At 71.9% G+C, this 95,916-nt stretch carries 85 protein-coding genes, 1 tRNA gene and 3 pseudogenes (1 of these 89 only partly in view); 57 read left to right on the forward strand and 32 right to left on the reverse strand.

Annotated elements, in window-relative coordinates; translation table 11 throughout:
• The 8 genes from QSK45_RS14905 to QSK45_RS14940 form a co-directional block, all read left to right on the forward strand.
• Positions 1 to 929, forward strand: partial view of an alpha/beta hydrolase gene (locus QSK45_RS14905; RefSeq protein WP_285556914.1) — the 3' portion only. The gene continues 31 nt to the left of window position 1, outside the view; 929 of the gene's 960 nt are visible here — the last part of the coding sequence; its start codon lies off the left edge, out of view; its stop codon occupies positions 927 to 929.
• Between the two features lie 28 nt (positions 930 to 957).
• The gene (locus tag QSK45_RS14910; RefSeq protein ID WP_285557106.1) at positions 958 to 2,187 is read left to right on the forward strand and encodes an acyltransferase family protein; all 1,230 of its coding nucleotides are present in this window, start codon (positions 958 to 960) and stop codon (positions 2,185 to 2,187) included.
• Between the two features lie 10 nt (positions 2,188 to 2,197).
• Positions 2,198 to 3,601, forward strand: a complete 1,404-nt coding sequence (locus QSK45_RS14915; RefSeq protein WP_285556916.1) for a sensor histidine kinase — start codon at positions 2,198 to 2,200, stop codon at positions 3,599 to 3,601.
• Complete coding sequence (locus tag QSK45_RS14920; protein WP_285556918.1) at positions 3,598 to 4,278, forward strand: response regulator; 681 nt, start codon at positions 3,598 to 3,600, stop codon at positions 4,276 to 4,278. The genes QSK45_RS14915 and QSK45_RS14920 overlap by 4 nt, the downstream gene beginning before the upstream one ends.
• Before the next feature lie 93 nt (positions 4,279 to 4,371).
• The gene (locus QSK45_RS14925) at positions 4,372 to 5,730 is read left to right on the forward strand and encodes a sensor histidine kinase (RefSeq protein ID WP_285556920.1); all 1,359 of its coding nucleotides are present in this window, start codon (positions 4,372 to 4,374) and stop codon (positions 5,728 to 5,730) included.
• Positions 5,727 to 6,392 (forward strand): response regulator, encoded by a 666-nt coding sequence (locus QSK45_RS14930; RefSeq protein ID WP_285556922.1) that lies wholly within the window; start codon positions 5,727 to 5,729, stop codon positions 6,390 to 6,392. The genes QSK45_RS14925 and QSK45_RS14930 overlap by 4 nt, the downstream gene beginning before the upstream one ends.
• A gap of 45 nt (positions 6,393 to 6,437) precedes the next feature.
• Positions 6,438 to 7,658, forward strand: a complete 1,221-nt coding sequence (locus tag QSK45_RS14935; protein WP_285556924.1) for a cytochrome P450 — start codon at positions 6,438 to 6,440, stop codon at positions 7,656 to 7,658.
• An 87-nt stretch (positions 7,659 to 7,745) separates the two neighbouring features.
• Positions 7,746 to 8,348 (forward strand): Uma2 family endonuclease, encoded by a 603-nt coding sequence (locus QSK45_RS14940; protein WP_285556926.1) that lies wholly within the window; start codon positions 7,746 to 7,748, stop codon positions 8,346 to 8,348.
• A 7-nt stretch (positions 8,349 to 8,355) separates the two neighbouring features.
• Here the strand turns inward: QSK45_RS14940 and QSK45_RS14945 are convergent, their stop codons facing one another.
• Positions 8,356 to 9,960 (reverse strand): ABC transporter permease, encoded by a 1,605-nt coding sequence (locus QSK45_RS14945; protein WP_285556927.1) that lies wholly within the window; start codon positions 9,958 to 9,960, stop codon positions 8,356 to 8,358.
• Positions 9,957 to 10,937, reverse strand: coding sequence for an ABC transporter ATP-binding protein (locus QSK45_RS14950; RefSeq protein ID WP_285556930.1), 981 nt, complete (start codon positions 10,935 to 10,937; stop codon positions 9,957 to 9,959). The genes QSK45_RS14945 and QSK45_RS14950 overlap by 4 nt, the downstream gene beginning before the upstream one ends.
• Before the next feature lie 73 nt (positions 10,938 to 11,010).
• Here QSK45_RS14950 and QSK45_RS14955 point away from each other — a divergent pair, with 73 nt between their 5' ends.
• Entirely contained in the window at positions 11,011 to 11,514 is a 504-nt protein-coding gene (locus tag QSK45_RS14955; protein WP_285556932.1) for a GbsR/MarR family transcriptional regulator, read from the forward strand.
• Positions 11,515 to 11,527: 13 nt separating this feature from the next.
• Here QSK45_RS14955 and QSK45_RS14960 read toward each other — a convergent pair whose 3' ends face one another.
• Entirely contained in the window at positions 11,528 to 13,039 is a 1,512-nt protein-coding gene (locus QSK45_RS14960) for an APC family permease (protein WP_285556933.1), read from the reverse strand.
• Between the two features lie 128 nt (positions 13,040 to 13,167).
• Positions 13,168 to 14,007 carry a diacylglycerol kinase family protein gene (locus tag QSK45_RS14965; protein WP_285556935.1) on the reverse strand — a complete coding sequence of 280 codons (840 nt, stop codon included), beginning with the start codon at positions 14,005 to 14,007 and terminating at the stop codon, positions 13,168 to 13,170.
• Positions 14,008 to 14,204: 197 nt separating this feature from the next.
• On the opposite strand from QSK45_RS14965, the gene QSK45_RS14970 reads away from it, so the two are divergent.
• Positions 14,205 to 15,488 (forward strand): adenylosuccinate synthase, encoded by a 1,284-nt coding sequence (locus QSK45_RS14970; RefSeq protein WP_285556937.1) that lies wholly within the window; start codon positions 14,205 to 14,207, stop codon positions 15,486 to 15,488.
• A gap of 222 nt (positions 15,489 to 15,710) precedes the next feature.
• A complete protein-coding gene (locus QSK45_RS14975; RefSeq protein WP_285556939.1) occupies positions 15,711 to 17,531 on the forward strand; it encodes a bifunctional metallophosphatase/5'-nucleotidase in 1,821 nt (606 codons plus the stop codon).
• 105 nt (positions 17,532 to 17,636) lie between these two features.
• Here the strand turns inward: QSK45_RS14975 and QSK45_RS14980 are convergent, their stop codons facing one another.
• The 4 genes from QSK45_RS14980 to QSK45_RS14995 form a co-directional block, all read right to left on the reverse strand.
• Positions 17,637 to 18,734, reverse strand: a complete 1,098-nt coding sequence (locus QSK45_RS14980; RefSeq protein WP_285556941.1) for a serine hydrolase domain-containing protein — start codon at positions 18,732 to 18,734, stop codon at positions 17,637 to 17,639.
• A 126-nt stretch (positions 18,735 to 18,860) separates the two neighbouring features.
• Positions 18,861 to 19,511: a putative DNA-mimic protein gene (locus QSK45_RS14985; RefSeq protein ID WP_285556942.1), complete on the reverse strand. Its 651-nt coding sequence runs from the start codon at positions 19,509 to 19,511 to the stop codon at positions 18,861 to 18,863.
• A gap of 75 nt (positions 19,512 to 19,586) precedes the next feature.
• The gene (locus QSK45_RS14990; protein ID WP_285556944.1) at positions 19,587 to 20,285 is read right to left on the reverse strand and encodes a GntR family transcriptional regulator; all 699 of its coding nucleotides are present in this window, start codon (positions 20,283 to 20,285) and stop codon (positions 19,587 to 19,589) included.
• A gap of 130 nt (positions 20,286 to 20,415) precedes the next feature.
• The gene (locus tag QSK45_RS14995; RefSeq protein WP_285556946.1) at positions 20,416 to 21,771 is read right to left on the reverse strand and encodes an aspartate aminotransferase family protein; all 1,356 of its coding nucleotides are present in this window, start codon (positions 21,769 to 21,771) and stop codon (positions 20,416 to 20,418) included.
• 210 nt (positions 21,772 to 21,981) lie between these two features.
• Between QSK45_RS14995 and QSK45_RS15000 the strand changes: the two genes are divergently transcribed.
• Positions 21,982 to 23,925 carry a serine/threonine-protein kinase gene (locus QSK45_RS15000; protein ID WP_285557107.1) on the forward strand — a complete coding sequence of 648 codons (1,944 nt, stop codon included), beginning with the start codon at positions 21,982 to 21,984 and terminating at the stop codon, positions 23,923 to 23,925.
• Positions 23,926 to 24,065: 140 nt separating this feature from the next.
• Positions 24,066 to 25,595: a substrate-binding domain-containing protein gene (locus QSK45_RS15005; protein WP_285556948.1), complete on the forward strand. Its 1,530-nt coding sequence runs from the start codon at positions 24,066 to 24,068 to the stop codon at positions 25,593 to 25,595.
• Between the two features lie 98 nt (positions 25,596 to 25,693).
• Here the strand turns inward: QSK45_RS15005 and QSK45_RS15010 are convergent, their stop codons facing one another.
• On the reverse strand, positions 25,694 to 26,455 hold the full coding sequence (locus QSK45_RS15010; protein ID WP_285556950.1) for an SLATT domain-containing protein: 762 nt from the start codon (positions 26,453 to 26,455) through the stop codon (positions 25,694 to 25,696).
• 236 nt (positions 26,456 to 26,691) lie between these two features.
• Here QSK45_RS15010 and QSK45_RS15015 point away from each other — a divergent pair, with 236 nt between their 5' ends.
• The 7 genes from QSK45_RS15015 to QSK45_RS15045 all read left to right on the forward strand — a co-directional run bounded on the left by QSK45_RS15015 (position 26,692) and on the right by QSK45_RS15045 (position 33,127).
• Positions 26,692 to 27,036 carry a YbaB/EbfC family nucleoid-associated protein gene (locus tag QSK45_RS15015; RefSeq protein ID WP_285556952.1) on the forward strand — a complete coding sequence of 115 codons (345 nt, stop codon included), beginning with the start codon at positions 26,692 to 26,694 and terminating at the stop codon, positions 27,034 to 27,036.
• A gap of 51 nt (positions 27,037 to 27,087) precedes the next feature.
• Complete coding sequence (recR, locus tag QSK45_RS15020) at positions 27,088 to 27,687, forward strand: recombination mediator RecR (RefSeq protein ID WP_285556954.1); 600 nt, start codon at positions 27,088 to 27,090, stop codon at positions 27,685 to 27,687.
• On the forward strand, positions 27,680 to 28,342 hold the full coding sequence (locus QSK45_RS15025; RefSeq protein WP_285556956.1) for a DUF5063 domain-containing protein: 663 nt from the start codon (positions 27,680 to 27,682) through the stop codon (positions 28,340 to 28,342). The genes recR and QSK45_RS15025 overlap by 8 nt, the downstream gene beginning before the upstream one ends.
• Positions 28,343 to 28,551: 209 nt before the next feature.
• Positions 28,552 to 29,823: an aspartate kinase gene (locus tag QSK45_RS15030; RefSeq protein WP_285556958.1), complete on the forward strand. Its 1,272-nt coding sequence runs from the start codon at positions 28,552 to 28,554 to the stop codon at positions 29,821 to 29,823.
• The gene (locus QSK45_RS15035) at positions 29,820 to 30,875 is read left to right on the forward strand and encodes an aspartate-semialdehyde dehydrogenase (RefSeq protein WP_285556960.1); all 1,056 of its coding nucleotides are present in this window, start codon (positions 29,820 to 29,822) and stop codon (positions 30,873 to 30,875) included. Before QSK45_RS15030 ends, QSK45_RS15035 begins: the two co-directional genes overlap by 4 nt.
• A 313-nt stretch (positions 30,876 to 31,188) precedes the next feature.
• Entirely contained in the window at positions 31,189 to 31,866 is a 678-nt protein-coding gene (locus QSK45_RS15040) for a SigE family RNA polymerase sigma factor (protein ID WP_285556961.1), read from the forward strand.
• A gap of 58 nt (positions 31,867 to 31,924) precedes the next feature.
• Positions 31,925 to 33,127, forward strand: coding sequence for a hypothetical protein (locus QSK45_RS15045; protein WP_285556963.1), 1,203 nt, complete (start codon positions 31,925 to 31,927; stop codon positions 33,125 to 33,127).
• 61 nt (positions 33,128 to 33,188) lie between these two features.
• On the opposite strand, the gene QSK45_RS15050 is transcribed toward QSK45_RS15045, so the two are convergent.
• Positions 33,189 to 33,977, reverse strand: a complete 789-nt coding sequence (locus tag QSK45_RS15050) for an SURF1 family protein (RefSeq protein WP_285556965.1) — start codon at positions 33,975 to 33,977, stop codon at positions 33,189 to 33,191.
• A gap of 310 nt (positions 33,978 to 34,287) precedes the next feature.
• Between QSK45_RS15050 and QSK45_RS15055 the strand changes: the two genes are divergently transcribed.
• On the forward strand, positions 34,288 to 36,060 hold the full coding sequence (locus QSK45_RS15055) for a S9 family peptidase (protein ID WP_285557109.1): 1,773 nt from the start codon (positions 34,288 to 34,290) through the stop codon (positions 36,058 to 36,060).
• A 70-nt stretch (positions 36,061 to 36,130) separates the two neighbouring features.
• Here the strand turns inward: QSK45_RS15055 and QSK45_RS15060 are convergent, their stop codons facing one another.
• Together QSK45_RS15060 and QSK45_RS15065 are read right to left on the reverse strand one after the other, a co-directional pair.
• The gene (locus QSK45_RS15060) at positions 36,131 to 37,927 is read right to left on the reverse strand and encodes a potassium channel family protein (RefSeq protein WP_285557110.1); all 1,797 of its coding nucleotides are present in this window, start codon (positions 37,925 to 37,927) and stop codon (positions 36,131 to 36,133) included.
• A gap of 133 nt (positions 37,928 to 38,060) precedes the next feature.
• Positions 38,061 to 40,115, reverse strand: coding sequence for an NAD(+) synthase (locus QSK45_RS15065; RefSeq protein WP_285556967.1), 2,055 nt, complete (start codon positions 40,113 to 40,115; stop codon positions 38,061 to 38,063).
• 103 nt (positions 40,116 to 40,218) lie between these two features.
• Here QSK45_RS15065 and QSK45_RS15070 point away from each other — a divergent pair, with 103 nt between their 5' ends.
• From QSK45_RS15070 to QSK45_RS15105, 8 genes are all read left to right on the forward strand, one after another.
• Positions 40,219 to 40,506, forward strand: a complete 288-nt coding sequence (locus QSK45_RS15070; RefSeq protein WP_285556969.1) for a metal-sensitive transcriptional regulator — start codon at positions 40,219 to 40,221, stop codon at positions 40,504 to 40,506.
• A 182-nt stretch (positions 40,507 to 40,688) separates the two neighbouring features.
• Positions 40,689 to 41,354 (forward strand): vitamin K epoxide reductase family protein, encoded by a 666-nt coding sequence (locus QSK45_RS15075; RefSeq protein WP_285556971.1) that lies wholly within the window; start codon positions 40,689 to 40,691, stop codon positions 41,352 to 41,354.
• Positions 41,355 to 41,441: 87 nt separating this feature from the next.
• Positions 41,442 to 42,218, forward strand: coding sequence for an SseB family protein (locus QSK45_RS15080; protein WP_285556973.1), 777 nt, complete (start codon positions 41,442 to 41,444; stop codon positions 42,216 to 42,218).
• Between the two features lie 238 nt (positions 42,219 to 42,456).
• Positions 42,457 to 44,130: an aa3-type cytochrome oxidase subunit I gene (ctaD, locus tag QSK45_RS15085; RefSeq protein ID WP_285556974.1), complete on the forward strand. Its 1,674-nt coding sequence runs from the start codon at positions 42,457 to 42,459 to the stop codon at positions 44,128 to 44,130.
• Positions 44,131 to 44,132: 2 nt separating this feature from the next.
• Positions 44,133 to 44,675, forward strand: coding sequence for a hypothetical protein (locus tag QSK45_RS15090; protein ID WP_285556977.1), 543 nt, complete (start codon positions 44,133 to 44,135; stop codon positions 44,673 to 44,675).
• A 639-nt stretch (positions 44,676 to 45,314) separates the two neighbouring features.
• Entirely contained in the window at positions 45,315 to 45,587 is a 273-nt protein-coding gene (locus QSK45_RS38530) for a hypothetical protein (protein ID WP_490993571.1), read from the forward strand.
• Positions 45,588 to 45,744: 157 nt separating this feature from the next.
• Positions 45,745 to 46,419 (forward strand): hypothetical protein, encoded by a 675-nt coding sequence (locus tag QSK45_RS15100; protein WP_285556979.1) that lies wholly within the window; start codon positions 45,745 to 45,747, stop codon positions 46,417 to 46,419.
• A gap of 172 nt (positions 46,420 to 46,591) precedes the next feature.
• A complete protein-coding gene (locus tag QSK45_RS15105; RefSeq protein WP_285556981.1) occupies positions 46,592 to 47,266 on the forward strand; it encodes a sigma-70 family RNA polymerase sigma factor in 675 nt (224 codons plus the stop codon).
• A 302-nt stretch (positions 47,267 to 47,568) separates the two neighbouring features.
• On the opposite strand, the gene QSK45_RS38535 is transcribed toward QSK45_RS15105, so the two are convergent.
• A complete protein-coding gene (locus QSK45_RS38535) occupies positions 47,569 to 47,829 on the reverse strand; it encodes a hypothetical protein (RefSeq protein ID WP_490993572.1) in 261 nt (86 codons plus the stop codon).
• 8 nt (positions 47,830 to 47,837) lie between these two features.
• Between QSK45_RS38535 and QSK45_RS15115 the strand changes: the two are divergent.
• The 5 genes and pseudogenes from QSK45_RS15115 to QSK45_RS15135 all read left to right on the forward strand — a co-directional run.
• Positions 47,838 to 48,176 (forward strand): annotated as a pseudogene (locus tag QSK45_RS15115) (ATP-binding cassette domain-containing protein); the annotation flags it as partial.
• 96 nt (positions 48,177 to 48,272) lie between these two features.
• Positions 48,273 to 49,607, forward strand: a complete 1,335-nt coding sequence (locus QSK45_RS15120; protein WP_285556983.1) for an asparagine synthetase B family protein — start codon at positions 48,273 to 48,275, stop codon at positions 49,605 to 49,607.
• A gap of 11 nt (positions 49,608 to 49,618) precedes the next feature.
• Positions 49,619 to 50,881 carry a cytochrome P450 family protein gene (locus QSK45_RS15125; protein ID WP_285556985.1) on the forward strand — a complete coding sequence of 421 codons (1,263 nt, stop codon included), beginning with the start codon at positions 49,619 to 49,621 and terminating at the stop codon, positions 50,879 to 50,881.
• 140 nt (positions 50,882 to 51,021) lie between these two features.
• On the forward strand, positions 51,022 to 51,969 hold the full coding sequence (locus tag QSK45_RS15130; protein WP_285556987.1) for an L-tyrosine/L-tryptophan isonitrile synthase family protein: 948 nt from the start codon (positions 51,022 to 51,024) through the stop codon (positions 51,967 to 51,969).
• Between the two features lie 857 nt (positions 51,970 to 52,826).
• Positions 52,827 to 53,843: a bile acid:sodium symporter family protein gene (locus QSK45_RS15135; RefSeq protein WP_285556989.1), complete on the forward strand. Its 1,017-nt coding sequence runs from the start codon at positions 52,827 to 52,829 to the stop codon at positions 53,841 to 53,843.
• Positions 53,844 to 53,868: 25 nt separating this feature from the next.
• Here the strand turns inward: QSK45_RS15135 and QSK45_RS15140 are convergent, their stop codons facing one another.
• The 4 genes from QSK45_RS15140 to QSK45_RS15155 are packed head-to-tail and all read right to left on the reverse strand — an operon-like array spanning position 53,869 to position 58,961.
• Positions 53,869 to 55,671 (reverse strand): ABC transporter ATP-binding protein, encoded by a 1,803-nt coding sequence (locus QSK45_RS15140; RefSeq protein ID WP_285556990.1) that lies wholly within the window; start codon positions 55,669 to 55,671, stop codon positions 53,869 to 53,871.
• Positions 55,668 to 56,483 carry an ABC transporter permease gene (locus QSK45_RS15145; protein ID WP_285556994.1) on the reverse strand — a complete coding sequence of 272 codons (816 nt, stop codon included), beginning with the start codon at positions 56,481 to 56,483 and terminating at the stop codon, positions 55,668 to 55,670. Before QSK45_RS15145 ends, QSK45_RS15140 begins: the two co-directional genes overlap by 4 nt.
• Positions 56,483 to 57,424, reverse strand: a complete 942-nt coding sequence (locus tag QSK45_RS15150; protein WP_285556997.1) for an ABC transporter permease — start codon at positions 57,422 to 57,424, stop codon at positions 56,483 to 56,485. Before QSK45_RS15150 ends, QSK45_RS15145 begins: the two co-directional genes overlap by 1 nt.
• Positions 57,425 to 57,461: 37 nt before the next feature.
• Complete coding sequence (locus QSK45_RS15155) at positions 57,462 to 58,961, reverse strand: ABC transporter substrate-binding protein (protein WP_285556999.1); 1,500 nt, start codon at positions 58,959 to 58,961, stop codon at positions 57,462 to 57,464.
• A gap of 500 nt (positions 58,962 to 59,461) precedes the next feature.
• On the opposite strand from QSK45_RS15155, the gene QSK45_RS15160 reads away from it, so the two are divergent.
• Positions 59,462 to 60,340: a TauD/TfdA family dioxygenase gene (locus QSK45_RS15160; RefSeq protein WP_285557000.1), complete on the forward strand. Its 879-nt coding sequence runs from the start codon at positions 59,462 to 59,464 to the stop codon at positions 60,338 to 60,340.
• Positions 60,341 to 60,396: 56 nt separating this feature from the next.
• Here the strand turns inward: QSK45_RS15160 and QSK45_RS15165 are convergent, their stop codons facing one another.
• Positions 60,397 to 60,564: a PNPOx family protein gene (locus tag QSK45_RS15165; protein WP_285557002.1), complete on the reverse strand. Its 168-nt coding sequence runs from the start codon at positions 60,562 to 60,564 to the stop codon at positions 60,397 to 60,399.
• A 306-nt stretch (positions 60,565 to 60,870) separates the two neighbouring features.
• Between QSK45_RS15165 and QSK45_RS15170 the strand changes: the two are divergent.
• The 13 genes and pseudogenes from QSK45_RS15170 to QSK45_RS15230 form a co-directional block, all read left to right on the forward strand.
• Positions 60,871 to 61,053: pseudogene (locus QSK45_RS15170) on the forward strand (LacI family transcriptional regulator); the annotation flags it as partial.
• 298 nt (positions 61,054 to 61,351) lie between these two features.
• Positions 61,352 to 61,684, forward strand: a complete 333-nt coding sequence (locus tag QSK45_RS15175; protein WP_285557003.1) for a hypothetical protein — start codon at positions 61,352 to 61,354, stop codon at positions 61,682 to 61,684.
• A 56-nt stretch (positions 61,685 to 61,740) separates the two neighbouring features.
• Complete coding sequence (locus QSK45_RS15180) at positions 61,741 to 62,052, forward strand: pore-forming ESAT-6 family protein (RefSeq protein WP_069779575.1); 312 nt, start codon at positions 61,741 to 61,743, stop codon at positions 62,050 to 62,052.
• Between the two features lie 86 nt (positions 62,053 to 62,138).
• The gene (locus QSK45_RS15185) at positions 62,139 to 62,606 is read left to right on the forward strand and encodes a hypothetical protein (protein WP_285557006.1); all 468 of its coding nucleotides are present in this window, start codon (positions 62,139 to 62,141) and stop codon (positions 62,604 to 62,606) included.
• Between the two features lie 168 nt (positions 62,607 to 62,774).
• On the forward strand, positions 62,775 to 63,068 hold the full coding sequence (locus QSK45_RS15190; RefSeq protein ID WP_071383589.1) for a hypothetical protein: 294 nt from the start codon (positions 62,775 to 62,777) through the stop codon (positions 63,066 to 63,068).
• A gap of 13 nt (positions 63,069 to 63,081) precedes the next feature.
• Positions 63,082 to 64,437 (forward strand): type VII secretion integral membrane protein EccD, encoded by a 1,356-nt coding sequence (eccD, locus tag QSK45_RS15195; RefSeq protein ID WP_285557009.1) that lies wholly within the window; start codon positions 63,082 to 63,084, stop codon positions 64,435 to 64,437.
• A gap of 10 nt (positions 64,438 to 64,447) precedes the next feature.
• Entirely contained in the window at positions 64,448 to 65,761 is a 1,314-nt protein-coding gene (locus QSK45_RS15200; protein ID WP_285557011.1) for a nucleotide-binding protein, read from the forward strand.
• Positions 65,758 to 69,759, forward strand: coding sequence for a type VII secretion protein EccCa (eccCa, locus tag QSK45_RS15205; protein ID WP_285557013.1), 4,002 nt, complete (start codon positions 65,758 to 65,760; stop codon positions 69,757 to 69,759). Before QSK45_RS15200 ends, eccCa begins: the two co-directional genes overlap by 4 nt.
• Before the next feature lie 151 nt (positions 69,760 to 69,910).
• Positions 69,911 to 70,309 (forward strand): DUF6507 family protein, encoded by a 399-nt coding sequence (locus tag QSK45_RS15210; protein WP_285557014.1) that lies wholly within the window; start codon positions 69,911 to 69,913, stop codon positions 70,307 to 70,309.
• Positions 70,310 to 70,314: 5 nt separating this feature from the next.
• Positions 70,315 to 72,366 (forward strand): EndoU domain-containing protein, encoded by a 2,052-nt coding sequence (locus QSK45_RS15215; protein WP_285557016.1) that lies wholly within the window; start codon positions 70,315 to 70,317, stop codon positions 72,364 to 72,366.
• Positions 72,367 to 72,390: 24 nt separating this feature from the next.
• Positions 72,391 to 72,807, forward strand: coding sequence for a hypothetical protein (locus QSK45_RS15220; protein WP_285557019.1), 417 nt, complete (start codon positions 72,391 to 72,393; stop codon positions 72,805 to 72,807).
• 258 nt (positions 72,808 to 73,065) lie between these two features.
• On the forward strand, positions 73,066 to 74,502 hold the full coding sequence (locus QSK45_RS15225) for a DUF6177 family protein (RefSeq protein WP_285557021.1): 1,437 nt from the start codon (positions 73,066 to 73,068) through the stop codon (positions 74,500 to 74,502).
• A gap of 24 nt (positions 74,503 to 74,526) precedes the next feature.
• Positions 74,527 to 74,640 (forward strand): annotated as a pseudogene (locus tag QSK45_RS15230) (phosphotyrosine protein phosphatase); the annotation flags it as partial.
• 36 nt (positions 74,641 to 74,676) lie between these two features.
• Here the strand turns inward: QSK45_RS15230 and QSK45_RS15235 are convergent.
• From QSK45_RS15235 to QSK45_RS15255, 5 genes are all read right to left on the reverse strand, one after another.
• Positions 74,677 to 75,462: a DUF8757 domain-containing protein gene (locus QSK45_RS15235; protein WP_285557112.1), complete on the reverse strand. Its 786-nt coding sequence runs from the start codon at positions 75,460 to 75,462 to the stop codon at positions 74,677 to 74,679.
• 120 nt (positions 75,463 to 75,582) lie between these two features.
• On the reverse strand, positions 75,583 to 76,263 hold the full coding sequence (locus tag QSK45_RS15240; RefSeq protein ID WP_285557023.1) for a DUF488 family protein, N3 subclade: 681 nt from the start codon (positions 76,261 to 76,263) through the stop codon (positions 75,583 to 75,585).
• 244 nt (positions 76,264 to 76,507) lie between these two features.
• Positions 76,508 to 76,581, reverse strand: a tRNA-Pro gene (locus QSK45_RS15245).
• Between the two features lie 67 nt (positions 76,582 to 76,648).
• The gene (locus tag QSK45_RS15250; protein ID WP_285557025.1) at positions 76,649 to 77,377 is read right to left on the reverse strand and encodes a Pr6Pr family membrane protein; all 729 of its coding nucleotides are present in this window, start codon (positions 77,375 to 77,377) and stop codon (positions 76,649 to 76,651) included.
• Positions 77,378 to 77,432: 55 nt separating this feature from the next.
• On the reverse strand, positions 77,433 to 78,362 hold the full coding sequence (locus tag QSK45_RS15255) for a metallophosphoesterase (RefSeq protein ID WP_285557027.1): 930 nt from the start codon (positions 78,360 to 78,362) through the stop codon (positions 77,433 to 77,435).
• A gap of 107 nt (positions 78,363 to 78,469) precedes the next feature.
• Between QSK45_RS15255 and QSK45_RS15260 the strand changes: the two genes are divergently transcribed.
• Entirely contained in the window at positions 78,470 to 78,937 is a 468-nt protein-coding gene (locus QSK45_RS15260; RefSeq protein ID WP_285557029.1) for a GatB/YqeY domain-containing protein, read from the forward strand.
• Between the two features lie 137 nt (positions 78,938 to 79,074).
• Here QSK45_RS15260 and QSK45_RS15265 read toward each other — a convergent pair whose 3' ends face one another.
• Positions 79,075 to 81,369, reverse strand: coding sequence for a transglycosylase domain-containing protein (locus QSK45_RS15265; RefSeq protein ID WP_285557031.1), 2,295 nt, complete (start codon positions 81,367 to 81,369; stop codon positions 79,075 to 79,077).
• Between the two features lie 494 nt (positions 81,370 to 81,863).
• Here QSK45_RS15265 and wblA point away from each other — a divergent pair, with 494 nt between their 5' ends.
• Entirely contained in the window at positions 81,864 to 82,202 is a 339-nt protein-coding gene (wblA, locus tag QSK45_RS15270; RefSeq protein ID WP_285557034.1) for a transcriptional regulator WblA, read from the forward strand.
• Positions 82,203 to 82,310: 108 nt separating this feature from the next.
• Here the strand turns inward: wblA and bagB are convergent, their stop codons facing one another.
• The gene (bagB, locus tag QSK45_RS15275; RefSeq protein ID WP_285557037.1) at positions 82,311 to 83,717 is read right to left on the reverse strand and encodes an ATPase BagB; all 1,407 of its coding nucleotides are present in this window, start codon (positions 83,715 to 83,717) and stop codon (positions 82,311 to 82,313) included.
• On the reverse strand, positions 83,714 to 84,691 hold the full coding sequence (gene bagA / locus QSK45_RS15280) for an ATPase BagA (protein WP_285557039.1): 978 nt from the start codon (positions 84,689 to 84,691) through the stop codon (positions 83,714 to 83,716). Before bagA ends, bagB begins: the two co-directional genes overlap by 4 nt.
• A gap of 100 nt (positions 84,692 to 84,791) precedes the next feature.
• Here bagA and sp36 point away from each other — a divergent pair, with 100 nt between their 5' ends.
• The 4 genes from sp36 (at position 84,792) to QSK45_RS15300 (ending at position 87,200) form a co-directional block, all read left to right on the forward strand.
• Positions 84,792 to 84,950 carry a Sp36 family protein gene (sp36, locus tag QSK45_RS15285; protein WP_018547934.1) on the forward strand — a complete coding sequence of 53 codons (159 nt, stop codon included), beginning with the start codon at positions 84,792 to 84,794 and terminating at the stop codon, positions 84,948 to 84,950.
• Complete coding sequence (locus QSK45_RS15290) at positions 84,947 to 85,411, forward strand: RidA family protein (protein WP_285557044.1); 465 nt, start codon at positions 84,947 to 84,949, stop codon at positions 85,409 to 85,411. Before sp36 ends, QSK45_RS15290 begins: the two co-directional genes overlap by 4 nt.
• Positions 85,412 to 85,479: 68 nt before the next feature.
• The gene (locus QSK45_RS15295; protein WP_285557046.1) at positions 85,480 to 86,373 is read left to right on the forward strand and encodes an NUDIX hydrolase; all 894 of its coding nucleotides are present in this window, start codon (positions 85,480 to 85,482) and stop codon (positions 86,371 to 86,373) included.
• Positions 86,370 to 87,200 carry an MBL fold metallo-hydrolase gene (locus QSK45_RS15300; RefSeq protein ID WP_285557047.1) on the forward strand — a complete coding sequence of 277 codons (831 nt, stop codon included), beginning with the start codon at positions 86,370 to 86,372 and terminating at the stop codon, positions 87,198 to 87,200. The genes QSK45_RS15295 and QSK45_RS15300 overlap by 4 nt, the downstream gene beginning before the upstream one ends.
• Here the strand turns inward: QSK45_RS15300 and QSK45_RS15305 are convergent.
• Both QSK45_RS15305 and QSK45_RS15310 read right to left on the reverse strand, forming a co-directional pair.
• A complete protein-coding gene (locus tag QSK45_RS15305) occupies positions 87,197 to 88,024 on the reverse strand; it encodes a nucleotidyltransferase domain-containing protein (protein WP_285557049.1) in 828 nt (275 codons plus the stop codon). The two genes, QSK45_RS15300 and QSK45_RS15305, sit on opposite strands and share 4 nt — an antisense overlap.
• 121 nt (positions 88,025 to 88,145) lie before the next feature.
• Positions 88,146 to 88,820 (reverse strand): Crp/Fnr family transcriptional regulator, encoded by a 675-nt coding sequence (locus QSK45_RS15310; RefSeq protein ID WP_014674022.1) that lies wholly within the window; start codon positions 88,818 to 88,820, stop codon positions 88,146 to 88,148.
• A 325-nt stretch (positions 88,821 to 89,145) separates the two neighbouring features.
• Here QSK45_RS15310 and nth point away from each other — a divergent pair, with 325 nt between their 5' ends.
• From nth to QSK45_RS15325, 3 genes are all read left to right on the forward strand, one after another.
• Entirely contained in the window at positions 89,146 to 90,222 is a 1,077-nt protein-coding gene (nth, locus tag QSK45_RS15315) for an endonuclease III (protein ID WP_285557059.1), read from the forward strand.
• Positions 90,223 to 90,280: 58 nt separating this feature from the next.
• Positions 90,281 to 90,976 carry an NUDIX hydrolase gene (locus tag QSK45_RS15320; protein ID WP_285557060.1) on the forward strand — a complete coding sequence of 232 codons (696 nt, stop codon included), beginning with the start codon at positions 90,281 to 90,283 and terminating at the stop codon, positions 90,974 to 90,976.
• 122 nt (positions 90,977 to 91,098) lie between these two features.
• Complete coding sequence (locus QSK45_RS15325; RefSeq protein ID WP_285557061.1) at positions 91,099 to 92,298, forward strand: MarP family serine protease; 1,200 nt, start codon at positions 91,099 to 91,101, stop codon at positions 92,296 to 92,298.
• Between the two features lie 16 nt (positions 92,299 to 92,314).
• On the opposite strand, the gene QSK45_RS15330 is transcribed toward QSK45_RS15325, so the two are convergent.
• The 4 genes from QSK45_RS15330 to nhaA form a co-directional block, all read right to left on the reverse strand.
• Complete coding sequence (locus QSK45_RS15330; protein WP_236053281.1) at positions 92,315 to 92,494, reverse strand: hypothetical protein; 180 nt, start codon at positions 92,492 to 92,494, stop codon at positions 92,315 to 92,317.
• Between the two features lie 128 nt (positions 92,495 to 92,622).
• Positions 92,623 to 93,555 carry an alpha/beta fold hydrolase gene (locus tag QSK45_RS15335; RefSeq protein ID WP_285557062.1) on the reverse strand — a complete coding sequence of 311 codons (933 nt, stop codon included), beginning with the start codon at positions 93,553 to 93,555 and terminating at the stop codon, positions 92,623 to 92,625.
• Positions 93,552 to 94,040 (reverse strand): phage holin family protein, encoded by a 489-nt coding sequence (locus QSK45_RS15340; RefSeq protein ID WP_285557063.1) that lies wholly within the window; start codon positions 94,038 to 94,040, stop codon positions 93,552 to 93,554. Before QSK45_RS15340 ends, QSK45_RS15335 begins: the two co-directional genes overlap by 4 nt.
• 97 nt (positions 94,041 to 94,137) lie before the next feature.
• On the reverse strand, positions 94,138 to 95,580 hold the full coding sequence (gene nhaA, locus QSK45_RS15345) for a Na+/H+ antiporter NhaA (RefSeq protein ID WP_285557065.1): 1,443 nt from the start codon (positions 95,578 to 95,580) through the stop codon (positions 94,138 to 94,140).
• Between the last annotated feature and the right edge of the window lie 336 nt (positions 95,581 to 95,916).

Raw genomic sequence — 95,916 nt, forward strand, 5'->3', positions numbered from 1 at the left:
CCCTCGTCGCCGCCCTCCTCGCCGCGGCGCTCACCGTCCCCCTCTCCGCGGCCGCCCGCCCCCGCGTCCCGGCGCCCGCGCCCGCGGCCCTTCCCCCGCTCACCCCGGCCACCCTCGACACCGCCTACGCCGCCAACCGCGCCGACGCCCGCCGTGCCGCCCGGATGGCCGCCGCCCACGGCGACTCCCGCCGCGCCGCCAGTGACCGCACCCTGGCCTCGGCCCACCGCCGGCTGCTGGCCTTCGACGGGCGGGGCGCGGGCCTCGCCACCGAGGTGTTCGGCGACCTCGCCCACGCCGACCGCATCGCGGTCCTCGTCCCCGGCTCGGACACCTCCCTCGACACCTACGGCCGCTTCCACCGCGCGGCCGAGTCCCTGTACGCGGCCACCGACCGGGCCCCCGGCGCGCGTACCGCCGTCGTCGCCTGGCTCGGCTACACCACCCCGGACACGGTCAGCACCACGGTCGCCACCACCACCCGCGCCGACGAGGCCGCCCCCCGTCTGCGCGCGCTCGTACGGCAGTTGCGCGCCCTCGCCCCCGCCCACGCGCGCCTCGCCCTCCTGTGCCACTCCTACGGCTCCGTCGTCTGCGGCCGGGCCGCGCGCGGGCTCGACGTGGACGACATCGCCCTGGTCGGCAGCCCCGGCACCGGGGCGGACGACGTCCCCGCCCTCGGCACCCGCGCCCGCGTCTGGGCGGCCCGCGGCACCGACGACTGGGTGGCCCACGTGCCGCACGTGCGCGTCGACCTGCTCCTCGCCACCGTCGGCCTCGGCACCGACCCGGTCTCGCGCGCCTTCGGCGCCCGGGTCTTCGACGCGGGCGACGCCGACCACAGCGGCTACTTCACCCCGGGCTCGGCCTCCCTCGCCAACCTGGCCCGGATCACCCTCGGCGAGACCTCGGAGGTCACCCGTGTCTGACACCGGCAGCCGTACGGCAGGGACCGTCATGTCGGCGATACGGCACGGAGCCCGCCGCGTCGACGCGGCCACCCCCGACTCCCGCGACCGCGCCGTCGACGCCCTGCGGGCCCTGGCGATCCTCGGTGTCGTCCTCGGCCACTGGCTGGTCACCGCGCTGGTCGCGCACGACGGCGGCCTGCACACCGCCAGCCCCCTGGGGCGCATGCCCTGGCTGGCCCCGGTCTCCTGGGTCTTTCAGACCCTGGCGGTGTTCTTCCTGGTGGGCGGGCACGTGGCCACCAGGAGCCTCGCCTCCGCCCGCGCCCGCGGCCTGACGTACGGACAGTGGCTGCGCTCCCGCCTGGCCCGGCTCGCCCGCCCGGTCCTCGCCCTCCTGTGCCTGTGGGCCCTGGTCACCGCGGGCCTGCTGCTCGCCGGCGCCCCGGCGGACACCGTCCACACGCTCGTCAAACTCGCCCTGTCCCCGCTGTGGTTCCTGCTGGTGTTCGCCGCGCTGACCGCCGTGACCCCGCTCGTCACCCGGCTGCACCCGCTGTGGCCGCTCGCCGTCGTGCTGCACGTGGACGTGCTGCGCTTCGGCCTGCACCTCGGCCCCTCCTGGCTCGGCTGGGCGAACCTGCCCGCCGGCTGGCTGGTCCCCTACACCCTCGGTGCCGCCTGGACCCGGGGTGAGCTGGACACCCGCCGCGCGGGCTGGGCCCTGCTCGCCTCCGGCACGGCGGCCACGGCGCTCCTCGTCGGCTGGGCGGGCTACCCGGCCGCCATGGTCGGCGTCCCCGGCGCGGCGGTCTCCAACCTCGACCCGCCGACCCTCGCCGCCGTCACCTTCGGCCTCGCCCAGTGCGGGCTGGCGCTGCTGCTGCGCGACCGGCTGCGCCGCGCGATGCGCCGCCCCCTGCCGTGGGCGGCGGTGGCCACGGTCAACCTCTCGGCGATGACGATCTTCCTGTGGCACCAGACCGCCCTGATGGCCACCACCGCCGCGGTCCTCCCGGCCGGCCGCCTGCCCGGACTGCACACCGCACCCGACGGCCCGGCCTGGATCGCCGTCCGCCTCTGGTGGCTCCCGGTGTTCGCGGTGGTCCTGACGGTGTGCTGGGGCGCGTTCCGGTCGTACGAACAGGGCGGTGGCCGCCGTGCGCGCGACCGGCGGGGGCACGGTCGCCGCAGCCGGGTGGTCCGCGTGCACCGGGGCGGCGCGGCCGACGGGGAAAGGGGGGCAGGCCCCCGTGTTCCCCGAGGTCGCCGTGTCTAAGGTGGACGGCGTGACGGAAACGGGGGGTCGTCAGGGATTCGCGCTGCTCGCGGACCGGGCGCGGCAGTGGCTGGTGGTGTTGCGGGACGATCTGTGCACGCTCCGGCGCGATCCGCTGCCGGTGTCCGTGTGGCTGCGCTGGCTGCCGCACGGGCTGGTGTGCCTGGCCGCCTTCGGGGCCGGGACCGGCGGTGTGGCGCAGCTCGTGAACAACGGCGGGCTGAATCTCGGCTCCTCCTTCGCGATCGGTCTCGCGCAGGGCGGTGCGGCCGTGCTCGCGCTGCGCCGGCCCGTCGCGGCCTGGTGGCTGTCCACGGCGGCGACCGTGGTGTGCGCCGCCGCGGTCCACGACCACCTGGGCCGGATACCCGGCGTGGTGTTCTCCTGGCCCTGGACCGTCGCCGGGATCGTCGCGCACCTGCTGGTCATGCTGCTGCTCGCGCTGCGCGTGCGCGCCCGGGTGGCGGTCGAGGCGCTGGCCCTGACCGCGCTGGTCACCGCCCTCCTGGAGGGCGGCTGGGGCGGGGCCGTCTACCAGCCGACCGGGGTCACCGCGGTGGTGCTGTCCGCGGTGGTCGTGGCGCTCGGCATCGCCGTGCGCGGCCGCCAGCAGGCGCGCGCCGAACTCGTGGAGCAGACCAGCCTCACCGCCGAGGAGCGGGCCCGCCGCACCCTGCTGGAGGAGCGCAGCCGCATCGCCCGGGAGCTGCACGACGTGGTCGCCCACCACATGTCGGTCATCTCCATCCAGGCCCAGGTGGCCCCCCACCTCGTGGAGCGGCCCTCGCCCGAGCTGGAGGAGAACCTCGCGGGCATCCGGCAGAACGCGCTGGAGGCCCTGACCGAACTGCGCCGGGTCCTCGGGGTCCTGCGCTCCGAACACCCCGAGGACCCCGAGGGCCCCTACGGGCTCGGCGCGCCCGGCACCGGGGCCGCCCCGGACGCCCCCCAGCCCACCCTCGCCCGGCTCGGCACCCTGATCGACAACACGCGCGCCGCCGGGCTGGACGTGAGCGCCGAGGTGCGGGGCGCGGTGCGGCCCTACACCCCGGGCGTGGAGCTGTCGGCGTACCGGATCGTGCAGGAGGCGCTGAGCAACGCGCTGCGGCACGCGCCCGGGTCGAGCGTGCGCGTCGAGGTCGTCCACCGCCCGGACGGCCTCCACCTGGAGGTGGCCAACTCCCGTGCCCGGGAGCCGGTTCCGCCGTCCCCGGGCGCCGGGCACGGGCTGCTCGGCATGCGCGAGCGCGCGGCGATGCTCGGCGGCCGGGTGACCGCGGCCCCGACCGCGCAGGGCGGCTTCACGGTCACCGCCTTCCTTCCCGGCGACGGCACCCCGTCCGACGACCCGCCGCCCCCGGTCCCCCCGCCCTTCCCGCCTTCCTCGCCCACGACAGGAGAACAGACCCCATGACGAGCGGCGCCGGCGCCATCCGCGTACTCATCGCCGACGACCAGGAGATGGTGCGGCAGGGCTTTACCGTGCTGCTCAACGCCCAGCCCGGCATCGAGGTGGTCGGCCAGGCGGTGGACGGCCGGGAGGCGGTGGCCAAGGCCGCCGAACTGGCTCCGGACGTCGTCCTGATGGACATCCGCATGCCCGAACTCGGCGGCATCCAGGCGACCGAGCGCATCACGGTCGCCCAACCCGCCGTCAAGGTACTGGTGCTGACCACCTTCGACCTGGACGAGTACGTGTACGACGCCCTGCGCGCCGGTGCCTCCGGGTTCCTCCTCAAGGACGCCTCCGCCGACAAACTCGCCGAGGCGGTACGGGTGGTGGCGGGCGGCGACGCCCTGCTCGCCCCCGGCATCACCCGGCGCCTCATCGCCGAGTTCTCCCGCCTGGACGGCGGCCGCCGCTCCCCGCTGCGCCGGCGCGTCGGCGACCTCACCGAACGGGAGACGGAGGTGCTGGCGCTGATCGCGCAGGGGCTGAGCAACGCGGAGATAGCGGTCCGCCTGGTGGTGGCCGAGCAGACGGTGAAGACGCACGTGGGCCGGATACTGGTGAAGCTGGGGCTGCGGGACCGCACGCAGGCGGCGATCTTCGCGTACGAGTCGGGGCTGGTCAGACCGGGGGCGCGGTGAGCGTCGCGGGCCCGAGTAGTACCTGAGGAGGACCCCGCGGAACCCGCCTCCAAGCTGACGACCGGCCGCCGCCCGCCGCCTACCGTTTCCCGTGTGACCGAGACGACCCACACGCACGCCACGCCACCGCTCGGGGCCGGCCGCCCGCGCAGCCCGGAGTTCCGGCTGGCCGCCGACGCCCTCGCCGGGCTGCGCCAGGACCTGTTCCACGACGCCTTCGCCTACCGTCCGCTGCCGCGCCTCGGCCCCGACAGCCGTTTCGTGCGCCGCCGTTCGGGCCGGCCGCGGGAGTACGCGCCCTGGACCCCGCACGCCGTGGTGGTCTTCTTCGGGGTGCTGGCCATGTGGCTCGGCGCCTCCCGCGCCGACGCCTCCGCGGCCTCGAACCTGATCTGCGGACTGCTGGCCCTGGCGCCGGTCCTGCTGACCCTGGTGCGTCCCGCCGGGGCGTTCTGGCTGTCCCTCGCCGCGTGCACGGTCACCGGCATCGTCAGCCGGGGCGACTGGATGAGCGGGACGTGGACGCCGGGCAGCTTCCTCTCCCACCTGGTGGTGCTCACCGTCGTGGCGATCCGCACCCGGCCGCGCACCGCGGCCTGGATGTGGGTGCTGACCGGGGTCTACGGCTTCTTCGACGCGAGCCTGTTCGGCCACCGGTACGACCGTGACGACGTGGCCCAGATGCTGCTCCTGTCCGCGCTGATCCTGCTGGTGGTCGCCGTGCGGCACGTCCGCCGGGAGGCCGCGCTGGAGGTGACCGCGCAGCAGACGGTGACCGAGCACGAGCGTTCGCGGCGCACCCTGCTGGAGGAGCGCACCACCATCGCCCGCGAGCTGCACGACGTGGTCGCCCACCACATGTCGGTGGTCGCGATCCAGGCGGAGGCGGCGCCCTACCGGGTGGAGAACCCGCCGCCGGAGCTGGAGAAGGCGTTCGCCACCATCCGGGAGAACGCGGTGGCGGCCCTGACCGAGCTGCGCCGGGTCCTCGGGGTCGTGCGCGCCGAGGACTACGCGGCGCCGGACGCCCCGCAGCCCACCCTCGCCGACCTCGACGGGCTGCTCGCCAATGTGCGCGAGGCCGGGCTCACCGTGGACAAGGCGGTGACGGGCGCGGTGCGCGAACTGCCGCAGGGAGTGGAGCTGTCGGCCTACCGCATCGTCCAGGAGGCACTGAGCAACACGCTGCGCCACGCGCCCGGGGCGAGCGCCCGCGTGGAGCTCTCGTACGTCCTCGGTGGCCTCGGGCTGCGCGTGGTCAACGGCCCGCCGCCCGCGCCGAGCCTGCTGAAGTCGTCGCCGGGCGCCGGGCACGGCATCACGGGCATGCGGGAGCGTGTCACCATGCTGGACGGCGAGATGACGGCGGCCCGCACCGACGAGGGAGGCTACGAGGTGGCGGTCTTCCTCCCCGTGCCGGCCCCGGCCCCCGAAGCCGAGGACGGCGCATGACGATCCGGGTGCTGGTCGCGGACGACCAGATGATGGTCCGCGAGGGCTTCTCCGTCCTGCTGAACGCGATGCCGGACATCGAGGTCGTGGGCGAGGCGGTCAACGGCCGCGAGGCCGTGGAGCAGGTACGCCGGCTCGCCCCGGACGTCGTCCTGATGGACATCCGCATGCCCGAACTCAACGGCATCGAGGCGACGCGCGAGATCGTCGCGGCCGACGCCACGGCCAAGGTGCTCGTCCTGACCACGTTCGACCTGGACGAGTACGTCTACCAGGCCCTGCGCGCGGGCGCCTCCGGCTTCCTCCTCAAGGACGCCTCGGCCCGCCAACTGGCCGACGGAGTACGGGTGGTGGCGGCCGGCGAGGCGTTGCTCGCCCCCTCCGTCACCAGGCGCCTGATCACCGAGTTCTCCCGTCTGCCGGACGTCCGCCGCCCCCTGCACGCGGTCCAGGCCGCCTACGGCGACCTCACCGAACGCGAGACCGAGGTCCTCGTCCTCATCGCCCAGGGCCTGTCCAACGCGGAGATCGCCGAACGCCTGGTCGTGGCCGAGTCCACCACCAAGACCCACGTCAGCCGCATCCTCGTCAAACTGGGTCTGCGCGACCGCACCCAGGCGGCGGTCTTCGCCTACGAGGCGCGCCTGGTGACACCGGGCTGACCCCGTGGCCTGGTCAGATCCGGTTCCGCGCGTTAGCGTCGGCGCATGTCAGGGCCTGTAGACCTCGCTTTCGACCCCTGGGACCCGGCGTTCGTGGCCGACCCGTACCCGGCCTACGCCGAGCTGCGCGGCCGCGGGCGGGTGATCCGGTACGAGCCGACGGACCAGTGGCTGGTGCCGCACCACGCGGACGTCTCGGCGCTGCTGCGGGACCGGCGGCTCGGGCGGACGTACCAGCACCGTTTCGGCCACGAGGAGTTCGGGCGGACCGCGCCGCCCCCGGCGCACGAGCCGTTCCACACGCTCAACGATCACGGGATGCTCGACCTGGAGCCGCCGGACCACACGCGGATCCGGCGACTGGTGTCGAAGGCGTTCACGCCGCGCACGGTGGAGCGGCTGAAGCCCTATGTGCGGGGCCTGGCCGACGAGTTGGTGGCGGCCCTCGTCCGGGACGGCGGCGGCGATCTGCTGAAGGACGTCGCCGAGCCGCTGCCGGTGGCGGTGATCGCCGAGATGCTGGGAATCCCGGAGGCGGACCGGGGCCAGTTGCGGCCCTGGTCGGCGGCCATCTGCGGGATGTACGAACTGAACCCGTCCGAGGACACGGCGGCGCGGGCGGTCCGCGCGTCGGTCGAGTTCTCCGGCTACCTGCGGGACCTGATCGCCGCGCGGCGCGGGCGACCCGGTGACGACCTGATCTCCGGACTGATCGCCGCGCACGACGAGGACGACCGGCTGACCGAGCAGGAGATGATCTCCACCGCCGTACTGCTGCTCAACGCGGGCCACGAGGCCACCGTCAACGCCACGGTCAACGGCTGGTGGGCGCTCTTCCGCAACCCCGCCCAGCTGGCCGCCCTGCGCGCCGACCACTCCCTCGTGCCGACCGCGATCGAGGAGCTGATGCGGTACGACACCCCGCTCCAGCTCTTCGAGCGCTGGGTCCTGGACGACATCGAGATCGACGGCACGACGATCCCGCGCGGCGCCGAGATCGCCCTGCTCTTCGGCTCCGCCAACCACGACCCCGCCGTCTTCCCGGACCCCGCGCGCCTCGACCTCACCCGCACCGACAACCCCCACATCTCCTTCAGCGCCGGCATCCACTACTGCATCGGCGCCCCCCTCGCCCGCCTCGAACTGGCCGCCTCCATGACGGCCCTGCTGCGCCGGGCCCCCACCCTCGCCCTGGCGGCCGAACCGGCCCGCAAGCCGAACTTCGTGATCCGGGGACTGGAAGGTTTGAGCGTGGAGGTGCGCTGATCACCCGTTCGGATGATCACGCGGCTGTCTTGGCATATGCCAACCGCCGGCACGGCACGCTGGTGCCCGCCTTACGAGGAGGGCACCATGACGGTTATGGCAGAGCGCGAGTTGCAGTCGGCCCAGATGTCGGTGGAGGAGTTCGAGAGGATCGCCGAGTCCGCGGCCAGGGAGACCGACGACACCGTCAGGTTCGAGTTCATCAACGGACGGATCGGGGTCAGGAAAGTGCCGGACGGCGACCACAACAGCATCGTGCTGTGGCTGATGAGGCGGTGCATGCAGGCACGGCCGGACCTGGATCTCTACCAGGGACAGGGGCTGAAAGTAGAGGAATACCGCGAGGGAAGGGTCCGCCCCGATGCCATCCTCGTGCCCGAGGATCACTTCGCGGGCCATGGCGAGTGGGCCGACCCGACCGGCGCCCTCCTGGTCCTTGAGGTCACCTCCTACGACTCCGACACCGACCGGCGTGACCGCCAGGAGAAGCCCGTGGCCTACGGTGCCGCGGGCATCCCCTTCTACCTGCTCGTCGACCGCGACGACTGCACGGTCACCCTGTTCAGTGACCCGCACCCGGGCGTCGGCTACCGCAACGCACGCAAGGAGGCTTTCGGCGCCCAGCTGTTGATCCCCCCACCCGTGTGCGTCGAACTCGACACCGAGAAACTGAAGCACTACGTCGACTGACCCGCCCTCACCCCGCCACATCCCTCCTGCGCAACCCCGCCAGTCCCACGCCGACGAACAGCACCGCGAGCCCCGTCAGCAACAGCATCGGCGGCCAGTGCACCGTTCCGCCCGGCAGCTTCGGGAGATGGGTGAAGGGGGAGAGGTCCAGCAGCGACCGGGGGGCCTTGAGGGCGGGGCCGACCCAGCCGAGGAGCAGGACGGCGCCCGCGACGCCCCAGGCGGCGGTCGCGCCGCGCGGCAGGACGCCGTAGAGCAGGACGGCGATGCCGCCGATGACCCAGATGGCGGGGAGCTGGGCGAGGCAGGCGGCCACGAGGGGGCCGGTGTCCTTGCCGTAGCCCGCCGCGAAGCCCAGGCCGGTGAGCAGCATCAGCAGGGCCGCGCCTCCGAAGGCGATCACCAGGTGCCCGGCCGCCCAGCGCAGCCGGCCCACCGCGCCCGCGAGGACCGGTTCGGCCCGGCCGGAGGACTCCTCGCCGTTCAGCCGCAGCACCGACTGCACGATGTACAGCGCCGCGACCAGCCCCAGCATGTTGATCAGCGCGGCCAGCAGCGCGTCGGTGAGCCCCGACTGCCCGCCCATCCGCTGGAAGATCTCCCGCGCCTGGTCGCTGTCCCGCACCATGTCCGTCGCGCCGGTCACGACCCCGCCGTAGACCACCCCCGCGACGAAGAACCCGAGACCCCAGCCCAGCACGCTGCCCCGTTGCAGCCGCCAGGCCAGCGCGCCCGCCGTGCCGAGCCGCCCCGCCGCCGGTCCCGGACGCGTGGGCAGGAAGCTCATCCCGACGTCCCGGCGCCCGGCCAGCTCGTAGGCGACCGCGCCCTGGACCACCGCCGCGCCCGCGAACAGCGCGAGCACCCACCAGCGTTCGCCCGCGAAGGGCCGCAGGTCCTCCAGCCAGCCCAGCGGCGACAGCCAGGTCAGCACCGAGGAACCGTCGGACGACGCCGAGTCGCCCGCCGCGCGCAGCACGAACGCCGCGCCCAGCACCGCCGACGTCAGCCCCCGCGCCAGCCGCGCGCTCTCCGTCAGCTGGGCCATGATCGCCGCCACGGTCGCGAACACCAGCCCGACCCCGCCGACGCCGAGCCCGAAGGCCACCGCCCCCGCGCCGCCCTGCGCGGAGAGCCCCGCCGCGACCAGCACCGCGAGGACCGCGTTCGCGCCCGCCGCCGTCACCAGCGCGGCCGTCAGCGGCGCCCGCCGTCCGACCATCCCGGACGACACCATCTCCTGCCGCCCGCTCTCCTCCTCGTCCCGGGTGTGCCGCAGGACCACCAGCAGGCTCATCACGGCGGCGAGCGCACCGGCGTACACCCCGACCCGCCAGGCCGTGAGCGCGCCCAGCGAGTCGGCGAAGACCGGCCCGACCATGGCCCGCAGCGAGGTGTTCGCCGCCATCTGCCGCATCAGCTCGGCGCGGGCGGCCGGGGTGCCGTAGACCGACTGGAGGCTGTTCGGCATGGACAGCACCATCAGCGCGATCACCGCGATCCACACCGGGATCATCACCCGGTCCCGGCGCACCGCGAAACGCACCAGGGTGCCGGTACCGGCGAACGAGCGGGCGCCACCGGCCCGTACGGAGAGGGCCGCCGCGCTCACACCGCCACCCCGTCCGCGTCGTCGGCCTGGTCCGTGTCGTCGGCGCCCTGCGCGTAGTGCCGCAGGAACAGCTCCTCCAGCGTCGGCGGCGTCGACGTCAGCGTCCGCACCCCCGACTCACCGAGCGCCCGCAGCAGCCCGTCGAGTCGGTCGGTGTCGACCTGGAGCCGCACCCGCCGGCCCTGGACGTCGAGGTCGTGCACGCCCGGCAGATCCGCCAGCCCGACGGGCACGCGCGCGAGTTCGGCGGTCACGCTGGTCCGGGTCAGGTGCCGCAGCTCGGCCAGCGAACCGCTTTCCACCGTCCGCCCCTTGCGGATGATGCTGACCCGGTCGCACAGCCGCTCCACCTCGCTGAGGATGTGGGAGGACAGCAGGACCGTGCGGCCGCGCGCCCGCTCCTCCTCCACACAGCGCCGGAAGACCTCCTCCATCAAGGGGTCCAGGCCCGAGGTCGGCTCGTCCAGGATCAGCAGGTCCACGTCCGAGGCGAAGGCGGCGACCAGGGCGACCTTCTGCCGGTTGCCCTTGGAGTAGGTGCGGCCCTTCTTGGTCGGGTCCAGCTCGAAGCGCTCGACCAGTTCGTCGCGCCGCCGCGGGTCGAGCCCGCCCGCCCGTCGTCCGCCGCCACCCTGCCTGACGCGCTTCGCGCGCCCTCCTTGATGCAGCCGGCCGAACAGGTCGATGACCTCGCCGCCGGACAGATTGCGCCAGAGGGTCACGTCACCGGGCACGTAGGCGATCCGCCGGTGCACCTCCACCGCGTCCCGCCAGGGATCGCGGCCCAGCACCCGCACCGCGCCGGCGTCGGCGCGCAGCAGCCCGAGCAGTACCCGGATGGCGGTCGACTTGCCCGCGCCGTTCGGTCCCAGGAAGCCGTGCACCTCGCCGGACTCGACGTCGAGGTCGAGGCCGTCCAGCGCATGGGTGCGGCCGAAGGACTTGTGCAGCCCGGCGACCGTGATTGCCTTGGTCATGGACCGAACGTACGCTTCTTTCACAAACTTGTGAAGTTACCGAAGGTCCCTAATGTTGGGTACCGTAGGGACCATGACGGAAGCGGTGGGGGCGGATGCGGCGGTCCGGGACCCCGAGGCGGTCTCGACGTTCGTGGAGCGCTTCGCGGCCCAGCTCGTCGAGGCGGGGATGGCCCGCATGCCCTCCCGTGTCTTCGCCGCCCTACTCGCCTCCGACACCGGCACCCTGACCTCGGCCGAGCTGGGCGAACAGCTGAAGATCAGCCCCGCCGCCGTCTCCGGCGCGGTGCGCTACCTCGCCCAGGTCCACATGGTCTCCCGCGAGCGTGAGCCGGGCTCCCGCCGCGAGCGCTACCGCGTCCACAGCGACCAGTGGTACGAGGCCCTCACCAGCCGCGAAGCCGTCATCAAGCGCTGGGAGGACGCCCTGCGCGAGGGCGTCACCGGCCTCGGCGCCGACACCCCCGCGGGCCGCCGCCTCGCCGAGACCCTGGACTTCTTCGAGTTCATCGAGCGGGACGTGGCCGCGATGATGGAACGGTGGCGGGCCTACCGGGACGAGAAGTACACCCGCTGAGGGCGGAGGGCGCCTACCGTTCCTTCGTCTCCTCCAGCACGGTGCGCCCCAGCAGCGCGTACCGCTCCGGGGCCCGCCGCTTGAGGTAACTCGCGTACGACACGCCCACCAGTGCCACGGCCGCCACCAGCCACGGTGTGGCCCGCAGCACCAGCGAACCCGACTCGCTCCCCGCCGCCGCGCCCATGTTGGACACCAGCAGCACCACCACCCCGAGCATCGCCGCTCCCCCCACCAGCGGCGCGGTGAACGTCCGGAACCAGTGCCGGCTCTCGGGGTGGTGCGACCGGAAGTACACCAGCACCGCGAACGAGCACACGGCCTGTACGACGAGGATCGCCATCGTCCCGAGGATCGCGAGCAGCACGTACGTCCCGGTGTACGGGTCCTTCCCCGCGGCCCAGAACGCGCCGATCAGCACCGCCGCGACCACCGTCTGCACCAGCCCGGCGATGTGCGGCGACCCGTGCCGGGCGTGCGTGCGCCCGATCGTGCGCCGGAGCGAGGGCAGGACGCCCTCGCGGCCCAGCGCGTACAGATACCGCGCGGCACAGTTGTGGAAGGCCATGCCGCAGGCCAGCGAGCCCGTGATCATCAGCCACTGCATGACGTCGACGGCCCAGTGGCCGACGTAGCGCTCGGTGGGGGCGAAGAACATCGTGAGCGGGTTCGCGGAGGACGCGGCCCGCACGGCCTCCGCCTCGCCGTTGCCCGAGATGGCCATCCAGGAGACGAAGACGTAGAAGACCCCGACGCCCAGGACGCTGACCATGGTCGCCCTGGGGATGATCCGTTTCGGGTCGCGGGACTCCTCGCCGTACATCGCGGTGGACTCGAAGCCGACCCAGGACCAGAAGGCGAAGAAGAGGCCGAGCCCGGCGGACGTGCCCTTGAAGGCGTTGACCGGGTCGACCGGCGCGAGGCTGAAGCCGTGCGGGCCACCGCCGTGCAGGGCCACGGACACCGCCATCGCGGCGAGCACGGTGACCTCGGTCGCCAGCAGCACCACCAGCAGTTTCTCGGCGACGCTGACCCCGAACCAGGTGCCGGTCGCGTTGACCGCCAGCATCAGGATCGCGAAGGCCCACCAGGGCAGACGCACCCCGGTCTGGTCCCGCAGGGTGGTCGTGGCGAAGGTGGAGAAGATCCCGATCAGCGCGGGCTCGAACACGACGTAGGCAAAGGTGGCGAGGAGGCCCGAGGCGAGCCCGACGGTGCGGCCGAGACCGTAGGAGATGAAGCCGTAGAACGCGCCCGTCGACGTGATGTGCTTCGCCATCGAGGTGAAACCGACGGAAAAGATTGCCAGCACGACCATTGCGACGAGATAGCTCGCGGGTGCCCCGACACCGTTGCCCGACGACACCATGAACGGCACGTTCCCGGTCATCGCGGTGATCGGCGCGGCCGTCGCCACGGCCATGAAGACCACGCCGAGCAGCCCGACGGCATTGGGTTTCAGCCGGTGAATCGTTTCGTCGCCGCCGGTCTCCGCCGCCGGGACCACACCCTCGTCCACTGCCATGAATGACCCCCTCCGGGTCCGCTCCCTGGGTCCTGATGGAGCAGGATGCTGGACGACCGGGGGGTGCGGGAAGGGGTCGGAACTGTTAAATATTTGTCACTAGACCATTGGGGTGAGGAGTTGAGGTGTCAGTCGTGGGCGGGCAGCACCAGAGCCCACGCCCCCTCGGCCACCCGCCAGGTGCGGCGCCGAACCGGGCCCGTCACCTTCGTGTCGGCGCGGTAGTGGAAGTCGGGGCCGGTGACCGTGACCGTGCGCCCCGAGGCCCGCAGGGGCGTCGCCTCCGCGCCCACGGAGAGGGGGTGGACCGTCAGTTCCGCCAGGCCGCCGGTGGCCGGGGCCAGGGAGAGGGACTCCACCGGCTGGTCCAGGTCCACCAGGGTGTCGCCGTCGACCTCCACCCGAAGCCGGGTGGGGCCGGGGGCGGGTATCGCGGACAGCCGGGCGGGGCGCGGGCTCAGGGTGCGCACCAGGGACCGGTACCAGGGGCGGGCGGCGGCCGCCATCGGCGCGGGGGCGGGCGCCCGCACCGGGGCCGGGGGGATGGCCAGCTCGCCGAGGACCAGCCCGTCGCTGTCGTCGGCCAGCAGATCCAGCCGGCGCTCCTCGCCGTCCAGCACCGCCCGCGCCGCCGCCACCGCCCCCGTCGGCACCCCGAGGGACTCCGCCAGGGTCAGCGCCTCGCCCACCGGGACCATCGACAGCGCACATCCGGCCAGTTCCCGCTCCCGGTGCAGCAGGGTCACGGCCCGCATCAGGGCCGCGTCGTCGCCCACCACCACCGGACGGCGGGAACCCCTACGGCCCAGTGCCCGCGCGAATTCCTCGGGCCCCTCCGGAAGACAGACCTTGGCCGCCGCACCCGCGCTGAGCACGTCTTTCGCGATCCGAACGGACTCCCCGTCCGTCTGCCGTGCCCCCGGATCGATGATCACCAGCAGCTGATCGGACGTCGCGAAAGTCGCCACCTCGGTCCTGCCTCGCTTCCTCGGGTAGCATCTTTGTGCAAGAGCCCCTTGCGCTATTGCGCCAGGGGCTTCGTCTATTCCGGGGCATCCGGTCCGACGGTTGTGCGGCCAACGACGGTCGCGGTGGCACGCGGCGGTGAACCTTACGCCCACGCCCCTGACCTTGGACATGCCCCGCCCGGAAGGGGTGTACGCGCGTGCCCGCACTTGTGCTGCTCGGTGCTCAGTGGGGTGACGAGGGCAAGGGGAAGGCCACCGACCTGCTCGGTGGATCGGTGGATTATGTGGTGCGATACCAGGGCGGCAACAACGCCGGCCACACGGTCGTCGTCGGCGACCAGAAGTACGCACTCCACCTCCTGCCCTCCGGCATCCTCTCTCCCGGATGCACGCCGGTCATCGGCAACGGTGTCGTCGTCGACCCCTCGGTCCTGCTCTCCGAGCTGAGCGGTCTGAACGAGCGAGGCGTCGACACCTCCAAGCTCCTCATCAGCGGCAACGCGCACGTCATCACGCCGTACAACGTCACGGTCGACAAGGTGACGGAACGCTTCCTCGGCAAGCGGAAGATCGGCACGACCGGGCGCGGCATCGGCCCCACCTACGCGGACAAGATCAACCGCGTGGGCATCCGGGTCCAGGACCTGTACGACGAGTCGATCCTCCAGCAGAAGGTGGAGGCGGCGCTCGACGTCAAGAACCAGATGCTCACCAAGCTCTACAACCGCCGCGCCATCGCCGCCGAGCAGGTGGTCGAGGAGCTGCTGGGCTACGCCGAGCAGATCAAGCCGTACGTCGCCGACACCGTGCTGATCCTCAACCAGGCCCTGGAGGAGGACAAGGTCGTGCTGTTCGAGGGCGGCCAGGGCACGCTGCTCGACATCGACCACGGCACGTACCCCTTCGTCACCTCCTCCAACCCGACCGCGGGCGGCGCCTGCACCGGTTCGGGTGTGGGGCCGACGAAGATCAGCCGGGTCATCGGCATCCTCAAGGCGTACACCACCCGTGTCGGCGCCGGTCCGTTCCCGACCGAGCTGTTCGACAAGGACGGCGAGGCGCTGCGCCGGATCGGCGGCGAGCGCGGTGTGACCACCGGCCGTGACCGCCGCTGCGGCTGGTTCGACGCGGTCATCGCGCGGTACGCGACCCGGGTGAACGGCCTCACCGACTTCTTCCTCACCAAGCTGGACGTCCTCACCGGCTGGGAGCAGATCCCGGTCTGCGTGGCGTACGAGATCGACGGCAAGCGGGTGGAGGAACTGCCCTACTCGCAGAGTGACTTCCACCACGCGAAGCCCGTCTACGAGAACCTGCCGGGCTGGTCCGAGGACATCACCAAGGCGAAGACCTTCGCGGAGCTGCCGAAGAACGCGCAGAACTACGTGAAGGCGCTGGAGGAGATGTCCGGCGCCCCGATCTCCGCGATCGGCGTGGGTCCGGGCCGGGACGAGACGATCGAGGTCAACTCCTTCCTGTAAGCCGGAGTTCGACCCGGCTTCACCGTGCGGCAGCGCCCGCCGGTTCCGCCCCCGGGCGGTTCCGGCGGGCGCTGTCGCGTTCCGGCCAACCTGACTCATCCTTGACCTGGACATGGTCATTTCCTGGTTTGCGGCGATGAGGGGCACGAGCACGATCTACGCGGGTAGCCTCCGCATGGAACGACCCTCTGCTCGCGCCAACTCCACTCTCAGGAGCCTTGAATGACCCACAGTCCCATGAACCGCCGGGAGTTCGTGAAGAAGTCGGCCGTCACCGGCGCCGCCGTCGCCGCGGCGGGTGCGGTGGGCCCCGGCACCGCCGAGGCGGCCGAGAACGGTCACTCCGGAAAGGCGCCGCGCACCTGGTCGTTCTCCATCCTGGGCACCACCGACCTGCACAGCCACGTCTTCGACTGGGACTACTACGCGGACGCGCCCTACAAGGACAAGAAGGGCAACTCCGTGGGCGTCGCGCGCGTCGCCACCCTCATCAAGCAGCAGCGTGAGGCCAAGGGCGAGCACCGGGTGCTGCTGGTCGACGCCGGCGACATCATCCAGGGCACCTCCCTCGCCTACTACTTCGCCCGGGTCGACCCGATCACCGGTACCGACGGCGAGAGCGGCCCCAAGCACCCCATGGCCGTCGCCATGAACCACATGCGCTACGACGCCGCCGCGCTCGGCAACCACGAGTTCAACTACGGCATCGACACGCTGCGCAAGTTCGAGGACCAGTGCGACTTCCCGCTGCTCGGCGCGAACGCCCTGCACGCGACCTCGCTGCGGCCCGCCTTCCAGCCGTACACCGTCAAGCGCATCAAGGTCCCCGGCGCCCCCGACATCAAGGTCGGCATCCTCGGCCTGACCAACCCCGGCATCGCGATCTGGGACAAGGACAACGTCGGCGGCAAGCTGGTCTTCCCCGGTCTGGTCGAGCAGGCGAAGAAGTACGTGCCGCGGCTGCGCGCGCTCGGCTGTGACGTCGTCTTCCTGACCGACCACTCCGGCCTGGACGGCTCGTCCTCGTGGGGCGACGCGCTCCCCTACATCGAGAACGCGTCCAACCTGGTCGCCGAGCAGGTCCCGGGCATCGACGCGATCCTCGTGGGCCACACCCACGTCGAGGTGCCGTCGTACACCGTCAAGAACGAGGAGACCGGCGAGGACGTCCTGCTGTCCGAGCCGTACTGCTGGGGCTACCGCCTCAGCGTCTTCGACTTCGAGCTGGAACTCCACCACGGTCAGTGGAAGGTGACGAGCAAGAAGGCGCAGACCCTCAACCCCAACGGGGTGGACGAGGACCCGGAGATCAAGAAGCTCCTGGAGGCCGACCACGAGCTGGTGGTGAAGTACGTCAACACCCCGGTCGGCACCTGCACGACGGACCTCTCGGCGGCGGAGTCCTGCTGGAAGGACGTGCCGATCATGGACTTCATCCACAAGGTCCAGACCGAGACGGTCAAGGCCGGCCTCTCCGCGGCCGACGCCGCCCTCCCGCTGATCTCGGTCGCGGCGCCCTTCAGCCGCACGGCCGACATCCCGCAGGGCAACGTCACCATCAGGGACATCGCCGGGCTCTACATCTACGACAACACGCTCTACGGCAAGAAGCTCACGGGCGCCCAGCTGAAGGACTACCTGGAGTACGCGGCCAAGTACTACCACCAGGTGCCGGCGGGCACGCAGGTCGACACCGAGACGCTGACGAACGCCAACAGCTTCTGGGACTACATGTACGACACGGCGGCCGGCGTCGACTACGACATCGACATCGCCCAGCCCGAGGGCTCCCGCATCAAGAACCTCAGCTACGGCGGCGCCCCCGTCGCCGACGACCAGGTCTTCGTGGTCGCCGTCAACAACTACCGCGCCAACGGCGGTTCGGGTTACCCGCACATCGCCACGGCGGAGATCGCGTACAGCTCCACCAACGAGATCCGCCAGCTCATGATCGACTACGTCACCGCGAAGAAGTCCCTCGACCCGGCCGACTTCGCGGTCACCAACTGGAAGCTGACCCAGGCGGGCACGCCGGTCTTCTAGCCCCCTCCGTTCCTCCTCCCCGCCCACCCACCCCTCTCGCCCGGCCGAGGGGCGGGCGGGCGGCAGGTGCGACGGAGCCGCCGCCCGGCGGCCTCGGGCGGGTCGTCAGCCGGCGAGCGCGGCGTCGACCACGGCCGTGATGTACGGGAGGTCGTTGCCCGCCCCCGTCGGGTTCAGGGAGTACACCACGCGGTGCCTGAGGTCGCGGGTGGCGAAGAACCCGTTGTCCCAGCCGGGGCGGGAACCGGTCTTGCCCCATGCGTACGCGCCGTCCGGGAGCTGGTGGCGCAGGAGTCCGCCGACGCTGTAACAGGCCCTCTCCCCGGCGCAGTTCGTGTTGTCGGCCGCGCTCTTCACGTGCGGTATCGCGAACACCAGCCGCTGCTGGGCGGGTGGCAGCAGCCGGCCCCGGAACAGCGCGGTGAGGAAGCGGTCCAGGTCGGCCGCGGTGGAGATCATGCCGCCCTCGGCCCACGGGTAGGGGCTCTGCTCGGTCACGTCCTGCCCGTCGACGTACACCTCCGCGTGGGGCGAGGGGATCGCCGGGTCGTCGGCGGCGGGCAGGGCGGTGTGGGAGAGGCCCAGCGGCCGGATGATCCTGCGCTCCAGCTCGTCGGCGAAGGAGTGGCCGGTGACCTTCTCCACGACCAGGCCGAGGACGAAGGAGTTGAGCCCGTTGTACTGCTGCTCGGAGCCGGGCGCGGGCGGCGTGCCGGTGGCGCCGGCGAACGACGCGCGCAGGAGTTCCTCGGGCGTCACCGACGTGAGCTGCCATCCGGGGCCGTCGTCCGGTCCGGGCGTCGGAGCGGGCTTGGGCAGGCCGCTCGTGTGGTCGAGGAGCTGGCGCACGGTGACCCGGTCGTACGCCCGCGGCAGCACCCGGGGGACGTACCGCCGGGCCGGCGCGTCCAGGTCCAGCCGGTGCTCGGCGACGAGTTGCAGCACCACCGTGTTGGTGAACACCTTGGTGACGCTGCCGATCCGGAGGTACGCGTCGCCGGTGACCGGGCCTGCGGTGGCGCCCACGCCGTCCTGTCTGACCAGCGCGCCCGCGACGACGTCGTCGGGCAGGTGGTCGAGGATGTCCTGGACGGTGGGGGCCGGGGCCGCCGGGGCCGCCGGGGCGGCGGCCGCGGGCAGGGCCGCGCCCACGGTGAGGGCGGCGGCCAGGGAGAGGGCGGTGGCGGCGAGACGCATGTGCATCGAGGGACCTCCGGCGTCGCTGACGGACGTGCTGACACATCGACTCTGCCGTCCGCGACCGCCGTCGCCCATCGGTGATCACCCTGATCGTGACCCCGAACCTTCCCTGACCCGGGTGCGCCCCGGTCAGCTGAAGACGATCATCGAGCCCTGTGCCAGCGAGCGCGTCGCGGCGGCGTGCAGGCCCAGCCAGACGTGGCGTTCGCGGGAGAAGGGGTTGGGGTCGTAGGGGGTCGGGGCTGCCGGTTCCTCCAGTTCGGTGGGGGCCGCGGGAGGTGCCGGGGGCGCCGGGGGGTTGGCGGGGTCGATGCCGATGGCCGGGGCGACGTACTGGAGCTCGCGCAGCAGTGCCTGGCTGGAACCCAACGGGCCCCCGCCCGCGAGGAGTTGGTCGTCGGACAGCGGGTGCGGGAAGTCGACCGGGACGTAGGCGCCCGCGTGGTCGTAGTGCCACACCAGGTGCGACTGCTGGGCCGTGGACTCGAACATCTCCAGCAACTGCTCGTAGTCGCCGCCGAGTTCGTCCACCGGCGTCACCGGCAGCCCGCAGACCTGGAGCAGATAGGCGCGGCGCAGGAAGTGCAGGGCGTCGTAGTCGAAGCCGGCGACCGGGGCGACCTCGCCGGACAGGCCCGGCATGTACTGGTACACCGGCACCGGCGGCAGCCCCGCCGCGGTCAGCGCGTGGTTGTAGTGCGCGAGTTCCTCGGCGAACGGGTTGTCCGGCGTGTGGCACAACACGTCGACGAGCGGTACCAGCCACAGGTCACAGGCCAAAGAGGGCTCCTCACACGGAGAGGTGGTCTGGGAAGCGTAATCCGTGCACGTGTCCTCCCATACCCCCACGTCCGCTCAGCTGTCGGACAGGTCTTCCAGCAGCGCCATCGAGTGCGCGTTGGCCGCGGCGACCAGCGCGCGGGCCTCCTCCGTCTCGCGTCGCGCCAGGGCCTCGACCAGTTCCGTGTGCCCCGCCCACAGCCGGCCACGCAGATCGGGGAGGCGGCGCAGGTGCTGGACCACGCAGACCCAGGCCTGCACCCGCAGCCGGTGCAGGAAGTCGCCGAGGTAGGGGTTGCCGAACAGGACGCCGAGCTCGCGCCAGAAACGCAGGTCGTAGCCGATCAGGACGGTGAGGTCACCCGCGGCGGCGGCGCGCCGGGCCTCCTCGCCGCGGCGGCGCACGGTCGCGAGCGTCGCGCGGGTGAGCGGGTCCTCGGGCGGGGTGCGGAAGGCCGGGTGGCCCGCGGCGAGGGCCTGGAACATGCCGTCCGTGACCAGGTTGCGGGCCTCGATCATGTGCCGGTAGTCGGCGAGCGAGTACTCGGGCACGCGGAAGCCGCGGTGCTGGTCGGCCTCCAGGATGCCCTGCGCGGACAGGTCGACCAGCGCCTCGCGCACGGGGGTGGCGGAGACGCCGTACTGCTCGGCGATCTCCTTCACGGTGAACGCCCGGCCGGGCAGCAGCCGGCCCGCCAGCACCTCGTCACGGAGCGCGTCCGCGATCTGCTGGCGCAGGGTGCTGCGGGTGACGGTGCCGCCGTTGCCGGGCATGGCCGGATTCTCCTCACGCGTACGGGTGACGTGCTCGCACGTATGGCCAACTCTTTCGAGTCCTATGAGCACGTCACCTTACGCGTCCCGGCTTTGCCGACGGCAGCGCCGAACCGGTTGCGCCGTGTGCCTACGCCGTGTACTCGTCGGCGACGGACAGCGCGGCGTCGAGCGCGGCGAGGCCCTCCTTCAGCTCGGCCTCGCTCGTGTTGCACGGCGGCACCACGTGGGTGCGGTTCATGTTCACGAACGGCCACAGACCGTGCTTCTTCGCCGCCGCGGCGAAGGCGGCCATCGGCGCGTTCGCCTCACCGGCCGCGTTGTACGGCACCAGGGGCTCGCGCGTCTCCCGGTTCTTGACCAGCTCCAGCGCCCAGAACATGCCCACGCCGCGGACGTCGCCCACGCTCGGGTGGCGCGCGGCCAGCTCCGCGAGACCCGGCGCGAGCACCGTCTCGCCGAGCCGCTTGGCGTTCTCCACCACGCCCTCCTCGGCCATCACGCCGATGGTGGCGACGGCGGCGGCGCAGGCCAGCGGGTGCCCGGAGTAGGTGAGGCCGCCCGGGTAGGGACGCTTGCCGAAGGTCTCCGCGATCCTCCCCGAGATGGCGACGCCGCCGAGCGGCACGTAGCCGGAGTTCACGCCCTTGGCGAAGGTCATCAGGTCCGGTACGACATCGAACAGATCGGCCGCGAACCACTCGCCGGTACGGCCGAATCCGGCCATGACCTCGTCCAGGATGAAGACGATGCCGTACCTGTCGCACAGCTCCCGCACCCCGGCGAGGTAACCGGGCGGCGGCACCATGATCCCGGCCGTGCCGGGGATGGTCTCCAGGATGATCGCGGCGATGGTGCCGGGACCCTCGAAGGCGATCGTCGTCTCCAGGTGCTCCAGCGCCCGCGCGGTCTCCTGCTCCTCCGTCTCGGCGTAGAAGCGGGAGCGGTAGAGGAACGGCGCCCAGAAGTGCACGACGCCGCTGGTGCCGTTGTCGGAGGGCCAGCGGCGGGGGTCGCCGGTGATGTTCACGGCCTGCTGGGTGCCGCCGTGGTACGAGCGGTACGCCGAGAGCACCTTCGGGCGGCCCGTGTGCAGCCGGGCCATGCGCACCGCGTGCTCCACGGCGTCGGCGCCGGCGTTGGTGAAGAAGATCTTGTCCAGGTCGCCGGGGGTCCGCTCGGCGATCAGCCGGGCCGCCTCCGAGCGCGCCTCGATGGCGAACGCGGGCGCGAAGGTGGTCATCTTCGCCGCCTGCTCCTGGATGGCCGCGACGACCCTGGGGTGCTGGTAGCCGATGTTGGTGTAGACGAGCCCGCTGGTGAAGTCCAGGTAGCGCGTGCCGTCGTAGTCCCAGAAGTACGACCCCTCGGCGCCGGCGACGGCGAGCGGGTCGATGAGGTCCTGGGCGGACCAGGAGTGGAAGACGTGCGCACGGTCCGCGGCCTTCACGGCGGCGCCGGCTGCGGGATGGGGCTGAGGGGTCATGCGGGCGAGCGTAAATGTCCGGGATGCGGAAGGGGTATCGGCGTCCTGTTCCGTGGACGGTCCCAATCCGCGACAGGTTGTCGACATTAAGTCGGGCGAGGGCGTGAAGCCTGTTACGGAACCGTGGACGGCTGCGCCTCCGGCACCTTGTACGACCGGATTATTCTCGGGCCGTTGCGACAGCTGACGGGGCGGGAAGGGCGGGCGGTCATGGAGGAACTGGGGCCTGGGGACCCGCAGAGGATCGGCGGCTACCGGCTGCTGGCGCGACTGGGGGCGGGCGGCATGGGCATGGTCTACCTGGCCCGCTCGGACCGGGGCCGTACGGTCGCCGTGAAGCTGGTCCGCGAGGAGCCGGCGGCGCGCGAGGAGTTCCGGGCGCGGTTCCGGCGCGAGGTGGAGGCGGCGCGGCGGGTCGGCGGGTACTGGACCGCGCCGGTCCTGGACGCGGACACCGAGGCGGCGGTGCCGTGGGTGGCCACGGGGTACGTGGCCGGGCCCAGCCTCCAGCAGGTCGTCGGGCACGACCACGGGGCGCTGCCCGAGCGCTCGGTGCGGATCCTCGCCGCCGGGCTCGCGCACGCGCTGAAGGACATCCACGCGGCCGGGATCGTGCACCGGGACCTGAAGCCGTCCAACGTGCTGGTGACCATCGACGGGCCACGCGTGATCGACTTCGGCATCGCCCGCGCCCTGGAGACGGGCACGGCGGGCGGCGAGGGGCTCACCGTGACCGGGTCGCTGGTCGGCTCGCCCGGTTTCATGGCGCCCGAGCAGGTGCGGGGGGACCGGGTCACGCCGGCGTGCGACGTCTTCTCGCTCGGGTCGGTGCTGACGTACGCGGCGACCGGCAGGATGCCGTTCGGGAGCGTCGGCAGCGGGGTGCACGCGCTGATGTTCCGCATCGCCCAGGAGGAGCCGGACCTGGCGGGCGTGCCGGAGGGCATCGCCGACCTGGTACGGGAGTGCCTGCGCAAGGATCCGGCGGCGCGGCCCACGCTGGACGCGCTGCTGGAACGCACGGGGGCGCAGGACACGGTCCTGGACGGCCGCTCCCGGGACCCGTGGCTGCCGGGGGCGCTGGTGGCCCAACTGGGGCGGCACGCCGTGGGGCTGCTGGAGGTGGAGGAGCCGCGGACGGGGACTTCGGGCGTCGGCGGTCCCGGTGCGCAGGGGCCGCAGCCGGCGGCCGCGGGCGGCTCCCGCGGGGCGGGCGCGTCGGCGGCCGGCGGCGGGGGCGGCACGGGGGGAGGCGCCGGCGCCGCCGCCGGGGGAGACGGCCGGCCGCCCGAGCACGCGGCCGTCTCCGACGGGGGAGGGGCGGACACGGCGGGGCGGAGCCCGGCCGGCACCGAGCGGTCGCCGGCGGCGGGGGACGCGACGCCGCTGCCCGTGACGGCTCCCGGGGCGTACGGGTACCCGCAGGCGCAACCGCATCCCCGGCAGGCGTTCCAGCCGCCGTACTTCGAGCAGGGCGCCGCTTCCGCGCCGGCCCCGCGGACCCTCGGGTACGGGTACCCCCGGCAGCCGTACCCGCCGTACCCGCCGTACGGCGCGGAACCCGAGCCCGAGCGGCGCAGCGGGCGGTCCACGGCGCTGCTCGTCGTGATCGCGGTGATCGTCGCGCTGGGAGCGGGCGGGTCGGTGTACGCGCTGCTCAACGGCGGGGTCGGCGGGAAGGGGAGCGGTGCGGCCGGGCCCGCGCCGGCCTCCGGGTCGGCGTCGCCCACCGGTTTTGGGGAGCGCGGCCCGGGGCCGGTCTCGCCGCCTCCCTCGTCCTCGTCCTCCTCGGCCGCCGGGGCCGTACCGGACGCCTTTCTCGGCACCTGGACGGCGACCATCGACAACGCGGGCGGCGCCAACACCCGCCGCCTCACCATCCGCCAGGGCGAGGTGGGGGACAGCGTGCTGACACTGGTCGCGGAGGGGCCGGCGGACGGCGGAGGGGCGTACCGCTGCGTCTTCGAGGCCGAGCTGAGCCAGGAGCCGGGCGACGGGGGGCCGTTGGAGATCGGGCCGTCCACCGTGACCAGCGGCCGGCCCGCCACCTCCTGCACGCCCGGCGATCCGACCGAGGTCAGCCTGCTGCCGGACGGGCGGTTGCGGCGAGCGCAGCCGGGGGGCGGGGAGAGTCTGACGTACACCCGGCAGTGACCGGGTAGGACGGCCACCCCGCCGGTTCGCGGAGTCGGTTGAACGTACGGCGAACTTCGGCGAACGTGTCCGGTTCGACCTCTTGCCCGCGCGTACCGTTGCTGCCCCATCCGGCTCCGGGGAGTTGCGGGGGCACCCACATGGAGTGGCTGAGCGCGGAGAACGTCGTCGCCGTCGGTACGGCGCTGCTGGGCATCGTCGCGTCCGCGGGCATGGTCTGGTACGAGCGCCGGGTGCCGCGGCGCAAGAGGATCGGTTACCGCGTCCAGATGGACAACGCCATAGGCGACGACGTGCGGTCGGGCCGGGCCAACCGGCGGCTCGGGCTGTTCGACGAGGTGCCGGGCATGTCGGACGCCACGCTGGTGCTGCTGCGCATCGAGAACGACGGCTCGCTGGGCATCGACCGCGCCGACTACACCGGTCCGGAGGACCACGGCCTCACCGCGGTGTTCACGGACCGCACGGTGCGCGGGGTCTCGGTGACGCAGCCGAGCGACACCGGCCATCTGATGGACCACTTCGCCGCCGAGCGCGGCTTCGGCTACCAGGGCAACACCCTGCGCATCCCGCCCGTCCCGCTGAACAAGGGCGACCACTTCAAGCTGCTGGTGCTGCTGACCGGCGGGGACGTGGGCCGGGAGATACGGCTGATCGGCGGCATCCGGGACGGCGAGGTCCACCCCAACCGCAGCGCGACGCCGGACGACAAGCCGCCGTTGTTCAGCCGGGCCTCGCGGAGCATCACCATCATGCTCACGGTGTGCGTGGTGACCCTGGCGGCGATCGTGGTGGCCCGGGACGACACCCCGCCGCCGATCGGCTGCGAGAAGGGGACCCTGACGGTGATCGGGTCGACGGCGTTCGAGCCGGTGATGGAGGAGGTGGCGAGGAAGTACGAGAAGGACTGCCAGGGCGCCACCATCACGGTCGACGCGCACGGATCGACCGCGGGGACGAGGGAGTTGGCCGCGGAGGGGGCGGCGCACAAGGGCCAGGGCTCGCCGCCCGTCGTCGCCCTGTCCGACGGGCCCCGGCCCGGCGACCTCTCCCCCCTGCGGGAGAACCGGGTGGCGTTGTCGGTCTTCGCGCTCGTCCTCAACGACGACGTGGGGCTGCGGGACCTGTCCACGGACGACGTGCGCCGGCTGTACGCGGGGGAGGTCTCCGACTGGTCGCAGCTGGGCGGGCGTCCACTGCCGGTGCACCTGGTCAGCCGGGACGCCAACTCCGGCACGCGGCAGGTGTTCCAGCGGCGGGTGCTCGGCGGGAGCGAGATGGCGAACACCTCGGTCGACTGCGTGCACAAGGACTATCCCGCGGCGCCGGTGACGCGGTGCGAACTCGACTCCACGGACCAGGTACTGGCCGAGGTCGCCCGGCTGCCCGGCGCGGTCGGGTACAGCGAGCTGAACCGCGCGGACGGCGCGAAGGGCCTGCGCGTGCTCGGCCTGGACGGGGACGCGCCGTCGGTGGACGCGATCGAGCACGGCCACAGCCGGTACCCCTACCGGGAGATCGAGTACGCCTACACCTACGGCCGGCCGCCGGCCGACTCCCTGGTCTCCAGCTTCCTGACCTATCTGACGCGGGGGAACGGGCAGGACATCATCCGCACGCACGGGCACGTGCCGTGCTGGACGCCGGAGGGCCTGAAGCTGTGCGCCTGACGGCCGTCATCCGGCCGCGGGCCCGTCATGGCTCGCCGCGCGGTTCCCCGCGCCCCCGGGGGAGGCGTGGGCCCGTCGGCTCCGAGCCGCGGCGGCGCTCACCGCGGCTCCGGCGGCCGCTGCCTCGGCATGTTCGGCCGCGCCCCGCCCCCCGGCGGCAGCGGGAAGCGGCCCCCGGGGAGCGCCCCCTCGTGCCCCACCGCCTCCTGGCGGGGCACGTACGCCACCGCCTGGATCCCCAGCGGGGCCGTGCCCGTCCGGAACGCCACCATCCAGTCGGCCGTCTCCGCCCGGACCAGCTCCGTCACGTCCTCCGAGAAGCGCCGCAGCAGCAGCACGCACCGCTCCGCCGCCTCGCTCGCCGTCCCCTCCGCGGGCCCCAGCACCTCCCGCATCCCCTCCACCGCCCAGTCGAACTGGAGCGCCTGCAACCGCCGCTGCACCGCCTGCGCCGTCGCCACGTCCCGCATCCAGCCCGACGTCAGCCCGAAGTACCGGTCGGCGCCCGCGCACGCGGCCGCGAGGAGCAGGGCCAGGCACCCCCACGGCGCCACGCCCGCCGCCACCCCCGTCAGGTCCAGCAGCGGCAGCGCCGCCCCGGTCACCGCCCCCGCCGCCGCCCCGGCCCGCAGCACCCGTGCCCCGCGCCGCTTCCACACCCGGTCCCGCAGATACCAGTCCGCCGTCCGCAGCGCCCCGTGCTCCACCCACCGGTACAGCTCGTCGAGCCGCTCCCCGGGTTCGCCCCAGTCGCCGGGTGGCAGCGCCCGCCCGGTCAGATCACCCGGCCGGGGTCCGGCCGGGCCCTCGCCCGGCCCGTCCTGGGGCGGCCCCTCGGGCTGCATCTCCGGCTGACCCACCCGGCACTCCCTACTGATCGCGACCGGTCACGTAGCGTGACATCCCCTGCCGACGTGCGCCACCCTTCCTACCGCCCAACGGGTGGCCCGGTCGTGACTTCCCCGGCTTTTCCGCCCGGAAGAGGGCCTTGATCAGGTATAGATCCGCCATCTCTCTCACTCGAAAGAGTGGCGGTGTGATGGCCGTCCGGACCACGTAGGCTCGTGCCAAGGAGAAAGACGTAGAGGAGCTGATCGTGATCCCCGGTGGTGGCCAGCCCAACATGCAGCAGTTGCTCCAGCAGGCCCAGAAGATGCAGCAGGATCTGCAGCGGGCCCAGGAGGAACTGGCGAACACGGAGGTCGAAGGGCAGGCGGGCGGCGGCCTGGTCAGGGCCACCGTGACCGGCGCCGGCGAGCTGCGCGGCCTGGAGATCGACCCCAAGGCGGTGGACCCGGAGGACACCGAGACGCTCGCCGACCTGATCGTGGCGGCCGTCCAGGCGGCCAACGAGAACGCGCAGGCGCTCCAGCAGCAGAAGCTCGGCCCGCTGGCCCAGGGCCTGGGCGGCGGTACGGGCATCCCCGGTCTGCCGTTCTGACTCCGGTCCAACTAGCGTACGTACCGAAAGGTCTCCAGGAAGGGCAGTCCGTTGTACGAAGGCGTGGTCCAGGACCTCATCGACGAGCTGGGGCGGCTGCCCGGCGTCGGTCCCAAGAGCGCGCAGCGGATCGCCTTCCACGTCCTTCAGGCCGAGCCGACGGACGTGAAGCGGCTCGCACAGGCGCTCCTGGAGGTCAAGGCGAAGGTCCGCTTCTGCGCGACGTGCGGCAACGTCGCGCAGGAGGAGCTGTGCAACATCTGCCGTGACCCGCGCCGCGATCCCTCGGTGATCTGCGTGGTGGAGGAGCCGAAGGACGTCGTCGCGGTCGAGCGCACCCGCGAGTTCCGCGGCCGCTACCACGTGCTCGGCGGGGCCATCAGCCCCATCGAGGGAGTGGGCCCCGACGACCTGCGTATACGAGAACTTCTCGCGCGGTTGGCCGACGGGACGGTCACGGAGCTGATCCTGGCCACCGATCCGAATCTCGAGGGCGAGGCGACGGCCACGTACCTCGCACGCATGATCAAGCCCATGGGCCTGAAGGTCACCCGCCTGGCCAGCGGCCTCCCGGTGGGTGGCGACCTGGAATACGCGGACGAGGTCACCCTCGGCCGCGCCTTCGAGGGGAGAAGACTCCTAGATGTCTGACGCCACGCTGCACGCCACGTCGCAGAACCCCGACGACTTCGCGGTACAGGTCGCCGACCAGATCGAGAGCTTCCTGGTGGCCGTCACGGAGGTGGCGCGGGGCGACGAGCCCGGCTCGGCGGTCCCGTTCCTCCTGCTGGAGGTCTCCCAGCTGCTGCTGGCCGGCGGCCGGCTGGGCGCCCACGAGGACTTCGTCCCGGACGAGCGCTACGAGCCCGACCCGGGCCCGGAGCCGGACGTGGACGAGCTGCGCGAGAACTTCGCCCGGCTGCTGGAGCCCGTCGACGTCTACTCCGAGGTCTTCGACCCCTACGAGCCCCGCAAGGCGCCGGTGCCGGCCCGGATCTCCGACGACCTCGCCGACGTCATCACCGACCTGCGCCACGGCATGGCCCACTACAGCGCGGGCCGTACCACCGAGGCGCTGTGGTGGTGGCAGTTCTCCTACTTCTCCAACTGGGGCGCGACGGCCTCCGCCGTGCTGCGCGCCCTCCAGTCGGTCCTCATCCACGTCCGCCTCAACCAGCCCCTGGAGGAGCTGGACGGCCTGGACACCGACCAGACACCCATGGGCGACGAGACCCTGGAGTTCGAGGCGGGCCGCGTGATGGCCGAGGAGATCGGCGGACCGCTCGGGATCCGGCCCGGCGCGTGACGCCGGGGACCGGTACGGCCACGGTGTGACCCGGGGCACGTTCCGCGTGGGCCGGTTCCGGGCGGGCAGGAGGCCCTGCGGAAGCGGGCGTCCGCGGTCCCGTCGGCAGGTTTCCCCCCGGTCGATGTCTCACCATGCGGGAGCAGGGTGGTGGATTTCGGACGCTCGTTAGACTGAGCCGACACAAACGAACCGAGCGAGGAGCGCACGTGGGCCTTGTCGTGCAGAAGTACGGAGGCTCCTCCGTAGCCGATGCCGAGGGCATCAAGCGCGTCGCCAAGCGGATCGTGGAAGCGAAGAAGAACGGCAACCAGGTTGTCGTCGTCGTTTCCGCGATGGGCGACACGACGGACGAGCTGATCGATCTCGCCGCGCAGGTCTCTCCGATGCCTGCCGGGCGCGAATTCGACATGCTGCTGACCGCCGGAGAGCGGATCTCCATGGCGCTGCTGGCCATGGCGATCAAAAACCTGGGCCACGAGGCCCAGTCCTTCACCGGCAGCCAGGCCGGCGTCATCACCGACTCGGTCCACAACAAGGCCCGGATCATCGACGTCACGCCGGGCCGCATCCGGACCGCGCTGGACGAGGGCAACATCGCGATCGTCGCCGGTTTCCAGGGCGTCAGCGCCGACAAGAAGGACATCACCACGCTCGGCCGCGGTGGCTCCGACACCACGGCCGTGGCCCTCGCCGCCGCCCTCGACGCCGAGGTCTGCGAGATCTACACCGACGTCGACGGCGTGTTCACCGCCGACCCGCGGGTGGTGAAGAAGGCGAAGAAGATCGACTGGATCTCCTTCGAGGACATGCTGGAGCTCGCGGCATCCGGCTCCAAGGTCCTGCTCCACCGCTGTGTGGAGTACGCCCGCCGCTACAACATCCCGATCCACGTCCGCTCCAGCTTCAGCGGATTGCAGGGCACGTGGGTCAGCAGTGAGCCGATTGGGGACAAGAAGGTGGAGCAGGCCATCATCTCCGGTGTCGCGCACGACACCTCCGAGGCCAAGATCACGGTCGTCGGCGTGCCGGACAAGCCGGGTGAGGCCGCCTCGATCTTCCGGGCCATCGCCGACGCGCAGATCAACATCGACATGGTCGTGCAGAACGTGTCCGCCGCCGCCACCGGCCTGACGGACATCTCCTTCACCCTGCCGAAGACCGAGGGCCGCAAGGCCATCGACGCCCTGGAGCGCAACCGCCCCGGCATCGGCTTCGACTCGCTGCGCTACGACGACCAGATCGGCAAGATCTCCCTGGTCGGCGCGGGTATGAAGACCAACCCGGGCGTCACCGCCGCGTTCTTCGAGGCGCTGTCCGACGCGGGCGTGAACATCGAGCTGATCTCGACCTCCGAGATCCGCATCTCGGTCGTCACCCGCAAGGACGATGTGCCGGAGGCCGTGCGCGCCGTGCACACCGCCTTCGGGCTCGACTCCGACACCGACGAGGCCGTCGTCTACGGAGGCACCGGCCGATGACCGCCAAGCCGACGCTCGCGGTCGTGGGAGCGACCGGAGTGGTCGGCCGGGTCATGCTCCAGATCCTGTCCCAGCGCGCGGACGTCTGGGGCGAGATCCGTCTGTTCGCCTCCCCCCGCCCGGCCGGCCGCAAGGTGACCGTGCGCGGGGTGGAGGCCGAGGTCGCGGCCCTGACCGAGGACGCGTTCGCCGGGGTCGACGTCGCCCTGTTCGACGTGCCGGAAGAGGTCGCCGCCGAGTGGGCGCCGATCGCCGCCGCCTCCGGCGCCGTGGTCGTGGACAACTCCGGCGCCTTCCGCGCCGACCCGGACGTGCCCCTGGTGGTGCCCGAGGTCAACGCGCACCGGGCGCGCAACCGCCCGCGCGGCATCATCGCCAACCCCGGCGCCGCCACCCTCACGATGATCGTCGCCCTCGGCGCGCTGCACGCCGAGTACGGGCTGCGCGAGCTGGTGGTCTCCTCGTACCAGGCGGTGAGCGGGGCCGGCCGGGCCGGGGTGGACACGCTGCGGACCCAGCTGTCCCTGGTCGCCGGCACCGAGCTGGGTACCGCGCCGGGGGATGTGCGACGGGTCGTGGGCGACGCCACCGGTCCGTTCCCGGAGCCGGTCGCGCTGAACGTCGTGCCGTGGGCCGGCACCGCGGCCGAGGACGGCTGGTCCTCGGAGGAACTGCGGCTGCGCGACGAGTCCCGTCGGATCCTGTCGCTGCCCGGCCTGCCGGTCGCCGCGACCTGTGTCCGGGTGCCGGTGGTCACCACCCACTCCCTCACGGTCCACGCCCGCTTCCAGGGGGTGGCCGGTGTCGACGGCGCCCGCGAGATCCTCGCCACCGCGCCCGGCGTGGTGCTGTGCGACGACCCCGCGGCCGGCGAGTTCCCGACCCCCGCCGACGTGGTGGGCACCGACCCCACCTGGGTGGGCCGGGTGCGGCAGGCGCTGGACGACCCGACCGCGCTCGAACTCTTCGTTTGCGGCGACAACACGCGCAAAGGCGCCGCGCTGAACCTCGTCCAGATCGCGGAACTGGTCGCCCAGGAGTCCGCCGGGTGAGCCGTGTGATCCCTTTGTAGGATCTGTGTGCGAAGTGTGTCCGGCGGGATGGTCCAAACCGCTTGAGCCGCCCCTCTCGGCGACAGAAGATGTGCCTCCCCGCTCTCCGCAACCGCGCGGAGGGCGGGGAGCGTCTTTGCGGTCACTCTTCGGGGCGTGGGGGCGTCGTGAGCGGACCGGGCGCGGGATGCCCGTCCCACATCGGACATAGGGGAAGAGCGGGACGCATGACGGCACTTGAGGCACCGCCGGCGGTCGCACATGGGACGCCCGGCGCGTACAACCCTGGCGGGGTCAGACGTGTCCAACTGGCGTGGCAGAGGTACTCGAACTCACCGGGGCGCGCGGCACCGCGGCCCTACGGCCGCCGCGTGCGGCGCTGCGTCCCCGCACGCCCGGCGGCATGCCGGTGATCGCGCCCATGCCAGCCGCGCGGCCCGCCCGCATACCCGGTCAGCGTGACGGCGCCGACGACACCGCGGCCGCGGGGGCCGTCACCGGCACCACCGTGGACCACCTCACCGAGACCTACCGGGCGCACTACCGCTCGCTGCTGGGCCTCGCGGCACTCCTGCTCGACGACACCGCCTCCTGTGAGGACGTCGTCCAGGAGGCCTTCATCCGGGTCCACTCGGCGCGCAAACGCGTCCGCGACCCGCAGAAGACGCTCGCCTACCTCCGGCAGACGGTCGTCAACCTCTCCCGCTCCACGCTGCGCCGGCGCATCCTCGGCCTCAAGCTGCTGTCCAAGCCGATGCCGGACATGGCGAGCGCGGAGGAGGGCGCGTACGACCAGCTGGAGCGCCGCGACCTCATCAAGGCGATGAAGGGACTGCAACGCCGCCAGCGCGAGGTCCTGGTCCTGCGCTACTTCGCGGACATGACCGAGGCCCAGGTCGCCGAGACGCTCGGCATCTCCCTGGGCTCGGTGAAGGCGTACGGTTCGCGCGGCATCGCCGCACTGCGGGTGGCCATGGAGAAGTTGTCATGACCCACCGCCCCCACGACATCGCCACGACCACATTTCACCGCACGCTGGGAACGAGACTGTGAACCACGGCCCCGACGACAGGAGCACCGAGGGGCTGGGACCCGAACGAGAGCCGGAGGGGGCCGACTTCGCCGGCTCCCGCGACCCGCGGGGTTCCCAGGACTCCTTCGACGCATGGGAGCCGGACTCCGAGGACCTGGACCCGGCCGCCGGCGGGACCGGACCGGCGGCCGAGGGGGAGTGGCTCGCCCCGACGCTCGGGGGGCTCGGGTCGGACGAGGCGGCGGTGCGGCGGATGCTGCACTCCGCGGTCGACGGCATCGAGCCGGGCGCGGGCACGCTGGAGCATCTGCGCCGCGCGGTCCCCGCGCGGCGGGCCCGCAAGCGCCAGGCGGCCGTGGGCATGGCCGCGGCGGCCCTGTTCTTCGGTACGGCGATCCCGGCGCTCGTCCATGTCTCCGACTCGGGCGGCTCCGACCCGGACACCGCGATGGCCGGCCAGTCCTCGAAGGCGCAGTCCGGCACCGGGCACGGCAAGGACCGGGGCGGCCAGACGAACGGCGGCCGGGAGGCGACGGGCGGGGCGGGCCGGCCCGGCAAGGGACCCGACAGGCCCGGGGACAAGGGCCGCGGCGGCGCGGGCGGCGCCGGTACCGCCGGCGGCGCGGACCCCTCGGCCACCCTGGCCACGGGCGTCCCGGTGTGCACGGCGGCGGAGCTGGGCTCCGCCACGGGCAGCGCGGCCGCGCCGGACTCGACCGGGATCGTGTACGGCACGTTCCGCGTCACCAACATCTCCTCCCACGCCTGCGCGGTCGGCGGCGCGGGAACGGTGGGCGCGAGCGCGCAGGGCGCGGCGGACCCCGCGAAGATCGCCGTCGTACGGCATGCGGCGGGCGACGCGGCGACGGGCCTGCCCGATCCCTCCCAGGAAGTCGCGAGCCTGGTCCTCCAGCCCGGCGCGGCCTACCAGGAGAAGTTCGCCTTCGTCCCCTCCGAGACCTGCCCCGCCCCCGGCGGCACGACCGGCGGCACGACCGGCGGCGGCCCCACGCCCGACCCGAGCCCGAGCGCGAGCGACGGCACGGCCGACGTCGCGAACTCCACCGGTACGACGCCCCAGCTGGGCACGGGGGACGTGGCGGCCGACGGGAGCGTCCTGGTCACCCACACCGCCGCCGGCGGGCCCACGGCGGCCGCGAAGGTACCGGGGGAGTGCGCGGGGACGGTGTACTACACGGGGCTGCTGGCGGACATGTAGGGGGAGGGTGCGGCGGTCATGCCGCACCCACCGCGGGCGGGGGTGCCGTCCGGGGCGCGGCTCAGCCGGCCACCGTCACCGGCTCCGACTCCTCGGGCGCCAGGCCCAACGCGGCGTCCCGCGCCGCCTCGGCCTCCCGCCGCAGCAGCCGGAACCACATGAACACCGTGAACCCGGCGAACACGAACCACTCCCCGGTGTACCCGAGGTTCTGGAACGCCTTCAGGTCGAGCCCCGTTCCGGCCGGCGCCGACGCCGGCACCGCCTTCATCCCGGAGTCCGCCTTGTCCAGCGTCACCCATGCGTCGTACAGCCGGTCCGGCACCAGGTTGACCAACGACGCCGAACTGATCGCCGCGGTCTGGTCCGCCGGCAGTCCCCCCTGCGCGCTGACCCCGTTGTCCCCCGGCGTCTCGGACGCCTGGAGCGCGCCGACGACCGTCACCTCACCCCGCGGCGCCGCGGGCGCCTTCGCCGCGGCCGCCTTCCCCGGCAGCCACCCCCGCACCACGGGCAGCGACCTCCCGGAATCGGTCCGCAGCAGCGTGAGGACGTAGAACCCGTTCTTCCCGTCGAGCTGCCGACCGGGCACCAACAGCTGCGTCCCGTAGTGTCCGTGCGCCGACACCCGCCGCCCGGACGTCGCCTTGTTCACCGGCAGCATCGCATCCAGTGGTCGCGCCGCCTCGGAGCCGTCGGACGCGGCCTGCCGGTTCGCGGCGTGTTCCTCGTGCACCCGCCCCTCGAACCGGCTCAGCTGCCAGGACCCCATGAAGACGCAGAAGGGGATGGCGAGCAGTACGAAGACGTTGATGCCCCACCAGCGCGGAGTCAGCAGAAACCGGTACACGCCCTCCACGGTACGGCGCCCGCCCGCCCGCCCCGCCCGCGGGTCAGCCCTTGTGCGCCCTCAACGAGTAGATCAAGGGCGGCGGCACGGACCGGTACCAGCTCGTCCCACCGGGCGCGGTCGTCCTCGCGCCGGCCCTCGGGTGCGGACGCGGACGCGGCGCTCCGCGTACTCATGGCGCGAAAGTTATCCACAGGCTGTGCCCACCCGCCGCACAATTGTCGCCGGGGCCAGGCAGTATGGGCGCATGACTGGGGCCAAGACTGAGAGCACGACGCCGAGCGCACCGCAGACGCCGGGCAGCGCGGACATGCCGGACTGGGAGAAGCGGTTCCGCGCACCGCGGGTGTCCCTGCCCGACTGGGCCGAGGACGCACCCGACCGCTCGCTGTTCGTGTCGAACGCGACGGGGACGTACGAGCTGTACGCGTGGGACCGCGCCACGGGCGAGCAGCGCCAGGCCACCGACCGGCCGAACGGCACGACGGACGGCACGCTCTCCCCCGACGGCGCCTGGATCTGGTGGTTCGACGACAAGGACGGCGACGAGTTCGGCGTCTGGCGCCGCCAGCCCTTCACCGGCGGCCCCGACGAACCGGCCGTCCCGGGCCTCGCCCCCTCCTACCCGGCGGGCCTCGCCCTGGGCCGCGACGGCCGCACCGCCGTCGTCGGCCGCTCCACGGACGAGGACGGTACGACGATCCACCTGGCCCGCGCGGGCGCGGACCCGGTCGAGATCTACCGGCACCGCGAGTCCGCGGGCGTCGGCGACCTCTCGCACGACGGCTCCCTGATCGCCATCGAGCACACCGAGCACGGCGACGCGATGCACGCGGCGCTGCGCGTGCTGCGCCCGGACGGCTCGACGGTCGCCGAGCTGGACGACACCAAGGGCGGCTCCGAGGAGCTGGGCCTGGAGGTGCTGGGCTTCGCCCCGGTCGACGGTGACACCCGGCTGCTGATCGGGCACCAGCGCCGGGGCCGCTGGGAGCCGCTGGTGTGGGACGTCGCCACGGGGGAGGAGACCGACCTCGCGCTGGAGCTGCCCGGTGACGTCAGCGCCGAGTGGTACCCGGACGGCTCGGGCCTGCTGATCGCGCACGGTTTCGAGGCCCGCAGCGAGCTGTTCCGTTACGACCTGGCGAGCCGCGAGCTGACCCGCGTCCCCACCCCGCCCGGCACGGTCTCCGGGGCGACGGCGCGGCCGGACGGCAGCGTCGAGTACCTGTGGTCGTCCGCCGCCGAGCCGTCGGTGGTGCGGTCCACCTCCGGCGGTGTCGTCCTGGACCCGCCCGGCATGAAGTGCCCGCCGTCGGTGCCGGTGGAGGACGTGTGGGTGGAGGGCCCCGGCGGCCGCATCCACGCCCTGATCCAGAAGCCCGCGGGCGCGACCGGCCCCCTGCCGACCGTCTTCGACCTGCACGGCGGCCCGACGTGGCACGACAGCGACTCCTTCGCCTCGGGCCCGGCCGCCTGGGTCGACCACGGGTACGCGGTGGTCCGCGTCAACTACCGCGGCTCCACGGGGTACGGCCGCGCGTGGACCGACGCCCTCAAGCACCGGGTCGGCCTGATCGAGCTGGAGGACGTGGCGGCGGTCCGCGACTGGGCGGTCTCCTCGGGCCTCGCCGACCCCGAGCGGCTCGTCCTCACCGGCGGCTCCTGGGGCGGTTACCTCACCCTCCTCGGCCTCGGCACCCAGCCGGAGTCCTGGGCGGTGGGCATCGCGGTCGTCCCCGTCGCGGACTACGTCACGGCGTACCACGACGAGATGGAGGCCCTGAAGGCCATGGACCGCACCCTCCTCGGCGGCACCCCCGAGGAGGTCCCGGAGCGCTTCGAGGCATCCTCCCCGCTCACCTACGTGGACCGCGTCAAGGCCCCGGTCTACATCTCCGCGGGCGTCAACGACCCCCGCTGCCCCATCCGCCAGATCGACAACTACGTCCACCGCCTCCAGTCCCGCGGCACCCCCCACGAGGTCTACCGCTACGACGCCGGCCACGGCTCCCTGGTCGTCGACGAGCGCATCAAGCAGGTGGCCCTGGAACTGGACTTCGCGAGGAGGCACCTGCCGGCGTGACGGCGCCCGGCCGCTCCGGGCCGCCCGCCGCTCCCTCCCGCGTCCGCCCGGAGGGGGCCGGCGGGCGGGGTCACCGGAGGGCGGCCAGGCCCTGGCGGGTGATGGCGAGGACGACGCGGTCGGCCTTGGTCAGGACGTGGTCGGGCGGGGTGTCGGTGCGGCCGGCGAGAGCCAGGACCCGCCAGGCACCGGGGCGGAAGGCGTCGCGCACCGTCCGGCCCTCCAGCATGGGATGACCGTCCACGTCGACCGCGGCGAACAGCAGCACCTGCCGTTCCACCGCGACCGCGCCGAGCACCTGCCGGCCGAGCATCGCCCCCGCGAAGGCCGGCGCCGCCAGGTGCGTCACGCTCCGGCTCCGGGTCAGCGCCCGCGGGTAGGCGGCACGCAGGGTCCGGTACACCGCCGTGGCGAAGTCGTCGTCGTACAGCCGTAGCACCACCCGCAGATCCGGCCGGACCGTCCGGGCGTAGAGCACCGCCTCCAGGTTCGTGGTGTCCGCGCTGGTCACGGCGAGCAGCGCCTGCGCCCGGTGGATCTTCGCGGACTCCAGCACCCCCTCCTGCGTGACGTCTCCGAGCACCACCGGCACCCGCAGCCGCCGCGCGGTCGCGAGCCCCCGCGCCTCGGGGTCGGACTCGACGCACACCACGGGCACGTTCAGCTCCCGCAGCCGCGTCAGCACCCGCGTGCCGATCTTGCCGAGTCCCAGCAGCACCACGTGCCCGCCCAGCCCCCGCGGCGGCTTCCGCAGCGAGGTGGCGGTACGGAACGTGCCCAGCGCCTCCAGCACCGCGGCCAGCAGCACCGGCAGCAGCAGCAACCCGACCAGCGCCGACAGGAGTTGGAGCAGCTGGCGGCCGATCCCCGCCCCGAGCGCGGGATCGTCGATGGCGAACATGTCGAGCAGCGTCAGGTAGAAGGCCCGTACCGGGTGGATCCGGGTCACCGCCCACAGCGCGATCGCCAGCGCGAGCACACACCCCACCAGACCGGCCAGCGACCACCGCAGCCGCCGGGAGAACAGCGAGGCGAGCGACGAGACGAGGCCCGTCCCGCGCCCCGGCGCCGCCGACTGCGGTCCGGCCGCCGTCGAGACCTGCTCCAGCACGACGGCCGTGCGCCCGGCGGCCCCCCGTACCTCCTCGTCGTCCGGCAGCAGCCGCGGCTGGTCCCCGCCGGTGACGCCGGCGGGGTCGCTCACCGACAGCAGGGCCAGGGTGTGCAGCCCGGAGTCGGCCGGCAGCGGCCGCTCCACCGCGCGCAGCAGCAGCCCCTCGGTCTGTACGACCTTGCTGGTGCCCGCGAGCGCGGTCGCGGCCAGCGCCGGCGCCGCGGTGTCGGCGTCGGACAGCACCGTGGTGGACGCCTCCCGGCCCCCGTCGCCCCCGCCCCCGTACGCCAACGCGGCCGCCTGGTCGAGGAGTTCCTCGATGTGCTGGCCGAGCCGCCGGTTGTAGAGCCGCAGGACCAGCCGCAGCCGGGGATTGAGCCGGCGCGCGGTCAGCGCGGCACGGATGTTGGTCTCGTCGTCGTCGTGCACCAGCGCGAGCGCGGTCGCCCGCTCCACCCCGGCCTCGGCGAGCACCGCCTCCGTCAACTCCACGGCCTCCAGCACGGGTTCGCCGCCCGCCGTGCCGGCCGTGGTCGCCGTGCCCGGCGCGGCGGCCACCACGGGGCGGACGCCGACCGCCGCGTTGACCACCCGGTCCAGCAGCGCCGCCGACGCGGCCCGCGCCCGGCCGACCACCGGTGGTCTCGCCGCCCGCTCGCTCGGCGGCACCACCAGGGTGACCTGCTCGCCGTACACCCCGCGCAGCTCGGCCGCCAGCCGGTGCGCAAGTCCGTCGTCCCCGCACACCACCATGTGGGGTGCGCCGGGTCCCCCTTGAAACGGAACGCTCGCCACGAGGGGAAAGACTGCCTCAGGAAGAAGACCGGTTCCATAGCGGCGGGCCGAACGCGCGTGACGGACAACCGCGTTCGACCCGCCACGCCCGTCAGCGCCCGGCCGCCGCCTTCTCGAAGTCGAAGCGCGCCAGATCCGCGAGCCACACCCGGGCGTTGCCGTCCGACGGGGCCCGCCAGTCGCCGCGCGGGGAGAGCGAGCCGCCGGCCGAGACCTTGGGGCCGTTCGGCATCGCCGAGCGCTTGAACTGGGCGAACGCGAAGAAGCGGCGGCAGAACACCTCCAGCCAGCGCACGATCTCCGCGAGGTCGTACGACCCCCGCTCGGCCTCGGGGAAGCCCGGCGGCCAGGCGCCCGATTCCGCGTCGTGCCAGGCGTGCCACGCCAGGAAGGCGATCTTCGAGGGGCGCAGGCCGTAGCGCAGCACGTGGAAGAGGGTGAAGTCGTGCAGCGCGTACGGGCCGATCTTCGACTCGGTGGACTGCATCTCCTCGCCCGGCACCAGCTCCGGACTGATCTCGGTGTCCAGGATCGCGGCGAGGATCGAGCCGGTCTCCTCGTCGAACTGGCCGCTGCTGATCACCCAGCGGATCAGGTGCTGGATCAGCGTCTTGGGCACGCCCGAGTTGACGTTGTAGTGGCTCATCTGGTCGCCGACGCCGTACGTCGACCAGCCGAGCGCCAGCTCGGACAGGTCGCCGGTGCCGAGCACGATGCCGCCGCGCTGGTTGGCCAGCCGGAACAGGTAGTCGGTGCGCAGGCCCGCCTGGACGTTCTCGAACGTGACGTCGTACACCGGCTCGCCGGCGGCGAAGGGGTGGCCCATCTCCTTGAGCATCAGCCGCGCGGTCGGCGTGATGTCCAGCTCGGCCGCGGTGACGCCGAGCGCCCGCATCAGCCGGTGGGCGTTGTCCTTGGTGTGGTCGCTGGTGGCGAAGCCGGGCAGGGTGAAGGCCAGGATGTCGCTGCGCGGGCGTCCGGCGCGGTCCATCGCGCGGGCGGCGACGATCAGCGCGTGCGTGGAGTCCAGACCGCCGGAGACGCCGATGACGACCTTCGGGCCGCCGATCGCCCCGAGCCGCTGCTGGAGGCCCTCGACCTGGATGTTGTACGCCTCGTAGCAGTCGAGGGCGAGCCGGTCGGGGTCGGCGGGCACGAACGGGAAGCGTTCGAGTCGGCGCCACAGTCCCAGGTCGCCGGTGACCGGCGGGTCGAGCAGGAAGGGGACGGTGCGGAAGTCCGCGGTGCGGGCCGCGTGCGTACGGCGGTTGTCGTCGAAGCTGCCCATCCGCTGCCGCTCCTGGCGCAGCAGGTCGAGGTCGACGTCGGCCGCCGCGAACTGTTCGCCGAGCGGGAAGCGCTCGGACTCGGCCAGCAGCACCCCGTTCTCGTAGATCAGCGTCTGGCCGTCCCAGGACAGGTCGGTGGTCGACTCGCCGAGACCGGCCGCCGCGTAGACGTACGCGCCGAGGTAGCGGGAGGAGGCCGAGCGGCACATCAGCTTGCGGTCCTCGGCCCGGCCGACCGTGATCGGGCTGCCGGAGAGGTTCGCGAGCACGGTCGCGCCGGCCAGCGCCGCCTCCGCGCTCGGCGGCACCGGCACCCACATGTCCTCGCAGATCTCCGCGTGCAGCACCAGACCGGGCACGTCGTCGGCCGTGAACAGCAGATCCACGCCGAACGGCACGTCCGCGCCGCCGACCCGGATGGTGCCGCCGCGTTCGTCGTCGCCCGAGGCGATCTGGCGGCGCTCGTAGAACTCCCGGTAGTTCGGCGGGTACGACTTGGGCGCCACGCCGAGGACCCGGCCGCGGTGCACGACCACCGCGCAGTTGTAGATCCGGTTGCGGTGGCGCAGCGGGGCGCCGACGACCAGCACCGGCAGCAGGTCCGCCGATCCGGCGACCACCTGCTGGAGGGCGTCCTCGACCGCGTCGAGCAGCGGGTCCTGGAGCAGCAGGTCCTCGATCGAGTAGCCGCACAGCACCATCTCCGGGAAGACGGCGACGGCGACGCCCTCCTCGGCGCACCGGCGCGCCTGGCGCAGGACCGATTCGGCGTTGGCGCCCGGGTCGGCGATGACGGTGTGGCCGGTGCACGCGGCGACGCGCGCGAAGCCATGCTGATAGATCGACCAGAAGTTCACAGGGGGAAGCCTAGGACTTCTGCCGCAAGGGGGACGCAGCCGCTCGCCTTTGCCCCGAACCCGGACGTACAGTACCCCTAGGGGTATATACCGAGGAGTGAGCGTGGAACTGGAGCTTGAGGGCGCGTCCCTGAAGTCCGTGCTGAACCGGCTGCGCCGCGCGCAGGGCCAGATCTCCGGGGTGATCCGGATGATCGAGGAGGGGCGGGACTGCGAGGACGTCGTGACCCAGCTGGCCGCCGCCTCGCGCGCGCTCGACCGCGCCGGTTTCGCGATCATCGCGACCGGGTTGCAGCAGTGCGTGGCGGACATCGAGTCGGGGCGCAAGGACGGGGAGGACGCGGAGGCGATGAAGGCGCGGATGGAGCGGCTGTTCCTGTCACTGGCCTGACGTCCGCAGGGGGGTGACGCCGGCGTCGGCGTGGCGTCGGTGCCGGCGGGTGCCCTCCGCCCGCTCCCGGGGGGACCTCGAACACCCGCGCACGGGCCGTTCGGCCCTTGCCCGCCCCCGTACGCCCTGACTTCACTGGTCCGTCGGCCCCCGACCTCCACCGGCAAGGCGGAACACGTCCGATGACCAGTGACACGACCACCGGCGCCACCCCTCAGCAGCGGGACCGGCGGAGCGCCGATCCGATCCCGGCGGAGACCACGGCCACGGCCACCGCCTCCCGCGCGTTCGCCTGGCTGCTGATCGTGACCGGAGCGCTCGGCATCCTCGCCTCCTTCGTGATCACGATCGACAAGATCCAGCTGATCCAGGACCCGCACTTCACCCCCTCCTGCAACCTCAGCCCGGTGCTGTCCTGCTCCAACGTGATGCGCAGCGCCCAGGCATCCGTCTTCGGCTTCCCCAACCCCCTCCTGGGCCTCGCCACCTACCCCGTCGTGGTCACCGTCGGCTTCGCCCTGCTGGCCGGCGCCCGCTTCCGGCGCTGGTTCTGGCTCGGCCTCAACGCGGGCACCCTGTTCGGCGCGGGCTTCTGCATGTGGCTGATGAGCCAGGCCCTGTACGACATCGGCGCGCTGTGCCTGTGGTGCTGCCTGGCCTGGGCGGCCACCATCGCGATGTTCTGGTACACCACCGCGCACAACCTGATGCACGGCGTCATCCGCGCGCCGCGTGCCGTGGTGGCGGGCGTGCTGGAGTTCCACTGGGTGGTGCCGCTCACCTGGTACCTGGGCATCGTGATGCTGATCGCCACGCGATGGTGGGACTACTGGGGCTCGTTGCTCTGACGGAGCCTCTCCGGGAGGCACCAAGGGCCGAACGACCCCACCGATCGGCCCTGCCGCCCGCCCCCCGCGCCCGGTTAGCGTCGCGCAATGCAGCGCAAGAACATCCCCGACCCGGGCTTCGCGGGCGACGACGGCTCACCGGAACCCCGCCTCGCCGCCGCCCTCTCCGCATGGTCCGAGACCCGCTCCGTCACGGCGGAGACCGACCTGCTCGCCCTGCTCGCGGACGCCCGCCTGCTGGTCCCGATCATCGCCGTCCTCGGCGAGACGGAGATCGGCCCGGACGGCCGCAAGGGCGAGAAGACGAGCGACATGGCGGTCGCCACCCTGCACCTGCCGGACGGCCGCCGCGGACTGCCGGCCTTCACCAGCCTCGACGCGCTGGCCCGCTGGCGCCCCGACGCCCGCCCCGCACCGGTCCCGGCCTGCAAGGCGGTCGAGGCGGCCTGGCACGCGGGCGCCGAGACCCTCCTGGTCGACATCTCGGGGCCGGTCTTCTACGAACTCTCCGGCGCCGCCCTGCGCGCGGTCGCCGAACGCCGTCCGCACCTGCCCCCGTCGCACGACCCCGAGATCGCCGGGACCCTGCGCACGATCCTGGCCCGCCACCCCGCCGTACACCGGGCCCATCTGCTGCCGGCCACCGGCGACACGGACGCCCGGCTCGTCGTCGTACCGCCCCCGTCCGAGCCGGACGACCAACCGCCCGGGGCCGCCCACCACCTGGCGGACGCCGTGCGCGACCTGGCCGCCGACCTGGCCGCGGACCCGCTGCTGCGGGTGCGCCTGGACCGGGGCCTGGAGCTCGCGGTCGTACCCGGGGACCGGGCGGTCCCCGGCTCGCCCCTCTACCGCCGCCACTGACCGGCGGACACGCGTCGACGACCGGCGAGCGCCCGGAAAAAGGGGCCGCTCGGCCCTACCGGGAGGCGTACCCGGGACTGTTCAGCCCTATCGGCGAGGGGTGTCCCCGGGCCGATCATGTGGCGGGCCGGGAAGCGCCGGGTCCACAACCCGCACGCGTGGCGCTTCCCGGCCCCGCTCCGACATGCACAGCTGGGAGGGACGCCATCCGGTGGACGAGGCACAGATACACAACGTGATGACCGAACGGCCGAGCGCCGAGGTCACCGCGGCCGGCGAGCAGCAGCCGGCCGTACGACGCGCACGGCCCTCGTGGATCCAGTGGTTGACGACCACGGACCACAAGCAGATCGGGACGATGTACCTGGTCTCGTCGTTCGTGTTCTTCCTGATCGGAGGCGTGCTGGCGCTGCTGATGCGCGCCGAGCTGGCCCGGCCCGGACTGCAGATCATGTCGAACGAGCAGTTCAACCAGGCCTTCACCATGCACGGCTCGATCATGCTGCTGATCTTCGCGATGCCGCTGTTCACCGGCTTCGCGAACTGGATCATGCCGCTCCAGATCGGCGCGCCCGACGTGGCGTTCCCCCGGCTGAACATGCTGGCCTACTGGCTGTACCTGTTCGGCTCGCTGATCGCGGCGGGCGGCTTCCTGGCGCCCGACGGCGCCGCGGACTTCGGGTGGTTCCTGTACGCCCCGCTGTCCGACGCCGTGCACTCGCCTGGTATCGGCGCCGACCTGTGGATCATGGGCGTGGCGCTGTCCGGCTTCGGCTCGATCGCGGGTGCGGTCAACTTCATCACCACGATCATCTGCATGCGCGCGCCCGGCATGACCATGTTCCGCATGCCGATCTTCGTGTGGAACGTGCTGCTGACCGCGCTCCTGGTCCTGATCGTCTTCCCGGTGCTGGCCGCGGCCCTGTTCGCGCTGGAGTGCGACCGCAAGTTCGGCAGCCACATCTTCGACGCGGCCAACGGCGGCGCGCTGCTGTGGCAGCACCTCTTCTGGTTCTTCGGCCATCCGGAGGTCTACATCCTGGCGCTGCCGTTCTTCGGCATCGTCTCCGAGATCGTCCCGGTCTTCTCCCGCAAGCCGATGTTCGGCTACATGGGCCTGATCGGCGCCACGATCGCCATCGCCGGTCTGTCGGTCACCGTCTGGGCGCACCACATGTACGTCACCGGCGGCGTGCTGCTCCCCTTCTTCTCGTTCATGACCTTCCTGATCGCGGTCCCGACGGGCGTGAAGTTCTTCAACTGGATCGGCACCATGTGGAAGGGCTCGCTGAGCTTCGAGACCCCGATGCTGTGGGCCACCGGCTTCCTCGTGACCTTCGTCTTCGGCGGCCTGACGGGCGTGATCCTCGCCTCCCCGCCGATGGACTTCCACGTGTCCGACTCGTACTTCGTCGTGGCCCACTTCCACTACACGATCTTCGGTACGGTCGTGTACGCGATGTTCGCCGGATTCCACTTCTGGTGGCCGAAGTTCACGGGCAAGATGCTGGACGAGCGGCTCGGCAAGATCACCTTCTGGACGCTGACGGTGGGCTTCCACCTCACCTTCCTCGTGCAGCACTGGCTGGGCGCCGAGGGCATGCCGCGCCGGTACGCCGACTACCTGGCCACCGACGGCTTCACCGCCCTCAACACCGTGTCCACGATCGGCTCGTTCCTCCTCGGCCTCTCCCTCCTGCCGTTCTTCTACAACGTCTGGAAGACCGCCAAGTACGGCGAGCCGGTGGGCGTGGACGACCCCTGGGGCTACGGCCGTTCGCTGGAGTGGGCGACCTCCTGCCCGCCCCCGCGGCACAACTTCACCACCCTGCCCCGCATCCGCAGCGAGTCCCCGGCGTTCGACCTGCACCACCCGGAGATCGTGGCCCTCGAGGCCGAGGCGGCGAGGTGACCGTGCCGCACCCCGTACTGGCCCTGGCCACCACCGCGGTGACGGCCTCCGGCTGCGTCTGGTACCTCCCGGCCCTCGCCGACCTCCGCGCGGGCGCCGACCGCCCCCTGTCCCGCCGCGTGCGGGCGGCGTCCTGCGTGACGGCCTGGTCGACGGCGGCGGCGGTCGCGGTGCTCCTCTTCACGACGGGTCCCTGGAAGTGGCCGGTCATGGCCGCCGCGGCCGGCACCTTGCTGGCCCTGTCCCTGCTCGTCTGGTCGTCCGTCCGCCACTTCCGGGAAACCCACGAAGCGGCCACCCACTGGACGGAGCTGAACCCCGACCAGGCCCCGCCGGCCCCCGACCGCACCCGCCACGTGGTCGCCGTCCTCCTGACGGCCGGCCTCACCGCGGCCGCGGCCACGGCCGTCCTCCACCTGGCCGCCGGCCCCACCACCCCCGGGGCCTGGGTCGCCACCATCACCACCCCCACGGCGATCCTGGCGCTGTTCATCGTCCTGGCCGCCACCCACACCCGGTCCCACCACGACCGCCGTCCCCACTGACCACCCTCCCGTCCCCACCAGGGCGGGGCGCACTCCCTCAGCCGGCAGGTGCGCCCCGCCCGCCTCTCTTCCCCGGTGGAGGCGGCCGGGCGCCGACCGCCGGACGGGGTGCACGGGCTCCCGGCGCCGCGGAGTGGCGTGCGCCATACACCTGTTCAGGAACCGGGCCGCGGACCGGCCCGACTCCTGAGCCGGTACGGATCGAACCGGCTGACGCCGTACGGACGTGATCTGGAGACGCGGCTGATGGACGAGTCCCGGCGATCCCCTTCCGGCGCGGCGCCCCGCCGCGGCGGTTCGCACCCCCGCCGCCCCCACTCTGGCGGCAACAGCCTGCGGCTGCGCGCCTGGCAGCCCTCGCCCGCCCGGAGGCGCACCCGATGACCGAGCGGAACCCCTGGCGGCCGTCGCGCCGCCGGCTGACCGACGCGCTGACCGCGGCTCCGGCCCCGGTGGCCGCGTGCGGCCTCGCCCTGGGCGGCCTCGCCCTGGGCTGCCCGGCCGCCTGGGCCGGGGCCGGGAAGGCGGGCAGCACGGCGCGGATCACCGTCCCGGCCGGGCGGGTCTACCTGCCGTACGGGAACACCACGGAGACCGCCGCCGTCTTCGACCGACCTCGGCGGGGCGGACGACCGGCCGGTGAGGGTGACGTCCGTCGTGGCGCCCGGCGAGATCGGTCCCGGCCGGCACCGCACGGCCGGCGGGACGGCCGCGTACGAGGAGTGCGTGGACGCGGTGACGGTCCCCGCCGGCGGTGCGCTGTCCGTGTCGCCGCACGGCGTGGAGGTGACCCTGCGGGCCGGGGCCGGCCGGCGGACGGGGGACCTCGTGCCGTTCACGCCGCACTTCGGACGCAGCGCGCCGGTCGAGGCGATCGCGGTGGTGGTACGCCCCGGCGACCGGCCCTCGTGACCAGGTGCCGCCGTCGGGTGGTCACGGCCGGCGGCGGCACCCGCCGCGCGCTGTCCCCGGCGTCCGCAGGCCGGTGTCCTGCTCCTCCCGCTCCGCCGGATATAGGTCGGCGTACCCCCGTATGGCGGCCGAAGCCCGGATGCGATGATGAGGCGCCATGACAGCAGGGTGGTGTGCGCGCACGATCCGGGCCGCGGTGTTCGCGGCCGTCTGCGTGCTGCTCGCCGCCCTGGGCCACGTCCTGATGTCCGGCAGCGACGTGCCCGCGTGGGCGCTGGGGGCCGGCCTGGCCGTGACCGGTGCGACGGGCTGGTGCCTGGCCGGGCGCGAGCGCGGGCTGCCGTCGGTCGTGACCGTCGCCGTCGCCGCGCAGACGGTGCTGCACGAGGCGTTCTCGTACGCCCAGTCGATGCGCGCGCCGTCCGGTGCGCCGGCCCCCATGGACATGGGCCCGACGCGGACGGACCCCATGGGCACCGGGCACATGGACATGAGCCACATGGACATGAGCCACACGGGCATGAGCCACATGGATCACATGGGGCTCTCCGCGGACGGCGGTTCGGCGTCGTTCGGGATGTTCGCCGCCCACCTGTTCGCCGCGCTGCTGTGCGGCCTGTGGCTGGCGTACGGCGAGAGGGCCGCCTTCCGGATCCTGCGCGCGGCGGCCGGATGGCTGATGGCGCCGCTGCGCCTGCTGCTCGCCCTGCCCACCACCCCGGACCGCCCGCGCGTCCGTCCGCGGCGCCGCCGCTCGGACCGGGCGCCGCGCCTTCTCCTCGTCCACGCGATCACCTCTCGGGGTCCGCCGGTGGGGACCGCTGTCGCCTGACGACAGCAGGTTCCCCGGGGCCGCCGGCTCTCCGTGCGCCTCGGGCCACGGCCGTACGACCACGCGGGCGTCGTGGCGCCCTCGCGGCGTAGGGCCGTCTCCCCACACCAGCGGACCGTGCGCCGCCGCGCGCCACCGGTCCGGATCACGGTTGACCCGAGAAGGACATCAAGTGGTTACCTCTGCCCTGCCCACCTCGCGCGCGACGGGCGCCGAACGCGCCGCGGCTGACGAGACGACGGCGCCCGACGAGTCGATCACCGCATGGGCGCTGGCCGCCCGCAGCGGTGACGCGGACGCGGTCGAGCAGTTCGTGGGCGCCCTGCACCGGGACGTGCAGCGCTATGTCGCCCATCTGTGCGGTGATCCCCAGGCTGTGGACGACCTCGCGCAGGACACGTTCCTGCGGGCGCTCGGCAGCCTGCACCGGTTCGAGGGACGTTCCTCGGCGCGGGCCTGGCTCCTGTCCATCGCCCGCCGCGCGGTGATCGACAGTTACCGCCGGGCCGCCGCCCGGCCACGCCTGACCGACGTGGCGGACTGGCAGCTTGCCGTCGAGCTGGCCCAGCCCTGCGACCTGCCCGGCTTCGACGACGGCGTCGTCCTGCTCGATCTCCTGGCCTCGCTGCCCGACGACCGCCGGGACGCGTTCGTCCTCACGCAACTGCTCGGCCTGCCGTACGCGGAGGCCGCGGCGGTCAGCGACTGCCCCATCGGCACCGTCCGCTCCCGCGTGGCCCGAGCCCGCGCGACCTTGATGGAGCTGCTGGAAGACGGGGGCGGGGGCAGCACCCCGCACCCCCTCAAGGCCGTGAGGGGGGCCGGGTCCGCCGCGCTGGCGGCCTGACGAGCCAGGAGGGTGCCGGTGCCGCGGACGCCGGCACCGGCACCCTCCGGCGGCACCGGGTCCACGACTCGTACGCCGGCCGAACGGGAACCCGACCGCCGTCCGCGCCGACTTCCGGGGCGGGTGACGGGGGCTCGCCCGCGTACCGGGGGATCCGGGAGTTGTGCGACGGGTTCAGGACGCGTGCGGGGCGGTACGGCGGCTGTCGTGCTCGGCGGCCTGCCGGCGGCGGGCTGTGGCGGCGGGGGGAAGGACTCCGGCGGCGAGGGCGCGGCGAGGACGGGCGACACGGCCGGCGGCGGTCACCCCGTGACCGTCACCGACTGCGCGGGTGCGAGGACGACGTTCACCGGCACCCCGAAGAAGATCGCCACCAGCAACGCCTCCGGCCAGGAACCGCTGCTCCGGCTCGGCGCCGGCGACCGGGTGATCGGCACCGGTTTCCCGCCCGGCAAGAGCACCCTGCCCGGCGCCCTGGACGCGCGGGCCCGGAAGGTGAAGGCGCTCGGCCGGACCGTCGTCCCGAAGGAGAGGCTGCTCGGCTCCGGTGCCGACCTCTGCATCGACACCATCGCAGCGCCCGGACGTCCTGGTGCTGGACGAGCCGGCCAACCACCTCGACGTCCGCCACCAGGTGGAACTGCTCGCCCTGCTGCGCGCCCGGCGCCGCACGACCCTGGTGCCGCTGCACGACCTCAACGCCGCCGCCTCCGCCTGCGACCGCCTGCACGTCCTGCACGCCGGGGCGGTCGTCGCCTCCGGACCGCCCCGCGAGGTGCTCACGCCCGCCCTGATCGCCGAGGTGTTCGGGGTGCGGGCGGCGGTCGCCGACCATCCCCGCACCGGCGATCCGCTGATCGCCTTCGGCCTCTCCACCGCGGGTCCGTACCCGCCCGCCCCGGCGCGCTGATTTCCGGCCGGTGCCGGGAACTCGCCCGCGATCCCCCCCGACTTGTGGGACGAGGCTGCCGTCCGGCAGTCCACCCGCGACGGTGAGGGGCGGCACGTGACACGCCACGGACCCGGTTCGCAACCACCCGGTCGCACACCCGTCGGCGAGAACCGCTGGCCGCTCGTCGCCGTGGCCGGTCTGCTGTCGTTCGTAGCGATGCTCGACATGAACATCGTCAACGTGGCCCTGGCGGACATCGCCGTCGGCCTGCACGTCTCGGCCGGGACCGCCCAGTGGGCGGTCCTCGGCTATCAGGACCGGGACACCGCCGTGGAGCGGGTCCGTGCCCTGGTCGGCGCGGCGGCACGCAGCCGGCTGGAGGCCGACGTCCCCCTGTGCAGCCTGCTGTCGGGCGGCATCGACTCCACGGTCCTGACCGCCCTGCTCGCCGACGAACTCCGGCTGCGGGAAGGCCCCGGCGCGCGGATCCGCTCGTACGCCGTCGACTACAGCGACCAGGCCGAGCGGTTCACCGGTGACGTGCTGCGCACCGGTCACGACACCCCGTTCGCCACCGAGGCCGGCGCCTTCATCGGCACCGACCACAGCACGGTCGTACTCGATCCGCGCTCCCTGCTCGACCCCGGGCACCGCCGAGCCGTCGTCGCGGCCCGCGACGCGCCGATCGGCGTCGGCGACATGGACACCTCCCTGTACCTGCTGTTCGGCGAGATACGGCGGCACTCCACCGTCGTGCTGTCCGGCGAGGCGGCCGACGAGGTCTTCGGCGGCTACCCGTGGTTCCACGACCCCGCGGCGCTCGCCGCCCGCACCTTCCCGTGGCTGCTGGTCACCGGAGACGAGGCGGCCATGCCCATGAACCCGGAACTCGACCTGCGCGTCGGCGAGTTCCGCGACGACACGTACCGCACCGCGCTGGCCGCCGTACCGCACCACGAGGACGAGACACCCGCCGAGCACCGGCAGCGCGAGATGCAGCACCTCTCCCTGACCCGCTGGCTGCGCCAGCTCCTGCACCGCAAGGACCGCCTCAGCATGGCGCAGGGCCTGGAGGTGCGCGTGCCGTACTGCGACCACCGCCTCGTCGAGTACGCCTTCGCCACGCCCTGGGCGCTGAAGAGCTTCGACGGCCGGGAGAAGAGCCTGCTGCGGGCGATGGGTTCCCGTCTCGCCCCGGACTCTGTGCTGCGCCGCCCGAAGAACCACTACCCGGCCACCCACCACCCCGACTACAACCGCGGCCTGCAGACCATGGCCCGCGACGCGCTGTCCGCCGACGCGGTGTGCGCGATCGCCGACGAGACCCGCATCAGACCCTGCCTCGACACCCCGCCCGAGCGGCTGGAGTGGGGCCAGCGCCTGCGCCTGGAACGCGTCGTCGACCTCGCGCTGTGGCTGGACCACTACCGGCCCGAACTCGTCCTCTGAGGAGCTCCCGCATGACCATCCAGGAACCCCCGCCGGACCGGGCGGAGCAGGCGCTCCCCGAGCCCGTCCCGCTGATGGGCTGCCCCTACAAGGCCGACCCCTACCCGCTGTACCGGCGGATGCGCGAGGCCGGCCCCGTCCACCGGGTCCTCTTCCCCAGCGGAGTCGGAGCCTGGCTCGTCACCGGCTACGACGCCGCGCACGCCGCGCTGAACGACGACCGCCTGGGCAAGGACCACGACCGCGGCAACGACCGCTGGCGCGCCCGCGCCTCGATCATGCCGGAGCCCCAGCACGCACAGCTCCAGGTCCACCTGCTGCACCAGGACCCGCCCCGGCACACCCGCATGCGGCGCTTCGTCACCGACGCCTTCGGCCCCCGCCGGATCGAGCGTCTGCGCCCCCGGTTCCAGGAACTGGCGGACGCGCTGGTCGACGCCTTGCCCGAGCACGGTCCCGCCGACCTCGTGAGCGGCTTCGCGGCCTCTTTCCCCTTCCAGGTGCTGGCCGAGGTCATCGGCCTACCGCAGGAGTCGGCGGCCCGCTTCGACCGCGACTGGGGGAAGGTCGTCCAGCCGGTCGGCCCCACGGACCCGGGACGGCCGCTGTACGAGGCCCGGCTGCACGGTCTGCAGGGCTACATCGCCGACGTCGTCACGCACAAGCGGGCGCACCGGGACGACGGCCTGCTCAGCCGCCTGGTCGTCGCGCGCGACCGGGGCGAACTCTCCCCGGAGGAACTGGACTCGATGATCTTCCAGCTCCTCGTCGCGGGCCAGGAGCCGGTCACCAACCAGATCACCACCGCCCTGATCGCCCTCTTCCGCAACCCCGGCCGGCTCGCCCGGCTGCGCGCCGAGCCGGACCTCCTGCCGCGCGCGGTCGAGGAACTCCTGCGCTACGACAGCGCCTTCGAGCTGACCACCTGGCGCTTCTTCGACGAGGACAGCGACCTGCACGGCACGCGGGTCCCGGCCGGCGACTCGGTGATCGTCTCCCTGTGCGCCGCCAACCGGGACCCGCGCCGCTTCCCCGACCCCGACACCCTCGACCTCGATCGCACCCCCAATCCGCATCTCGCCTTCGGCCATGGCATCCACTTCTGCCCCGGCTCGGCCCTCGCCCGCGCCGAACTCCAGGTCGCCCTCGGCACCCTCCTCGCCCGCCTGCCCGGCCTCCACCTGGCGACCGGGGACGAGGACATCGAGTGGATCCCGGCCGTCCTCGGCCGCGGCGCCGGCCGTCTGCCCGTCGGCTACGACCGACGCCTCTGACAAGGGCGCCCGGCCCTCCGGGTCCGGACGCACCGTCCGGCCCGGTCCCGGGCGCCCCCCACCAGCCGACCACCGGCGCCCGGCCACCACCTTCGCCGCGGCGCCATGCCGACGTGCCCCCGAACCCCAGGAGGAACGACATGCCACTCACGATCGCGCCGGACACCCTCGCCACCCGCGTCGGCGCCGAGATCCTCGGCCTGCTCCTGCCCCATCACCGCACCTCCGACCGGGCTGCCGGTCCCGCCCCCGCGGAGGCGTTCCCCCACCAGCTGCGCCGCATCGCCGCCTTCGTGCGCGACGGCGCCCCGGTCGTCTTCGCGCTGCCCGGCTTCCCCTGCAAGTCACCCAACCCGGCCAAGGTGCTCGGGCACCTCCCCGACCAGGGCGAACGTCTCTCCCTCACCTTCCTGGACACCCTGTGCGCGGAGATCGAGCGCGTCTACCCGCCGGGCGCCCGCGTGATCATCTGTTCCGACGGCCACGTCTTCGCCGACCTCATCGGGGTGCCCGACGAACACGTCGACGCCTACGCCGACGACCTGCGCACGCAGATACGACGACTGGGCCTGGAGAGACTCTCCGTCTTCGACCTGCGCGACGCGCTCGGCGACCTCCCGCACGACGCCAAACGCGCCCACGTCCACGAGCGTTACGCCCCCGCCGTGGACGCCCTGCGCGCCGAGTTCCGCGCCGACGACCACGCCCTCGCCCTCTACCGGGGCATCACCCGCTTCCTCGTCGAGGACACCGCGGACTGGCCCGGGACCCGTTCCGCCCTCCAGCGAACCTGCCGGCAACGCGCCTACGGCGTCATCCAGCGCAGCCGAGCCTGGGGCGCCGTGATCGCCGCCCACCATCCCCGCGCGGTCCGCCTCTCCATCCACCCCCAGCCCATCGGCGCCCCGAAGTTCGGCATCCGCCTCCTCGACGCACCGGACATCTGGACCACCCCCTGGCACTCCACCGCCGTCCACCGCCCCGACGGCACCTGGACCCTCCTCCCCCACTCGGAAGCCGCCCGCACGGGCCGACTGGTACGGCGGAACGGCCGCAACAGCCACTTCGACCAACGAGGCACCGCCTGACATCCCCACCGCACGGACGACCCGACGACCGCCCTGCGGCTCGCACCGCGGCCCCCGGGTCGCGGTCGGGATTCGAACCCAGGGCCTTTCGCCCCGAAGCACATCGGACGAGGTCTCCGCCCTGGGCCCAAGCAGCCCTCACCGGCGGCGACGGTCCGCCGGAGTCCGTGGAGGCTACAGATGCATGGCGGTGGCCGGGAGCTCGTCCAGGCTAAAGCCCTTCTGCAGATCGGTGGCCATCTTCAGCGGCTGGGCCACGGCGAGGTCTGCGCGTCCGGCAGACCAGGCGCCCCTGTGCGTCGTACTCGAACGTCGTGCGTCCCGCCTGGCGGACGAGTGTGCCCTCGAACTTGCGCCCGCCTTCCGAGGCAATGGGCCTCCTGCCTGGCCCCGACCCTCATGCCTATGCCGGCAACCCGGGGAGTGAATCCGATCCGCTGGGCTTGTTCACGGCCCGTGGCCGACCGGTCTCGAGGGCACGCTATGGGCACGCCGAGCGCGAGTAGGTGCAGAGGACTCCTCCTCGCGGCTGACGACCACCCGGGTTCCAGAAAGGAGAGTCGCCCGGAAGGGCACCGTTGCGGCAGCACACGAAGAAGGGTTTGGCACCCCCGGCCCGCGGCAACCAGCGCACCGCCTGGGACGCGGGCTGCCGCCATGACTACGAGAACTCCGGACACCGGCAGGCACGGGAGCGGCAGGGGCGACGGAGTCCTGTTCGAGCCGCATCCTCGCGGTCCACATCTCGGTCGGCCGCCCGCCCGCTGCCGCGACCCCGCTCGGCCGGGTCCTGCCGGCGCCCCCCTCGACCGTCACATGCTTCGGTGACCACTCGGCTACGGGCTAGGGTGCCGGTCATGCCTAGCGAACACCAGAGCGTTTCCGGTGCTGAGTTACCCGAGACGCCGACCGCCCCGGACGCCCCCTCCCCTCCCGCTGACGTTCCGTCCGCCGACCGGGCGGCACGACGTGCCGTCGTCCTCTTCCCCCTTCTGGTGGTCGCGGCCGGTGTGATCGGGCTGCTCTGGCCGGCGCACTTCACGGGCTGGGCACCCGCCGTGCCGTGGATGCTGGGCGTGGTGATGTTCCTCATGGGCCTGACCCTGACGCCGCCGGACTTCACCGCGATCGCCAGACGCCCCTGGCCTGTGGGGCTGGGCCTGGTCGCCCACTACGTCATCATGCCCGGCCTGGGCTGGCTGGTCGCGACGCTGCTGGATCTGCCCCCTCAGCTGGCGGCCGGTGTCATCCTCGTCGGTTGCGCCCCGAGCGGTACGGCGTCGAACGTGATCACCTACCTGGCCCGGGGAGACGTCGCGCTGTCCGTCTCGGTAGCGACCGTCTCCACGGTGGTCGCACCGCTGGTGACGCCGCCCCTCACGCTCCTGCTCGCCGGGAAGTTCCTCTCGGTCGACGCTGGTTCCATGGTGGTGGACATCCTCAAGACGGTGCTGGTCCCGGTCCTCGCCGGCTTGGCCGTACGGCTGGCCGTCGGCCGTTACGTGGACCGGGTCCTGTGGCTGCTTCCCTGGCTCTCCGCCGCCGCCGTTGCCGTCATCGTGCTCGTCGTCATCTCGGGCAGCGCCGCTCGCATCAAGGACGCGGCCGCCCTGGTGTTCCTCGCAGTGGTGCTGCACAACGGCCTCGGCCTGCTGCTCGGTTACGTCGCCGGGAAGCTGGCGCGCCTCAGCCGGCCGGCGAGCCGGGCCATGGCGTTCGAGGTCGGCATGCAGAACTCCGGCCTCGCGGCCTCGCTCGCCACCGCCCACTTCAGTCCGGCGGCGGCTCTGCCCGCGGCCATCTTCTCCGTGTGGCACAACGTCTCGGGCGCGGCGGTCGCGGCCTGGATGTCCCGCGCGGCACGCCGCAGTTGAGCGGACGGGGCCGGGCCGCCGGTCTTCAGTACCTCATCCTCGGCACGGCGCCGAGGAGCTGCTTCGTGTACGGGTGCCGTGGTGCCTCCCACACCGACTCCACCGTGCCGCTCTCGACCAGCCTGCCGTCCCGCAGCACCAGCACCGTGTCGCACAGATAGCGGATGACACCGAGGTCGTGCGAGATGACACACAGTGCCATTTCTCGCTCGGTCGTGGCCGTGCGGAGCAAGTCGAGGACTTCGGCGCGTACCGAGACGTCCAGCGCGCTGACCGGTTCGTCGGCGAGCAGGACGGCGGGCTCCGGAGCCAGCGCCCGTGCGATGGCGATGCGCTGGCGCTGGCCGCCGGAGAGCTGATGGGGATAGCGCTCGCCGGCCTCTTCGGGAAGCCCGACGGCCGTCAGCAGTTCGGACACCCGCTCCCGCGCGGCCGCGGAGCGGCGGGCGGGCAGGGGCTCGGCGATGATCTCCCGCACCCGAAGCCGGGGATCGAGCGAGCCCATGGGGTCCTGAAAGACCACCTGCAGTCTGGAACCGGCCCCGCCGCTGGGCCCGTCGGCGCGCCCGAAGTAGCGCACGCCGCCGTCGCTCGGGCGGTCCAGACCGGCCAGCAGCCGCAGCAGAGTCGACTTTCCGGCCCCCGACTCACCGACCACCCCGACCCGCTGCCCCGCGCGCAGGTCGAGATCGATTGGTTCGAGGGCCCTGAAGGTCGGGCGCTTGCCGAAGAGGCCGGTACGGCGCCCCTGGTAGCGCCGGGTGAGGCCTTGCGTGGACAGCAGCAGTTCGCTGTCCACGGCCTTCCCGCAGTGGGCCGGCTCCGTACGGTCCCGGTCCGGGGACTCGGCGGCGGACGGCCAGGCGGGCAGTGCGTCGTGGTGCCAGCAGGCGACCGTGTCGTCCGGTTTCTCGCCGGTCGGCTCAGGCGGAGCGGCACACTGCTCATCAGCGTACGCGCAGCGGTTGCTGAAACCGCAGCCGGCCGGCAGGTCCTTTGGTGCGGGGACGACGCCCGGGATGGCGCGGGCGCGGGAACCGGGCGTCAGATCACAGGCGGCGAGCAGGGCCCGGGTGTAGGGGTGCTTCGGTGCCGACAGCACCCGGTCGGCAGGCCCGCTCTCCACGATCCGGCCGCCGTACATGACCAGGACGCGGTGGCACACGGACGACACGAGTGCGAGGTCGTGGCTGATGAACAGCACCGCGGTGCCCCGCTCCTCGCAATCGCCGACGATCAGGTCGGTGATCTCCTTCTGCACGGTCACGTCGAGGGCGGTGGTCGGCTCGTCGCAGATCAGCAGGTCGGGGTCGTTGGAGAGGGCTATACCGAGGACGCCGCGCTGGCGCTGGCCGCCGGAGAGCTGGTGCGGGAAGGAGCGGGCCGCCTGCCGGGGGGCGGGCAGCCGCAGCCGGTCGAGGAGTTCCACGGCCGCTTCGTCGGCGACCCGGCGTGTGGGCCGGGTGCCGTGCAGGCGCATCCCCTCGGTGATCTGTGAGCCGACCCTCTGCACGGGGTTGAGGGCGGTCATCGGCTCCTGGAAGACCATGCCGACGCGCTTGCCGCGGATCGCGGACAGCTGCCGGTCGGAGGCGCCCAGCAGGTCGAACTCCACGCCCGCGAGGCGCACGCTCCCGCCCGGCCGCAACCCGTCGTCGAGCAACCCCAGGCAGGCCAGTGCGGTGAGGGACTTGCCCGAACCGGATTCGCCGATGACACCGACCCGTTCGCCGCGCGCCACAGTGAAGCCGATACCGCGCACCAACCGCGCCGAACCTGAGTCGACCGTCAGGTTCGTCACTTCGAGCAGGGGCTCGCCGGGGCTCATCGCACTCCTTCGAGAGCAGGGTCCACGCGGTCACGCAGACCGTCGCCGAGGAGGTTGAGCCCCAGCACGGTGGCCGCGACAGCGAGCCCAGGCCACAGGGAGAGCTGGGGCGTGGAGAAGAGCAGATCCTGTGACTCCTGGAGCATCCGTCCCCAGGAGGGGGTCGGAGGCGTCGTGCCGAGCCCGAGGTAGGACAGGGCCGCCTCGGCCAGGATTGCGGTGGAGAACGACACGGACGCCTGCACGATGACGATGTCCGCGATGTTCGGCAGCACGTGCCGCAGGGCGATCGCCACGCGGCCGCGCTTGGCCAGCCGTGCCGCGTCGATGTACTCCGCGGTCATGACGCGCAGCGTCGCGGCCCTGCTGACCCGGGCGAAGCCCGGGGCCGAGGCGATCCCGATCGCCACCATCGCGGTCAGCGTGCCGGAGCCGTAGACGGCCGCCAGCATGATGGCCAGCAGCAGGGCGGGGAAGGCCAGGAGGAAGTCGCTCACGCGCATGATGACGGTGCTGAGCCAGCCGCCTGTCATCCCGGCGACCACGCCCATGGGTACCCCGGCCAGCAGCGCAATGCCCACGGCGACGACACCGGCGAAAACGGTGATGCGGGCACCCACCATCAGGCGGCTGGCCACGTCACGGCCTAACTGGTCGGTCCCCAACAGGTGTTCACCGCCCGCGCCGGCGAGTTGCCGGGCGGCGTCCACGTGGTTGGGATCGTACGGAGTCCACACCATGGAGACGGCGGCCACCGCGAGCACGAGAGCGACGATCAGACAGCCGGTCACCAGAGTTGCCCGGGATCTCATCAGCGGCTCCGCAGACGGGGGTCGAGCACGCGATAGAGCAGGTCGGTCACCAGATTCACCACAAGCACCGCGACAACGAGAACGACCACCACGCCCTGCACGAGCAGCAGGTCGCGGTCTTGCACACCGCGCAACAGCAGATCGCCGAGGCCGGGGATGACGAAGACACGCTCGACGACGATCGCCCCGACCAGGAGATTCGACAGTTGCAGGCCCAGGACGGTGACCACGGGGATGGCGGCGTTGGGCAGCCCGTGCCGGCACAGCGCGGCCCACCGGCGCACCCCCTTGGCGCGTGCGGTGCGCATGAAGTCCTGACGCTGCACGGACAGCAGGGCGGAGCGTACGTAGCGCGTGAGCACCGCGCCCTGGACCAAGCCGAGCGACAACCAGGGCAGCACCAGATGCCGGGCCCAGTCCTGGGGATCCTCGGCGAGCGGTGTGTACCCTCCGGCCGGCAGGGCGCCGACGCGTACCGCGAAGGCGTAGACGAGCAGGATGCCCGCGAGGAAGGCGGGGACGGCGATACCGACCTGGCTGAGGCCTGACAGCAGGGCCCCGCGTCCGGTGCGGTGCCAGGCGGCCGCGAGCACACCCGCGGGCAGCGCGAGCAGCAGGGCCACCAGCATGCCGCCCGCCACGAGCCAGACCGTCACCGCGAAGCGATTCGCGATCCGCGGGCCGATCGCCTCGTGCGTCACGTACGAGGTGCCGAAGTCACCGTGCAGGAGGCCCTGGGCCCAGTCGGCGTACTGCACCAGCAACGGCCGGTCCGTGCCGAACTCCCGGCTCAGCCTGGCCACGGCCGCAGGAGTGGCGTTGGTGCCCAGCGCGACCTCCGCCGCGTTGCCTGGCAGTACGGCGAGGAAGGCGAACACCACGAAGCTGGCCACCACCACGCTGACGAGCAGGGTCGCGGTCCTGCGCACGACGTGGCTCATACGGCACCGCAACCGTCGGCGCTGCGGACGCGGTGGCTCACTTCCCGGACCACCGCACGCCCGCGAACTCCAGTCCCTCGCCGACCTGGTTGACCGGCAGGCCCCGCAGGCTCTTGTCCGCCACCATCAGGTTCGGCACGAGGTAGAGCCAGTCGGCGGCCGCGTCCTGGGACAGCAGCTTCAGCGCCCGACGGTAGTCCGCGGAGGCCTCCTGCGGCGAGCCGGCATCGGCCTTCTGGAGCAGCCGGGCGTAGGCGGGGTTGTCGTAGCGGAAGTAGTAGTGCGGGTCGGCGAAGATCCACTGGTCGCGGGGTTCGGCGTGGGCGATGATCGACATGTCGTAGTCGGCCTTGTCGAAGACCTCCGACAGCCAGCGGGCCGGGAACTCCAGGGGTTCGATCCGCACCTTGAGACCTACCTGAGCCAGCTGGTCCTGGACGACCTGGGCCGCGCTGACGGCGTAGGGCAGGTTGGGGATCCGCATCCGGATGCTGGTGCCCTCCGCCCCGGCCTCCTTCAGCAGCCGCTTGGCCTTCGCCGGGTCGTACGGGTAGCGGTTGGACGCGCCCGCGTACCAGGGGTCGCTCGGGGACTCCTGGGAGCCGATCAGCGTGCCGCGGCCGGCGCGGGTGGTCTTCAGCAGCGCCTCGTGGTCGATGGCGTACCGCACGGCCTGGCGGACCCGCTTGTCCTGGAAGGGCTTGCGGGAGTTATTCATCGACAGTACGACTTCCGAGGTCGAGGATCCGTCGATGACCTGGAATCGGCTCTTGTCCTTGAACAGCGACAGCGTCTCGGGGGCCTGCACGGCGCCCAAGACGTTGATGTCCCCGGCGAGCATCGCGTTGTTCAGGGCCCCGGAGTCCTTGAAGTACTTCAGGGTCACCGTGTCCAGCGCGGGCCTGGCGCCCCAGTAACCGGTGTTGCGCTTGAGGACCAGGCTGTCGCCACGCTGCCAGCTCTCCACCTCGAAGGGCCCGGTACCCACCGGGTGTTCCTTCAGGTCCGACACCCCGTCTCGGCTGTACATCGCGCCGATGCGCGTGGTCATCGAGTACAGCCAGTTGTTGCTGGGGCGCTTCAGCGTGACCTTGACGGTGTCGGCGTCCACCTTCGTCGCGCTGCGTACGTCGTCCATCTGCTGGGCGATCTTCAGCTTCCAGACCGTCCGGACGCGATTGATGGAGAAGACGGCGTCGTCCGCCGTGAAGGCCTTCCCGTTGGTGAACTTCACGTTATTGCGCAGGTGGAAGGTGTAGGTGCGACCGTCGGCGCTGCGGTCGTAGCTCTTCGCCAGCCCAGGCTGTATTCGGCCCTGCTGATCGATCCGGACCAGGCCCTCGTACACGTTGCCCAGCAGAGCCTGCGGGATCGCCGCGCCATCCGTGGTGGAGAAGTCCAGCGTCGCGGGCTCGGCCACCAGCCCGACGGTGAGAGCGTCGGTGGAGTGCCGGTCGGCACCCGATCCGCAGCCGGCCAGAGTGACCGTGACCAGGGCAGCGCTGAGGGTGAGGGCAGGAATCCGTCGGGGGGGCATGATCACTGTCTCTCCGTGATGGGCCGGTGCCGACCCGCGGCAGGGCCAGGGCGAGTTCAACGCGTCGGGTGAGGCGGGCTGTGTGTGCCCGAAGCTGACACGGACTGTCTTCGTGGTGAAACCAAGATGGTGAGACAACGTCGCTACAGCTCGGGAATTGATGGCCGGGCGGGCCGGACCGCACACGCCTGAGGTAGGACATCGGCACCCTACCCGCTGCCCTGACGGAGCATCAATACTCTTCTATAGCTTTGACGTTCGGGTCGGTTACCACCATGATCGACCTGCGTTCAAACCGTACGGTCGCGCGGGAAGTTGCGCAGTCGGCGTGAACCGCCGCATTACGAGATCGGAGAGATCTTTTGCCCCCGCATTCCAACCACTTCATACGCACCGAACCGGTCACCGGACCTGGAGTCTGGCAGGCGAGCGACTTCACCGATTCGAGCTCCTGGACGGAGGTCCTCGATGAGCGGGAAATCGCTGAACTGGAGAGCGCCTTGGGTACCGCGAAGGAGTGCGGAGAGCCGCTCGCGAAACTCTCCGTGGACGACTTTCCACTGCCCACTCTCAGCAGGCGGCTCGAAGCGATCGTGGACGAACTGGAGTTCGGCCGCGGATTCAGTGTGGTGCGCGGTCTGCCGGTCGACAAGTGGTCGGTGGAGGACGCCAAGTTGATCTACTGGGGCATCGGGCTCCACCTCGGCGTACCGGTGTCACAGAATGCGGCCGGCGATCTGATGGCCCATGTCAAGGACCACTCGGAGGGCGACCTCGACGACCCGAACACCGTGACCCGCGCCTACCGGACCCGTTCCGCGCTGCCTTTCCACACCGACAGCGCCGACATCGTGGGCCTGCTGTGCCTGCGCAACGCGGGACACGGCGGGGTCAGCACGCTGGCCAGCTCCATGACGATCTACAACTACCTGCTCGCCCACCATCGTGAGCTACTCGGCCTCTACTACCGCGGCTTCGTCTACGACCGACGGGCCGAAGAGGCGACCGACGAGGTGCCGTACTACCGCAACGCCGTGTACGGCTACTTCAACGACCAGCTCAGCTGCCGCTTCTACATGGCGCAGTACATCGAGTCGGCCACCGCGCGGTCCGGGATTCCGCTCAGTGACATCGAGCGGTACGCCCTCCGGCTCTTCCAGGAGATCGGTGCCATGGACGAGCACCAGATCTCGATGAAGCTCCAGCCGGGCGACATCCAGTTGCTGAACAACAACCTTGTGGTGCACGGCCGTACGGCGTTCGAGGACCAGCCGGGCCGCCGCCGTGATCTGCTGCGCCTGTGGCTCAACACTCGCAAGGCGCGCGAGTACCCGGACGACTTCGCGGCATTCCGCTTCGGCATGCCGAAGACGCACTGACGTGAATTAGCCTCCTGATACAGGACGGGGGCCGCCCTGCGCGCCCTCGCCCTGTATCAGACCCCGGCCACGGCGAGGCGGGGCCAGGCGCTGTATTCGCCCATGCGGCACAGCAGGGGATCACGCGTGTGCACCACGCCTCCGCCGACCTGGGCGATGAAGAGCCGGTGACCTCCTGCCCCGAGGCTCCGCGCCGTGCGGCATTCCGCGTAGGAAAGCGCCATGCCGGAGAGGAGCGGGGCCTCTGGGCCACCTCCGAAGGGATCCCGTTCACGGCGGAGAATTCGTCCTGGCCCTTGCCCGTGAAGGCTTGCGAGGCTGCCTCGCCGGAACCGGCGAGGAAACTGACCACGAACGCCCCCGCGGACATCAGCGCCGGCAGGGTACGGTCCGGGCGACTCGCAGGCCCGCCGGGTCGCGTACGCGACCAAGGGCGCAGAGACGCGGCCACCGGCACCCTCGACCGGCCTATCGGTTCCTCGCCGAGCCGGCGCAAGCCCGGATCACCGAACACGCCCGCCCATGATCCGCACCTCCACGGTTCGGTCTCCGCACGCTGCGCCCACGTCACCCCTGGCATGCGCCGGCGCCTCATGCTCGGTCTCACCGCACCGTGGGAGGCATCCCTCGACGCCCGCCTGGCCCTGTGCCCGACTTCACCGGTGCGTGTGCTCAACAACCTCCTGCGTGCACGCGCGGTCGCCCTCCGGTAGCCGCACGGTGCGCGCAACCCTGTTGCGGGGCACCGCCGTTTCCCCGTACGAGGTCGGCGATTCAACGCTCATCCAGGTTGCATCGGCCGATTCGGCGACACGAGCCCGTCCCGGATGGCCAGATTGCCCTCAGGCTCGCCCTGTCGCATGCACCAGATCACGCCACTTCGGTCCCTTTCGCGTTGCGCCTGCAACTTGAGGTGCGAGAGGATGTTCGACGCACTGTGGGCTCTGGCGTCGCGAGGTGAAGCAGCGGCGATTGAGTAGTCCCAGCACAACACGCTTACGGGGTGGGTGGATGAAGTTCGACATGGGGTCGACGACCCTGTCGCAGCTCGGGAAGAGCACCGTCGGCTCAAGCGACGACCTGGGAACGCTGATCAGGTTGCTGATCCAGGCGGCCGAACCGTTGGAGGGGAAGTTCAACGGTGCCGGCAAGGCCGCGTTCGACACGTTCAAGGTGCATGCCGACGAGATCACGGCGGACCTGAACAGCTCGCTGAGCGCGATCCTCGGCGGTCAGTCCGGTATGGACACGGCGTTCGGCAGTGGTGACGTGGAGTTGGGTGACAACGCGCACCAGAACATGGGGATGGCCAACTTCGACGCGGCCCGTTTCGGCGCGCGATAACCGTCCTCGAAGAGCAAGTCACCGCTGTCGTCACCGTCTTCAAGGGGGACTCGATCATGGCTCAGAACCAAGACCGCCGCTCGTACGACACCGGCGCCTCCGCCGACGTACAGACCAGCCTGGCCGGCATCATCGGTCATCTGGAGCGCGTGCTGACCGACCGCGACCGGGCGGTCAAGGCGGCGATGGCCAACTTCCAGGCCGATGGTGTCTCGGACGAGTACCACGGCAAGGAGGTCCGCTGGCACAAAGCCGCGGCCGAGGTGCGCGAGATCATCCGTCTGGTGCGCAACACGCTGGAGCAGAACGACGGCACTGCTCAGGCCACCCTCGCCAAGGCGAAGGCAGCAGTCGACAACATCGGGTGACCGGCGGTTGACGGCCCCCTCTCCGCTCCGGTCGGCCGCTCGCCCGAACAGGAGATGCCTCTGTAGCCTGCGCGACCATGGCTGACATGTTCGAGCTGATGCTTGCGTTGGACTTGCGTGACGAGTTGTCGGTGGGGGAACTCACGGAGCTGCGATGGCATCTGGGAGCGGGCTCCCAGCCGGACACACTCAGTATCGTCACCGAATTTCCGGTCGTGGAAGAGGACGAAGACGGAGAGTTCGTCATCGAGGATCATCCTGAGCCCCTTCTCGGCCAGCACGGTGACAGCTACAAGATTGGGGGTGCTCTTGTCTCCGTGCTGCTGCGTCGGCAGGACCCGGGGCAGGAGGGCTGGGCGCTGACCAGCCGACAGGAGATCCATCCGGACGATTTCGAGCGCACCGGTGAACTCCTCAGCTGGCTTGCGGCCAAGGCCAGCGAGCGGCATCGAGGCTCCGACGGCGAGGTCCGTCTTGGCTGGATTCGGTTCTACGAAGAGCGCCTGCCTGTGCCTTTGGTAGTGCGTGACGGCGCAGTCGTCTGGCCGTCATAGGTCCGGGGCGACGGGGCGAGGTGGTCACGGAGGCAGAGCGCTATGGCTGGGGCATCGTCGGCCTGCGCTGCTGACCGCCGCCCATCTTCTGCCTCGTTGCGTCCCGAATCCGCACGGCGAGAAGATGTTCGGCGAGCACCCGCGTGTCCAGCGAACCGGATTTGAGTGATGTCAGCCCAGGATTACGACAGTCAGCTTCTTGAGTCCGTGGCGGTGCGGCGTCGGCGGTTGCGTGATGCCGTGTTGTTCGGGGCGCAGCGGCAGCGGCGGACCGTGGACGAGCGGCTCGGGAAGGCGTTCGCGGGGGTGGTGATCGCCGCCGTGGTGTGTGCCGGGTGTGTGGGGTGGTCCTTCATCGCACATCGCGTGATCGGGAAGGCTCCGTACGGGACCTCTGTGCCTGTGTTCACGCCCTCCGGTCAGCCCACCGCTCCACCGCAGCCTGCGAATTCGGCCCGATGATAGGTTCGCACGCGTGATATCCCGGGGGACTGTGAGCCGTACGGCACTGAGTCGAGTCACATTGGTCGGTGAGCGGCGTCGGGTGGATCTGGTGCTGCCGGCTCGGGAGCCTGTCGGGCTGCTGTTGCCCGAGGTGATGCGTCTGCTCGACGACCGGGTGGCCGAGCATCCGCAGGCCCGGCACCTGGTGACGGCCGACGGAAGTGCTCTGGAGCCGGATGCCACGCTGGAGTCGGCGGGAGTGCCCGACGGTGCTGTACTCCGGCTGGTCCGGGTCGAGGACGCGCCGTCCGCTCCGGTAGTCCATGACGTGAGTGACGAGGCTGCCGGGGATCTGGATGTGCGGGCCTGGCGGTGGGACGCGAGGGCGCGGCGGATCACGGCCGCGGGCGCGGGTGTGGTCTGGGCGTCGGCCGTCGGCTTCATGACGCGCCAGGGATTCGAGGCCAAGGCCGCCGGATGGGCGCTCCTCGTGACCGCGGTGGTAGCCGCGGCGGCTGGTGCGCTGCTGGGGCGGGCCGGGCACAAGGGGCTTGCCGCCGCTCTGGTCGTGGTGAGCGCCGCTGTGGGCGTGCAGGGCGCCTGGTCGGTTGCCGAGGCACAGGGCTGGCCGGGAGCGGTGCGGTTGGCCGCCGTGCTCTCGGTCCTGGTGGTGGCGCTGTTGCTGCTCGGGTGGTTCTCGCCGTTCGGGCGGGGTGCACTGGTCGGGGCAGGGGCACTGGCCGGAGCGGGCGCGTGCTGGGAGGTGGCGCTCGCGTTTCAGTCCGGCGGAGCCGGTTCGGCACGTGCCGGGGCGCTGCTCGCCGTGGTGTCCGTTGTCGCGCTGGGCGTGCTGCCCCGGTTGGCGCTGGCGGCGTCGGGCCTGTCCGGGCTGGACGACCGGCGTTCCGCGGGCTCGTCCGTCAGCCGCTACCAGGTGGCCACCGCGTTGGCCGCCACGCATCGGGGGCTGGCGCTGGCGACGCTCGTCACCGCGGTCTGCGGTGCCGTTGCCGGAGTGCTGGCGGTGCGTACCGTGACGGTATGGACGGTGCTGCTGGCCGTCGCCGCGGCGTTCGTCCTCGCGCTGCGGGCGCGCGCCTACCCGCTGGTGGCGGAGGTAGTCGCACTGCTCGCGGCATCCATGGTGGTGGCGCTGCGGTTGGCCTGGTTGTGGCGGGAGCACTCGGGAGCCCCGGCACCGCTCGCCGCTCTCGGCGTGCTGGTCGTGCTGTCCCTGGGTGTGCTGGCCGTGCAGCCCGCCGAGCATGTCCGAGTACGGCTGCGCAAGGCCGGCGACGTGCTGGAGTCGGCTGGTGTGGTCGCTCTGTTCCCGCTGGTCCTGGGGGTGTTCGGGGTGTACGGGCGGCTCCTGGGCACCTTCGCGTGAGGTGGCGGTGATGACGACTTCCGGCCGCTGGCAGGACGACGTGCTGCGTGAGCTGACCGCGGGGCCGGCCGCCGAGGTGCGCGAGCAGCCTGCGCCGGGTGAAGCCCGGCAGCCCTTGCCCGTGCGCCTCCCGGACGAGGAGCGCCCCAACCCGGGTCGGCCGTCCCGCGAACAGCACACCACGGGTCCGGTCTCGCGCGAGAACGAGCAGCAGTCCGCCCCGCACACCCCGGCTCAAGCGCCCCCGCGCATGGCGAACGAGGTTCCGCCGGCACCGCCGGCCCAGGCCCACGCCGGTACCGGCTCCTCCGCTCCCGGCGTCGAGGCAGCCTCGCGGATCCCGGCGACGCCACCGAACGCATCCCCCGCCGTACCGCCGCCCCGCCAGGCCCGGCTGCCCATGGCGACGCCCGAGCCTGTGCCGACGCTCGACCCGCGCCTCGCCATAGCGCTTGGTTCTCCTCAGCACGGCGACTCGCTGGTCCGGCGCTCGGGCCGGTCGCTGCGCAAGCTGACTTCGTCGGCTGCGCAGGAGGTCGCCGAGGAGAGCCGGCTGGGCGGTCTGCTGCAGCAGCCGGTGACCACGGGCCGGGTGATCGCGGTGACGTCGATCCGAGGTGGTGTCGGCAAGACCACGACCGCCGCGCTGCTCGCGCGGACGTTCAGCCACTACCGGCACGACCCGGTGCTCGCCCTGGAGGCGGACGCCGCTCTGGGGACGCTGCCGGTGCGGATGGGCGCTCAGTCCGTACGCTGGTCGTGCGTCGAACTCGCCCGGATCCTCACCCCGTCGATGCAACTGACCGACGTCACCGGGTACCTGGTGCCCGTTGCGGACGGCGGCTGGCTGCTGCCCGCGAGTCAAGGGCGGGTGGGTGCCCCGCTGGACGTCGCGACCTACCGCACTGTCACGCTCGCGCTACGGCGTTACTTCGCCGTCACGGTGGTCGACTGCGAGACGCTGCCCGGCGAGGTGGCCCGCACCGCGATGGACACCGCGCACGCGCGGGTGGTCGTTGCCCCGCTCACCGCCGAAGGGGTGGGCGGTACCCGCATCGTCCTGGACTGGCTCGGCGGGCTGCCGCATGGCGCGCTCGCCTCCACCGTCGTGGCCCTCACCTCGAACACGCCCGATGCGCATCTCGATCTGAAGGCCGCCACGGCCCATTTGCGGGAAACCGGAGTCACCCTCGTGCATCTGCCCTACGACCGGCATCTGGCCGGTGGCGGACCGATCATGCCCGACCGGCTCGGCGAGGCCACGCGCCGCGCGGCCACCCAGCTCGCCGCCGAGACGCTGCAGAGGGCGGTGCGGGTGCGTTGACCCAGCAACAGGTCCACCGCCCAGCACGCTCGACGCGTCCTCTGCTCCCGCTGGCGGCCCGCACGATCGAGCCTCCGCCGAACCTGCCCGAAGGCAAGACCGGCAGCCCGGCGACCGCGCTGTTGCCGATGGCCGGCGTCATGAGCTCGGTCGTGATGATGACGGTGATCCGCTCCAGCCAGTTCGCGGGCCTGGGCGCCGTCGTCCTCGTCATCGCGCTGCTCGGTGCGGTCGCCCTGTTCCTCTCGCAGCGCGGCAAGGCACAGCGCCAGCGGCGCGTCCAGCGTGAGCGGTACCTGGAGTACCTGGAAGAGCTGCGCGCCAATCTGGGCGCTGACGAGCGAGAGCGTCGTCGTGCCGCCCGGCTGTTGCACCCTGCGCCCGCGGCCCTGTACGACGTTCTGCGTGATCCGGGCCGGCTGTGGGAGCGGCGCCGTACGGACACGGACTTCCTTCACATGCGGGTCGGTGTCGGTGACGTACCCGTGCAGGAGCTGACTATCGGCCAGCAGGCGGTCGGAGGCGTGCTCACCCCGCCTGACCCGTTCATGCTGAACGAGGCGCGCGCCCTGCAGGCCCGCTTCAGCACGGTGTCGGACCATCCGCTGACCGTTCCGCTGGACCGGGCCGGCAACGTCAGCATCGTTGGCGACCGTGCGGGGGTGCTGCGCGTCGCGCGGTCCCTGCTCGTGCAGGTGGCCGTGGCCCACGCGCCGGACGACGTGGCCGTCGCGCTCGCGATGCCCGGGGACCGTGTCGAGGAGTGGGAGTGGGCGAAGTGGCTCCCGCACGTTCTCGACCCGCAAAGCCATGACGGCGCCCTCGCGGCACGCCGTATCGCTCCAGGCATGGCTCAGCTGGCTCAGGTGATCGGCACGGATCTGGGGCGGCTTGCCTCGTACGCGGCGGAGGTGCGCCGTGGGCTGTCCGACAGGAAGGCGCTCGCGCTGACCGACCGGCTGCTGGTGCTCAGCGACGCGTACGGGGAGAACGCCGTCGACCTTCCGCGTCCGGACGCCGCCGTCGCCCTGGACGACATGGGTGTCACGGTCCTGCACCTGCTCGCCGAACAGATCCACGAGCCCGATCACGTGTCCGTGCGCATCACCGTCGACGGCGACGAGGTCACCGTAGAGGATCTGCGCGGAGAGCAGGTCGTACGGACGGACGGGGTCGTCGACCGCACCGAGCTCCCCGAGGCCGAGGGCCTCGCCCGAGCCCTCGCGCCGCTGCGGCTGTCCGCGGAGACCGCTGCCGAGGGCATGCCCGTCTCCGGCCCGGTCGACTTCCCGCAGCTGCTCGGCATCGACGACATGGCCGCCCTCGACCCGGTCCGGACGTGGGCGCCGCGCGGGGAGCGGGACTTCCTGCGCGTGCCGATCGGCCTGGACGACCGGCATCAGCCGGTGCTGCTCGACCTGAAGGAGTCTGCCGAACTCGGCATGGGGCCGCACGGGCTGTGCGTTGGCGCGACAGGCTCCGGCAAGAGCGAACTACTGCGTACCCTCGTCCTTGCGCTGGTGACGACGCACGGACCGGACGATCTGGCGATGGTCCTCGTCGACTACAAGGGCGGTGCCACCTTCGCCCCGTTCGCCGGCCTGCCGCACGTGGCGGGGTTCATCACGAACCTGGAGAACCAGGCCGGACTGGTCGAGCGTGTCCACACCTCCCTCGCCGGTGAGATCAAACGCCGCCAGCAGGTCCTCAAGGACGCGGGCAACATCGCCGACATCGGGCACTACCGCACCTTGCGCGCCACGACCCGGCCCGAACTTGAGTCGCTGCCCCATCTGTTCGTCGTCATCGACGAGTTTGGTGAACTCCTCACCGCGAAACCGGACTTCATCGACCTGTTCCTGTCGATCGGCCGCATCGGCCGCTCCATCGGTGTCCACCTGCTGCTATCCAGCCAGCGCATCGAGGGCGGCAAGCTCAGGGGGCTGGAGACGTACCTGTCGTACCGGCTCGGTCTGCGCACCTTCTCGGCGGATGAGTCCCGCACGGTCCTGGAGACCACCGACGCCTTCCACCTGCCGCCCCTGCCCGGTTTCGGCTACCTGAAGGTCGACACCTCCACCTACACCCGCTTCAAGGCGGGCTTCGTCTCCGGTGCGTACCGCGGCCCCGCCGTACACGAGAGCACCGTCGACGCCGAGCCGCTCGCCTGGACGTACCCGGCGTTCAACGCCCCGGCACAGATACCCACGACGGCGGATGACACCCCGGCGCCGCGTGAGCGCGAGACCGGTCCGACGGTCCTGGGCGTCGCGGTCGGCCGGCTCACCGAAGCCGCCGAACCGGTGCGCCGGATCTGGCTGCCGCCGCTGCCCGAAGCGCTCACTCTCGACGTGGCAGCGGGTCCCGTACAGGTATCCGCTGACGGCCTCCGGCTCGCCCACCCCGGCGGCCCGATGCAGGTGCCGCTGGGCGTCCTCGACGATCCGGCCCGGCAGTGGCAGGGCCCGTGGGTGCACGATCTGAACTCCGCGGGCGGGCACACTGCCGTCATCGGCGGCCCGGCCTCCGGCAAGACGACCCTGCTGCGCACCCTGGCGCTCTCCCTGGCCCTCACCCACACACCGCGTGACGTCGCAATCTACGGCCTGGACCTGGCCGGCGGTGGCCTGAGCGCCCTGGCGCACCTGCCGCACGTCGGCGGTATCGCGACCCGCGCCAGCCACGAGCGCGCCGCCCGTACCGTCGCCGAGGTGCGCGCCATGCTCGCCGAGCGCGAGGAGATCTTCCGCGAACGGGGCATCGACTCGGTCGACCAGCTGCGGGCTTTGCGGGGACGAGGGCAACTTCCTCAGCCCGGTTCCACCGACGTGGTGCTGCTCATCGACGGATTCGGTGCTCTGCGCGACGAGTTCGCGCACCTGGACGACGATGTGGCCGACCTCCTCAAACGTGGCAGCGGCTATGGCATCCATGTCGTGGCGGGGATGCTCCGCTGGAACGATGTGCGCATCGCCACCCAGTCGCTGTTCGGCAGCCGCATCGAACTGCGCCTGAACGACCCGGCCGACTCCTCCGTCGACCGCAAGCTCTCCGCGACTCTCTCGGCGGACACACCGGGCCGGGCTCTGACGGACGGCAAGCTGTTCGCCCAGGCGGCACTCCCTCGCATTGACGCCCATGCCACGACGGACGGGCTCGGCCAGGCCCTGGAGCAGGCGGCGGCCACCCTGCGCGCCACCTGGCACGGTGACACCGCCGCGCCCGTGCGGGTGCTGCCGACCAGGCTGCCCGCTCATCGCCTGCCCTCCATCTCGGCGGAGCCGCGCGCGATCCCGATCGGTGTCGACCAGGAGACCCTCTCCACGACCGTCTTGGACCTGTTCGGCGCCGACCAGCACCTGCTGGTCCTTGGCGACAACGAGTGCGGCAAGACGAACCTGCTCAGGCTCGTCTCCCGCTCCCTCATCGACCGCTACGACAAGGACGAGCTGGTCTTCGGTGTGTTCGATCCGCGGCGCGGCCTGCGGGGAGTGATCCCGGAGCCGTACCGCGGCGGCTACGCGCACAACGCCGCCCTCTCCCAGGCACTCGCCACCGGCATCGCGACCGAACTGGAAAAACGCCTGCCGGAGGCCCCCGACCCCGACGCCCTGACCGATGAGCCGTCGTTCACCGGTCCGCGGATCGTGATCCTGATCGATGACTACGACATCCTCACCGCGGCCGGACAGCAGCCCCTTGCCCCGTTCCTGCCCTACATCTCCTCGGCCCGCGACATCGGTCTGCACTTCGTCGTCGCCCGCCGGGTCGCCGGAGCCTCACGAGCCCTGTACGAGCCGTTCCTGACGGCACTGCGTGAAACCGGGACGACGGCGCTGGTGATGACGGGCGACCGCACCGAAGGCCAGCTCTTCCCCGGCCTGTACGCCTCCGCCCAGCCGCCCGGCCGCGGCACCCTGGTCCGCCGCGGCCACCGTCACCAGCTGATCCAGACCGCGCTCGCACCCGAGACCGAGCCAACGCAGTCCCCAGCATGACCAATTAATGGGCGTGCCGCGCCTTTGGCCAGAAGCGTGTGGCTGCTGCAACAACCCATCTGATAGGGATGAATGTCCTGTTGTCAGTGGCGCGTGCGACGCTGAGCAGCGCTGATGGAACGTATCTGCGGTAGACGCAACGGGGGTTGACGTGACGGGGTGGGACATCAGTCCCAGCGGGGTGGAGTCCATTCTGTCCTTGGTGGGTCTTGCGGCCGATGACCTGAGCAAGGACGTCAAGGCCTACGGTACGAGCGTCCAGGACGCGGCGGAGTCCGCGGGCACGATCAGCGGTCCGTACTGCGGTGGCCCGCCGGTGGGGCCGGTGGGTGCTGCGGTCGCGAACTTCGTGTCCGACACCGAGAGCTCGATCAGGTTCATGGCGGCCCGCATCAAGAAGACGATGGACGGGACCGTCAAGGCGACTGGCGCGTACATCGACGGTGACCTGGCGATGGCCGCCCGAGCCCAGCGTGACGCTGCCAAGGCGCCCACCCCGGCCGAGCTTCGGGCCGTGGGCGAGCGGGCTAAGCACGGGGGCGGGGAGTAGTTGGCGTGATCGAGCCAGGTGGGATACCCCAGTACACCGGCGACTTCGGCGCGTTGTCCAAAGCAGTCACCGAGCTGCGCAAATACGCGATCGGAATCCGTAACGCCGGCCAGGACGTCCATTCGCGCTTCCAGGCGACGGCCGCGTTCTACAAGGCTCCGGAGGCGGACCAGCTCTTCTCCTCCACCCAGCCGGTGATGGACACGGCGGACGAGTTCGCCGGCCACATCGAGTCCCTCGCCGATGCCCTGGACACCTTCGTCGGCGAAGCGAAGCCCTACGCGGACCGCTTGAAGCATCTGAAGGAGAAGGCGATCGCCTTCGTCGACAGCGTTGAGGGCGACGACGGCTGGACCAAGGACCAGCACAAGGTCGACGAGCACAAGGCCCTCATGGACGGCGTGGCGGAAGCCGTCGTGGGCTTTCAGAGGGCGGAGCACAACGCGGCGGTCAAGATCGGTGCCATCAGCCCGGCGCTGTGCCGCCCCGTCGGCGACGAGGGCGGTACGTACGGCATCAGCGTCGACAAGCTCGAATCCATGCCCGACCTGCCGTGGGGCACTCCCGAGGGCCGCACCTACGACCGCTGGAGCATGGACTGGTGGGGCCACGGCATCAAGAGCTGGGCCTGGGACGGCCTCGTCAAGGACAGCCTCTGGGGCGGCTTCGTCGGCCTGGGCACCTTCGAGGACAACATCCTGGGCATCAACGGCTCCGACGCACAGCACCAGACCTGGGACGGCCTCAAACGCACCGTCGTCGGCGCCTACGCCTACGGCATGGACGCGGTCGGCGAGGGCGACCACCTCTCGGACTGGCAGCGCGGCAGCGAGGCGTACGCCAAGGAGTTCGGCAAGCAGTTCATCGCCTACGACGAGTGGCACAAGGACCCGGCCCGCGCCCACGCCGTCACCAGCTTCAACATCCTCACCGTATTCGCGGGCGGTGGTGGGGCGCTCGCCAGGCTGGGCAAGACAGGCAGATTCGTGGAAGCCGCCGGCACGGTCGCAAAGATCGGAGACGCCCTGGATCCAGTCTCCGGCGCCGCGAGGGCGGCGAGGGCCCTTTCCGATCTGCCGAAGGTGTCCGAGGTACTGACCAACGTCAGCGAACACCTGCGGCTGCCGAAGACGAGGTTCCCCGACGGCGCCCTGGACGACCTCAGCAACCGCTACAGGGTCGACAAGGACGGCAACTTCATCGCCCTCAAACCGGACGGCACGCCCGACACCAGCCCGGTCACGCGCGAGCCTGCCGCGGCTGACCGCGTGTCTCCCGCTGGGCCAGGTGATCGAGAACCTGTTGGCGTCGGAGGCCGCGCGCCCGAAGCCACCTCCCATGCGAGTGGCCACGGAGCCCTGCCCGGGTCGTCCCATGGCGCCGCTCACGCAGGAGGCGAAGGCGGACACGGCGCACCCACCGCCTCCCACCAGCCCGGCCACGCGGGTCACAGCGGTTCGGGGACAGGAACGGCACCCACCACTCACCACGGTGCGAGCGGCGGCGGTCATGGGTCCGGCCACGGGTCCGGGGGCCACGGCGGTTACCACGGTCCCGCTGGCTCTGGAACGGGGCACGGCGGCGGTGGAGGTCTCCACCACGGTCAGCACGGACCGCAGCCGCCCGCCCCCCAGCCGAGCGGTCACATCCCCGAGCACACCTTCGAGCACGTGCTCAAGGGAGAGCTGAAGTACGGCAAGGACGGCCAGCCCAGGGTCGTCGGATACCATTTTCGTCCAGATGGTCGTGATCCCCGCGGCATAAAGGTCCCGAAGATCCTGAAGATTGATCACAAAACGGGGCTGACGCAGGGCAACGTGTGGATGCGTGATCCGCGTACCGGCACCTGGGTGATGAAGCGGGCCAAGACGACCTTCTTCCCGCCGACGTGGACGGAGCACGAGGTTCGGCGGGCGATGGTCAAGGCGTTCGAGAACAGCCAGGTGGTCGATCCCGAACTTCACATGTGGCGAGGCGAATACAAGGGGATCACCTTTGAAGGCTATTTCGACCCCGTCACGGGTGACGCGAAGACCGTCTACCCGATCATGCCTTAGCAAGCAGCAGAAGGAGATCAGTAAGTGATCCGCACTCAGTACTATGCCCAGGACGAATTCGGGGTACCGCGCTTCAACGGTCCTGCGGAGCTCAAGGTTCTAGGGCACTGGGTGACCTCCGACATCCAGCTCTCCCCGCTTGCCATTCTGGAAGCGATCGACCTGGTGAGGCTGGCGCAGTCAGACCCCGGATTCACCCCGGAAGACCTGGATGGAAACGCCCACACCGCCACCATCAGCCCCCAGGGCGTCGCGATCGAAAACCACTTCTTGGAGCACGTTCAGGGTGAATTCCCGCTGGACAAGGCATTGGCGGTCCTGATCGACTTCTGGGACTACTACCTCCTGGTGCACCCCGACGATGTCGTGTCCTACTGGAACGAGTACGTAAAAGAGAACGGGCGGGACCCGCTCGCGGGGCTTCGAGACGTCACGGTGTGATTCACCCTCCAAAGGATCCTGGGGACGCCTTCGGCAACCCCAGGTATCAGGAGTGTGTGCCCGGGGCTCATAGCGTTGATGAATGGTCCGGCCGCCCCGGACTGATCGGCGCCGCCAATGTTCGAGGAAGGGGTATGTGCACTATGACGACGGTCGGCCCCGATCTGGCAGACAAGCTCCGATCGCCGAGAACACCGCCCGTCACTTGATCGAGGCAGCACCCGCGGTCCGGCAGGGCCACGCTTCAGAAAGCAGCACATGCCCCAGGACGTCATCGCCCTCACCTCGCAGATGCCGGACATCAAGACGCTGCTGGCCGCACTGCACGCCGGCGGCCCGGACCTGCGCGTGAACCGAGCAGCTGGGGGATCCGTGGCCCAGTTGTGCACGGACGACGGAAAGCTCCTGGTCTCCGTGGAGGCCCCCCGCTACCTGCAAGTGCCGGGCGAGACGGAGCGGCTGCTGGGACCTGGCGTTCGGACAGAGGGACCGGTGTGGTGGACCGAGGTGCGGGCGTCCACCGCCATCGCAGAAGCCAGGCTGCTCGCCGGCTCGGTCGCGGGACGGCTGACAACGCTGCTCGGCGGCATCACATGGCCGCCTGAAGCCGCCCATACCGACGTCGTGGCCGTCCCGGCCACGGGCGAGGTGACGGTCCCGCCCGCTGACGTGGACGTACTGACCGACGCGGATGTGCTGACCGACAAGAGCGTCATCGTCATCTACGACCGCCCGGTCGTAGCCGCCACGACATGGCTGACCGAGGCGGTGCGAACGGCGGCACAGAGTCGACGGGAGCTGCATCTCGTCACCTCCCCCAAGACCCGGCTGAGCCTGCCCACCCGCACCGTGCTGGAGCGCATGCCCGCACGCTGGGTCGTACGCCACCCCGAGAACGGCTACTACGACGGCCTCTCCGGAGCCGTACTGCGCTGGCACGACGGACGCTTCACCCCCGCTGCCGACAACGGCCTCCAGATCGCGGACGCCTTCCAACCCCCGCCCGGCAAGGGGGGTGAACGGCAGTTGCTGCTGTCCATCCGCACCATCCACCCCGTCCAGGAGCACCTGCTACTCGGTGGCGCTCTGGAGGACGCCTGGCAGACCCTCACCGGACTGCCGCCGGCCGGATGGGCCACCGCCGAGCCCGTCAACGTCCCTTGGTCGCCAAGGCAACTGACCGACCTGGCCCGCAGCCGCGCCCGCCAGGCCCAGCCCACCTGGACTGTCGCCGTAGGCACCGCCGACCGCCCTGCAATCGCCACGTTGAGCATCGCTCACACGCGAGACGGCGTAGAGGAGCACATCACCCTGGCTCTCGGCTACGCCGCCGACGAGCGAGCACCGATCGAGCTCCTGCCCGAACTCGCCGAATCCCTCGCCGCCAGGCACAACCTCGCCACAATGATCAGCGAACTGCGTGCGGCGCGCGCCGACCTGACCACTCCGGCCCACTACGAACCGCCGTCGATCCCGGTCTCTCTTACTCTCGGCACGGACGCCGTGGCCGATCTCGGCATTGGTCATGCCCGCAATGCCCTGCCGGACAGCACCTGCACCGAACTCGGCCCGGCCGGTCGCCCCGCCCTGCACTACCCGCTCGGCGACGGCACCGACCCCGTCGCCTGGCAACGCCTGCGACACATCAACGAACACCTGAAACGTGAAGGCGGGGCTGCTTCCCGACCGTCCTGACGGCCACTGCCCCATCGGCTCCAGCAGCGGTACCTGGATTGGCAGCTCGACGACCCTGCTGGTCGGGGTGTCGAAGCCGTCCGACCGATCCGGGACGCTATCGAGCGACGCTTACGCAGCCTGCTCGCCGATCTTGGCAATCCGGCGGCGCGTGGTGGCCGTCAGCCGCGCCAGTCAGTCACCAAACAGGCTCTCCTGGACGTACTCGACGACATTCGCCTTCGGGCGGAACAGGCCCAGCAGCATGAAGGTCTTGGGGTGGGCCGCGATGTTGCCGACGAAGAAGTGGACGGCACGGTCAGGAGCGAACATCGACTCGTACCAGCGCTCCCGCAACTTGTCCTGCAGGGCGTGTTCGCCGTACTTGCGCAGGAACTTGCGGTACGACGCGCCGGCCTCCCAGTCCTTCAGCGCCATGTCGTGCGTGGGGCAGTCGGCGTCCGCGCAGCGGAACTTGTAGCGGAATTCCAGAGGTACCCACTCAAGCCGGTCCAGGTCCTGTTCGAAGAGGTCGAGTTGGTCGGCCAGCGCGGCCTTGGACTCAGGCCAGGGCTCTGCCGCCGCCAGCCGGAAGCTGACCTCCCTGGGCCGGAACACGCCGAGTGAGATCCCGCGCTCCTCCTGGTCCCTCTTGATCGCACACAGGGACGGCGAGACGAGCGGCTCGACGTACTTGTACCGCTGCTTCCAGTCGCCGTCCGCCGGCACCTCGCCCACGATCTTGAGGGTGTCGAGGTCTGGCCGCAGACTTTCGGGCCGCGAGTCACGCTTGCCGTGCGGCTCGACGTCGACCTCGATGATCGAGTACTTGGAGAACTGAGCCTCCTCCGCGAGGAGCCGAAACGGCACCGGAAAGAGCCGTACGTGCTGTGGTGCGCCCTGGTCCAGCCGTATGCCTGCCACGCAGCTGGTCTCGCGGTACTTGTTGGACAGCTCCGGATACGTCTTGACGGTGATCATGATCGTCGCGCGCTGCCGATTCCCCGATCCCATGGTTGCCCCCTCCACAGATCTCCCCGATCCGATTGGAGGAGAGGCATGCGCCACTGGCAAGGGCGCGTGCAGGGGCGAGGGCTGAAGTCAGGCCAGGGGGATCACGGGCACAGCGGCCCGCTCGCGGACCGTCTCCAGGACGACCTGCCGGTGGCACCGGGTCTCGTCCTTCTCGAAGCACAGCACCGCGACCCGCGACTGCTGGGCGTGCTCTGCCAGGCGGCCGAGATCGGCCTGCGCCTCCTCGGACCGCAGCACATCACGGAAGCGGGCCCGGCCCACGTCCAGGCGGCCGTCCCAGAACGGCGCCCGGTTCTCCTTGGGATTCCCCAGGCCACGCAGGTGGGTGTACTCGATGCCGGCCTCGCCCAGCGCCTCCCCGAGGCGGGTCTTGCTGAAGCCCTTCTTGCGGCTGATCGGCGTCAGCCGGACGTCCGCCACCACATCGATACGGCTGTCGAGGAGCGAGGCGACGAACGAGTCGATGTCCCGCCCTTCGTAACCGGCGGACCACAGGCCGGGCGTGACGTGGGTCTCCCGGAACAGATCATCCAGGGAGACCTCAAGAGCCTCTGAGACCGCGCCGACGGTGAAGAAACCTGGCTGGATCGCTCCCTCGCCCTCCAGGCGGGCCAGGGTCCTGGTGCTGATACAGGCTTCCTTGGCGAGCCGCTCCCGCGACCACCCACGGGCTTCCCGCAGAGCCCGCACTCGCTGGGCGAGCGCGCGAGCGTGGTCGTGAGGACGCGCTGAGTGATGGCCTGCCATGTGTCGTGATCCTAATGGCGGTTGAGGCGGGCGGGCATGGTGTTCCCGGCCAGTCCACAGGGCCGGATTCGCGAACGCGCAGGTCCGAGTGCCCTCAGCTGTCGCACTCCATGCAGCCTCACCGGGCACTCTCTGGGAGAAGCCGACCAAGATCTTCTCCCGGGTTTCTCCCAAACGATCTCCGGAAACCCGTCAGGGCCACCTACTAGTGACTAGTAGGTGGCCCTGACCTGGTACTACGGCGTCGGGGTGGCGGGATTTGAACCCACGACCTCTTCGTCCCGAACGAAGCGCGCTGCCAAGCTGCGCTACACCCCGGTGTCACTGCTTCTCGCGGCGACGTCGTTTACTTTAGCCCACTGGGGGCCAGGAAACGAAATCCGATTCAGAGGCGGCGGCGGAACGGGGTCGGGCGGGTGTGGTCCAGGGCCACGAGGAGGACCGCCAAGGCGTAGATCGCGAGGCCCAGGAGGAGGGCGTTGGCCAGGGTGGCGCGGTAGCCGTGGGCCGAGGCGTTCAGGAAGGGGTAGAGGTAGGGGGCGCCGCGGGTGAGGTAGAAGGCCAGGTAGGCCAGGGGGTAGAGGAGCCAGGTCGTGGGCTGGCGCAGGTGCAGGCGGGCGGCCGGGGTCAGGCACAGCCAGTCCAGCAGGGCCGCCGCCGGGGCCACCGTGTGGAGGAGCTGGAGGGTGATCCACTGGGTGTGCCAGCGCTCCGGGGGCGCCGGGGACGCCGCCATGGAGAACGTGGTCCGGGCCAGCAGCAGGTGGTACGTCAGCGCGGACACCAGGGCGTACAGGAGGGCCGCGCCCGTCAGCCAGGACGGGAGGGGACGGCGGGCACGCCAGGCGCGGGAGGCCGACAGGAGCATCGTCAGCGTCAACAGCGCGCTCGCCTGCACGGCGAAGTGGCTCAGCGCGTGGGCCGGGGTGGCGGCCGACACCGCCAGGACGACGCCCGCCGCCGCGGCCAGCGCCGTCAGCAGGCGGAACAGCGCCGTCCCGGGTCGGTGGGAGGGGGCCAGCACCGCCCTGGCCGGGGCCGGGGAACGCGGCAGCAGCGGGGACGCCGTGACCGCGGGCAGGTCCCGGATCTCCCTGGGTATCGGGGCCGTCATGCCCTCACGCTAGGAAGCGGGAGGCGCGAGGGCCATGCGGCTTGCTCCAGGTGGGCTAGGACGCCCTCGGGACCAGCGTCAGCAGCGTCGCCTCCGGGGGGCACGCGAAGCGGACCGGGGTGTAGCGGTTGGTGCCGCAGCCCGCCGAGACGTGGAGGTAGGAGGTACGCCCCTCCGCCGTGTGCGTGGACAGGCCCTTCACCCGGTCCGTGTCCAGGTCGCAGTTGGTGACCAGGGCTCCGTAGAAGGGGATGCACAACTGGCCGCCGTGCGTGTGGCCGGCGAGGATCAGCGGGTAGTCGTCCGCCGTGAACGCGTCCAGGACGCGCAGGTAGGGGGCGTGCACCACGCCGAGCGAGAAGTCGTACGACTCCGTCGGGCCGCCCGCGACCCTCGCGTAGCGGTCGCGCTTGATGTGGGGGTCGTCCAGGCCGGTCAGCTCGATGGACACGCCCTCGATCTTCAGGGCGCCGCGGGTGTTGGTCAGGTTCACCCAGCCCGCCTCGTCGAAGCCGTCCCGCAGGTCCTCCCACGGGTTGTGGATCGCGCCCACCGCCGGCGCGTTGCCGTTCAGGCCGTGGCGGCCGTTCGCCTTCTCCATCAGGTAGCGGGCGGGGTTGCGGAGTTTGGGGCCGTAGTAGTCGTTCGAGCCGAAGACGTACGCCCCCGGGAACTCCATCAGCGGGCCCAGCGCGTCCAGCACCTCCGGGACGCCCTCCGGGTCCGACAGGTTGTCGCCCGTGTTGATCACGAAGTCCGGGCGCAGGCCCGCGAGCGAGCGCAGCCAGCGCTGCTTCTTGCGCTGGCCGCCGACCATGTGGATGTCGGAGACCTGGAGGACGCGCAGCGGGTGCATGCCCGGCGGCAGGACGGGGACGGTCACCCGTCGCAGCCGGAAGGAGCGGGCCTCGAAGCCCACCGCGTAGACCAGACCGGCGGCGCCTGCCGCCATGATTCCCAGGGGAACTCCGTATCGCGCGCGCATATGACCATCGTGTCAGACCACAGGGGCCCGGTGGGACCGCGCGCCCTTAGCCCGCCCCCCCGAAATCGGCGGGCGTCCGCCGTCCCACACCTGCGACAATCGACCACATGACCACCACGCTCAAGTCGAAGCTGCAGGACGACCTCAACTCCGCGATCAAGGAGCGCAACGAGCTCCGCTCCTCGACGCTCCGGCTGACGCTCGCCGCGATCACCAAGGAGGAGGTCGCGGGCAAGGAGAAGCGGGAGCTGTCCGACGACGAGGTCCTCAAGGTGATCACCCGCGAGGCGAAGAAGCGCCGGGAGGCGGCCGACGCCTTCGCGCAGGGCGGTCGTGCCGAGTCGGCCGAGCGGGAGAAGGCGGAGGGCGAGGTCCTCGCCGAGTACCTGCCCAAGCAGATGACCGACGAGGAGCTGGACGCGATCGTCGCCGAGGCCGTCGCGGAGGCGAGGGCGGCGGGCGCCGAGGGGCCGAGGGCCATGGGTGCCGTCATGAAGATCGTCAACCCCAAGGTGGCCGGCCAGGCCGAGGGCGGCCGCGTCGCCGCCGCGGTGAAGAAGCTCCTCCAGGGCTGACAGGCTGACCCGACCCCGTCACGGAGGCGCCGCGCCCCGTCCCGCGGAAGCAGCACAGGACGCCCGTACGGCGGTGGGGCCGCACCCCGAAGAAGGGTGCGGCCCCACCGCCGTACTCCGCCGTACTCCCGGACGACCTAGCGGCGACCCCCGGTCCCGCCGTTCGCCCGCCCGTTGGGCCCGCCGTTCGTCTGCCCCTGGATGGTGTTCGCGGGCGGCGTCGGCACCGCCCCGCCGATGTCACCGGTGCCGCCGGTCAGGCCGCCGAGCAGGCCGCCGATCAGCTGTCCCTGGTTGCCGCCCGTGGCGCCCGGCCGGCCGCCGTTGCCCCGGCCCTGGTTGTTGTCCCCGGAGCCCTTGTCGTCCGGGATGTCGACCAGGTTGAAGTCCTCCACCGGCTTGCCCTCCAGGGCGCCGTTCATCATGTCGCGCCAGATCGGGCCGGGGACCTCACCGCCGTAGACCTTGTCGTGCGGGATGCCGCCGATGGTGATGTTGATCATGTGGCGCCGGTGCTGCGGGTCGCCGACCCAGACCGCGCCCGCCATGTTCGGGGTGTAGCCGACGAACCAGGCGGCGAAGCGCTCGTCCGTCGTACCGGTCTTGCCCGCGCTCGGGCGGTCGCCGAGGCCGGCCTCCTGGCCGGTGCCGTCCTCGACCACGCCCTTGAGGAGCGTGCTGACGGTGTCCGCGGTCTTCTCGGACATCGCGCGCGAGCAGGTCGAGCGCGGCACCGGCAGGGACTTCACCTGGCTTCCGGTGGTCCGGGTGACCGACTCGATGGCGATCGGGGTGCAGTACATGCCGCGCGAGGCGAAGGTGGCGTACGCGCTCGCCATGGTCAGCGGGGACATCTCCTGGGTGCCGAGCGCGATCGAGGGGGCCTGGTCGATCTTGCGGCCGTCGGCGCGCGCCACGCCCATCTTCTTCGCCATGTCGATCACCGGGCAGATGCCGATGTCGCCGATCAGCTGCACGTAGTAGGTGTTGACCGACTTGGCGGTCGCCTCCTTCATGCCGTACGGCCCGTGCTCCGACTCGTTCTCGTTGGTCAGCGTGGCCGGCTTGGCCGGGTCGTTGCGCCAGGTCCTGCCGTTGCAGGCGGCCACCGGGCTCGGGTACGGCATCTCGTACGGCGACGAGTACTCCTGCGTCGGGGGCTTGCCGCCCTCGATCGCGGCCGCGGCGACGATCGGCTTGAACGTCGAACCGGGCTGGTAGCCGGCGCCGCCGCCCATGTCCTGGTTCACCGACAGGTTGATCTGCGTCTCGTCCGTCCCGAAGCCGTACGGCCGCGACTGGCCCATGGCGAGGATCTTGCCGGTGCCGGGCTCGACGATCGTCGCGGCCGTCGCCACCGGGTCGGACTTGTAGACGTGGTCCTTGATGGAGTTCTGCACGGACTGCTGGGCCTGCGGGTCCAGCGTCGTACGGATCGTCAGACCGCCCTGGTTCCAGAGCTTGGCCCGAGCCTCCTTGGTCTTGCCGAAGACCGGGTCGGTGAGGAAGACCTCGCGCACGTAGTCGCAGAAGAAGCCGGCGCCCTGGACCGCGGTGATGCAGCCGTTCTTGGGCCGGCTGGGGTGCAGTCCGAGCGGCTGCCGCTTGGCCTGCGCGGCCTCCTGCGGGGAGATGTCGCCCAGCTCCGCCATGCGCTGGAGGACGATGTTGCGCCGCTTGGTGGCCTCCGCCTCGTCGTTGACGGGGTCGTAGCGGCTCGGCGACTGCACGATGCCGGCCAGCAGCGCGGACTCCTGGAGGTTCAGGTCCTTGGCGTGCTTGGAGAAGTACCGCTGGGAGGCGGCCTCCACGCCGTAGGCCTGCTCGCCGAAGAAGGTGATGTTCAGGTAGTTCTCGAGGATCTTCTTCTTGCCGAGCTGTTCCTCGATCTGGATCGCGTACTTCAGCTCGCGGACCTTGCGGCCCATGGTCTGCTGGGTGGCCTCGGCGACCTTCGTCGGGTCGTCGCCGGCCTCCTCGATGAAGTAGTTCTTCACCAGCTGCTGGGTGAGCGTGGAGGCGCCCTGCGCGACCCCGCCCTCCTGCGCGTTCTTGTTCAGGGCGCGCAGCACGCCCTTGAGGTCGATCGCGCCGTGCTGGTAGAAGCGCGAGTCCTCGATCGCGACGATCGCCTTCTGCATGTACGGCGAGATGTCCTTGAGGTCGACCACCGTACGGTCGCGGGAGTACACGCTCGCGATCTGCCGGCCGCCGGCGTCCAGGATCGTGGTGCGCTGGCTCAGCTGCGGACTCTTCAGGTTGGCCGGGATCTCGTCGAAGCTCTTGACCGAGCCCTTGGCCGCGAGGCCCAGCGCGCCGGCCGCGGGCAGCGCGATGCCGGCCATCACGGCTCCCGCGAGGACACTGACACCGAGGAACTTCGCGGCCTGCTGCAACGGCGACAGACCACCGCCCGAGCGCTTCTTTGGCATGGGGGCAGCCTAATCCGTACTCCTGAGCGTTCCGAGGGAGCGGCTTGCCTTCGGGATGTTCCGGCACCGGTGCGGAGCACCGCGTGCTGCCTGACCTGCCTACGTTTCCATTTCCCGGACAGGCGCGCAGCCCTTGGCCTAAGCTGCTCCCAACTGTCACAGCAATGCGGCCCCGTACCACTCCGTCCGGCGTCCCGAATCGTTGCGATCCACCCGTGCCGGCCGCCGAGGCGTGTCCGTTTGCGCCTCGTGTGTCATGTGGTGTCCGCTGTGGCGCACCGTAGCTGTCCTGATTTGCCGGGACAGTCGCATATGTCGCCAGCTCACTCCCGCGGGTGATCTGCCGCTTACCCATAGTCCGTTCGGGCCATTCAAGATTGGGCCCGAAGGGGGTGTTGCGCTGTGTCCACCTTCCGTAACGTCCTCAACTGGCTGCGGTGAATATGCCGCTGCCGCCGTGGGGGAGCCTCGATTCGGGAGAGGACGGCGCCGGTATGGGCTGGGTAACCGACTGGAGTGCGCAGGCTGCCTGCCGCACTACCGATCCGGATGAACTGTTCGTTCAAGGAGCAGCGCAGAACAGAGCCAAGGCGGTGTGCACCGGATGCCCGGTACGCACCGAGTGCCTGGCGGACGCGCTGGACAATCGCGTCGAGTTCGGCGTGTGGGGAGGCATGACGGAGCGGGAGCGGCGCGCACTGCTGCGCCGGCGGCCCACCGTGACCTCCTGGCGCAGACTGCTGGAGACCGCCCGCTCGGAGTACGAGCGCGGCACCGGGTTCGTGCCCCTCGACAGCGACGAGGTGTACGAGAACTACGCGGCCGTGAGCTGACCGGGCGCACCACCGCTGCGCCTCGGGTTCGGCCGAGAGCCCCGGGCGGCCGCGGTTCCTTCGTTCCACGATGTCCGGGCTCCGGCCGTGGCCATGACGGACCCGCTCCTACGACGGTTCCGCCGGGCGCTCCGTGGGCGCGCCCGTCGCGAGCCGGTCACCGATGTCGCGCAGGCCCGTGAGGTCGTGCACATCGCCGGGCAGCGCGGGCACGTCGACCACCGCCACCTCGGGATGACGGGCGGTGAAGCGGTCACGCGTGCGCTGCTCGCGTGCCAGCAGATGCATGCGTTCGGCGTGCAGCCTCAGCAGACCCGCGGCGAGCCGGTCGACGGAACGATCCTCGTCGGCGGGGGAGCCTTCGTCGGAAGCGTCGGTACCGGTTGCGGCCTCGGATGCGGGAGGTTGTGAACTGCCGTACGCGTCGGGAGAGTTACGAAGTCCAGCTTTCCCGTCCGCCTGATCCACAATGCCGGGCTCCGCAAGATTTTCCGCGGCGTCGAGCGCCCGCTCGGCCGACAGCCGGGCCGCGCCGCTGCCGTGCACCCGGTTGAGCACCAGGCCCACCAACGGCATGTCCTCGGCGGCCAGCCGCTCCACGAAGTACGCGGCCTCGCGCAGCGCGTCCCGCTCCGGCGCCGCCACCACCAGGAACGCGGTGCCGGGCGCCTGGAGCAGCTTGTACGTGGCGTCCGCGCGGGTGCGGAAGCCGCCGAAGGTGGTGTCCATCGCGGCCACGAACGTCTGGACGTCCTTGAGGAGCTGGCCCCCGAGGAGCTTGCCCAGGGTGCCGGTCATCATCGACATCCCGACGTTCAGGAACGCCATGCCCGCGCGGCCGCCCAGCTTGGCGGGGGCGGTGAGCAGACGGATCAGCCGGCCGTCCAGGAAGGAGCCGAGCCGCTTGGGGGCGTCGAGGAAGTCCAGGGCCGAGCGGGAGGGCGGGGTGTCGACCACGATCAGGTCCCACTCGTCCCGCGCCCGCAGCTGGCCCAGCTTCTCCATGGCCATGTACTCCTGCGTGCCCGCGAAGCCCGCCGAGAGCGACTGGTAGAAGGGGTTCGCCAGGATCGCGGCGGCCCGCTCGGGGTCCGCGTGCGCCTCCACGACCTCGTCGAAGGTGCGCTTCATGTCGAGCATCATGGCGTGCAGTTCGCCTTCGCCCTCGCTGCCCTTCACCCGGCGCGGCACATTGTCGAGGGAGTCGATGCCCATCGACTGGGCGAGCCTCCTGGCCGGGTCGATGGTGAGCACGACCACCTTGCGGCCCCGCTCGGCCGCGCGCAGGCCCAGGGCGGCCGCGGTGGTCGTCTTGCCGACGCCGCCGGAGCCGCAGCACACCACGATGCGCGTCTTCGGGTCGTCCAGCAGCGCGTCCACGTCGAGCACGCGGGAGGAGACCAGCCGCCGGGCCGCCGTCTCCCATCCCTCGGCCCCGCCAGGGCCGTCGGCCCCGCCACGGCCCCCGGGTGCCGTCCCGCGCCCCTCGGCCTCGCCCTGGTCCTCGGCTGTCATGACACCTCCTGCGTGCGCAGCTCGGCGGCGAGTTCGTACAGCCCCGCCAGGTCCATTCCCTCGGCCAGCAGCGGCAGTTCGTGCAGGGGCAGGCCCAGCTCGCCGAGCTGCGCGCGCTGCTCCTGCTCCAGCGCGTGGCGCTCGGCGTACTCCGCGGCCTGCGCCAGCAGCGGGTCCACCAGCTTCTCCGCGTTGCCGCCGCGCCGCGCCCCGCCGAGGCCGGCGGCCGACAGGGAGCGGGCGAGGGCGGAACGGTCCACCGCCCGTACGAGTTCCAGGTCGGAGGCGTCCAACACCTCGGGCCGCACCATGTTCACGATGACCCGGCCCACCGGCAGCCGCGCGGCGCGCAGTTCGGCGATGCCGTCGGCGGTCTCCTGGACGGGCATCTCCTCCAGCAGCGTCACCAGGTGCACCGCCGTCTCCGGCGACTTGAGGACCCGCATCACGGCCTGTGCCTGATTGTGTATCGGGCCGATCTTCGCCAGGCCCGCCACCTCGTCGTTCACATTGAGGAAGCGGGTGACGCGGCCGGTCGGGGGCGCGTCCATGACCACGTAGTCGTAGACGAACCGGCCGCCGCGGTCCTTGCGGCGCACCGCCTCGCACGCCTTGCCGGTGAGCAGGACGTCCCGGATGCCGGGCGCGATGGTGGTGGCGAAGTCGATGGCGCCGAGCTTCTTGAGGGCTCTGCCCGCGCCGCCCAGCTTGTAGAACATCTGGAGATAGTCCAGAAGGGCCAGTTCGGGGTCTATGGCCAGTGCGTACACCTCCCCGCCCCCGGGAGCGACCGCGATCTTCCGCTCCTCGTACGGCAACGCCTCCGTCTCGAAGAGTTGTGCGATGCCCTGCCGGCCCTCGACCTCCACGAGAAGCGTCCGCTTCCCCTCGGTCGCGAGGGCCAGCGCGAGTGCGGCGGCGACCGTCGTCTTTCCGGTCCCGCCCTTGCCGCTGACGACCTGGAGCCTGCTCACGTCTTCGAGACTAACCAGTCCGGCCGACCGTCACGCGGGAGGCTGTGGATAACGGGGAGACGACGAGGGAGTGATCGGTCACAGCGGATACAGTCGGCCCATGACCAAGTGGGAATACTCAACCGTGCCGCTGCTCGTCCATGCCACGAAGCAGATTCTGGACAACTGGGGCGAGGACGGCTGGGAGCTCGTCCAGGTCGTCCCCGGGCCGAACCCCGAGCAGCTGGTCGCCTACCTGAAGCGGGAGAAGCAGGCATGAGCGCGGTCGAGGAGAAGCTGGCCGCACTGGGCCTGAGCCTGCCGGAGGTCGTACCGCCGCTGGCCGCGTACCAGCCGGCCGTGCGGTCCGGCGTGTACGTCTACACCGCGGGCCAGCTGCCGATGGTCGAGGGCAAGCTGCCCGTCACCGGCAAGGTGGGCGCCGAGGTCACGGCCGAGGAGGGCAAGGACCTGGCCCGCATCTGCGCGCTCAACGCGCTGGCGGCCGTGAAGTCCGTCGCCGGCGACCTGGACCGGATCGCGCGCGTGGTCAAGGTCACCGGGTTCGTCGCCTCCGCGGCCGACTTCACCGGGCAGCCCGGTGTGATCAACGGCGCCAGCGAGCTGCTCGCCGAGGTCCTCGGGGACAAGGGCGTGCACGCCCGCAGCGCGGTCGGCGTCGCGGTGCTCCCGATGGACGCGCCGGTCGAGGTCGAGGTCCAGGTCGAGCTGGTCCCGTAGCCCGCCCGCACCACCCGGCACCTGCGGTACCTCTCGAACATTCGCCCTACACGGGATAGCCTCCGGCCATGGCGAACGGTCAGTGGTACCCCCCGGAGTGGCCGGACCGCATCCGCGCGCTCGCGGACGGCACCCTCACCCCGGTGTTCCCCAAGCGCGCGGCGACGGTGCTCCTGCTGAAGGACACCGGAGCCGGACCGGTCGTCCACATGCTGCGCAGACGCGCCTCCATGGCCTTCGCCGGAGGCGCGTACGCGTATCCCGGGGGCGGCGTCGACCCGCGCGACGACGACACCCGGATCCGCTGGGCGGGTCCCTCGCGCGCGTCGTGGGCCGAGCGGCTCGGAGTGGACGAGAGCGGCGCCCAGGCCATCGTCTGCGCGGCGGTCCGGGAGACGTACGAGGAGGCGGGCGTCCTGCTCGCCGGCCCCGACCCGGACACGGTCGTCGGCGACACCACCGGCGACGACTGGGAGGCGGACCGCGCCGCCCTGGTCGCGCGCGAGCAGTCCTTCGCCGAGTTCCTGCACCGGCGCGGCCTGGTGCTGCGCTCGGACCTGCTCGGCGCCTGGGCGCGCTGGATCACCCCGGAGTTCGAGTCGCGCCGCTACGACACGTGGTTCTTCGCGGCCGCCCTCCCGGAGGGGCAGCGCACCCGGAACGCCTCCACGGAGGCCGACCGCACGGTGTGGATCAGCCCGGCCGAGGCCGCCGCCGGGTACGACCGGGGCGAGCTGCTGATGATGCCGCCCACCATCGCCGCGCTGCGCGAGCTGCTGCCGTACGGCACCGCCGCCGAGGCCCTCACGGCGGCGGCCGCGCGCGACCTCACGCCGGTACAGGCGACCGCCCGGCTCCAGGGCGGCGAGATCGTGCTGTCCTGGCCGGGGCACGAGGAGTTCACCAAGCACGTTCCGACGCGGTCCCAGTCCGCCGACGCGACCGGTGGAGGCCGCGCATGACCGACGCAAGCGCGCTGCCGGGCCAGCCCAGGGGCGCGGCCGGCTCCGGACCCGCGACCGCGCGGGCCGTCAACGTCCTCGCGCCCAACGCCTCCGCGATGACCCTGGACGGCACCAACACCTGGATCCTCGCCGAGCCGGACTCGGACCTCGCCGTGGTGATCGACCCGGGCCCGCTGGACGACGGCCATCTGCGCGCGGTCGTGGACACCGCGGAGAAGGCCGGCAAGCGGATAGCCCTGACCCTGCTCACACACGGGCACGAGGACCACGCCGAGGGCGCGGGCCGCTTCGCGGAGCTGACCGGCACCCGGGTGCGCGCCCTGGACCCGGCGCTCCGCCTCGGCGACGAGGGCCTGGCCGCGGGCGATGTGATCACCGTCGGCGGCCTCGAACTGAGGGTCGTACCGACCCCCGGGCACACCTCGGACTCGCTGTCCTTCCACCTCCCGGCCGACCGGGCGGTGCTGACCGGCGACACCATCCTCGGGCGCGGCACGACGATGGTGGCGCACCCCGACGGGCGGCTCGGCGACTACCTGGACTCCCTGCGCAGGCTGCGCTCCCTCACGGTGGACGACGGCGTGCACACCGTCCTGCCGGGCCACGGTCCGGTCCTGGAGGACGCCCAGGGCGCCGTGGAGTTCTACCTGGCCCACCGCGCCCACCGGCTCGCCCAGGTGGAGACCGCCGTCGAGAACGGCCACCGCACCGCGGCCCAGGTCGTCGCGCACGTCTACGCCGACGTCGACCGCTCGCTGTGGCCGGCGGCGGAACTCTCGGTACGGGCGCAGCTGGAGTACCTCGGCGAGCACGGCCTGATCTAGGGGCCGTCCTGGGCTCGCGGGCCCTTCACGCCGTGCACGCGCGCGTACTCGGCGGCGAGCCAGGGGCCCAGGTCGTCCACATGGGCCCGGAGCACGTGCGGGTCGCCCACGGGCTCCAGGCCGTACTCCGCCGCCCTGAGCAACTGCGGGGCCCGCCCGGGGTAGTACGCCCCGCAGACCTCGGCCATCTCGCGCAGATCGCTCGTCCAGCCGTTCCAGCGGGTCATGACGAGCGTGAAGCCCGTACGGACGAGATGCCGGGACGTGAAGCGCACCAGGCGCCGCCGGGCCGCCTCGTCCGTGGCGGCCGCGATCCGCTCGCGCCAGCGGGGCAGCAGCCGGGCGAGGTCGCCGTTGGTCTCGCGGGCGAGCAGGGAGCCGGGGCGGTAGCGGGGCAGCCGCTCGGCCAGGTCGTCGCCGAGCAGCGGCGTGCACAGGCAGGCCACGAACCAGCCCATGTCGTACCGCTCCTGCTCGCCGAGCAGCCGCTCCCGGCCGTAGAGCAGTGTCCCGACCCCGTCGATCTGCGGGAACTCGCGGTCCACGGCCTCGCCGAGGGCGCGGACGACCGCACGGTCGGCGTCGGACGGTTCCGCGCGCAGGACGACGAGCAGGTCCAGATCGCTGCGGCCCACGCGTGCGGTGCCGCGCGGGACCGACCCGTAGAGGTACGCGCCGTCCAACCGCGCCCCGAAGACGTCCGGCAACCGGTCCCGTACCGCGGCCACGACCGGCCGGAACGCGCCGGGCACGCGGTCGAGGGAGCCCTCACGGGCGATGAAGCCGTGGGGATCGAGGCCGTGGGGGCGCGGTGGGGAGGGCATGGAGCCACTCTGCCGCGCGACCCGGTGGGAAACAGCTGGTTTTCGGCAGCGGGCGCGACGGCCCGCAGGGATTCGGCCCCGGGGCGCGTCCGAAGAGGTGTGCCCCGGGGCCGTCCCGGTGTCAGCGGGAGCGCTTGGCGAGCCGCTCCACGTCCAGCAGGATGACCGCCCGCGCCTCCAGGCGCAGCCAGCCGCGCTGGGCGAAGTCCGCCAGGGCCTTGTTGACGGTCTCGCGGGAGGCGCCGACCAGCTGGGCCAGCTCCTCCTGGGTGAGGTCGTGGACGACGTGGATGCCCTCTTCGGACTGCACGCCGAAGCGGCGGGACAGGTCGAGCAGGGCGCGCGCCACGCGGCCGGGGACGTCGGAGAAGACCAGGTCGGACATGGCGTCGTTGGTCTTGCGCAGCCGGCGGGCGACGGCGCGCAGCAGGGCGCCGGCCACCTCGGGGCGGGCGTTCAGCCAGGGCTGGAGGTCACCGTGGCCGAGGCCGAGCAGCTTGACCTCGGTCAGCGCGGTCGCGGTGGCGGTGCGCGGGCCCGGGTCGAACAGCGACAGCTCGCCGATCAGCTCGCCGGGACCGACGACGGCGAGCATGTTCTCGCGGCCGTCGGGGGAGGTGCGGTGCAGCTTGACCTTGCCCTCGGTGACGACGTACAGGCGGTCGCCCGGGTCGCCCTCGTGGAACAGGGAGTCGCCGCGAGCGAGGGTGACCTCGCTCATCGAGGCGCGAAGCTCCGCGGCCTGCTCGTCGTCGAGCGCCGCGAAGAGCGGGTTGCGCCGCAGAACGTCGTCCACGAGTTCTCTCCTTGTCGACCTGCTCAGGGGATCTTGTTCCCCCGTGTGCCAGGGGACCGTGTTCTCATTTTGCCGGACGGTCCAAACAGTGTGATCTGTCACAAGGATGCCGCACCGGTGTGCCCGGGTAAGCGCCAGGGGTCCAATCGGGGGCCGATCCTCGGGGTCCGGGGCGGACGCGGGCGCCGGGCTCTAGGCTGGCCGGGTGTCCAAATCGCCGGTGAGAGCACAGGCCAAGGGGGCTTAGCGGGTGGTTGTACGTCGCGATTCCGCTGTGGGCGAACAGGGCCCCGGAGGCAGTAGGAAAAGTGGAAAAAAGGCGGAGATGACGGAAGAGACGGATTCCGCAGGGAAGGCGGGATCCGCCGGGAAGGCGGCCTCCGCCGCGAAAGCCCGTTCCGCGAAGAAGGCACCACCGGCCGGGAAGCCGGTTCCGGCCGCGGAGGCACCACCGGCCGGGAAGCCGGTTTCCGCCGGGAAGGCCACGCGTGCCGGGAAGGCGACGCGTGCCGGGAAGCCCGTTTCCGCCCGGAAGGTCAGCCCGGCCGAGAAGGTCGTGGCGACCGGCGGATCGGTCTCCGTGAAGAAGGCCGCGCCCGTGAAGAGGATCGCCGTGAAGCCGCCGGCGAAGGAGTCCAGGACCGCCCTGGTCCGCCGGGCCCGCCGGATCAACCGCGAGCTGGCCGAGGTGTACCCCTACGCCCACCCGGAACTGGACTTCGAGAACCCCTTCCAGCTGCTCGTCGCCACCGTGCTGTCGGCCCAGACCACCGACCTGCGCGTCAATCAGACGACTCCCGGTCTCTTCTCCCGCTACCCCACCCCCGAGGACCTGGCCGCCGCCGACCCGGAGCAGGTCGAGGAGATCCTGCGCCCCTGCGGGTTCTTCCGGGCCAAGACCAGGTCGGTGATAGGGCTGTCCAAGGCGCTGGCCGAGGACTTCGGCGGCGAGGTGCCCGGCAGGCTGGAGGACCTGGTCAAGCTCCCCGGCGTCGGCCGCAAGACCGCCTTCGTCGTGCTCGGCAACGCCTTCGGGCGGCCCGGGATCACCGTGGACACGCACTTCCAGCGGCTGGTGCGGCGCTGGCGCTGGACCGAGGAGACCGACCCGGACAAGATCGAGGCCGCGGTCGGCGCGCTCTTCCCCAAGAGCGACTGGACCGACCTGTCCCACCACGTCATCTGGCACGGCCGCCGCATCTGCCACGCCCGCAGGCCCGCCTGCGGCGCCTGCCCGATCGCCCCGCTCTGCCCGGCCTACGGCGAGGGCGAGACGGACCCGGAGAAGGCGAAGAAGCTGCTGAAGTACGAGAAGGGCGGCCTGCCGGGGCAGCGGCTCAAGCCGCCGCAGTCCTATCTGGACGCGGGCGGCAAGCCGGCGCCGCCCCTGGGGGCCGCGTGACGGAACGATCTCGACGGCCTCGGCGTTGGACGAGGCAGAGCGACGGGGGTGGGCGACGATGACGCGGGCCAGTGAGACGGGATACGGCGCGGTGACGCTGAGCGGTCAGGGACTGCCGGACTGGCTGGACCCGGTGGTGCGCGCGGCGGAGACCGTCGAGCCGCTCCAGCTCAGCCGCTTCCTGCCGCCGGAGAACGGCTCGGGCAGGCAGTCCGCCGTGCTCATCCTGTTCGGCGAGGGCGAGCGCGGCCCCGAGCTGCTGCTCATGGAGCGCGCCGGCTCGCTGCGCTCGCACGCGGGCCAGCCGTCCTTCCCGGGCGGTTCCCTCGACCCCGAGGACGGCGATCCGCTCGGCGAGGGCCCGCTGCGGGCCGCCCTGCGGGAGGCCGAGGAGGAGACCGGGCTCGACCCCTCGGGCGTGCAGCTCTTCGCGGTGCTTCCCCGGCTCTACATCCCGGTGAGCCGCTTCGTCGTCACGCCCGTGCTCGGCTGGTGGCGCGAGCCCAGCCCGGTCGGGGCGGTGGACCCGAACGAGACGGCGCGGGTGTTCACGGTCCCCGTGGCGGATCTCACGGACCCCGCCAACCGCACCACGGTCGTCCACCCCAGCGGTTTCCGCGGCCCGGCATTCCAGGTCGAATCCGCCCTGGTGTGGGGTTTCACGGCCGGGGTCATCGACCGGTTGCTGCACTTCGCGGGCTGGGAGCGCCCCTGGGACCGGGAAAAGCTGGCCCCGCTCGACTGGAGCTCATGACAGGGTGATCCCCGTGCTGTCTCTTTCCCGGGGACGCTGGGTCCCTCTGTCCCCGTGGGGGCGGGCCGGACGCCTCGTCCGAGCCGCGGGAAGCGGAATGGAGTAGGCGAGGGCCTGAAGCGGTGAACGTGCTGGACATCCTGTTGCTGGTGGCGGCCGTGTGGTTCGCGGTCGTGGGCTACCGCCAGGGCTTCGTCGTGGGCATCCTGTCGGTGATCGGCTTCCTGGGCGGCGGCCTCGCGGCGGTGTACGCGCTGCCCGTCGTCTGGGACGCGGTGACCGGCAACGCGGAGGTGGGCACCACCGCCGCCGTCGTGGCCGTGGTCGTGGTCATCGTCTGTGCCTCCGTCGGCCAGGCCCTGACCACCCACCTGGGCAACAAGCTGCGCAAGCACATCACCTGGTCCCCGGCCCGCGCCCTGGACGCGACCGGCGGCGCCCTGGTCAACGTGGTGGCGATGCTCCTGGTCGCCTGGCTGATCGGCTCCGCCCTGGCGGGCACCACCCTGCCGACCCTCGGCAAGCAGGTGCGCGGCTCCAAGGTGCTGCTCGGGGTCTCCCGGGCCCTGCCCGCGCAGGCCGACACCTGGTTCGCGGACTTCTCCTCCGTCCTCGCGCAGAACGGCTTCCCGCAGGTCTTCAGCCCGTTCTCGGACGAGCCGATCAGGGACGTCCAGCCGCCGGACCCGGCCCTCGCCGGCAGCCCGGTCGCCACCCGCGCCCAGCGCTCCATCGTCAAGGTCACCGGAACCGCCCAGAGCTGCGGCAAGGTCCTGGAGGGCACCGGCTTCGTCTTCGCCGACCGCCGCGTGATGACCAACGCGCACGTCGTCGGCGGCGTGGACGCGCCGACCGTGCAGATAGGCGGCGTGGGGCGGCGGTACGGGGCCAAGGTGGTGCTCTACGACTGGAAGCGCGACATCGCCGTACTCGACGTACCGGACCTCAGGGCGCAGGCCCTGAAGTTCTCCGCGCCGGACGCGGCGGGCGGCGACGGCGCGATCGTGGCCGGCTTCCCGGAGAACGGCTCGTACGACGTGCGCGCCGCCCGCGTGCGCGGGCGCATCTCGGTCAACGGCCCGGACATCTACCACCGCGGCAGCGTCCGCCGCGACGTCTACTCGCTGTACGCGACCGTCCGCCAGGGAAACTCCGGCGGACCCCTGCTCACCCCTGACGGCAGGGTGTACGGGGTGGTGTTCGCCAAGTCCCTGGACGACGCCGAGACCGGCTACGCGCTGACGGCGGACGAGATCCGCCCGGACATCGCGCGCGGCCGCACGGCGAACGAACAGGTGGGTACGGACAGCTGCGCGCTGTGAACCGCCGGGGAGGCGTTCAGCCGCGCGGGTGACGCAGGCGCACCGAGACCCAGCGGGCCCGGCGGCGCAGGATGCGTGGGATCCCCACCCGCAGGTCGCCTTCCGCGAGTTGCGGGGTGCCGCGTTGAGGCGTGCTCAGGCCCGTGGCCGAGCGGCGGTTGCGGGGTGCGTCACTGTAGTCGTGCGTCCAGCCCATACCCCTCCGTGTGCCCCCGCCCCAAGGTCGATAACCGCTTGGACGGCGGCCAATTGGCCTATGCGGCGGGCATGTGGCCGGACGGGGGACAAGTGGCGAGGAACCGGACACTCCACGCGCCGGTCCCGTCACCGGTCGGGTTCGGGGTCCTTGAGCCAGTTGATCAGCTCCGTCGAGAAGGCCACCGGGTCCTCCTCGTGCGGGAAGTGCCCGAGGCCGTCGAACAGCCGCCAGCGGTACGGCGCTTCGACGAACTCCCCCGAACCGGCGGCGCTGCGCGTGCGGCTGACCGGATCGAGTGAACCGTGCAGATGCAGCGTGGGCACCCGCACCGGCCGCTTCATCCTGCGGTAGAACTGCACGCCGTCCGGGCGCGCCAGGGAGCGCACCAGCCAGCGGTACGGCTCGACCGAGCAGTGCGCGGTGGAGGGGATGCACATGGCGCGCTGGTACGCGCGCACCGCCTCGTCCTCCGGCCGGCGCGGCCCGGACCAGTCCCGGATCAGACGGCCCACCAGCTCCCCGCCGTCCGCGGTGAGTTGACGCTCCGGGATCCAGGGCCGCTGGAAGCCCCAGATGTAGGAGTTGGCGGCCGTCTGCCGGGCGTCGCGCAGCATGGCCGCGCGCCAGCGCCTCGGATGCGGCATCGACACCACCGCGAGCCGCCGCACCAGCTTGGGGCGCATGGCCGCCGCCGTCCAGGCCAGATAGCCGCCGAGGTCGTGTCCGACGAGCGCGGCGTCCGGCTCGCCGAGGGAGCGGACGACGCCGGTGACGTCCAGGGCCAGGTTGGCCGGGTCGTAGCCGCGTGGCGTGCGGTCGCTGCCGCCGACGCCCCGCAGGTCCATGGCCACCGCCCGGTAGCCGGCCGCCGCGAGCGCGACCAGCTGGTGCCGCCAGGCCCACCAGAACTGCGGGAAACCGTGCAGCAGCAGCACCAGGGGGCCGTCGCCGAGTTCCGCGATGTGGAAGCGGGCGCCGTTCGCGGCGACGTCCCGGTGGATCACCCGGTGTCCGGGCAGGTCGATCCGTACCAGCGAGGGATGAGCGGGGTCCGTCATGACGACGAGCGTGCCACAGCCTCGATGGCGGCGGGGCCGCGATCCTGGGGAAGCTCCGGGCGCGGGTGCGGCTTGGCGTTCTGCAGCACGCTCGCCGTCTCCTTCATCGAGGCGGCGACCTTCTGCGGGCCCCGGCCCTTCTTGGCCTTCTTCGCGAACACCACGCCCATCAGCGCGAGCAGGCCGGCGACCAGCACATTGGCCGCGAAGGACAGCACGAAGCAGATCGCCAGGTTCCAGTGGGTCCAGGTGCGGATGCCGTAGGCCAGGGCGAAGTTGAGCATCGGCAGGGAGAAGAGCAGGACCGCGCCGGCCATCGAGAACGCGCCACCGCTGGTCGCGCCGCGCTTCACGTCCTGCTTGAGCTGTGCCTTGGCCAGCGCGATCTCGTCGTGCACCAGCGCCGACAATTCGGTCGTCGCCGAGGCGAACAGCTGGCCGATGCTGCGTTCGGCGCCGACCGGGCTGCCGTCGGGTGCGCTCATCGCGTTCTCCCTCACGAGTTTTCCGTGGCCCTGGGCCGCGCGGGCGTGCGGCCGCCCTGCCCTTGGTCACCGTCTTGATTTGTACCGTCTCGTCAGATCATGCCGGACGGCCGTGTTCCTCGCCTGCCCCGCCCGGTACTTCCGCAAGCCCGTCCCCCTCGGCGGCCGCCCGCTCGGCGGCGATCCGCCGGTGCTCGGCGGCCCTGCGTTCCAGGATCTCGGCCATGCGCAGGTGGTACGCCGGGTCGTCCTCCTCGTAGACGTCGGGGACCCCGTCGAGGTCGTCGTCGCGGTCCTCGGCCTCGCACAGCCTGCGGTACTTGGTGTTGCGTATCTTCAGCAGCACGGTGGCGAACACCGCGGCGATCAGCGATCCGGCGAGGACGGCGGCCTTGGTCTCGTCGGTGAGGAGCGCGTTCCCGTCGTAGGCCAGCTCGCCGATGAGCAGCGAGACCGTGAAGCCGATGCCGGCGAGCGAGGCCACGGCGAAGACGTCCGCCCAGGCGAGGTCCTCGCTGAGCGAGGCGCGGGTGAAGCGGACGGTCAGCCAGGTGCCGCCGAATATGCCGAGCGCCTTGCCGACCACGAGGCCCAGGACCACGCCGAGGGTCTCCGGCCGGGTGAACAGGTCGCCGAGCGCCCGCCCGGACACCGTCACGCCGGCGCTGAACAGCGCGAACAGGGGTACGGCGAGCCCGGCCGACAGCGGCCGCACCAGGTGCTCGACGCGCTCGCCGGGCGAGCGCCGCTCGCCCTCGCGGGTGGTGCAGCGCAGCATCAGGCCCATGGCCACGCCGGCGATGGTGGCGTGCACGCCGCTGTTGTACATCAGCGCCCAGATGACGACCGCGAGCGGCACGTACACGTACCAGCCGCGCACGCCCTTGCGCAGCAGCAGCCAGAAGACGGCGAGGCCGAGGAAGGCGCCGCCGAGCGCGGCGAAGTCCAGCCGGTCGGTGAAGAAGACCGCGATGATCAGGATCGCGAAGAGGTCGTCGACGACGGCGAGGGTGAGCAGGAAGGCGCGCAGGGCACTGGGCAGCGAGGTGCCGATCACCGCGAGGACGGCGAGCGCGAAGGCGATGTCGGTGGCGGTGGGCACCGCCCAGCCCTGGGTGGAGCCGTGTCCGGCGAGGGCGGTGACGGTGTAGACGAGCGCGGGTACGGCCATGCCGCACAGCGCGGCCACCACGGGCAGCACGGCCGCCTTGGGGTCGCGCAGGTCCCCGGCGACCAGTTCGCGTTTGAGCTCGATGCCGGCGACGAAGAAGAAGATCGCGAGGACGCCGTCGGCGGCCCAGTGGGCGATCGACAGGTCCAGGCCGAGGGCGGCGGGGCCGAAGGTGAAGTGGCTGACCGCCTCGTAGCTGTGGCGCAGCGTCGGGACGTTCGCCCAGATCAGGGCCGTCACGGCGGCGATCAGCAGGAGGACGCCGCCGACGGTCTCGGTGCGCAGCGCGTCCGCGACGATGGTCCGCTCGGGCAGGGACAGGCGCCCGAGGGCCTTGCGGGCGGGGTGCGGGGTGCGGGGTGCGGTCATGGCGGGGACCTCCGGGATCGGACAGGACGGCTTGCCTGCCGACCAGACTTCCCGGCACACCCATGTGGATCTTGTTGTGTTTTTGGCGCTTTGCTTACTTTACCTAAATTCTCTTGGGAGCGAAAGACGGGAGGGACGCGTGGGCCCGGACGTGCGGAAGGGGCGCCCGGCGGCTCGGGGCCGGTGCCGGGCGCCCCTTTTCCGTCGTACGGCTCAGTCGTCGTTGGGGGTGGTGGGGAGTTTGGACTGGATGAGGTCCATGACGCTGGAGTCGGTGAGGGTGGTGACGTCGCCGAGTTGGCGGTTTTCCGCGACGTCGCGGAGGAGTCGGCGCAT

Source organism: Streptomyces hygroscopicus subsp. hygroscopicus, from assembly GCF_030269125.1.
Lineage (GTDB): Bacteria > Actinomycetota > Actinomycetes > Streptomycetales > Streptomycetaceae > Streptomyces > Streptomyces hygroscopicus_C.

Coding starts and splice junctions, on each gene's coding strand:
- QSK45_RS14910 (WP_285557106.1), top strand. CDS start 958: ATGTCGGCGATACGGCACGGAGCCCGCCGCGTCGACGCGGCCACCCCC.
- QSK45_RS14920 (WP_285556918.1), top strand. CDS start 3,598: ATGACGAGCGGCGCCGGCGCCATCCGCGTACTCATCGCCGACGACCAG.
- QSK45_RS14930 (WP_285556922.1), top strand. CDS start 5,727: ATGACGATCCGGGTGCTGGTCGCGGACGACCAGATGATGGTCCGCGAG.
- QSK45_RS14935 (WP_285556924.1), top strand. CDS start 6,438: ATGTCAGGGCCTGTAGACCTCGCTTTCGACCCCTGGGACCCGGCGTTC.
- QSK45_RS14940 (WP_285556926.1), top strand. CDS start 7,746: ATGACGGTTATGGCAGAGCGCGAGTTGCAGTCGGCCCAGATGTCGGTG.
- QSK45_RS14950 (WP_285556930.1), bottom strand. CDS start 10,937: ATGACCAAGGCAATCACGGTCGCCGGGCTGCACAAGTCCTTCGGCCGC.
- QSK45_RS14955 (WP_285556932.1), top strand. CDS start 11,011: ATGACGGAAGCGGTGGGGGCGGATGCGGCGGTCCGGGACCCCGAGGCG.
- QSK45_RS14960 (WP_285556933.1), bottom strand. CDS start 13,039: ATGGCAGTGGACGAGGGTGTGGTCCCGGCGGCGGAGACCGGCGGCGAC.
- QSK45_RS14975 (WP_285556939.1), top strand. CDS start 15,711: ATGACCCACAGTCCCATGAACCGCCGGGAGTTCGTGAAGAAGTCGGCC.
- QSK45_RS14980 (WP_285556941.1), bottom strand. CDS start 18,734: ATGCACATGCGTCTCGCCGCCACCGCCCTCTCCCTGGCCGCCGCCCTC.
- QSK45_RS14990 (WP_285556944.1), bottom strand. CDS start 20,285: ATGCCCGGCAACGGCGGCACCGTCACCCGCAGCACCCTGCGCCAGCAG.
- QSK45_RS14995 (WP_285556946.1), bottom strand. CDS start 21,771: ATGACCCCTCAGCCCCATCCCGCAGCCGGCGCCGCCGTGAAGGCCGCG.
- QSK45_RS15000 (WP_285557107.1), top strand. CDS start 21,982: ATGGAGGAACTGGGGCCTGGGGACCCGCAGAGGATCGGCGGCTACCGG.
- QSK45_RS15005 (WP_285556948.1), top strand. CDS start 24,066: ATGGAGTGGCTGAGCGCGGAGAACGTCGTCGCCGTCGGTACGGCGCTG.
- QSK45_RS15025 (WP_285556956.1), top strand. CDS start 27,680: ATGTCTGACGCCACGCTGCACGCCACGTCGCAGAACCCCGACGACTTC.
- QSK45_RS15035 (WP_285556960.1), top strand. CDS start 29,820: ATGACCGCCAAGCCGACGCTCGCGGTCGTGGGAGCGACCGGAGTGGTC.
- QSK45_RS15055 (WP_285557109.1), top strand. CDS start 34,288: ATGCCGGACTGGGAGAAGCGGTTCCGCGCACCGCGGGTGTCCCTGCCC.
- QSK45_RS15060 (WP_285557110.1), bottom strand. CDS start 37,927: ATGGTGGTGTGCGGGGACGACGGACTTGCGCACCGGCTGGCGGCCGAG.
- QSK45_RS15075 (WP_285556971.1), top strand. CDS start 40,689: ATGACCAGTGACACGACCACCGGCGCCACCCCTCAGCAGCGGGACCGG.
- QSK45_RS15080 (WP_285556973.1), top strand. CDS start 41,442: ATGCAGCGCAAGAACATCCCCGACCCGGGCTTCGCGGGCGACGACGGC.
- ctaD (WP_285556974.1), top strand. CDS start 42,457: ATGACCGAACGGCCGAGCGCCGAGGTCACCGCGGCCGGCGAGCAGCAG.
- QSK45_RS15100 (WP_285556979.1), top strand. CDS start 45,745: ATGACAGCAGGGTGGTGTGCGCGCACGATCCGGGCCGCGGTGTTCGCG.
- QSK45_RS38535 (WP_490993572.1), bottom strand. CDS start 47,829: ATGCAGAGGTCGGCACCGGAGCCGAGCAGCCTCTCCTTCGGGACGACG.
- QSK45_RS15125 (WP_285556985.1), top strand. CDS start 49,619: ATGACCATCCAGGAACCCCCGCCGGACCGGGCGGAGCAGGCGCTCCCC.
- QSK45_RS15130 (WP_285556987.1), top strand. CDS start 51,022: ATGCCACTCACGATCGCGCCGGACACCCTCGCCACCCGCGTCGGCGCC.
- QSK45_RS15135 (WP_285556989.1), top strand. CDS start 52,827: ATGCCTAGCGAACACCAGAGCGTTTCCGGTGCTGAGTTACCCGAGACG.
- QSK45_RS15140 (WP_285556990.1), bottom strand. CDS start 55,671: ATGAGCCCCGGCGAGCCCCTGCTCGAAGTGACGAACCTGACGGTCGAC.
- QSK45_RS15145 (WP_285556994.1), bottom strand. CDS start 56,483: ATGAGATCCCGGGCAACTCTGGTGACCGGCTGTCTGATCGTCGCTCTC.
- QSK45_RS15150 (WP_285556997.1), bottom strand. CDS start 57,424: ATGAGCCACGTCGTGCGCAGGACCGCGACCCTGCTCGTCAGCGTGGTG.
- QSK45_RS15155 (WP_285556999.1), bottom strand. CDS start 58,961: ATGCCCCCCCGACGGATTCCTGCCCTCACCCTCAGCGCTGCCCTGGTC.
- QSK45_RS15165 (WP_285557002.1), bottom strand. CDS start 60,564: ATGGCGCTTTCCTACGCGGAATGCCGCACGGCGCGGAGCCTCGGGGCA.
- QSK45_RS15175 (WP_285557003.1), top strand. CDS start 61,352: ATGAAGTTCGACATGGGGTCGACGACCCTGTCGCAGCTCGGGAAGAGC.
- QSK45_RS15180 (WP_069779575.1), top strand. CDS start 61,741: ATGGCTCAGAACCAAGACCGCCGCTCGTACGACACCGGCGCCTCCGCC.
- QSK45_RS15185 (WP_285557006.1), top strand. CDS start 62,139: ATGTTCGAGCTGATGCTTGCGTTGGACTTGCGTGACGAGTTGTCGGTG.
- QSK45_RS15190 (WP_071383589.1), top strand. CDS start 62,775: ATGTCAGCCCAGGATTACGACAGTCAGCTTCTTGAGTCCGTGGCGGTG.
- QSK45_RS15200 (WP_285557011.1), top strand. CDS start 64,448: ATGACGACTTCCGGCCGCTGGCAGGACGACGTGCTGCGTGAGCTGACC.
- QSK45_RS15225 (WP_285557021.1), top strand. CDS start 73,066: ATGCCCCAGGACGTCATCGCCCTCACCTCGCAGATGCCGGACATCAAG.
- QSK45_RS15235 (WP_285557112.1), bottom strand. CDS start 75,462: ATGATCACCGTCAAGACGTATCCGGAGCTGTCCAACAAGTACCGCGAG.
- QSK45_RS15240 (WP_285557023.1), bottom strand. CDS start 76,263: ATGGCAGGCCATCACTCAGCGCGTCCTCACGACCACGCTCGCGCGCTC.
- QSK45_RS15250 (WP_285557025.1), bottom strand. CDS start 77,377: ATGACGGCCCCGATACCCAGGGAGATCCGGGACCTGCCCGCGGTCACG.
- QSK45_RS15255 (WP_285557027.1), bottom strand. CDS start 78,362: ATGCGCGCGCGATACGGAGTTCCCCTGGGAATCATGGCGGCAGGCGCC.
- QSK45_RS15260 (WP_285557029.1), top strand. CDS start 78,470: ATGACCACCACGCTCAAGTCGAAGCTGCAGGACGACCTCAACTCCGCG.
- QSK45_RS15265 (WP_285557031.1), bottom strand. CDS start 81,369: ATGCCAAAGAAGCGCTCGGGCGGTGGTCTGTCGCCGTTGCAGCAGGCC.
- wblA (WP_285557034.1), top strand. CDS start 81,864: ATGGGCTGGGTAACCGACTGGAGTGCGCAGGCTGCCTGCCGCACTACC.
- bagB (WP_285557037.1), bottom strand. CDS start 83,717: ATGACAGCCGAGGACCAGGGCGAGGCCGAGGGGCGCGGGACGGCACCC.
- sp36 (WP_018547934.1), top strand. CDS start 84,792: ATGACCAAGTGGGAATACTCAACCGTGCCGCTGCTCGTCCATGCCACG.
- QSK45_RS15290 (WP_285557044.1), top strand. CDS start 84,947: ATGAGCGCGGTCGAGGAGAAGCTGGCCGCACTGGGCCTGAGCCTGCCG.
- QSK45_RS15295 (WP_285557046.1), top strand. CDS start 85,480: ATGGCGAACGGTCAGTGGTACCCCCCGGAGTGGCCGGACCGCATCCGC.
- QSK45_RS15300 (WP_285557047.1), top strand. CDS start 86,370: ATGACCGACGCAAGCGCGCTGCCGGGCCAGCCCAGGGGCGCGGCCGGC.
- QSK45_RS15305 (WP_285557049.1), bottom strand. CDS start 88,024: ATGCCCTCCCCACCGCGCCCCCACGGCCTCGATCCCCACGGCTTCATC.
- nth (WP_285557059.1), top strand. CDS start 89,146: ATGACGGAAGAGACGGATTCCGCAGGGAAGGCGGGATCCGCCGGGAAG.
- QSK45_RS15320 (WP_285557060.1), top strand. CDS start 90,281: ATGACGCGGGCCAGTGAGACGGGATACGGCGCGGTGACGCTGAGCGGT.
- QSK45_RS15330 (WP_236053281.1), bottom strand. CDS start 92,494: ATGGGCTGGACGCACGACTACAGTGACGCACCCCGCAACCGCCGCTCG.
- QSK45_RS15335 (WP_285557062.1), bottom strand. CDS start 93,555: ATGACGGACCCCGCTCATCCCTCGCTGGTACGGATCGACCTGCCCGGA.
- QSK45_RS15340 (WP_285557063.1), bottom strand. CDS start 94,040: ATGAGCGCACCCGACGGCAGCCCGGTCGGCGCCGAACGCAGCATCGGC.
- nhaA (WP_285557065.1), bottom strand. CDS start 95,580: ATGACCGCACCCCGCACCCCGCACCCCGCCCGCAAGGCCCTCGGGCGC.